This window comes from Pedobacter ghigonis, from assembly GCF_903166585.1.
Lineage (GTDB): Bacteria > Bacteroidota > Bacteroidia > Sphingobacteriales > Sphingobacteriaceae > Pedobacter > Pedobacter ghigonis.
The window spans coordinates 75,875-191,217 of sequence record NZ_CAESCM010000011.1; the positions used below are offsets into that span (position 1 = coordinate 75,875).

Sequence of the window (115,343 nt, forward strand, 5' to 3'; positions counted from 1 at the left end):
TCGCTAAATCCGGTTTTTACCTGCGGCGATCAGGTGGCAGAAGCCATTACCCTGCACCAGAAAGTAGATAAAGCCGAAGCGAAAAAGCAAACTATTGCCTTATTCAACGAAGTTCAGCTTCCCCGACCCGAAAAAATATTTGACAGTTATCCGCACCAGATTTCTGGCGGACAAAAGCAGCGGGTAATGATTGCCATGGCACTGAGCTGCAACCCAAAATTGCTTATCGCCGACGAACCTACAACTGCCCTGGATGTTACCGTACAAAAAACCATCCTGCAATTGCTGCTCAAACTCAAAACAGAGCGTAACATGGCCATGATCTTTATTTCGCATGATTTAGGTGTGGTAAACGAAATTGCCGATGAAGTTGCCGTAATGTATAAGGGCGAAATTGTAGAGCAGGGACCAGCAAAATCAGTATTCGAAAATCCACAACATCCCTATACCAAAGGCTTACTGGCCTGCAGGCCTTCACCACACCTTCAATTAAAAAAATTACCAGTTGTAGCCGACTTTTTAAGCAATGAAACCGGCGATATACCTGCTTATTTACAACCATCGAACCAGCTCACCGCAACTGAAATTGCTCTACGGCGGGAAATACTTTACCAGCAAAAACCCTTGTTGCAAGTTAAAGCGCTATGCACCTGGTACCCTATCCGCAACGGATTGTTCGGTAAAACGACCGATTATGTTAAAGCCGTAGACCAGATTAATTTTGAAGTATTCCCCGGCGAAACCTTAGGCCTTGTAGGCGAATCGGGTTGCGGAAAAACAACCTTAGGCCGTACCATTTTAAGGCTTATCCAGCCAACTTCAGGCAGCATTGTATTTAACGGACAAGACATTACGCACGTGGGCAAAAGCGAACTGAGAAAACTTAGAAAAGATATACAGATCATTTTTCAGGATCCTTATGCTTCGCTAAATCCGAAACTAAGCATTGGCCAATCCATACTGGAACCGCTGCAGGTACACCAACTTTATCAAAATGATACAGAAAGAAAACAAAAAGTGCTGGAATTGTTAGATAAGGTTGGTTTAAAACCCGAACATTACAACCGCTATCCGCACGAATTTAGTGGTGGCCAGCGGCAACGGGTGGTTATTGCACGAGCTTTGGCTTTGCAACCTAAATTCATCATTTGCGATGAATCGGTATCAGCACTCGATGTTTCCGTTCAGGCACAGGTGCTTAACCTCATTAAATCTTTACAGGCAGAATTTGGCCTGACTTATATTTTCATTTCCCACGATCTGGCGGTGGTAAAACACATTTCAGATCGTATTTTAGTAATGAACAAAGGAAAAATTGAAGAAGAAGGTTTCCCCGAACAGTTATTCAGCTCGCCTAAAGCAACTTATACTCAAAAACTTATAGCCGCCATTCCCGGACACCAATAAATATGTTTAGATTCCTCTCTATAGCTACCCTATTGTTTCTTACCTTCAATGGTTATGCGCAAAAAGTAGAAATTGTGCAGTCAGGCGCTGTTTTTAACCAGGTGCCTTTCGAAGCTTGTCATGCTTCCACCCTCGTCGATCTCGGAAATGGAGAAATTTTGGCCGCCTGGTTTGGAGGCAAGCACGAAGGCAGTAAAGATGTGGTTATCTGGTCGGCTGTGAAAAATGGCACACAATGGAGTAGTCCTGTTGAAATTGCCAATGGCATACAAAACGATACCAGTCGTTTCGCCTGCTGGAATCCGGTATTATTTAAAGCAAAAAATGGCATCTTATTTTTACACTACAAAGTAGGGCAAAATCCGCGTACCTGGTGGGCCGAATATAAAACATCGGCCAATAATGGTAAATCCTGGTCAAAGGCAAAAAAACTGCCGAGAGACTTTTTAGGCCCCATTAAAAACAAACCTGTACAATTGGCAAACGGAAACATCCTCTACCCATCGAGCACCGAAAGCCTGGATGAAAAAACATGGAATATCCATATTGAAAAATCAGATGCCAAAGGTAAAAACTGGAGAAAAATCAATATCAATTGCGATACTTTTGGCGTTATTCAACCCTCTATCCTTAGCTATCCCAACGGTAAATTACAACTTCTGTGCAGAAGCAGGCAAAATGTAATTGTAGAAAGCTGGTCGGCTGATAATGGCGAAAGCTGGTCGAAACTTAAGCCTACACAACTCCCCAACCCCAATTCGGGCAGCGATGCAGTAAGCTTACAAGATGGCAGGCAATTACTTATTTACAATCCGCTAACAGCTGGTAAAAACTGGTGGGAAGGCCGCTCAGTATTAAAGCTGGCTATATCCACAGACGGCGAAAACTGGAAAGATATTTATACCCTCGAAAATCATTTAAAAGGCGAATACAGCTACCCGGCCATTATTCAGGATAAAAAAGGCAATATCCACCTCAGTTACACAGCCGAGCGCAAAAACATTACCTATGTAGAACTTAAATTAACAAAATAGTAATTTACTATTCCATCCCCCATTTTCCATCTTCCATCATCCATTTTCCATCATCCCTCATCCATCTCCCATCATCCCTCTTCCATTTTTACGCCCAAAACCCGCCACTTCCCTATCTTTTCTGTATCTTCGGTAAATTCAGTTTAGCGTATGGCAAAGAAAAAATCGGCAAATATTAAATTGGTTCTGAATCAATTGGTTAGTGATGTTTTTGAAAAGAACAACAATCAACTGCTCAATTACAAACAGGTTTCAGCAAAACTAAACCTAAACGATCAGGAATCAAGAGAAACGATTTTAGAGATATTAAAAGAAGGAAAAAACAACGGCATTTTCTTAGAACCTGAAAAAGGAAAATTTAAACTTAAGGAACTACAGAACTTCATTATCGGTACCGTTGATATGACTGCCGATGGTTCGGCTTATATCGTACCCGAAGATGAGTTTGAAAAAGACATTTTCGTTGCACCCCGTAAGCTTAAAAATGCCTTGCATGGCGATACCGTAAAAGCTTATGTATTTGCCAAAAAGAGCGGCCGCAAAAACGACGGTGAAGTAATCGAAATCATTAAAAGGGCTAAATCAGATTTTACCGGAGTCATTAAAATTTCAGACCGCTTTGCATTCGTAATTGCCGACGATAAAAAGATGATGCACGATATTTTTGTACCACTGGCCGATACACATGGTGCAAAAAGCGGTCAAAGGGTTTTGGTAACCCTATCCGACTGGCCTGAAAGTGCTAAAAATCCAATTGGTATTGTTAAACACGTACTGGGCAACCAGGGCGAAAACAATACCGAAATGAATGCCATTTTAGCGCAATACGGTTTTCCTTTAGAATTTCCATCGCAGGTTGAAAGAGAAGCCAATGCCATTCCCGAAGAAATTCCGGCTGCCGAAATTGCCAAACGCAAGGATTTCAGGAATGTTTTGACTTTTACCATCGATCCGGCTGATGCCAAAGATTTTGATGATGCCATTTCCTACCAGAAATTACCAAACGGAAACCACGAAATCGGTGTCCACATTGCCGATGTTTCGCACTACGTAATTCAGGGAAGTGAGCTTGATAAAGAAGCTTACAGCCGTGCTACATCCGTTTATCTGGTTGATCGTGTAATCCCGATGCTTCCTGAGCGTTTAAGTAACGGAGTATGCTCACTTCGCCCGCACGAAGACAAACTCTGCTTTGCAGCTGTTTTTGAGCTCGATGAGCAGGCAAACATCCAAAATGAATGGTATGGCAGAACAGTAATCCATTCCGACCGGAGATTCGCCTATGAAGAAGCCCAGGAAGTAATTGAAAACAAAACCGGCGATTACGCAATCGAAATACTGAAACTGAATGAATTGGCTTACATTCTTCGCGATCGTAAGTTTAAAAACGGTGCCATCAGCTTTGAGAGTACCGAAGTTAAATTTAAGCTCGATGAAACAGGTAAACCTATAGGCGTGTACGTAAAAGAGCGTAAAGATGCCCATAAACTGATTGAAGATTACATGCTTTTGGCCAACCGCAAAGTGGCCGAATTTATTGCCAAAAAGAGTAAGGGTAAGCAAAAATTAACCTTTATTTACCGGGTGCACGATTCGCCAAACATGGAAACCCTCAATACATTTGCCAACTTTGCTTCCCGTTTTGGTTACAAAATCAACACCAAATCGGATAAGGAAATTGCCAAATCGCTAAACCATTTAATGAGTGAGGTGGAAGGCAAAAAAGAGCAGAACATTTTAACCTCGCTGGCTATCCGCTCTATGGCCAAAGCCATTTATACAACTAAAAAAACCAGTCATTACGGTCTGGCTTTCGAATATTATACCCATTTTACCTCACCAATCCGTCGTTACCCTGATGTGATGGCACACCGTTTACTGCAAACCTATTTGGATGGCGGAAAATCGGCCGATATGGAGTTTTACGAAGTAGCGTCTGTACATTCATCGGCAATGGAGAAACGGGCTGCAGATGCCGAAAGGGCTTCGATTAAATACAAACAGGCCGAATATTTGGAAAACAATATTGGTACTGCGTACAAAGGCATTATTTCGGGCGTTACCGAATGGGGCATGTATGTAGAAATTGAAGAGAATAAATGCGAAGGCATGATCCGTTTGCGCGATATATCTGACGATTTTTACGTTCTTGACGAAAAAAACTACTGTATTGTAGGCCAAAGAAAGAAGAAAAAATACCAACTGGGTGATGAAGTGATGATCCGTGTAAAAAAAGTTGACCTTTCTAAGCGCCAAATCGATTTTACCCTTATTCCTGATTAAAAAATTAAGACATTTGTGCCCGAAACACAGTGTTGAAACAAAGCATGCATACTACAGAACAATTACAGCAGATTTTAGATACCGCAATACAAAATTTAAAGTTTCCAGATCACCCGAAGCAACTTTACGATCCAATTAGTTACATCATTAACCTTGGCGGCAAAAGGGTAAGACCACTTTTAGTGCTCATGGCTACCGAATTGTTTGGTGCAGATCCTAATGAATCTGTTCATGCAGCGATGGCGATTGAAGTTTTCCATAATTTTACGCTTGTACACGATGATATTATGGATAATGCGCCATTACGCAGAGGCCAGGCAACAGTGCACGAAAAATGGAGTACCAATGTAGCCATTTTAAGTGGCGATGTAATGATGGTAGAAGCCAATAAAAACCTCGCTAAAGTAAATCCTGTTTTCCTAAAAGATGTACTGGATACGTTCAACGCTACTGCACAGGGTGTTTGCGAGGGGCAGCAACTGGATATGGAATTTGAAGGTCGTGATGATGTGAGTATTGAAGAGTACATCAACATGATCAGACTAAAAACGGCTGTACTATTGGGTGGTGCGCTTAAATTAGGAGCGATCATTGCCGGCGCATCTGCAAAAGATGCAAGTTTGATTGAGCAATTTGGCGAAAATATTGGTATTGCCTTTCAACTGCAGGATGATATTTTAGATGTATATGCTGATCCTGAAAAGTTTGGCAAACAGGTTGGTGGCGATATTATTGCCAATAAAAAGACTTTCCTGCTATTAAAAGCTTTTGAACTTGCTGAAGGTGATACCAAAGCTGCTTTAAACACCTGGACAGCTTGTAAAGACTTTAACGCGCAAGAAAAAGTAGAAACAGTTAAAGCTGTTTATGATACTCTGGATATACAGCAAATCGCTAAAGAACACATGGACCATTACCGCGATAAAGCGCTGGCTTTTTTTGCACAAATAAATGTGAGCGATGAACGAAAAGCCAGTCTGTTAACACTCACCAACCAGTTAATGGCCAGAGAGTATTAAAAAAAGTGCTTAATTGCTTTATTTTTTTTAGGGGCCTGATCGCCCCTCTCTTCTTAGCGTCATTTCGAGCGGAATGCAATGAAGTCGAGAAATCTACATATTACAGCTATAGATCTCTCCCGACTTAATGTCGGGACTGCGCTCCAGTCGAGATGACGACTTACCTCTAAATCCTACCCTTTAATCAGCTTATATTTAATCCAGAAATCGGTTGATTTAGCAGTAGATTCCATACCTCCCTGAGGTCTTTGGCCACGGCCTCCACCACCGCCCATTCCGCCACCAGATCTTCCACCTCCCATACCGCCACGGCCGCCGCCCATGCCACCTCTCGACATACCACCGCCAGGTCTTTCGCCTCCTTCCGGTCTGCCTTCTTTATGCATTTCAGCTTTATTTGGCTGGTTAAGCTTAATATTATAAACCAATGGCTTTTTCATGTCCAGATTGACAGCCAATTGGGCTAATGGAATACTGAGTTCATAAATCAGGTCTTTATTGGGATGAATACTCATACCCGTTTCAATTCCGCTCTGGTTATCTGCAGGCAAATCGCCATCAGCAATGTTTTTGAAACCCGAAATGCGGATACTTTTGTTAATTACGGATGGATCGTGCATCCCGGTATCGGCATCAGGGTGCTGCCGCTGATGATCCGGCAATTTATCACCATCTTTGGGCATAGGGGGTCTTTCCATTAACGGAAAGGTTAATTTCATCCCGTCTTTCTTTTTGCCTGCGGTATTAATATTCAAGGTAATGCCCCCTCTTATTACACTAAAAGTAGTTTGTGGATCTAAAGATTCGATAATGATATACAATACAGGTTCTGGTCATCGTTAGCTAGCGCAAAGGCCAGCCGGGTGGCATCGTTATACTGATTAAGCGGTTCGTTCCATTCAGTCGGGATACCATCAGCTTTAAAAGGTTTTACCATCCTTGTATTTTCTTCAACCTCTTGTGCATACAATAAGCGACCAGAAATTAGTAGCGGAATTAATAAGGATATTTTTTTCAGATTCATTGGGGATTAATTTTAATATCAATACCCAAATCTACAGGCCGGAAATGTTAATTTTTGTTATTTAACAGGGTTTAACAATTAAGTCGGGAGTCCTGTTAATAAAAACCGTCATTGCGAGGAACGAAGCAATCTTAATGCAGTGATAGGACTTAATTAATTACGCGTTATTGTCCTCTATAGAAGATGCTTCGCGAGCTGAAAAAGCCCGCTCGCAATGACGGTTTAATTGTAAATAAAAAGGTCCTGATTTTCATCAGAACCTTTTTATTATTTTGTTTCTTACTAATTATTCTGCAGCTGCAGCTTCTTCAGTAGATTCGTCTTTTTTAGCTGCTTTTTTAGCAGGTGCTTTTTTAGCAGGTGCTGCTTCAACTTCAGCTACAACTTCTTTCTTTGCAGTTGCTTTTTTAGCAGCTGGTTTCGCGATTGCTGCTTCGATTTCAGCATCAGTGATAGGAAGAATTGAAACGTATGATTTGTTATCTTGTTTCTTTTTGAAAACAACAGTACCATCAACTAAAGCGAATAAAGTATGGTCTTTACCAATACCAACGCCTTTATCAGGATGGTGTTTTGTACCACGTTGACGTACTAAAATGTTTCCTGCGATAGCTAACTGACCACCGAAAACTTTAATACCTAAACGCTTACTATGCGATTCACGTCCGTTTTTCGAACTACCGGCTCCTTTTTTGTGTGCCATGATTTTATATTTTGTAACCCGCCAAAAAGCGGATTATTGGGTTAACAATTAATTATAACGTGATGTCAGAGATCTGAATCTTAGTGAAAAACTGGCGGTGACCGTTTTTCTTTTTGTAACCTTTTCTACGTTTCTTGTGGAAAACGATTACTTTATCACCTTTTAAATGAGATACGATCTTAGCTGAAACTTTAGCACCTTTAACTGCAGGAGCTCCTACAGTGATTGCACCACCGTTATCAACCAACAATACATTATCAAATTCAATACTAGCGCCTTCATCTCCTTGCAATCTGTGTACAAAAAGGTGCTGGTCTTTAGCAACTTTAAATTGCTGCCCTGCTATATTTACTATTGCGTACATTGTTTAAATATTAGTTTTTTAATTTTTATTTAACGAGGTGCAAATATAGAACAATTTCAATTAACACACAAATAGATATCGAAAATATTTTTCGTTAAAACATTCTCCCGTTCATTGCCTCTGCTTCGGCATCCCTTTACCTGCCTCAACTAAATTTTTCCGAAAGGCAAAGATAAGCATTTTAGCCCCATCCTGGTTTGTAGCAATCACTTTGTTTATAAACCCGATAGGAATGGAAAGCCTCCGCTTTTTCAGCGGTGCTTGTAATGAAAAGCGGGACTACAAGCCGCCAGGTACTGCTGCCCGCTCCTTTTCCAAAATAAAACGCCCATCTGTTAAAAAATGTTAAACACTAACCTTATTACGAAAATTTCGTAGATTTACGAAAATTAAATAGACTATTAAACCCCAATACCATGAAACTAATTTTAACTACCTGCATGGCTACGGCCATTTTTCTTTCGGCCAAGGCACAGGAAGCCGACAAAGCACTGGCCAGGGTGCGCTATACTTTTACACATGTGAGAGATACCACCCAAAGAGACAAACCTAAAGTGGAAAACATGTTGCTCGTAACCGGCAAAAATGCTTCGGTTTATACCAGTTACGATAAGCTGAACCAGGCGCTGAATATGCAAAAGCAGATACAGGAACAGATTAAAAACCAAACGAGCAACGGCAATATGAAAATCGAAATAAAAAGCGAAATGAAAACCCCGCTTACCCAGGAAGATTATTTCTTTTTTGCCAGCGAACATAAAATGATTACGAAAGAGCGCCTGTTTAACAATTACCTGGTTGAAGAACCCGCAGCAGCCATCGATTGGAAAATTTTAAAAGATACGATGAGCTTTTCGGGAGTACCCTGCCAGAAAGCTACTGCACGTTTCAAAGGCCGTAACTGGATTGCCTGGTTTGCTACCGAAATTCCTTTCCAAAGCGGTCCGTGGAAATTAAATGGCCTACCCGGCTTAATTGTGGAAGCTTACGACGATAAAAAGGAAGTGAAATTTGAGTTTGCAGGACTTGAAAATGTAAAAGATGCAGATGCTGCAGCCAACTCGGATGGTGATGTAAAAATAGCAGCTCCGAACGGCGGAGTAGGCGCAGTAAAAATTGTAGGTATAGATGTGAGTACCAGCTATCTTGGGCCAGAAATCAAATTGCCTACTGATGCGATAAAAACTACCCGCAAAGAGCTCGATAAACTTAAAGCTGCCCGGGATAAGGACCCACAAGGCTTTATGCAGGCACAAATGGCAGCAAGCGGTATGCAAGGCTCGTTCAGAACCAACCAGGCACCTCGTCCGGCAGGTGCAGCGACAACTAAAGCAGAAGTAAACAACCCGATAGAAATTGAGGACAAAAAATGAGAAAGCTCGTATTAACCTGCTGGCTCATGCTGGCAGCTTTTTCGGTTTTTGCCCAGAAACCACTTAAAGGAATGGTAAAAGATGCCAGCGGCAAACCCGTCGAATCGGTTAACGTAACTTTAAAAGATGCAGAAGGCAATATCATTAACTTTGCGCGCACCAACAAAAATGGCGCTTTTAGTATTGAACTTAAAAACGACCAGATTACGGGTTACAAAATTGAAGCTTCGAGCATAGGCTTCAAAAAGCTGATTACCACAGTAACCGATGCTGCCAAAAGTTACGACCTGACTTTACAGCACAGCGAAACCACACTGGAAACGGTTACGGTTAAAAACCGGCCATCTTTAACAGCCCGGGGCGATACCTTAAATTACCGCACTTCTGATTTTGCCGATAAGCAAGACCGAAGTATTGGCGATGTGCTTAAAAAAATGCCTGGCGTAGAAGTTGCCGAGGATGGCAAAATCAGCTATAACGGAAAATCGATTTCGAACCTTTATGTGGATGGCGATAATTTGTTAGACGATAAATACAATATTGGCACTAAAAGTATCCCCCATGGCGCGGTTGATAAGGTACAGGTGATCCAAAACGACCAGCCCATTAAAATGATGCGCAAAAATAACATGAGTGATGATGTTGCCCTAAACCTCGTAATTAAAGACGAGGCGAAGCTCAAGGTAATGGGCGACGCTACGGTTGGCGCCGGTATGCCCAATCGTTTTGACGAAAACCTTACGGCTATGCTGTTTAATAAAAAACTGAAGTTTATTAACAACATCAAGGGCAATAACATCGGAATTGATCCGGGTGGTGACCTTATTGCGCACAATTTCTCTGATTATTTAAAGAAACTGGATAACGACAAACCCAGCGGACTTCTTTCAACAGGTGCTGCCGGGGTACCATCGTTACCGCAAAGCAGATACCTTTTTAACAAAGCAGGACTCATCAACCTGAACAATTTATACAAGTTTAATCCCGACCTGCAGCTGAGGGCTAATATTTCGTATTTATATGATCAGCGAAACCAGGAATACAGTAAATTTTCAGAAACTTATCTCCCCGATCAAACCATCCGTTATGCCGAAACGCAGCGCAATGCCATTAATCCCCAAAAGCTGAGGGCTCAGTTTAACTTAAACGGAAATGCCGATCAATACTACCTGAACAACAATCTGGTGGCGGAATATGCGCCTTTTAAAACCACCTCAGGTTTTGTAATTAACAATGTAGCAGCCAACCAGGTGCTTAAACAAGAAACCTTCGATTTGTCGAACGAATTTAATTACCGCAAAAAATTAAAATCGGAAGATGTGATTAACCTCTACTCCTACCTAAACCGCACCACACAACCAGAAACATTAAACATTACACCTGGGCTTAATGCCGATATCTTAAACAATGGAAACAGCTATCTGGGTTTAACACAATACATTAAAATACCAACCTGGTACACCAACAATTATGCGTCTTTCGCTTTTGTGAAAAACAAGTTCGTACAAACCTATAAGGCAGGATTTAATGTACAAAAACAGCAACTTAATTCAGAGCTCTACCGTACACAGAACAACCAGCAAACGGAGCCGGTTACAGGCAGTACAGTAAACGATTTGGACTGGCTCAAAACCAAGCTCTATACCGAAGCAGGCTACGAATACACCAGCGATAAGCTAAAAGCAGGTTTAAGCTTGCCCTTAAGTTACAACCGGATCAATTATAGCGATGCCCTAAATCAACTGGATAACAACCTGAACAAACTATTTATAAACCCGGCACTTAATATAAAATATCAAACCAGTACAGAAAACTATGTAACAGCAAATTATAGTTTTAGAAACGACCTGGGCGGCATTAACGATGTTTATCGCGGCACCATATTAAAGAACTACCGTTCATTGTTTTCGAACGATGCACCAATCGCTGAATCCAAAACCCATAACATTGGGGCTGGCTTTAATTTTAGAAAGGCCATGCAAATGTTGTTTACCAACTTAACGGCTAATTACAGCGACACCGAATTGAGTACCATTTCTGCCTATAACTTAAGCAACAACATCCAGCAGAAAATCGTACTGCCGCTAAATAACCATATCCGTAGCCTCTCGCTGGCCGCAAATGCTAGCAAATACCTCTTTAGCTTAAAAAGCACGGTAAACGCAGGAGTAAGTTTTGCACAACGCCGGTACAGTCAGCTACAAAACAATGCATTGTTGCCGTTTAACACACAAACTATAGCCTATAAAGCTGGAATTGAAGCTAAACTTACAAACTTCATCAACTGGTCCTACAACGCTAATTTTGCCATTACCGATAATGAAGCGATGGTAACTAATGGAATAAAAACGAATTTTAAGCAATTGAGGCAGCAGTCGTCTTTAGCCATCACTACGATAAAAAATGTGTATTTAAATTTATCTGCAGAACACCTTTTTACCAGGCAATCTTCTCAGCCCGATTTGAAGTATCTTTTTGCCGATGCGAACATGCGCTACAAATGGTTAAAAATGAAAACTGATATTGAATTCGGGATAACCAACTTAACCAACATTAAAAGCTTTGATGCCATCTACCTCTCAGCAAACTCGCTGACTACCGGTACATATTACATCCCCGGAAGGGTGGCGATGCTAAAGGCTACGTTTAATTTTTAATAAATCAATTGCAAAAGTTGTCAACTTTCTGGCATCCTTGCTATTAAAGTTGACAACTTTAATTTACCGAAGGCTTGGTATTAATCTGGATAAACTGCCCTTTTTGATCCACTTTCAGATCCATAATCATATTGGGATTCAATTTATCGAGCTCTGCTTTGCTCACCTTATTTCCATTCAGATAATAACTCGTACTGCTAACCGACGATTCATTTGTCGCAGTTTTATCTTTTGAAATCTCGTTATTTCCTTTTGCATTGATAGTAGATTTCATAATAAAAACAGCAGTTACTTTTTTCCCTTTGGTATCAGCAGCATTTCCTAAGCCCATATTCGCCTGATCAGCCAACATAATCTGCTCAATTTTTTCGTTAGTTGGAACAGAATCGGTAAAAGTGAAATGTTTAACAAAGGTTCTTTTGCTCAGGTTGCCATCTGTTTTAAAATCGAATTTAACATGGCCAACCATTTTTTTCATCATATCGCTTACCTGGTGTTGTGCCGAATCGCCCGCTTTATCTATCCGTTTAAAAACAAAAGTGAGTTTAGTGGCCGTATCTGTTTTTTTCATCAAAGGTAAGCCTGCTTTTCTCTTATTCCTGATCTTCGCACTGGTTTTCGCTTGCACAACAGGTTCAGCTTGCTTATGTGGAATTACGTTAACCACCATTTTGGTTAAGGGAGCCAAACTTTTCCGGACCGCTTTCTTATCAATGGTAAAAGCCAGCGTAACGCACATTAAAACTGGCAATACCAGCATATAGCGGGTTAAATTCACCTTCGATGAGCGCTTTGCATTCATCATTTTAATTCGTTTTTTGAGATCAGAAAGGTTGAAATTATTAACAATAGCCACCGATGGCTGTAAAGTACCAACATCCAGTAAACTATATTGGTATGCCTTTTTATCAATTCCCTTTCTTAAAATGCGGGCATCGGTAATAAACTCAATATTTTCGCGCACAGCCTTTTTCATTAGCCAAACGCCGGGGTTAAACCAGTAAAAAACCACGCAAATTTCGGCCAGGATAATATCTAATGTATGCCACTGCTCTACATGTACTTTCTCGTGTGCCAGGATATTGGGCAGGTCTTCCTGCTTGTGCAGTCCCGGATTAATGTAAATGGTTTGCCAGAAACTGAAAGGACTCACCTCTTCACTCAATATCCTTACCGGATACTGGTTTAAGCTATCGGGCGAAGAATTTTGATGCATGCGGTACAAGGAAATGAATTGCACCAGTAATCGCAGTGCCATTAAAACCACACCTGCATAAAAAAGTATTGAAAGTATTTGCCAGATAAACGGTACAGCATTCTGTTTTACCAGCTGGCTTACCTGTTGGTTCAACTCAGGAACAAATGCAGGAACGGATTTACGGCCAGCCAAAAAACCGGTAAGGTTGATAAAAGGATATGCAGAAGAAAAAACGATACCAAACACCAGGAAAGCCCTGTTGAGCGAATAAAACGTAAGCCTGCGCAATACCAGGTAATAGGTGGCCGAAAACAAAATCAGCACCAGGTTAATTTTCAATAAAATGAGAAAGAAATGTGGCATAGCCTTTACTTTTCAGGGTTCTCGATTAAATTTATAATCTCTTTAAGTTCTTCGGCACTGATCTTTTTATCCTTGGCAAAAAAAGCAACAAGCTCTTTATAGGAACTTTGAAAATAATTATTAACAAAGCCACTCATAAAACGCTTTTTATATTCTACCTCTTTAACCTTTGCACTGTAACGGTTCGCATTGGCAAAACGCTCGCTTACCAGATAGCCTTTACGCTCCAGATTTTTGATTGTTGACGCCAGTGTAGTGTAAGGAGGTTTAGGTTCAGGAAGTACATCCATAAAATCTTTGATGAAGCCTTTCCCAATCTGCCACACAGCCAGCATCGCTTCTTCTTCCTGCAATGTTAATTTTTCCATACTTACGAATATATCGTAAATATACGAAAACATCCTAAACAAAAAAGACCCTAATCTGCTTTGATTAAGGTCTTTCGATATGATATTAAAGCAATAATTTTACTTTGCGCTTCTCTTCTCGGCCTGTAGCAAGGTTTGATCAATAACTTTGCGCATTTGTACAGCAGCATCCAATAATTTGGGGTTGCCATCAAAATCGCCATACATCACAACATGCTTTGTTTTTTCTTTGTACTTAAACAATAAATCATACCGCGGCACTGCCATCGATTTTACGCTTTTTTTACCAATGGTATCGGGAAAATTCCAGAGACCAATTTCGTTGGCCTTACCGTGTATATAAAGGATATCATCGCTCTTTAAAAAGATTTTCTTCTTAATTACCGAATCGGCACCGTTAACATACTGGTACTCGCCTGTAGCTGAATTATAATGATTTTCTAAGGTATCCTTAATCCCCCATTTATATTCCATCGATACGAAATCCTTTTTGCGGAAAGGCGCGTTCTGGATAATCGGTTTATAATAGATGTAGCAATAAATAATCATCGGAACGATGATGGTAATGGCTAAGAATATTTTTTTTCCTCTGCTTGACACTTTTTATATTAATTATTGAATGAACGAATTACTGAATTATTTAGTGAAAGAATGACTGGTTTTTTGAATGATTGCATGTTTCTGACTCAAACCGCTCAACTTAAGCCTCAGTACTCTCTTTAAGCTCTCCTTCCCATTTACTTACTACAGCGGTTGCAATACTGTTACCTACCACATTCGTTGCCGAACGGCCCATATCCAGCAGCGGATCGATACCGATTAATAAGGCTAAACCTGCTTCGGGAATGTTGAAACTGGCAATAGTACCGGCAATAACAACCAGGGAAGCTCTAGGCACACCGGCAATACCTTTACTGGTTAACATCAGGATTAACAGCATCGAAATTTGTTGTTCAAAACCTAAATGAATACCATAAGCCTGTGCAATAAACAATGAAGCAAAGGTCATATACATCATCGAGCCATCCAGGTTAAACGAGTAACCCAATGGCAATACAAAGCTTACAATTTTATCTTTACAACCAAAACGCTCCAATAAAAGCATGGTTTTTGGATAAGCCGCTTCGCTACTGGCCGTACTAAAAGCCAATACTGCGGGTTCTTTCATATCGTTTACCAAACGGAAAATGCGTTTTTTCAGTATCAAAAAGCCAAGGAATATCAATATACCCCAAAGAATAGCCAAACCAAAGTAAAACTCACCTATAAAAATGGCGTATGTATTTAATACACTTAAACCCTGCTTGGCAATAATCGCAGTCATGGCACCAAAAACAGCAAGCGGAGCAAAGTTCATCACATAACCTGTCATTTTTAAGATAACGTGTGCAATGGCATCAAAAGCTTTGATCACTATCTGCCCCATATCGCCAATGGCTGCCGTAGCTACACCAAAAAACAGCGAGAATACCACAATTTGCAAAATCTCGTTGGTAGCCATTGATTCGGCAATACTTTTCGGAAATACGTGCGCGATAAAGTCTTTAACACTCATGGCCGCTTTTTGTATTCCCGTATCTACCAAATGATCTGGAAGCGATAATTTCATGTGTTTGCCCGGCTCAAACAAATTCACCAGGATCATACCCAAAACCAGCGACATTAACGACATGGTTAAAAACCAGCCCAGCGTTTTACCGCCAATACGGCCTACAGCCTTAATATCGCCCACTTTGGCTACCCCAACAACCAGGGTAGTAAACACCAGTGGTGCCACGATCATTTTAATCAGGCGCAGAAAAATATCACTCAACAGGGTAAAAAACTCTAGTTTTTTCTCTCTTATTCCCTCGTTTTCTTTTTTGATTTTGGCGGCAGCTTTTTTATCAGCTTTAAGTTGTGTGTAAACCGCAGTGGTTGTATCGGTCGATTTTGCAATGCTTACTTCGATACTTTTAACCTTTGCATCGGCATTCAGGATATTCTGGTTGTAAACATTGATGGAGTTTACGTTTAAAATATAGCCCAGTGCAATACCTGCAATCAGCGCTATAAAAATAAAAAGCGTGAGTTTGTTTTTCTTCATGAATAAAAAAGTTTGTGGCACTCTTAATTCGGTAAAACTACGATATTTACTGCTTGTAACAAATTTTGATATCGGGAGCAATCAAAAAATATATCAACGTCACTGAATTAAGCCATTCAACAAAGCAGAAATAATTTAACCACAGATAAAAAGGATGCACACAGATGTGAAAATCCGTGTTTAGCCGTGTACATCTCCGCCTGACAAGCCAGGCAGCTGTGGTTAAAACTTTTAACTCAATGACATTAAAAAATATATTATTTTCGCATTCTCGTGTAACAAAAAAAGTGCACCATCATCTAAAACGCAACTATAATCTCCTAAATGGAACAAAAAGACAAGTTATTTAAGCAGATCTTCGATTCGAATTCCAAAAAAATATTCCATTTATGTTATGGTTATACCGGCGATACCGACGCTGCAAATGATCTTTTACAGGAAACTTTCTTAAAGGTCTGGCAAAATCTGGATAAATTCCGCAACAAATCTCTGATTTCTACGTGGATTTATCGTATCGCAGTAAATACCTGTTTAACTTACCTGAGATCGGAAAAGAGACAGGCTAAAGACGAATTAACAGACAACATTATAGAAAATAAAGTAGAGGAATTTTCGGAGAAAAACGAACAGGTAGCCCTCCTTTATAAATGTATTTCTAAACTTGAAGAGAATGACCGTTTAATTATCACCATGGTACTTGATGAGCTTCCATACCACGAAATTGCTGATATCTCGGGAATAAGCGAAGGCAATTTAAGGGTAAAAATTCACCGTATTAAACAAAAATTAACAGAATTATATAGCCAGTATGCAAGCGTTTGATCAAATACAGGAATTGTGGCAAAAGCACGAGGTTGAAGTTAAGGTTTCTGCCGACGAAATGCTGCAACAAGCTAAGAAAGAGGTAAATGGCTTGAAGCTAAAATCAGCCTTAAACATTGGCGGTATGCTGCTATCTTTTATTGCCATTGCTGCCTTATGGATATTTTTCCATTTCGAATCGTGGACCACACACGTTGGCATCAGCATTACCATTATTGCCATTGGTGTTTATACTTTAATCCTTTACCGCGATTACCGTTTAATTGCAAAGAATGATTTTACTGCCCATCCCAACGAGTTTTTAAACAATTTAAAAACCTATCAGTTAAACCGTTACAAACTATACAACTCGCTTTACTGGTTTTATATGGTTGCGCTTTCGCTGGGACTTATATTTTATTTTGTAGAAATACTGGCTCACTTTAATACCGCTCAAAAAGTAATTGCTGTAGGTTTAACTGCCTTGTGGATGATTTTCTGCTCGACCATTTTGCGCAAAGCCGTAATGAAAAGGGAAAAAGAAAGAATTGCATTGCTGATCGAAAAATTTGAACGCATCAGCGGGCAGATTTCTACTCCCGAGTAATTTTAGGCACGGTTTTTTCGTTGTAAAATTCAACACACAAAATTGCACCGGTTTGGTTAGCCTTAAAGGCAACAAGACCTGTATACTGTTGAAACTAAATTTACAATATTGAAAAAGCTGATTTTACCGATATTATTATTACTGGCGCTGCCCTTTTCTTTTGCTTTTAAGCAGGATTTTACCCAACCGGTACAACTGAACTGGGAAACCTATTTTAAAGGCAAAGCCGATGAACGCTCGCCTTTTTTCGCTTTAACAGCGATGACCTGGGAGTACAGCTACAGCAGCACAGTGTACCGCAACCGTGTTGTAATTAAGCTTAAAAACGAGGTTAGAGTTGACAAAACACGTTCGTGGGTGAAGTGGGATAAAATCAAAGATCCCGAAATCAGGGCCAGCTTATTACACCACGAACAAGGTCATGTTAATATTCAGTACATTTTGCTTGCTGAAGCCGAAAGGGTACTCAAAAACCGCAATTATTCGGTTAACAATTATAAAGCGCAAATATCAGAGCTGGCCAACCAGATTAGCGAGTATTTCGATACCATGCAGCGCAATTACGACGAAGAAACTGAACATGGCAGCAACCACAAAATGCAGGCCCGCTGGGACCGTATTATCGAAGATAAAATGGAAGAATCAAGAACCGCTACGCTGGCCTTACAAAAATAATTTAGGGATAAATATAATCGCGCCAACGGCTACCGCTAAAAATGCCGCAACCAAAACCGCCGCTGCTGCCAGATCTTTTACTACCTTAATTTTGGGATGAAAAGCCGGAGAAACCACATCGGCCAGTTTTTCTATCGCCGAATTTAAAATCTCGGTTACTATAACCGCTGAGATAACGCCTAAAATAGCAACCCATTCTAATGGCGAAAGTTTGAGGTAAAAAGAAAGACCAATTGCAATAATTGCAGCAAAAAGATGAACCCTCCCATTATGATCGTGGATAAAAAATAGCTTTAAGCCATGAAAAGCATATTTAAAGCTCTTGATGCGATCGATAATTGAAAACTTTTGAGGTTCTTTATTCATTTTTAAAAATACTGATATACCAATCACTAACCCACACTGTCATTCCTTGAAAGCGGGAATCTTAAAGCACAATAACCACAGCTAAAGTATTACGATTCCCATCCGATAGCTATCGGATCGAGCTGGGAATGACGAATACCCTTAATAAATCTCTTACTTCCTGGCCTTGGTATTTTCTTCGTCCGGCTTTACTTCACTGGTCGAAAAACTGTTTCCACTTAACCTGTACTGGTAAGTTTTGGTAACTGTTTTGCTGCTATCTGCGGCATCTTTTGCCGGAAATGAGCGAAAAAGATCACCATTTTTGATAAAAAATTTATCGTTGCCGGTATAACCTTTCTTTTGGTTTTCACTTAAAGAAGGGAAACTGATTTTGTTAAAATCGCCACCTGCATATTCAAAAACATTCAGGTCGGAGACATTTTTTTTGCTCAACAACTGAATGTATAACTCCGGGTTTCCGTCGTTATCCAGATCCATGTTCCAGGCATCGGTAATGACACCTTTACGATCTGCCGCCGCTGAACGGTAATTGTTGCGAATAGAATCGGACATTAAAATCTGATATCCGCCAATAGAATCGACTCCTTTACCCCAGCTTACAATTTCGAAATTTAATCCGGGTTTTACTTCAATATCTTTATAAAAGGGAAAAGGATTTTTACTGGCTATTGCCGGAGCTGTGGCAACTTCTCTGGGTTTATCTTCTGTGCATGCAAAACAAAACAGCATCCCTGTTATGCACAAAAGATGCTGTAATGTATATTTCTGTAGTTTCATTTTAATTCGGGACATTTTTGGTTGTCCCAAATTAAGGATTTTAGCCTTTTAAAGCAATTATTTTTTATTTCTTGGCATCTGCTTTAACATCAGGTGCACCATTATTTAAAACCGTTTCAGTAGTTACACTTCTTTTACCGCTTGGCGTAACAACAATGGTTTTCAAAACTCTTTTCTCACCCTGTGGAACGGTAATTTTAACCGGTCCGGTGTATAAGAAAGCGTTCTCCGAAGGGCGGGATAAATCAATCGAATAATAGATTTTTCCACCAGTTACCGGCACTTTTAAATCGATAGTAAACTCACCACCAGTTAAAGTTTTATCGCTCTGGCCAATTGGTGTTGGCACCCAGTAGTTGATGTTCATTTTATCTAAACGAGCCAAATGCGCAGGTAAACGTTCTTCGCTAAAGTTTTTCAAATCTTTACGCTCAACCGGCGACCAGGCAATTTCTGATAAAGCCAATATCCGTGGGAAAGCATGATTTTCGGCCTTTTCAGGGGTTTTAATGTACTCTGTCCACATATTTGCCTGCACACCTTTAATATACTTACGCTGATCGGCAGTTAGAACTTTCGGAATCGGATCGTAAGCATATATTTTCTGATAAGGGGCAAAACCGCCAATGGTAACCGGCTCATCAGGAGAATTAGATTGTTTGTGATCGATATACAAACCCATCGAACCTGGTGTCATAATTACATCGTGATTTTGTTGCGCAGCAGCAATACCACCATCTTCACCTCTCCAGCTCATTACAGTAGCATTTGGTGCTAAACCACCTTCTAAAATCTCATCCCAGCCAATAATAGAACGGCCTTTACCATTTACATGTTTTTCTATGGTCTGGATAAAATAACTTTGCAACTCGTGCTCATCTTTTAAGCCTTTTTCTTTCATTAAAGCCTGGCAAAACGGCGATTCTTTCCAATAGGTTTTTGGTGCTTCATCGCCACCAATATGGATGTATTTTGAAGGGAAAATAGCAATTACCTCGTCCAGTATATTGTTCAGAAAAGTAAAAGTGTTTTCTGAAGGCACAAAAATATCATCAAAAACACCCCAGGTTTGTTGTACCTGTTTGCCTTTTCGGTTACCTGCCCATGGCGTTTTATCACTGATAAAAGTATCGCGATCAGGGAAACAGCTTAACTCCGGATAAGAAGCAATAGCTGCCGAAGCGTGACCAGGAAGTTCAATTTCAGGAATTACAGTGATATATTTAGCAGCTGCATATTTAACAATCTCTTTGGCTTCTTCCTGAGTATAAAAACCTTTAACTGGTGTAAGGTAATTTCCGTTACCCGGATAGTGCCCAATTACGCTACCGTTACGTGATGAACCAATCTCGGTTAATTTTGGATATTTTTTAATTTCCAGTCTCCAGCCCTGATCATCCGTTAAATGCCAGTGAAAGGTATTGATTTTGTAAAAAGCCAGTTGATCGATATACTTTTTAACAAAAGAAACCGGAAAAAAATGGCGGCTTACGTCCAACATCGCTCCACGATAAGCAAAACGCGGATAATCTTTAACCGATACGATTGGTAAAGCGATTTTATCACCACTTTTTTCAGGCATCATCTGCATCAGCGATTCAACGGCATAAAATAAACCTGCGCCCTTACCAACCAATGTAATCTGCTTAGCTGAAATATTAATATTATAACCTTCGTTAGGCAACTTATCTGCACCTGCCGAAGTTAATACAATTGCTTTTTGACCAGCAGCAGCTGCTTTCACCTCTCTTAAAGCAAAGCCTCCCCTGCTTACAATAAATGCGTTTAAAAGATCGCCCATCTTTGCACCATCTGCATCGTTATGCACCAGTACAGTTGTTTTGTCTAATAAAAAAGTTCCGGCATTTTTGGTAATGGATACCGGGGCTGGAATAATGCCCAAATTGGAATCGTTCTGAGCAAATGCGCTTGTGCCCATTAAGACGCCAATAAAAACCGATAATGTTTTGTTCATTTGTGTTTTAGTTTAAGGTTAAATTTTGTTTTAGCAAGACCAAGATAAAGATTGTAGCAAGATTCTTAATCCCACATTCTTGTTACAATCAAGATCAAACGTTTGATTTTACTGTACTGACCGAATAAATTTTAAGTGGTAAAAGAGCCATTGTATCTGTTTTACAAAACATAAAGCCATAAAAAAAGAGAAACCATCATTGATTTCTCTTTTTAAATACGTTAAAGCATGCTTATGCTTCTACCGGATGCTCTTTTGCAGCAAGATATCTTTCGGCATCTAGTGCAGCCATACAACCAGAACCCGCAGCGGTTACTGCTTGTCTGTAGTACATATCCTGCACGTCGCCACAAGCAAAAACACCTTCTATATTGGTTAAAGTAGAACCGGGTTTAGTAGTTAAATAACCAGTTTCATCCATATCTAACTGACCTTTAAAAATATCGGTATTCGGTTTATGACCAATAGCCACGAAGAAACCTTCAACGGCAATATCAGATTCTACACCTGTTTTGTTATTGATCACTTTTACTGCAGTTACATTTTTACCGTTACCCAAAATCTCCTGCGTTTCGGTATTGTAGTGTACTACAATATTTGGTGTAGCTAACACACGGCTAACCATGGCTTTAGAAGCCCTGAATTCATCACGACGAACCAATAAATGTACGATTTTACAAAGTTTAGCTAAATAAGTAGCTTCTTCGGCAGCTGTATCGCCAGCACCTACAATGGCCACATCCTGACCTTTGAAGAAGAAACCATCGCACACGGCACAGGCAGAAACACCAAAGCCATTGTATTGTTGCTCGCTTGGTAAACCTAACCATTTTGCAGTGGCACCAGTTGCAATAATTACGGTATCGGCAGTAATGGTTTTAATTTCATCAACTACCACTTTGTGCGGTGCTGAAGAAAAATCTACCGAGCTTACATAACCAAAACGGATATCTGTTCCAAAGCGTTCGGCTTGTTTGCGGAAATCTTCCATCATTTCTGGCCCCATAATTCCTTGTGGGTAACCCGGGAAGTTTTCTACATCAGTAGTTTGTGTTAACTGACCACCAGCTTGCATGCCAGTGTACATAATTGGTTTTAAATCTGCTCTGGCAGCATAAATTGCAGCGGTATAACCAGCGGGACCAGAACCTATAATTAAACACTGAACGTGTTCGTTTTCTTGTGACATTATATGATGTATTTGAAATTCATTAATCGTAGCGCAAATCTAGTGCTTTAAATAATTGTTAACAAGCGCACATTGTCAACATAGTTTACTTATTAACAGTGGAGCGCAAAGCGCCTAGCGCCGGGCGCTAAACTCAGTTGATAATAATTCCCGTGGTGCCAGATATTTCTATCTCACGAGGAATAATTTATCTATCAGATGATAAAACATCAAGTCTGTATCACCCCAACATTAAACTTTTTGGTTATCGGCGATTGGTTAGCCGCTTCAATCCCCATCGAAATTACTTTCCGGGTTTCGAGCGGATCGATAATGCCATCTACCCAAAGCCTCGATGCTGCATAATATGGTGTAGTTTGGCTATCATATTTATCGGTGATTTCTTTCAGTAATTCGGCTTCTTTTTCGGGTGTAATAACTTCGCCTTTGGCTTTTAAAGATGCTTCCTGGATCTGCAGCAGGGTTTTGGCCGCCTGAGCGCCACCCATAACCGCAATTTTTGCTGTTGGCCAGGCATAAATTAACCGCGGATCGTAAGCTTTACCGCACATGGCGTAATTACCGGCACCGTAAGAGTTGCCCAAAACAATGGTAAATTTCGGCACTACCGAATTGGCTACGGCATTAACCATTTTAGCCCCATCTTTTATAATACCACCATGCTCTGATCGGCTTCCAACCATAAAACCAGTCACATCCTGCAGAAAAACCAAAGGGATTTTTTTCTGGTTGCAATTCATGATAAAACGGCTTGCTTTATCGGCGCTATCTGAATAAATTACCCCACCAAACTGCATCTCCCCTTTTTTCGATTTTACTACTTTACGCTGATTGGCTACAATGCCCACAGCCCAGCCATCTATTCGGGCCAAACCACACACAATGCTTTGTCCGTAGCCTTTTTTATATTCTTCAAATTCCGAACCATCAACCAGGCGGTTAATGATATCCATTATTTCGTAAGGTTTATCTCTGTTTTCGGGCAGGATACCGTAAAGTTCTTCTTCTTTTTCTTTGGGTTTAAAAGGTGCAATGCGGTCGAAACCTGCATTTTCAGGTGCCCCCAGCATACTCATGATGTTGCGGATAGAATCTAAACAAGCCTCATCATTGGGGTGCTTATAATCGGTAACACCCGAAATTTCGCAATGCGTAGTTGCCCCACCCAATGTCTCGTTATCTACATCTTCACCAATGGCCGATTTAACCAGGTAGGAACCCGCTAAAAATACAGAACCTGTTTTATCAACAATCATGGCTTCATCGCTCATAATCGGCAAATAAGCCCCACCGGCAACACAAGCTCCCATAATGGCCGAAATCTGTACAATTCCTTCGCCCGACATGATCGCGTTATTTCTGAACATCCTGCCGAAATGTTCTTTATCGGGAAAAATCTCATCCTGCATGGGCAGATAAACGCCTGCACTATCTACCAGGTAAATCACTGGTAAACGGTTCTCCATGGCAATTTCCTGAGCACGGAGGTTCTTCTTGGCCGTCATCGGAAACCACGCACCTGCCTTTACCGTAGCATCGTTAGCCACAATCATACACTGCCTGCCGCTTACGTAACCAATGCCACAAACTACTCCCGCTGCCGGACAACCGCCCTGCTCCTTATACATTCCATCGGCTGTAAAAGCGCCCACTTCTAAAAAATCAGTGCCTTTATCTATCAAATAGGCAATGCGCTCGCGGGCCAGTAACTTGCCTTTTTCTTTTTGTTTGGCAGCATTTTTTTCTCCGCCACCCAGGTATATTTTTTTGAGTCTGGTTTTCAGTTCGTACACCAACTGTTTATTTACATCCTCATTTTTATTGAATTCGATATTCATGGAGGCAATTTAAATTTAATTTTACAAAAACAGTATTGACCAAATTGGTTTCTGGTACAAAGCATTTTTTTAACCACAGCGCAAACAAGAGAAATTACAAAGAACACAGCAGGTTGCAGTTAATTATCCATTTAAAATGATATTTTTGGTTAAAGCCAACAAATGGAACTAACCATCAATATCCCTGCATTACTTTTTCCGGCCATTAGCTTAATTATGCTGGCCTATACCAATCGCTTTCTGGCCCTTGCCAGTTTGGTAAGAAGTTTAAAATCTAAATATGAAGATGGCGATAAAAACGTGGCTCTGCACAAGCAAATCGAAAACCTGCGTTACCGCTTAAAATTGATTAAAAATATGCAGGCTTTTGGCGTAATCAGTTTTGCCTGCTGCCTTTTTTGTATGTTTTTTATTTATTTAGAACGCAATACGCTGGCTGAAATACTCTTTGCCTTAAGCCTAATCTTTTTTATGATATCGCTAATCATTTCACTGATTGAAATCCAGATCAGTACCAGGGCTCTTGAACTCGAACTGAGTAGTCTGGAGGCACTGGATGATCCATCTATTGTAAGCAGGTTAAAGAAGAAGTTTGATAAAGATTAGTTTTGGTAAACCACACCATTAATAATTACCTTTTTCCAGTTGCCCGGATAACCTTTACCTTTGATGTATTTTATTGAATGAGGGTGACCTTTTAAATTGGGATGATAAACGGCATCGAACGAAAAAGTCATCTCTGTATCGCTTTTTTGAACAACCGTAACTTCATTATCATTGTAGCCCATATCTCCTGTGGTGAAGAATTTATCGCCAACATTGGCTTTAAAATCAGCTCTCACAAAGATTTTTAACGGAGCATCGGGATAGCTCTCAACCAGCCTGTTCTGCTCATCAATCCTCAGGTAATAAACTGAGAAAGCATCGCCACCGATCAAAGAAAAAAACTTGTAGAAAAGCTTGTTGTTTATCCTAACCGTGTCTTTAATTTCGGTGTAATTTTCACCATTTGAATACCACAGGTTACCAATTTGCATTGGCAAAAATGAATCGTTTGTAGCTGGTTCTACTTTATTTTTTTTACAAGCGCCAAGTAAAATTAAAGCGGACAGCAACATGATCAGGCTTGCGTTTTGGTAAGTTTTTTTCATGAGAAGAGTTTATTTCTCACTAAAACGCAAGCCTGGATAAAAACGCTACAGCAGCTAAGCGATTAGTTTATAAAGTGATACAAGAAAACCACTTCTCCATTAAAAGCAGGCTTTTTCTGGTCTTCAATTTCCATTTCGATACCCATATTTACCTTGGTTACGCCACGCAGGTTAATGATTGAAGCCAGTTTGGCTTTTAACCTAACTTTACTGTTTACAGTTACCGCCTGCGCAAACCTTAAATTCTCAATACCATAATTAATTTCCATTTTCAGGTTTTGGATATCAACAATCTGTTTCCATAAAAAAGGAATTAACGACAGGGTTAAATAACCGTGTGCAATAGTAGCTTTAAACGGACCTTCATTTTGCGCCCGCTCTTCATCAACATGAATCCACTGATGATCTAATGTAGCATCGGCAAATTTGTTAATCTGCTCTTGTGTAATGGTATGCCATGAAGAAACGCCCAATTCCTTACCCAGGTATTGCTCAAATTCTGCGTGTGAAGTAATAATTTGCATTGTTTTAGTTTTAGTTCCTTTTAATAAGGTATTTTGTAATACTTTGTTTTTCTGCCAGCTAAAGATAACTTTTGGTTAATGGTCTATGGTTAATGGTCGATAGTTAATGGTTGATGGTTGATAGTTAATGGGCCTATTTGTCAATCCCACTATGAACTATCGACTATGGACTTATCCCTCTCTAACTCAAATTTCTATCCTTGAACCAAACCTCATCGGGTATGGCCGAAAAATGATCCATTTTATCAATTAATATTGTAGCATCGGCTTCGTTAAAAACCAGATCACGGTTGGCCGGTTTCAGGAATTTACGCTGCACCATAATTTCCATCTGTGCAAATAACGGATCGTAAAAACCTTCAACATTTAAAACCCCAATTGGTTTGTTGTGCAGTCCGAGCTGTAACCAGGTAAGCACTTCAAAAAACTCTTCGAGTGTACCAAAACCACCTGGCAGGATAACAAAACCATCGCTTAAATCAGCCATTTTTTGTTTCCGCTGGTGCATATTCTCGGTTACAATCATTTCGGTCACACCGGTATGCCCCACCTCTTTATCCATTAAAAATTGTGGAATTACACCAATAACCTCTCCACCGGTTTCGAGCACATCATTAGCAAGTAGCCCCATTACACCAACGCTGCCACCGCCATAAATTAACTTGATTTCTTGTTTTACAAGTGTTTCTGCCAATTGTTTAATTGCAGTGCGTAATTGTAAATCGCCATTAAAGTTCGAACCACAATATACACAAACCGCTTTAAGCTTATTCATTTAGTCTAAAATTTCACCGAAGTTAAGGTTTTATACGGGCTCTCTAAACTTTAATTTTTCACAAAACCTAATCCGGAAGTGCCATCCTGCCCTAAAACAATGATATATAAAAAGCTTCGCTTTGCAAAATAATATGTAGCATTATAAATGCAATAAAACCAAAAAAGCGCCGGATAAACCGACGCCTTTAACCAAATATAAGAGAGAAAAGATTTAATTAGAATGCGTAACGCAAGGTTGCGCCAAAAGTTCTCGGATCGCCAAGAACACCAGCGTATAAGCCTGAGTTACCTGCTGCAGCCTGTAACTGCTCATAGTAGTTTCTATTGCCGATATTTCTGCTCCAAACAAATAACGAAAACTTATCTGATTTAAAACCTAACCGGGCGTTAAACAAGCCATATCCTTTTACAACTAACACGCTTGATGGTGTTGGGTTTGAAGAATAATCTGAACGGTAGCTGGCATCAGCTGCAACAAAAAATCTTCCTTCCTTTGTAGCTAAAGTACCCGGTAAGCTGAGCTCTGAACCTCCAGAGATATTCCATTTAGAAATACCTGGTAATCTACCTCCCGATGCATCTTTAAAAGCCACCTGTGTTGCTGTACCATTGATAATTTCGGTATGACCGGTTTCTTCCAAAGGCAGTGGTGCATTGGTAAATTTCACATACTTACCATCCAGATAAGCTACTGCTGCATTAAGGGTTAAAAATCTTTCTAACTGATAGGTACCATCAATTTCCAATCCTTTTACGTTCACTTTTTCTGCGTTGGCCAGGTATCCCCTGTTAACACCTAACTGTGGCGATTGTACGTTGGTTTGGTAATCCTTAATATCGGTATCGAAAGCAGTGATGTTTAATAATCCACCTCTAACTGGTCTGGTTTTTAAACCCAATTCGTAATGCTGAACATATTCTGGCTTAACCACAGCAACTGATAAATCTGCCGCACCGGTTGAAGTGGTTGGCAATCCACCTACGTTAACACCTACAGGTTTGTAAGCGGTAGAGAAAGTACCATAAATGTTAAGGTTGGCATTTGGACGGTAAGAAACCGTTAAGTTACCCGATAAATTGTTGTTATCTACATTAGTTGTAAATTGTTGGTTGCTGTATACCGCAGCTTTAAGTGCCAGTAAGGCAGCATCGTTGGTTTGTAAACCGCCATAAGTTACCCTATCGTAGTCTACATCTTTTTTATCGTAAGTATATCTCAACCCTGGTAATACGTGGAAGTGTGTTAAAAATTCCCAGTCAACCTGCGCAAAAACCGCCGCACTTAACGATTTAATGGTTGAATTGGTTTTAATACCGAAACCATCTAATAAACCAGGGGTTGAATATAAAGCCTGACTACCTGTATTGCTGGTTTGTACAAAACGCCATTGATCTTTACCAACCTCCTCGGTTTGCGCCAGGCCTTTTAGGTTTTGAGCAAGTGCAAATACACCAATTACTCCACTTAGTTTATCGGTAATATTACCCGCATATCTAACTTCCTGCGAATATTGATCGTGGCGTGAGTTACCCTGCGATTTGGTTAATGCAGCTAACTCAGAGAAATCCCTGTCGTTTGTTGGATCCCAGTTCCAGAATCTCCATGCAGTAGTAGAAGTAAGCGTTCCGTTACCAATTTTATAATCTACGTTTAAAGATATACCACCGATCGACTGATTGTGTCTCCAGGGAGTATTGGTATTGATTTCTCTCGAAAAAGGATCAATTTTAGGTTGCTGATAACCTAAATCAGAAACGATTTTAGCATATTGACGGTAAGCACTTCTCTCCGTAGTAGTAACACCGGCAATTACCAGCGGATAACCTGCAGGATGTTGTACACTCACATCACCACTTAATAATATCTTCAGCTTATCAGACGGCGTGTAGTATAACTGACTTTTAAAACCAAGGTTATTTTGTCCGCTGTATTTGCGTTCCTCTCTGGTATTCCAGATGGTACCATCGCGCTGTGTACCTGAAATAGAGATTTTTGCAGCCAGGTTTTTAGCTAAACCACCTGAAACAGAAGTTTTGGCTTGCAGGAAATTATAATTACCTACGCTGATTTCTACTTTAGCACTCGGTGTTTGTGTTGGTTTAGTGGTGGTAATGTTAAATGCACCGGCAGTGGTATTTTTACCAAATAAAGTACCTTGTGGACCACGGATTACCTCTATTTGTTCGATATCAAGAAAGTCGGTTGAAGTAGCGGCCGGGCGTGCGTGATAAACACCATCTACATAAAAACCTACCCCCGGGTCGATACCATCGTTGGTTAAACCAAATGTTGAACCTAAGCCGCGGATATTAAGGGTGGTATTTCTTGCATTTGAAGCATATAACTGCACCGAAGGAACAAGCTCTTTTAAACGGTTAACGTTAAAAGCACCTGAATTTTCTGCAGCCTGCCCGCCAATTACAGTAATTGGGATAGGCACATCCTGCAGTACTTCCGAGCGTCGTCTCGAGGTTACTACAATCTCATCAAGCAAAGCACTTTCAACCAGCACCAGTTCAATTGGGGTATCCTGTAATTTTATAATTTGAAAATCCTGTGGTTTATAGCCTACCGAGCTAACCTGGATGTAGAAAGGAAGTTCTTGTTTTGCGTTAATGGCAAAAGCGCCATTTTCATCGGCCACAACGGCTGTGTTTGTACCTCTTATTTTTACTGTTGCATGTGGTATTTTGGCCCCGTTAGCTCCTTTTATAATCCCGGTTACCGGGCTTTGAGCAAAAATGGCTCCCGTTATAAGTAGTAAGAAAAAGATTATTGGTAAGCTTTTTTTCATGATTGGTTTATTCGTATTTGTTTAATTATTGTTGACTAGTTATGCGTTCGGCGGTATTTAGTAAATATTTGAGGATAGCTACAACAGCAGTACGACAGTGGTTTATGTTTGGTTTTCATTATTATATTAAATCTATAGATTTAGTCGACAAATATATTAAAAAAAAGCAAGTGCCAAATTTTATTTTGTGATTTTTATTTTTTTATACCGCTCACGCCCTAAAAAAGCTGTGAGAACTGAAAATTCAGGCATAAAAAAACGGGGCTATCGTAACCGATGCCCCGTTTTTTGCTATATATAAATTAGCTTACCTGGTATAATTAGGTGCTTCTTTAGTAATGGTAATATCGTGCGGGTGACTTTCGCGCATACCTGCAGCGGTAATCTGTACAAATTGTGCTTCCTGCAATGCTTCGATATTGGCTGCTCCACAATAGCCCATACTTGCACGCAAACCACCAATATACTGGTACATTACTTCTGCCAATGTACCTTTAAATGGCACACGACCAACAATACCTTCCGGAACCAGTTTTTTAATATCATCTTCCACATCCTGGAAATAACGGTCTTTCGATCCTTGTTCCATTGCTTCGATTGATCCCATTCCGCGGTAAGACTTAAATTTACGTCCCTCGTAGATAATGGTTTCGCCTGGTGATTCTTCTACCCCTGCGAATAACGAGCCTGCCATTACGGTACTTGCACCTGATGCAATTGCTTTGGCAATATCGCCAGTATGTTTAATACCGCCATCGGCAATAACCGGTACACCTGTACCTTTTAAAGCTTTTGCACACTCGTAAACTGCATATAATTGAGGTACACCTACACCGGCGATGATTCTGGTGGTACAAATAGAACCCGGGCCAATACCTACTTTAACTGCATCGGCTCCTGCTTCTGCCAGGAATTTTGCAGCTGCACCTGTAGCAATGTTACCTACAATAACCTGCAAATCAGGATATTTGGCTTTAACTTCTTTTAATTTATCTACTACACCTTTGGTATGGCCATGGGCAGTATCGATGGTAATTACATCAACACCTGCATGCACCAGTGCATCAACCCGTTGTAATGTATCGGCAGTTACACCAACCGCAGCACCAACGCGTAAACGTCCGCGCTCATCTTTACAGGCTGCCGGATAATTTTTAACTTTCGAAATATCTTTAAAGGTAATTAAGCCGCTTAAATAACCATCTTTGCTTACTACCGGAAGTTTTTCGATTTTATGGTTCTGAAGGATTTCCTCTGCCTGAACCAGTGTAGTACCTTCTGGTGCAGTAATCAGGTTTTCTTTAGTCATTACTTCAGAAACTGGTCTTTTCATGTCTTTTTGAAAGCGCAAATCCCTGTTGGTAATGATACCTACCAATTTATTATCGCTGCTTACTACCGGAATGCCGCCAATTTTATGTTCTTTCATAATTTTGAAAGCATCGGCAACAACTGCTGATTCCAATAAAGTAACCGGATCCTGGATCATACCACTTTCAGAGCGCTTTACTTTGCGTACTTCACTGGCTTGTCTTTCAATCGTCATGTTTTTGTGCAACATGCCTATTCCCCCATTTTGCGCAATAGCAATGGCAAGCTCGGCTTCAGTTACAGTATCCATTGCGGCAGAAATCAATGGAACATTGAGTTTAATTTTTTTCGTTAAAAAAGTGGATGTATTTACTTCACGTGGCAGAATTTCGGAATATGCGGGTACCAAAAGTACATCATCATACGTCAAACCTGTGGCAATAAATTTTGTGGAATCGAGTTGCATAGCAAATAAATTAGGATTTATTATTTGCCAGGCAAAGATAAGGAAAAACCAGGAAAATAAAAATGTAAATGCGAATTTGATTAAATATTAGGCTTTGTTGACAATTGGAATTTTCCAAGTTGCAAAGGTTATATGGTTGAGTAAAATGATCTACCACATGAACGACAAGCAATACCCACCAGAGAAATATGCGGAATATGTAGAGTTTTACAAAAAAATTTATCAGGCTGATAAGCAAAAAGCTATTTTAGCAAAAACTTTATAATTAGACTATGATTACTGAAAACCAATATTTTGACGGTAACGTTAAATCTTTAGGGTACGAAACAACCGAAGGCAAATCAACGGTAGGTGTGATTAATCCGGGCGAATATACCTTTGGCACCGCACAGCAAGAAATTATGCACGTTGTTGAAGGCGAATTGGAAGCACTTTTACCAGGAGCTACCGAATGGGTAAGCATAACAGCCGGAAACCAATTCGAAGTACCCGCCAATGCTTCATTTAAGGTAAAGGCAACTGTTCAAACCGCTTATCTTTGCCAATACAGATAATCAAAAAAAGAAGTCAGGTTCCACCCTGCTCGTCATACTGAACTCGTTTCAGTATCTCTTACGTTCCAGGAAAACCTGACTTCTTAGCTTAAATACTTCGCTTTACTTCTTCCCGATTACCACTTCGGTAAAACTTTCGGTAGTGAAGTATTTATTGGCCAAAGCCAGCAATTCTTCGGCGGTAATGCTTTTTACCGTTTCAATGTATCTCGAATAATAATCGTAATCCAGGCCGGAGAAGTAGATGTTTTTAAACTTATCGGCGTGCGAGAAAACATTTTCTAAACTGCCCAGCATCGAGCCAAGCATATAGTTACGCACTAAATTAAGTTCATCTTCCCCTATCAGTGTCGTTTTCAATAAATCGATCTCTTTATAAATTTCTGTCAAAGCTGCTCCGCAAACATCGGCACCAACTTCTGTCGATATAAAAAGATAGCCCGCTTGCTGCAACGACGATATACCCGAACCAATGCCGTAAGTATATCCTTTATCTTCACGGATATTGGCCATCAACCGCGATCCGAAGTAACCACCCAAAACCGTATTTAAAATCTGGAGGCCAGAAAAATCTTTATGCTTGCGGTTAATCGCCAGCTGGCCAATCCTGATGGCCGATTGCAGGGCTTCAGGTTTCTCTTTATACACAAATTGTTTATCGGTAACACTAAAGCTAAATGAGTTTTTCACCACCTCACTTTTTTCCCAATCGTATCCAAAACTACTATCCAAAAGGTTAAAACCAGCTGTATCAAATTTTCCTGACACCACAATGGTGCAGTTGTTTGGTGCGTAGGCAGCTTTAAAGTAGGTTAAAAGATCGTCGCGCTTCAGTTCATCGTAATGCTGTGCTTTAATATCCACCCCGTAAGGTGTATCGCCAAACAAGGCATGTGCAAATTCTTTCCTCGAAACGATGTCGTTCTTTTTAAGGTTAACCTGCAGTTTTTGCTTCTGGTTCTGAATATAAATATCCAGTTCGTTTTGCGGAAACTGGCTATTTGTTAAAACATCCTTTACAATAGGCAACACCGAATGTAAATGCTTATTCAGCGTATACAACGAAACCGATGAATGATCCTGCGTGTATTCCGTTTGGAAAAATGCACCGTAAAAATCAATTTTTTCGGCTATTTCTTTGGCCGATAACTTGTTGGTTCCGTTATTAAGTAAGGTATTTACAGCGATAGCCTGTAAGGGTTTTTCGCGTTTCCAGTTAACGTTTTCAAAAATAAATTCGATCCGCACCAAATCTTGCTCACCCGAATAAATGGTAAAAACAGGTACACCGTTGGCTAATAACCTTTTTTCAGGCTGGATAAAATTTATAGCAGATACCTGCTTAAAATCAGGCGCTTGTTGTCTGTTAAGCATGTTCTTCAGTTAAATAATACAAGGTTGATGATGAATTTTTGCCGAAGGTTTCGTTGGCAATCCTTTTAATGTCGGCCGATTGAACCTTTAAAAATTCGGCTGTTTCCTTATTCAGTAAGGCTGCATCGCCCAGCATTTCATAGTAAGCCAGGTTCATCGCTTTATCAAGCAGGCTCATTTCCGAAAATACAAGGATCGATTCTACCTTGTTCTTCACCTTTGTAAGCTCAGTATCCGAAACCAGCTCAGTTTTTAATTTATCCAGTTCGGCCCATATCGCTTTTTCGGCAGTTTCTATGGCTACGCCTTCTACCAATTTACCTTCAATAATAAATAAACCCGGATCTAAACTGCTCGAAATATAGGCGTTAATATCGCTAAAAAGCTGTTGTTCTTTAAGCAGGCTGTTGTATAAACGCGACGATTGTCCACGCGATAAAACGTCGGAAAGTAAATCGAAAGCATAATAATCAGCATTCAATCTGCCTGGCATTTTAAAAGCCATATAAATGGCATTTAAGGGAACATTTGCTTTAACGGTTTCTTGCCTTGCTTCTGTTTGTGCTTCTTCCTGAACCAAATTTCTGTGGTATTTCTCTCCGGCAGGTATCGGTTCAAACCATTTCTCAGCCAGTTTTTTCACATCTTCGGTTTTCACATTTCCACCCACAACCAAAATAGCGTTCTGCGGGGTATAATGCTTCTTAAAAAATGCTTTCACATCATCCATGGTGGCATTTTCTATATGCGAAAGCTCTTTACCAATGGTTGCCCAGCGGTACGAATGTTTTTTATATGCCAGCGGACGAAGCTTTAACCAAACATCGCCATATGGCTGGTTCAGGTAACGCTGCTTAAATTCTTCACTTACTACGTTACGCTGCGTATCCAGACTTTTTTCAGAAAAAGCAAGGCTCAGCATCCGATCGCTCTCCAGCCAAAATGCTGTTTCTATATTTTCGGCAGGCAGTGTAATGTAATAGTTGGTAATATCGTTGCTGGTAAAGGCGTTATTTTCGCCCCCAACGCGTTGTAAAGGTTCATCGTAATTGGGGATATTGATTGATCCACCGAACATCAAATGTTCAAACAAATGCGCAAAACCTGTTTTTTCAGGGTCCTCATCACGTGCGCCCACATCATACAAAATATTCAGAACTGCCATCGGAGTAGTTGCATCTTCGTGCACCAAAACTTTTAACCCGTTAGCTAGTGTAAAACGATTAAAATCTACCATTACCTAATTTTAGAGGGGTAAAGATAATTTAATAATTCATTTAGCAGAATGTGATTAATAAAGAGAATACAATTAAAAGATATTTTGGGCGCGGGCAATTCTATTTTTATTATTTTAGCAACAGATAATCAAGTAAACATGGGCGAGGAAACAGCAAAAAATTCATTTGGAATTTTAAACAGTTTAAAAAAATTAATTTTCGAAGACAGTGAAGATGCGCCAGGCACCACACCTGATCAGCAACCTGCCAGCAATAGCACAAAAACACCCGAACCTGTAACTAACCAGCCACAGGTTAATCTAAAAGAAAATGTTAGCGCAGTTGGCGTTACCGATGTGAAACAAATGAAGATAAAAGTTTTGGGTATACTGGAAAAAATGAATGAGCCCGGACTTGATTTTTTTGAGGTTTGGAATGCAGCTGCAGAAATGGGCAGCATTGATGCTTCGACCATAAAAGCGGCCTACACATCTTTAAAATATGTAGAAAAAGACTTAAATAAACAAAAACTGCTAACCACCGGCCGGAATTATGCTACCGAATTAAAAAAAGTTATAGAACAGGAAAGCAACCAGAAACAGCAGCAAAAACAAAACTTAGAAAATAGCCTGGTTGAAGAAAAAAATAATCTGGTAAACGAAATTAAAACCATTGAGCAAAACATTGCCGACCTCAAAGCCAAATTGCAAAATAAAGAACAGGATTTAAAGAGTCTTAATGTAAAGTATGATCCGCAGCTGAAAGATATCGATCAGAAAATTGCTTTAGGCAATGCTGCAGTTAACGAGGTAATAGCCGATATAGAAAAAGCACTGAATATTATTGAAACAAACATAAACTAACGATTAAAAATTAACGAAAACGTAATGGAAAACAAAAATCAGTATGTAAATATTCCAGCCGAAATTAAAAGTCAGCTGCCTATATTTCAGGTTTTAGGCGATCATCTTCCCAGCCAGATAAAAACACCTGAAGGCAAAAAGGTAATATCAAATATCTTTTTTTGGGCACTAATTTTAGGAGGTGCATTTGCATTTTTCAAATTTCTGCCAATTATGCTGGTTTACGCAGCCAAAAGTATTTTACTGGTTATTTTTAGTATTATACTGATTGTATTGCTTTTACTTGCGCCAAAAATTATTTCTTTATTACACAGATTGGGTACCATTTTACTTTTTAAAGGCGAAAAAGCCATAATAAGAGGTAATCCGATCGAAACCCTTCAGCTTTTATCAAAAGACGCAAAGGATACTTTAAAAAGAGTAAAAGATAAAATTGCCAATGTTGACGGTGTACGGATAGACATGGTGCAAAGCGGAGAAACAGCTCAAAAAACTGCCGAAGAAAAATACACCTATGCTAAACGCTTTACTGTTGAAGCTGCAAGTTTAGATGAAAAAGCTAAACAGGAAACTGCAAACAACAACGTTGAAAAGGCAAACGATTTAAACAGGGATGCCAAAGAAACACGTACAAAAGCTTTTCTTTTAGGTAAAGAAGGCGAAGCCGAAGAGCAAAATGCCCGCAGTTATGTACAATATGCTAACCAGTTTGCCAAAGTTTTAGAAGTTTTAAAAGATAACGAAAGTGCTGCCCGCATTTATGTAAGTACCCTGGATAGCAGTATTTCGATCATTTCTAAAAAACTGGAAGCAACCCAAAAAATGAAAAATGCAACTGAAGGCCTTGCAGAAGTTTTTAACATTAAAGACGGATGGGCTTTTCAGGAAGCAATGAATGCCGCAACAGGTGCCATTAGCCAAAATATTGCATCTATCCGTTCGAACCTCGATTTCTTAGATCAAAATAATAACATTACCGTTGGTGGTGCACCTTCGCAAAGCGAACTGGAAGAATTCATCAAAAAAGTAGACGACCGCAACCTTAAAATGCTTAATGTTAGCCGAATGACCGATGCATCTTACGAGCTTAAACCTGAAGAAAAAGTAGACAAAGGCTTTTCATTATTAGACTAATCAAACTCTTAAATTAAACATATCACAATGGAAGAAAAATCGACCTGGGCAAGATTACGCTGGCCTATAAAAGCAATTATTATCGCAATACCTATCATTGGCCTTGGTTACTGGGCCTTCGAATCAGGAAAAATTGATGCCGTAGCCAACACTGATGGAAGTAAAAAAGACAGTACCGAGCAGGTATCATCTCCTGCATCGGCCAAAAGCGATGAAAAAAGAAGCTTTAATTATACTCCTGAAAAACCTGTAAACGGCGAATATAAAGGTGTTGTAGAAGTTGGTGCATCGGGTTTTAACTCTTTTGTAGTAAATATTGATAAAGAAAAACGCTGGGAAATTATCTCTAAAGATTTTGGAAAATCATTTGTTTACGAAGGTTTGGCAAATACTGCTGATATCAGAACCGGTTTGAAGGATTATATCGGAGCCATGTTTGATAAAGGTGTAAAATCTAAAAACATTCACTTTGTAATCAGTTCAGGTGCACAAAAAGAACCTAAAACAACTGCCATTGTTTCTGAATTAAAGAAAATGGGCTTTGTTGTTAACCTCGTTACTGCTGAGCAGGAAGGTAAACTGGCTTTAAAGTGTGTTTTACCTGCATCTTATTATGATAATTCTTTTGTTGTAGACATTGGTTCGGGCAACACTAAAATTTCGTGGATGGATGGCGATATTAAATCTTTTGAAGCACCAGGTGCTAAATATTATGAGAAAAACCTGAAAGATGATGTTGTATATAACGATGTTAAATCTGTATCCTCAAAAATCCCATCTACAAAACACGAAGTTTGTTTCATTATCGGAGGTGTACCCTTTGAACTAGCCAAACAAACCCGTACAGGCGATGAAAGATTTACCGTTCTAAATGATCCTGATAAATACAACACCGATAAAATTAAAATCAAAAGTGGTGTAAACATCTACAAAGCCATTAAAGATGCTACCAATTGCGATACTTTTGTATTTGACTGGGATGCCAACTTTACCATTGGTTTTTTATTATCGCTAAAATAATTACCTCAAAAAAGGAAAAGAGCGACTGCAATTAAACAGTCGCTCTTTTTTTATGCCAAAAATTTACTTTCCTGCCATAATAACTAAGCATTGTTGTATAAACAATTTAGTATTTTTGCCTTATGAATACAGCCGATTTACTACAAAGGGCATTACAATTTGACTTTTTAAGCCTTGAAGAAGGTGTCCATTTATACCATAATGCCGATACCGCATCTTTGATGTTTGTGGCAAATGAACTGAGAAAAATACAGGTGCCCAGCGGCAAGGTAACCTGGCAAATAGATAGAAATGTAAACACAACAAATGTTTGCATAGCCAACTGTAAATTCTGTAATTTTTTCCGCAGGCCGGGCCACGACGAAAGTTATATTACTGATATTGAAACCTATAAAGTAAAAATTGAGGAAACTTTCCGCTTAGGTGGCGATCAGCTATTGCTACAGGGCGGCCATCACCCCGATTTAGGTCTGAGTTTTTATGCTGATCTCTTTAAAAAACTAAAAGAACTATATCCCGATTTAAAACTCCATGCTTTAGGTCCGCCAGAAATTGCACACGTAGCAAAATTAGAAGGCATTAGCCATACCGAAGTTTTAAAAACACTAAAAGAGGCCGGCATGGATTCGTTGCCTGGAGCCGGTGCAGAAATCTTAAACGACCGTGTACGCCGCTTAATTTCTAAAGGCAAATGCGGCGGTCAGGAATGGCTTGATGTAATGCGGGCCTGCCACCAGTTGGATATTACCACTTCGGCAACCATGATGTTTGGTCATGTAGAAACCATTGAAGAGCGTTTCGAGCACCTGGTTTGGATACGTGAGGTGCAAAGCGAAAAACCTGCTGATGCCAACGGCTTCTTAGCCTTTATACCATGGCCATTTCAGGACGATGGTACTTTATTAAAAAGATTGCGCGGCATTAGCAACACTGTAACTGCAGATGAATATATCCGCATGATTGCACTTAGCCGCATCATGTTACCCAATATTAAAAACATACAGGCGAGCTGGTTAACCGTTGGTAAAACAACAGCACAATTGTGTTTACATGCTGGCGCTAACGATTTCGGGTCGATTATGATCGAAGAAAATGTGGTTTCGGCTGCAGGTGCACCACACCGCTTTACGGCAAAAGGTATTCAACAATCGATCAGGGCAGCTGGTTTCGAGCCACAATTGCGCGGGCAAAAATACAACTACAGAGATCTACCCGAACATTTGGAAGAACAGGTAATTACATACTAAATAAAAAATGCGCTCATGCTAAAAAGAACAACACTTATCCTGCTATTGGTAGTTGGAGCTGTTAAATTAAATGCACAAAACAAGTGGTTTAAACAACAAATTAACGAAAAGGCAAGCGTTAGCTTTCCCATTCAGCCAAAAAAAGTTAATGAAACCTCTTATGCCGTAAAAGATACCACTGGGATCATTTATGTTAGTTCGAGAGTTGATTTGCTTCCGATTACACAATTAGATTTAGCAACTTTGAATGCTGAAATTGAAAATCAAAAATTTGCAGATGATTTTGTAGTGGGCATAAGTGGTTCATTTCCTAAATATAAATTTGAAAGCCCGAAGCTAATCATGGTAAGTGGCCTAAGGGCATATGCAGTAGTAGCCCGCGATGAAGTAAACAAACTTAGCCTTTTCATGAATGTTTGTTTTTTAGACGGTACTTCGTATAGTTTTTCCTGTATTGTACCCGATGGAAAGAGCATGAAACATAAAGATACATTCCTGAGCACAATATGGCTTAAGAATTAGCGATTCAGTTCGTATATCCACAAAAAAGGGAAGCAGCCCAAACGCTACTTCCCTACCTTAAACTAAACATTACCTGCTCAACAATCTATTTGGCTACGATAATTTTTTACCTGGTAATAAAAATAAGTTAGCAATAGCAATTACACTTGCTTTATCTAAAGGCTCATCAAAACTCTCAACCGCTGCAAGTTTAGCTGCTGTTGCATTAGGTGCACCGGTAATATTTGCAATATTAACATTGGCCTGTACGGTTAAATCTTCGCCAGCATACACTGCATCTACCTGTGGTACCCCCGAATCATTTGCCTGACCTGAAGCACCAAGACTAACCCATGGTTTATAAACCGCTGTACCGGCTGCAGTACGCATTTGGCGAATGTGCGACGCATGGCGTGCCTCTACCGAGTGAATCTGTAAAGCCGTTTGTAATACCCCCGGACTAACCAGTAAGTTTCCTGCCTGACCTTTATATGCCCTAACACCAGTATCTTCAAAACCTTGTGCTACTGCCAGAAAAATACCATAATCATTGTACACTGTAGCAAAAGTACCTCCTGCCCTAAAATCGGTATCGGCATAGGCAATTGGCGCACGTGCCGAACTTCCTAATGCACCCACTAACAAATCAACGTGTGCTTTTTCATGATCGCGAATGGTAGTAATCGCAGTTTTTGCTGCCGCTGTTGGATAAGTGAAAGTAACATCTGTTCCCAATAAGGCATGATTATAAAAATGATATTCCAGATATTCTAACGATAATGCAAAGTTTAACACATCAACCACCGCTGCTGGTAAAGCAGTTTGGCCATAAGCTTTCTGAAACATTGACCCCAAAGCCAAAGGCATAGCAGCCAGAGAGATTTTTTTTCCCATGTTGAAAAAGCTTTTCATTGCGGCTCTTCTCGGGTTTAAACGCTCATAGATTTCACCATCAACTTTTTCAATTTCTTCTAATATATTTACGATATTCATGATTTCTGATTTTAAAAATTAAAGATTAATTACATTAATTTTGGTTTTAATATACTTGCCAGCTATTGCCAAAACCTTATCAGGTGTTAGAGCAGCATCCAGGCCTCCGGCGTTGTTAGCACCAAGTGGTGCAAGACTGTTCAGATCGGCAAATGATCCGTTTGAAATTAAATCACGTACATAAGCTGCGTGACGGGCTTCAACCGAAACAATTTTACCTGCAAGCAATAAATAAGTGCCATTTTTAATTCGTGGTCCGGCACCATTATAAGCAGAAACCCCTAAATCTTCGAAAGCCATTGCTGTACCCAACACACTGGATGAGCTTGTAAAATCAATTGATGAGAAATCTACCTCTAAACTTCCTATTGCAGCTGTACCTAGAGCCGCCTTGAAAAACTCACGGTGTGCAATTTCGTGAAACTGAATATCCTGAAAATAGGCCTTCTGAGCAGCTGTGAAACTTGCCGGCGGTGCCGAAGCTACCTTAACATAAAATGCAGCTTCCAACTGTTCTAAAGCATAAGCATAATTGAGTACGCCAAAATCATCTTTAAAATCTAAAGTTGCCCCGGTTGTCATTTCCGGATAGCCACGGTCTTTTTTACAACCTGCCGCTACAAGGGCAATACCTGCAGCACTGGCTCCTGCATACTGAAGAAAAGATCTCCTCCCTACAGCTTTTTCAAATAAACTTTCATCCTGAAGTTCACTTTTCGTTACTAGTTCATTGTTTTTCATAGTGATCTATGTTAGTGGTTTTGAATACGTTTGATGATACATACGTGACAATCGGAACACTGGTTTTTTGCGATTGTATTTTTTTTTGTTCTCCGATTTTAATACATTCACCAGCATATTGCTATGACGACTTTAAAAGCCATTATTGTTGACGATGAGGAATTTGCCCGTTCATCGTTATTTTTTTTACTGCAACAGAACTGCCCACAGGTAGAAATTACCGGTATTGCAAGGTCTGTGGCGGAGGCAAAAGACATTTTAGCCCACCACCCTATCGACCTGATTTTTTTAGATATTGCCATGCCGGGCGGTAACGGTTTTGAGTTGATCCCGGATGCGCAAAAGCAAAATGCAGCAGTTATTTTTACTACGGCTTATGATCAGTATGCACTTAAAGCCATTAAAGCCAATGCACTGGATTATTTATTAAAACCAATTGATATTGACGAGCTTACCATAGCCGTGGAGAAGGTTTTTCAGCACATTAAGCGATTTAAGGGGCAGGAAGAAAACGACGAAAGAATCCAAAATCTGGCTTCTAGTTTAAGCTCCAGAACGGAGATTAAAAAACTAACATTACCTTACGGGCAAGGCTTTAAAATGATCGACATTGACGACATCATTTATATCGAAGCCGATAGTAATTATTCCATTGTACACTTAAATAACCTCGATAAAATAACAGTCTCGAAAGTTTTACGCGAATTTGAAGAGCTTTTACCAACCGATCAGTTCGTTAGGATCCATAAATCGAGTATTATAAACCTTAACCACCTAAAAGAATACAATTCTAAAAATGGTTTGCAGGTGTTCTTAAAAAATGGCGAAAGCATAAATATTTCGCGCCGCAGGGCTAGCGATTTCTTCGAAAAAATAAAACTATTTACAAAGGCAAACAGTGAGCATTAAATACCGCATAGCGCACAGAAAACAGGCTAAAAACGCATTGTTGAAGTTAAACCTCAGCCGAAATTTCTTTGCACTTTTTCTTTTGTTTTTAGCTTTTTTCCCGTTCAGAACACTATTTGCACAAACCACTTACCTACCCCATTACAATGCAAAAAGTGGTTTGGCCAGCAATAACTGTTACTACATTTTACAAGATAAAAAAGGCTTTATCTGGATTGCTACCGACAACGGATTAAGCCGTTTTGATGGTACTAATTTCCAGAATTTTACCATTGAAGATGGCTTGCCCGATACACAAATCCTCCAGATGAAAGAGGATAATGATGGCCGCCTATGGTTTTTTGCACTTAATGGTCAGCTTAGTTATTTAAAAGATGGTAAATTTTATAACCGCAATAACGATCAGCTTTTAAAAAAACTGAGTTTCAATACGGTAATTGTCTCTTTTTTAATAGATAAGGCCGGCAGGATTTGGCTGGGAACTAACGCCAACCTGATCGTTTGCTGGGATGGAAAAACGATAAAAAAATACATCTCACCCAATCCCAACGATAAGTTTATCAATGCTTTTATCCACGAAGACGAGCAGGGAAATATATTGGCCTATAGCGACCAGAGCGTTCAGCGGTTTAATGGAAAAACCTTTTCGCTTATCAAATCGAAAGTACTGCCACTATCTTACATGGCCGCAGCCAATACTGCCGGCAAATCGATGTTTTATCTCGATAATGGTGGTTTAAAAGAATTTAAGCATGGGCACATTAACGATTTAATTGCCATTCCGCAGAACCTGATCAAAAATATGTCGGGCTATTTTTATTACGACAACAGCACCAAAGAAGTATGGCTTTCCAATGCCAATGGTGTCTTTGCCTTAAATAAAAATGGCAAAACGGTGCAATACCTTCAGGATATTCCGGTAAACCAGGTAATAAAAGATAACAACCAGAACATGTGGTTTGCTACCACCCAGGGCATCTACATGTTACCCAATGTTAACAACCGTTTATCCATTATTGATGCCGAATCGGGTCTGAGCAGCAATGTAATTAAAAGCATTACCAAAGATGGAAAAAACAGGCTTTGGCTGGGTACCGATGATGCGGTAATTGATGTTTTAACCATTAACAACTACCAGGTTGACGAAATTGGTTTAGACGATTTTAAAAAGTATAAAACCATTAAACAGATTACTTTCGATCCGAAAGATCAATCAATTTACTTTGCATCCGATTACGGAATGGGTGTTTTTAAACACATTTATAACAGCACCGAAGAGGTAAGCTATTTAAAAGAATCGAACAATTCCATGTTCGTAATTAAGCACTTCAGCGTTGGCGAAAACAACAACCATTTGGCACTTGCACTTTCTTCAGGAGTAGTTTTCCTGGCGGATAGAAAAAATAAATTCGAGTTTAACGCAGCAAAATACCGCGAAAAAGAAGACTTTTTTAAAGACCGTTCTTACCATGTTTTTTATGATCGCGATGGCAATCTCTGGTTTTCCAATATCAATGGCCTTTCGCAATTGGTAAAAGGAAAGCTGATTAAACATTTTGAAAACCATCCCCTGCTTACCAAGCGTATTAACGATATCCAGCAGCTTGCCGACGGCACTTTGGTACTGGCCACCGATGGCTACGGACTGATTTTTTATAAAGACAATAAAATCAGGACGCAGATTACCCAAAAAGACGGTTTAACTAACAATATCTGCACTAAAATTTTCGTCAAAAACAATGAGATATGGGTACTCACCAACAAAGGTGTAAATAAAATTGCCAACTACCCTTTCGAGCCCAGTGTAGCCAATTTCGATTACGGGAAAGACTTGTTAAGCGATGACGTAAACAGTTTGTTTATTGATGATAGTACCGCTTATTTTGCAACAAACAAAGGGCTGATACTCTTTAAATATAACAATAAAAACAGTCTTAGAAGCTTGCCCAAGGTATACGTAACTTCTATTATTAAAGATAACGAACGTTTACCCGTAAACCAGGGCAATTTCACTTTCGAAACAGGTAACAATACCATTCTGTTTACCTTTAGTGCGGTTGATTTTACCACCAGCGATATTACCTACCGTTACCGTTTAAACGAAAACCTGGCATGGGTTGAAACCCGTACGCGCCGTCTCGATTTTTCATCCCTACAGGCCGGCGATTATGTTTTTGAAGTAAGTGCCAAAAGCCAGAACGGAAACTGGGGCGAGCCTGCAAAAATTGCTTTTACCATTAAAAAACATTTCTGGCAGAGCCTGTGGTTCCTTTCCATTTTGATTTTGCTCGTAGCCTATATTTTTTATAAAGTAGCCGTTTACATTACCCGTAAACAAAAAGATAAAGAGCAGGAACAGTTGCTGTTAAAAAACAAAGTATTGATGCTGGAGCAACAGGCCCTGCAGGCCATGATGAATCCACATTTTGTATTTAATGTGATGAATTCCATTCAGCATTACATTAATACACAAAATACAGCTTCGGCTAACAAGGTTTTAACCGGTTTTGCGCGCCTGATCAGAAAGAACCTGGAAATTTGTACCAAGAGTTATATTTCGCTGGAAGAGGAACTCGAATACCTCAACCTCTACCTTAAACTGGAAAAAAACCGCTTCGGCGATAAACTGGAATACATTTTCACTATTGACGAAAATATCGATCAGGAAGAAACGTTTATCCCTTCCATGTTATTGCAGCCTTACGTAGAAAACGCTATCTGGCATGGCATTATGCCAAAAGAAACCGGTGGCCAAATCCAGATCAACATTAAACTGCAGGATGCTTTTTATTTAAACATCGAAATTATAGATGATGGTGTAGGTATTGATAACTCTTTAAAGAACAAAAAAGAAACCCATATCAGTAAAGGTATGCAACTTACCAAAGAGCGATTGCACCTTTTAGGTCAGATTGGAGCAAAACCTATACACTTAAGTGTACGCCAAAACACTACAAATGGTACAACAGTATCTATTTCTATACCGTTAAAATAGAAAATTTACCGTTTACTCAATTATTAATACCACTCACTAAATAGGAGTTTCACGGAAGCCCGATTAGCCTTAAACTTGTCATAGAAATAAACGATAGTGTTTATCAAAGACGTTCTTATAGAATTGATATAGATATTTAATAACCTAACCTAAAACTATATCTTAATTCAGGTTTCATTTGTGTGTTGAAAGCGGTCTTGTTTTTAGAAGCGAGACCGCTTTTTTTATGCCCAAAAATTCTATTTTTGCATATGCCCAATACTAACATCACCAGGCACATCGAAGCCCTGATATTCTCATCTGTTCAAAGCATCGGCGTACAGGAGATTATACTGGCCTTAAATGCCGTTTTTAATACCGAACATATCGAAACCCAGATATTCGAAAGCATCGATCAGATCAGAGATAAATACAACCAGGATGATTTCGCAATAGAGCTTGTGTTTTTAAACAATGGCTATCAGTTTCTTACCAAAAAAGATTACCACGAAACGGTTAACCAGCTCCAGCTGCACCGTTTAAAGAAAAAGCTTAGTCAGGCCGCCATGGAAACATTGGCCATCATCGCCTACCGCCAGCCCATTACCAAACTCGAGATCGAGCAAATCAGGGGTGTAAACTCCGATTACTCTGTTCAGCGCCTGCTCGAAAAAGAACTGATCAGTATCGATGGAAAAGCAGAAACTCCCGGCAGGCCCATACTTTACAGCACCAGCCCTTTATTTATGGATTATTTCAGTTTAAACAGTTTAAACCAACTTCCGCAGCTAAAAGACATCGTAAAAGAAGAAAATACTGTGGGCGAAAATGTTGAATAAATAATTTATTTTCTTTGCTTCCAGATTGTTATTAAAAAAAGTTTTTTTGTAATTTTAAAGTATAAAAGCAATTTTTATTTTTGTGTTATGAAAGCGCCAAAGAAACTCCCAGCAAAGCCGACTACCAAGAAACAGGTAGACGAAGATGATGATCTTGAAGATGACGATATTCAAACTACGAAAAAGAAGCCTCAAGACGATGATGACGACGATGATTTTGACATGCCGTTAGATGATCTTGATACCTTCGATAATTTCGATGACGACGACGACGATTATTAATATTTAAAAAACATATATTTGAAAAAGCATCCTACCGCTTGGTTGGATGCTTTTTTAATTTTAAAATCTGTTCATGCAAATTATACCAGTAAGTAGCCCATCTTTAAAAAAAGACTTTCTAAATACGCCCAAATTACTTTACAAAAACGATAAAAACTGGATCTGTCCGCTGGATAGTGAAGTTGAAAATGTATTTAATCCTGATAAGAACACTTTTTTTACCCATGGTAAATGTACGCGCTGGGTTTTAAAAGATGATGCAGGAAAACTGATTGGCCGGGTTGCCGCTTTTATTAACGAAAAAAAGGCACACAACTACGAACAACCCACGGGTGGAATGGGCTTTTTTGAATGTATTGATGATGAGAAAGCGGCATTTCTACTGTTCGATACAGCAAAGGCATGGTTAACCAAAAACGGCATGAAAGCCATGGATGGCCCGATTAATTTTGGCGAAAACGATAGTTTCTGGGGCTTACTGGTTGAGGGCTTTACCCCTCCTTCATTTGGCATGAACTATAATTTCCCCTACTATCAAAAATTCTTTGAACAGTACGGCTTCGTTACCGAATATGAACAACTCACCAACCACATTAACCTTACCATCCCCTTTCCTGAGCGTTTTACAAAAATTGCCAATTGGGTAAGAAATAAACCAGGCTATACTTTCGAATATTTCAGCAAGGCCAATTCAGAGAAATACATTAACGACCTGATGGAAATCTACAACGATGGCTGGCAGAATTTCGAAAACTTTGTGCCCATCAAAAAAGAAACGCTCGAAGAAAGCTTTAAAAGCATGGAACCGATTATGGATGAGCACTTAATTCAGTTTGCTTATTTTAATGGTGAACCGGCTTCTTTTGTGGTGCTTATTCCGGATGCGAACCAGATGATTAAAGGTTTTGACGGAAAACTGGGCTTATTAGAGAAATTAAAGTTTGCTTACAGGCGCTGGGTTGGCGTAACCCGTATGCGGGCCATTGTAATGGGTACAAAGCCTAAATTCCAGAAACATGGCCTGGAGTCGGTTCTTTTTATCCGCTTAGGCGAATATGTATTACCCAAGAACCAATATAAAGAACTGGAGTTAAGTTGGGTTGGCGATTTTAACGAACAAATGATTGCGATCCACAAAGCTACAGGCGCAACCTTTGGCAAAAAACACCTTACCATGCGGAAGGTATTTTAATTTTAGCTATCGTCATTTCGACTGAAGCGACCGATTTTTCAGCGGTTGTGGAATGGAGAAATCTATCTCAATATATTTTATAGATTTCTCTGTTTCGTTTCACTTCAGTAGAAATGACGACTTAGCTTTACAACGCAGTTCGTGACGTTGCGAACCACACCGCACGAACCTAATATAAACCTGTCATTCTGAACGCAGTGAAGAATCTGCCTCATATTTGCACAGGCCTAAATATTGCATCTACCTACATTTGCGTTTGGTGTACTATCGGTTAGGGATCCTTCGCTGCGCTCAGGATGACAGCAAAGGAATAATTAACGCAAATGCAAAGGTTCGTGGCGCACGAACCTTTTTTACACACTTTTATACTTCGGTAAATTAATCAAAAGTACACTTCCTAAAATAATGGCCAGACCAACCACCTGTGTCACACCAATTACTTCGTTGGTAAAGGTTAAACTCAATAAAACAGCCACTACAGGATTAACGTAAGCGTAGGTACTCACCTGAGTAGCCGGACGTACCTTTAGTAACCATACATAAGCGCTAAAGGCAGCTATAGAGCCAAATAAAATTAGATAAACAATGGATAACCATGCATCCAGTGGAATAGCTGCCCAATCAAGCGTTTTAAATTCAGATTTAATGATACTACCGGGTAAAAAAGCAACACTTGCCATCAACATTTGCCAGCCCGTATTTACCGAAACCGAACTGCCCGTTGTTGGATTGTATTTAGAGTAAAGTGATCCACCAGCCCAGGCAACCGGCCCGAAAACCAACAGCACCATACCGATAATTTGTAAATTACTTTGTGGCTTATCCAGCGCCTGTAAAAGCTGATTACCAAAAAGTAGGACCACTCCCAAAAAGCCAATTATCAATCCCGAAACAATGTACTTATTGCTTAAATTTTCTTTCCAGTGCGATTTATCCAGAATTACAAACCAGATTGCAGCCGAAGCCACCATAATAGCCACTAAACCGCTTGGAATAAACTGCTCTACCCAGATTACAATACCATTTCCCAACCCCAACATTAAAATACCGCTCACTGTAGCAATCTTGATGGTTTTGAGGTTAAAAATATCTTCTCCCTTAAACTTACACCAGCCCAGCATTAAAACTCCGGCAATAAAAAACCTGATTACACCCAAAACAAAAGGTGGAAAACCGGCCAATGCCTTCTGGATAAAAAAATAGGTAGAGCCCCAAACTATATATACGATGGCAAATGCCAGGTAAACCATTACCGGCGATGCTTTTTTGTTTAAATCTGTCATGATGTTATTTTTCTGGGATTACTAATTTTTGCTGTTCTTTTACCGTTTCTAACACGATGGTAGTTTTAACGGAAAGAATATTGGGTACCTTGCTAAACGAGTCGCGCAGTAAAGCCATCAGTGAAGCTGAATCAGCCGTTCGCACTTTAACCAGGAAACAATCATCGCCTGCTATTACATGCACCTCCTGCACATCCGGAATTTTAGCCAGCTCGTTTGCCGTATCGCTGCAGCCTAAACTTTGCGATGATTTTAAAGAAATAAAAGCCAGTAATTTTAAACCTACTGCATCCGGATTGATCCGCGCATTGTACTGCGTAATGACATTTTTCTTTTCAAGTTTCTTTACCCGCTCCAGCACAGCTGATGGAACCAGCTCAAGTGCCTTTGCTAAATCGACATTAGAAATACGGGCGTTATCCTGCATTAATCTGAGGATAGCGAGATCGATATGATCTAGACTAAAATTGTTTTCCGTTACCATATCATAAAACTACAAACATTTAGAATAAAAATCATTATTAATTAATAAAAAATGAATTTTATTCAGAATAATAATTTTAATATGACAAATAGTCGAAATAAAACAAGTTTTACATCCCCAGTTTATCGTATAAATCAATTACCTTTTTACGGAGTTTATTGATTTCTTCATCTTTTTCCATCAGTTCTTTTTTTAGCATAGCCAGCTCTTCTGCTGAATCAGGGGCTGCAGACAACCCAAGCAACTGAGCTACAGGAACTTTAAAAACTTTTGAAATTTGTTGTAAACGGGAAATATTCAGGTCGGTTTGACCTGTTTCGATTTTACAAAAAGCCGGAGTAGAGATATTCAGTTTCTTAGCTGCATCGGCCTGACTTAAATTTAACGTCAGCCTGCATTGCTTAATGTTGTCTCCTACGCTTTTCATGTCTTTTAGATTTGAGATATTAGATTTGAGACTGGAGAAGCTACCTGATACATAAGATAATATGAGATGTGAGAAGCAGGATCAATCTTGCATCTCACATCTCAAATCTATTTTTCTAATGCAGCTGCCAGCTCAGGCAAATCAAAACCGGCGTAATTACCCGAACTCATCATTAATAAGTTGGTATCGGTATAATGCAGGCTCAGTAAATAGGCCTTTAATTTTGCAGCATCATTAAAAAATTTCAGTTTTGGATTTTGGAAGGCACTTTGCACATCATCTTCTGAAAATGGTACCATCTGCTTCTGCTCAAAGGATTTTATATCGATAAACACAATGGCATCATCGGCTTTATCCATAGCACCCGCATATTCTTTTAAAAAATCTTTATTCAGACTACTAAAAGTATGTAATTCGATACAGGCAACCAGTTTACGATTGGTAAATTGTGTTTTAACGGCATCAATCGTAGCTTTTAATTTCGATGGCGAATGGGCAAAATCTTTGTACACATTGGTCGAAGCATCGGCCGAAATAACCTCCAAACGTTTTGCAGCTCCGGTAAACGAGGAAATGGCTGTATTAAATGCAGCTTCGTCTATTTCCAGTTGTGCACATACTAATCTGGCAGCGTTTAGGTTCATTAAATTATGGTCGCCAAAAACTTTTAAAGCTGTGTTTTCAGGAAGCAGGTAAGTTATCCCCTCCTTAATTTCATGCTCAGGAATGGCGTAACTGATTTTATTTACCTTAGCCTTTGAACGACTTACAATCTCGTTTAAATCGGCATCAGCTTCACAATAAATCAAGGTACCGTTTTCTTCAATCGTATCGATAAATTTATCAAACTGCGCGGTGTAATCGGCGTATGTAGGAAAAACATTGATATGATCCCATGCAATACCGCTAATTACCGCAACATTGGCTTTATAGAGATGAAATTTAGGTCTTCTATCAATCGGCGACGATAAATACTCATCTCCTTCAATAATCATTACCGGGGCTTCTGCTGTTACTTTCACCATCGTTTCGAAACCGGCCAGCTGCGCACCTACCAGGTAATCGAAATCGCGGTTATAGTAATTCAACACATGTAAAATCATGCTGGTAATGGTTGTTTTACCATGACTACCGCCAATAACTACACGCAATTTATTTTTGCTCTGTTCGTAAATGTATTCAGGATATGAATAGATTTTAACACCCAGTTCCTGTGCTCTCAATAATTCAGGATTATCAATCCGGGCATGCATTCCCAAAATAACCGCTTCCAAATCGCTGGTAATGCGGCTATCGTCCCAGCCCATTTCGGCAGGTAACAAGCCATATTTATCCAAACGGGATTTCGCAGGCTCAAAAATCACATCATCCGAACCAGTAATCTGATAACCTTTTTTATGCAGGGCAATAGCCAGATTGTGCATCGCACTTCCACCAATTGCAATAAAATGTATACGCATACAAATAAATTTTGAATGACAGAATTAAAGAATGAGTGGACATCAACGTTGCAACATATTCAATCCTTCACTTATTCAAAATTCAAATCATTATTTTTTTTCAAACTGTGCCGCAACCCACTCACCATTTTGCTTATGGTCGATATATTTAATATCATATTTAGCGCATTCGGCAGTGATCATACTTAAATCCGGATCGAGATAAAAACCGCTGAAGAAAATCTTACCACCTGGTTTCAATACTTCGGCGTAACGGTGAATCTGATCCAAAAGGATATTCCTGTTGATGTTGGCAAAAATAATATCGTATGCTTCATCCGGAATCACTTCTTTACTGCCGCAGAGTGCTGTTAAATTATCTACGTGGTTAAGCGCAGCATTTTCTATCGTACTTTGATAACAAATATCATCATAATCGATAGCCACAAGACTCTTTGCACCTAACTTAGCTGCAAGAATAGCCAAAATAGCAGTGCCACAACCCATATCTAAAACGGCTTTATCTTTTACATCGGCTGCCAGAATGTACTGCATCACCATCGTTGTAGTTTGGTGGTGACCGGTACCGAACGACATTTTCGGATCGATTACGATTTCGTAAGGAAAAGATGGTTGTGGCTCATGAAAAGTTGCCCTAACATAACACACATCATCAATTACCAGCGGACTGAAATTTTTCTCCCATTCGGCATTCCAGTTTTCATCGGCAACATCTTCTAAAGTATAATCTGTTGTAAATTCATCACTATAATTGGCCAGCAAATCTTTCAGATTCTGCTCGTTAAAATTATCTTTTATTACGAATGCCGTAAAACCACCCTCACTATCTTCGAAAGTATCGAAGCCTAAATCGGCAAGATCACTAATAAGTAAATCCTGCTGATAATCTTCGATACTTTTGAATGTAAATATTGCTTTTGTGTATTGCATTAGCTGTTTAATGCTTTAATGATATCTGTAAAATCGCGCGATTTTAATGATGCACCACCAATAAGGCCACCATCAATATCTTTTTGAGCAAATAAGCTCGCTGCGTTACCCGGGTTACAGCTTCCGCCGTACAAAATAGTTGTATCATCAGCCACGTTGAAACCATATTTTGCATGAATTTCGCTACGAATGAAAGCATGAATATCTTGCGCCTGCTCTGGTGAAGCGGTTAAACCTGTACCAATAGCCCAAACCGGCTCGTAAGCGATTACAATTTTCTTAAAATCTTCTTCAGTTAAACCGAAAATACCTTCTACCAATTGTTTTTTTAATACTTCGTAATAACTTCCGTTGTTACGCTCATCTAAAGTTTCGCCGATACAAAAAATCGGTGTTAAGCCGTTGGCTAAAGCAACTTTAGTTTTTTCTGCCAATAAAGCATCGCTTTCAGCAAAATACTGTCTGCGCTCTGAGTGACCTAAAATAACATATTCTGCACCAACAGATTTAACCATTTTGGCAGAAGTTTCGCCTGTGTAAGCACCACTTTCTTTATCGCTGATATTCTGAGCGCCAATTTTAACATCATTACCACCCAATTTTGCCAGGCTGTTTAAATGGATAAACGGTGAACAAATGATCGCTAACTGATCGCCTTTGCGCTCATCTCTAACCATATTTACGATTTCACTGAACAACGAAACACCTTCGTTATAATCTAAGTTCATTTTCCAGTTACCGGCAACAATCTTTTTTCTCATTTTGTATTATTTAATGGTTGGTTGATCTTTTACAGATCAGGTTTTATATTAAAATCGTCTATACGATTCGGTTAATTCAAATACTTTTATCAGGATGTTTTTTTCTACCTCATTAAAGGCCACATCTTTTCTTGCAAACACCTTTTCGGTTGTTTCGAACATTTTATGCAATTTATAAGCCTCGAAACCAGCAGCACCACCCCAACTAAAATCGGCAATGTGGTGTGGCGGAAAACCCGCACCAAAAATGTTAGCTCCTATTCCGACTACAGTGCCTGTGTTAAACATGGTATTAATGCCGCTTTTGGCATGATCGCCCATAATTAACCCGCAAAACTGCAGGTTGGTATTGCGCAATTTTTCGCTCTCGTAATCGTAAAGCTTTACTTCGGCGTAGTTATTTTTTAAATTAGAATTGTTGGTATCGGCACCAATGTTGCACCACTCGCCCATAACCGAATTACCCAGATAACCTTCGTGTCCTTTAGCTGAGTTACCCCAGATTACGGCGTTATTAATTTCGCCTCCGGCACGGCTGTTCGGACCAATGGTAGTACCCGAATATATTTTAGCTCCCATTTTTACCGATGAATTTTCGCAAAGGGCAAAAGAGCCTCGTATTAAACTGCCTTCCCAAACTTCGGCATTTTTACCGATATAAATGGGGCCGTAACCACTATTCAGTACGCTACACTCTACCTTAGCGCCTTCTTCCAGAAAAATATCGTTCCCCAACAACTGATTGGTACTGCTTATTTTTGCCGAAGTACGACCTTCGGTTAACAACTTAAAATCTTTTCTGATCTCGGCAGGGTTATTCCCAAAAATATGCTCGGGGTAGCTAATTCTGGTAAAACCTAATTGATAATCAACCGGTTTTAACACTTTTTGAGCCTGCTGATAAGTTAATACCTCGTTATTACTAAAAGCCAAAACAACATCGCCAGCCAATAATACTTCACCGCTTTTAAGCGCAGTAATGGCATCAAGCAAATCATCATCAGGGCAAACCGATCCGTTTATAAACAAACTTGCGTTAGATTTTGGAGCGAATTTTACAGAGAGGTAATCCTGGGTTTGAAAGCCAAAGTCAGCTTTTAAGTATTTCGCCCATTTTTCGGCAATGGTTAAAATACCAATGCGCAAATCGGCCACAGGCCTGGTAAACGTAAGCGGACGTAAAGACATCCAGCTGGCATCATCAAAAAGATTGATTGTCATAAGCAACAAAAATAAAAAAAGTCCCGATGCTTTTGGCAAAGGGACTTTAAAAAATGCTTTTTGTTGCTAAAATTATTTCTTAGCGTAACGGTTTTTGAATTTGTCGATGCGTCCTGCAGTATCAACCAATTTCATTTTACCAGTATAAAAAGGGTGTGAAGTGTGAGAGATCTCTAATTTATAAAGAGGATACTCATTACCATCTTCCCATTTAATAGTTTCTTTAGTATCTACGCAAGATTTTGTTAAGAAAGCATATTCGTTAGACATGTCTTTAAAAACAACTGGTCTGTAGCTTGTTGGGTGCAAATCTTTTTTCATTTGAATATTATTTTTAGTTATTTGTGTGAAAGCATCAAGAACATTTTTGCAATTTGCTGGCAACAACGCTTATGACATTTCCTATTAGTCTTTCTACCTCTATTTTAGAGGACGCAAATATCTTAATTTTATTTTTGATTTACAAGCCTAATGCAAGAATTTTAAATCATAAGGCTTTTCACAACGCATTCTAACCTAAAAACCTTTGAAATAAAGTCAAACAGCAGCTTTTAACCTAATCTTTTTTCTGACTATATTTTTTCCAGGTTTCTATTTTGGCCTTTTGTCTGGCGATATAGGCATCAGCAATTACCTCAGCCGAGCTTGAACCTTCAACCGTTTCGAGCAATTCCTTTAATTTATACTGATCTACATCTGCCTTATATAAAATCTGAATCAATTTCGGAAAATCATTATCAATCAGATAGGCAAACGCATCGACCATCACCTCCCGAAGTTGATTTTCGGAAAGGTTTTCGGACACATCGAAATCTTTACTGATGATACTAATTAACGACATCGAATAGAATTTTTAAGATTATTACGGCAAAGTTTTCATTAAGCGAAAAACAATAGCACAAAGTTAATAATGTTTAGATTAGCTCCCTCATCCATTTCACATCTTCCATCATCCATCTTACATTTTCCATCTCCCATCATCCCTCTTCCATCTTTCACACCCATTTTATCTCCTGGCAAAGCTCTATTAAAACGCCGTTTGTTTGTTTAGGATGAACAAAACACACCATTTTATTATCGGCACCTTTTTTTGGTGCTTCGTTTAACAACACAAAACCACTGGCCTTTAAGCGTTCCATTTCGGTCAGAATATCATCAACGGCAAATGCAATATGATGAATCCCCTCCCCCTTTTTCTCTAGGAAGCGGGCAATTGCACTTTCTTCTGAAGTAGCTTCGAGCAACTCAACCTTGTTATCACCGGCTTTAAAAAACGCTGTATTTACCTGTTCTGAGGCTACGGTTTCGGTTTTGTAGCACGAAGTATTGAGCAAAAGCTCGTAAAGTGGAACCGACTTATTTAAACTGTTTACGGCAATTCCGATATGTTCTATCTTATTCATCGATTTAAAAGGTTGGTTAAATGTAAAAATGCATGTTTTCTCTATAACCTCATAGCTATTATTTATAATTGTTAGGAAACTTTTTTCGTATCTTTGTATCAATAATCAACAGAATAAAGATGAAACAGCCGATATATTTAGATAATAATGCTACAACACCGTTAGATCCGAGAGTGTTGGAAGCAATGCTACCTTACTTTACTGAGAAATTTGGGAATGCCGCAAGCCGTAATCACGCGTTTGGCTGGGTGGCTGAAGAGGGTGTAGATTATGCTCGTGAACAAGTAGCCAAATTAATCGGCTGTACTGAGAAAGAAATTATTTTTACATCAGGTGCTACCGAGGCCGATAACCTGGCCATTAAAGGTGTGTTTGAAATGTATAAAGAAAAAGGTAATCACATTATCACTGCGGTTACTGAGCATAAAGCAGTTTTAGATACCTGCAAACACTTAGAGAAAAGTGGTGCACGTGTTACCTATTTAAGTGTTAAAGAAGACGGTTTAATTGATTTAGCTGAATTAGAAGCTGCCATGACACCAGAAACAATTTTAGTTTCTATCATGTATGGTAATAACGAAATCGGTGTAGTTCAACCGGTTAAAGAAATTTCGGCGATTGCACACAAACACGGTGCTTTATTTATGACTGATGCTACGCAGGCAGTTGGTAAAATTCCGGTTGATGTAAATGCTGATGGCATTGATTTAATGGCTTTCTCGGCACACAAAATGTACGGACCGAAAGGTGTTGGTGCACTTTATGTACGTCGTAAAGGTCCAAGAGTTAAAGTTACTGCCCAAATGGATGGTGGCGGTCACGAACGCGGTATGCGTTCAGGTACTTTAAACGTTCCGGGTATTGTAGGTTTAGGTAAAGCCTGCGAACTTTGCCGTTTAGAAATGGAAAGCGAGGCTATTCGTTTATCAGCTTTACGTGATAAGTTAGAATCGACTTTAAACAAAATGGAAGAAAGTTATGTTAATGGTAATACAAAACACCGTTTACCACACGTAGCCAACATTTCATTTAAATATGTTGAAGGTGAAGGTTTAATGATGGCCATGAGTGATTTAGCAGTTTCTTCGGGATCGGCTTGTACCTCTGCCTCTTTAGAACCATCATACGTTTTAAAAAGCTTAGGCTTATCTGATGACCTGGCACACTCTTCTATCCGTTTCGGTTTAGGAAGATTTACCACAGAAGCAGAGATCGACCAGGCTATTGCCGTTACCGAAAAAGCAGTTAACCACTTAAGAGAACTTTCTCCACTTTGGGAAATGTTTAAAGAAGGTGTTGACCTAAGCAAAATTGAGTGGGCAGAACACTAAGAAGCTAAAAGACTAAAGAGCGCTAAGCTTAAAGCAAATTAATGCTTTAGACTTAAAGCTTTAAGCAAAAAATAATAAGAACTACTCTTCCTTTGGAAGAATTAAAAATAAAGACATGGCATATTCAGAAAAAGTAATTGATCATTACAACAACCCGCGTAATGTAGGTACTTTAAATAAAGAAAGTAAATTTGTAGGCACTGGGTTAGTTGGTGCACCAGAGTGTGGCGACGTAATGCGTTTACAAATAGAAGTTGGTGAAGATAACGTAATTACCGATGCTAAATTTAAAACATTTGGTTGCGGTTCGGCTATTGCTTCTTCATCTTTAGCAACCGAATGGTTAAAAGGTAAAACAATTGACGAGGCGTTAGCTATCGATAACATGGATATCGTGGAAGAACTGGCTTTACCTCCGGTAAAAATCCACTGTTCTGTTTTGGCAGAAGATGCAATTAAATCGGCTATTAACGATTACCGCGTTAAAAATGGTTTAGAGGCAATTGTTTTAGAAAAATCGCACCACTAATATCAGTAGCAAGTATTCATAGAATCAAGTTTCGAGAATTAATTCCGGCTTGATAGATGTATTGATACTTGATGCAAAACAACTTGATACTATTATGATCACAATAACCGATAAAGCAAAAGACAAAATTGATCACCTGATGCAGGATTCTGCAATGGGTTCTGATTACTTTTTACGCGTTTCTGTAAAAGGCGGTGGTTGTTCTGGTTTATCATATAATTTAGATTTCGATAACGAGGAACAAAAAGGCGATCAGTTTTTTGAAGATAAAGGAATTAAGATTGCATTAGATATGAAATCGTTCCTTTACCTGGCCGGAACTGAGCTGGATTTTACGGATGGTTTAAACGGAAAAGGTTTCAACTTTGTAAATCCGAATGCGAGCCGTACTTGCGGCTGTGGCGAGAGTTTCTCTGTTTAAGCAAATTAAAATATTTAATAAAAAGGTTTCATGCTTATGAAACCTTTTTGCGTTTAGCAGTTTTTTTTAGACAATTATCATTTGTTTCCCGCAGATTCGCTGATTTTCATGCCAACATTCAGTCTTTCATAACTATTCTAGTAAAATCCTTTTTAATCTGCGTTACTTTTCTGTTTAATCTGTGTGGAAAGAATAAATCAGTTTTTGGGCAATTACCATTTACTTCCCGCAGATTTCGCTGATTTAAATCCGCAGATTCTTATTTCAACATTTTAGATTTCGATAAGTATTCAAGTAAAAAATCCATTTTAATCCGCGTTACTTTTCTGTTTAATCTGTGTGGAAACAATAAGTAAATAATCTAATTCGCAAGCGAAACCTGTCTGGCAACATATCAATTTGTATTTTTAAACCAAAAAGCGTTATAATTGTTAAAATAACGAACACACCAAATTACGAGCATGCCATTAATTAACGAATTTTCAACCGTTCCTACTCTATTAAGGAATGTTGTAAAAAATATACATAAACCCGAAGAAACTTTCTTAATCCACAAACAAAGTAATGAGTGGCTGGAAGTGTCTTACGAAGATACCCTTAAAAGAGCCGATGCCATTTCTGCATTCTTTTTAGAAAAGGGAATCAAGAAAGGAGACCGCCTGGGTTTAATGATCGAAAACTCTCCCGAATATGTGTATTACGATCAGGGCATACAGCAAATTGGTGTAATTAATGTTTCTATTTACCCTACCCTTTCCGAGCAGGAAGTAGCCTATATCATTAACGATTCGGGCATCAAAGCCATTTTGGTAGGCAATAACTTTCTGTATCGTAAAATATTAAAGGTAGCTGCCAATTGTAAGGAATTGAAATACATCATTCCCGCTTTTAAAGATTTCGAAAAAGTGACTATTCCGGCAGATGTAAATGTTGAAGTTATTGCTTTCTCTGATATTTTAGCCCTTAAACACCAGATTACAGCAGCTGAGCGAGCTGAAATAGATCAATGCAGAAATTTGGTTGTGCCTCAGGATGTTTCTTCGCTAATTTATACTTCAGGAACTACAGGTACACCAAAAGGTGTAATGCTTACCCATTATAATTTTGTTAAAAACGTAGAGGTTTGTTTGCAACAGATCCCGGTAATCGATCAAACTGAAACTTTCCTCTCATTTTTACCATTATCCCACGTATTTGAACGTACTGCAACCTACCATGTGTGTTGCGCGCAAGGTTGTAAAATCGCTTTTGCGCAAAGTCTGGAATTACTGGCCAAAAATATGGGAGAAGTTCGTCCGACGGTAATGAGCTGCGTACCACGTTTACTGGAACGCATTCACGATAAAGCCATTAAATCGGGTACTGCAGGCGGTGGTACAAAAGCCAAAATATTTACCTGGGCACTGGAAACCGGCAATAAATACCGTGTAGCCAAAGAAGCTGGCAAAAACCCAGGCTTGATTCTGTCTGCCAAAAAGGGAATTGCCGAAAAACTGGTTTTCAGTAAGATTAAAGAAAAAACAGGTGGTCGTTTAAAATTTATGATTTCGGGTGGAGCAGCTTTACCTAAAAATGTGGGTGAGTTTTTTGGCGACCTGGGCATTAAAATACTGGAGGGTTTTGGCTTAACTGAAACCTCACCGGTAATGTCGGTTACGGAATACCACAGGCAGGTTTATGGTACTGTGGGTCGCATAATCCCAGGCATTGAAGTAGCCATTCAGGATGTGGAAAGCAAAGAAATGATCAGCATTCAAACCCACAATATTTTTAATGAGGAATTTGAATGTGCCGAAGGAGAAGTAATTGTGCGTGGCCATTGTGTAATGAAAGGTTATTTTAACAAACCCGCTGAAACCGCCGAAGCGATAGATAAAGACATGTGGTTCCACACCGGCGATATTGGCCGTTTTTATAAAGGTAACCTGCAAATTACAGATCGTTTGAAAAACATGATCGTAAATGCTTACGGAAAAAATGTTTACCCTACCCCGGTAGAAAATATTTACCTGAAAAGCCCTAAAATTGACCAGTTGTTTTTAATTGGCGATAAACGCGAATTTATCACAGCCATTATTATCCCGAACAGGGAAACTTTAGAAGAAACCTTTAAGCTACAGCCCTCATTTTTCGAAGATGGCGATCCTTTTATCCGCAATCAGGAAATTATTGACTGGATGGAGCAGGATATCAAAAAAATATCGAACGAACTGGCCAAATTTGAACGCATTAAAAACTTTAAAATTAAACGTAATCCTTTCAATATAGACGAAGGAGAAATTACGCCCACCATGAAAGTTAAGCGCCGTATAGTAGAAAAGAAATATGCAGAGGCCATTAATCAAATGTACGAAGAAGGCATAGAGGCAGAATCTTAGCTAAAACCAGATTGTTTTCCACGTCATTATCAATTAAAAAAATCAATTTCTATTGCTTTAAGATTGCTTCGTTCCTCGCAATGACGAAGTAATTCATTACTTTTGCAAAAAATACCCGAAATGAGTATAGGATTATCAGAACAAGAGCAATTACGACGTGAGTCGTTAAAACAATTACGCCAGTTAGGCATAGAACCTTATCCAGCAGAAGCTTACGAAATTAACGTAACAGCAGCCGATATTTTAGCTAACTACGAAAAGGATAAAACAGCCTATAAGACCGTTAGCCTTGCAGGCCGTATCATGAGCCGCAACATTATGGGTGCTGCTTCTTTCGCCGAATTGCAGGATTCGACTGGACGTATACAAGTATATTTAAAGAGAGATGAGCTTTGCCCTGGCGACGATAAGACTACCTACAACACGGTATTTAAAAAATTGTTGGATATTGGCGATTTTATCGGCGTTAAAGGTTATGTTTTCACCACACAAACCGGCGAAATATCTATCCATGTAACTGAATTTAAAGTTTTAGCTAAATCTTTACGCCCCCTTCCTATCGTAAAACGCGATGACGAAGGAAATGTGTACGACGGTTTCACCAATCCGGAGTTGCGTTACCGTATGCGTTATGTAGATTTAACGGTAAATCCTGATTACAAACAAATTTTCATTAAACGCAGCAAGGTAATCAATACCATGCGTAATTATTTCGATAACCAGGGCTGGATGGAAGTAGAAACCCCAATCCTGCAGCCTATTCATGGTGGTGCAGCGGCACGCCCGTTTGCAACACACCACAATACTTTAGATATGCCGCTTTATTTGCGTATTGCAAATGAGCTTTATCTAAAAAGATTAATCGTTGCCGGTTTTGACGGTGTTTATGAGTTTGGTAAAATGTTCCGTAACGAAGGAATGGACCGTACGCATAATCCGGAATATACCTCAATGGAAATTTATGTAGCTTATAAAGATTATATCTGGATGATGGCTATGGTGGAAGAATGTTTAGAAAAAGTAGCTATTGCAACCAACGGTTCGGCAGTGGTTAAAGTTGGCGAAAACGAAATCAATTTCGAAGGACCATACGAAAAACTGACCATGTACGAATCAATCCAAAAATATACCGGGATTGATGTTTCGAAAATGACTGAAGAGGAACTTTTGCAAACCTGTGCGTCATTAGGCATCGAAACCGATACCACCATGGGTCGTGGCAAATTGGTAGATGAAATTTTCAGTGATAAGGTAGAAGCCAATTTAATCCAGCCTACATTTATTACGGATTACCCGATCGAAATGACACCGTTGGCTAAAAAACACCGAAGTGCAGAAGGATTGGTTGAGCGTTTTGAAATATTTGTGAATGGTAAAGAAATCGGAAATGCTTATTCAGAATTAAACGATCCGATTGATCAGAAAGAGCGTTTCGAAGATCAGTTGAAACTGGCCGATCGTGGTGATGCAGAAGCTATGGCTATGGATGATGATTTTGTACGTGCTTTAGAATATGGCATGCCGCCTACCTCAGGTTTAGGCTTCGGTATCGATCGTATAGTTATGTTAATGACCAACCAAAGCACCATTCAGGAAGTTCTTTTCTTCCCGCAAATGCGCCCGGAGAAAAAGAAAATAGAATTAACTGCAGAAGAAACAGAATTGTATGCATTGGTAAAAGAAGATGAACAACATCTTTTAACTGATGTGAAAGCAAAATTAACCGACTGGAGCAATAAAAAATGGGATACCACTTTAAAAGCTTTAACAGGTAAAGGCATATTAAAAGTAGCCAAAACCGACGAAGGTTTATTCTTATCGCATAAATAGTTAATTTGTTAATCTGCCGGTAAAATACTGGCTTAGATTTTAACAAAAACATAACATAAACTTAAAAGGCTTGCTAACAATTGTTTAGCAAGCCTTTTCTATATTTACAGCAATCGATAAATAAAAAAGATTGTTATGAATACTTCAAGTTTAGAAATCAACGAAAGAGAATACTGCATCAAATTAAGCAAAGAAGCATTTGATTTAACGCTGGTACGTCAATTAATTAAAAGAATCCAGGCCGAAGCCTTATTCTTCTCACGTGTTCAAGCCGAAGAAGACGATATCTTAAGCAAAAGAGCACAAAGAGAAGATTTTGAAGGTTTTGATTATTTGGGCGATAAATAACCAGTTAACAGTCAACAATTTTCAGTTGGCAATTAACCGGTTATAACAGTTAACCACTAATCAATCTCCAGATTCCCTTCTACCGAATCATCCATCGTTTTCCCTGTTATTACAGAAGCTGCCATTTTTAAGAAGGCAACAGCTGTACCATGTTTGGTATCCCAATAATACCCTTCAGATGGAATTACTTTAATTAAGGTAATATTTGGGTCGTCTTTCCCTCCCTGAAACCAGGTTTTAATAAAAGGGCTCCACAATTCATCAATTTTGGCCTGATCGCGGGTGATTTCTGCAATACCGTATATGTTTACAAAACCCGAATGTGCGCTTGCCTGGAAAAGCAGATGTGTAAAAGGATCAGTTGCTATTTCATCATTTTTATGACTGTCTTTCATACTCATAAACCAGATATTTCCTTCATCATCTACTTGTTGAATAGCCATTGGCCTAACCGATAGCGGCACCCCTGTTTTGATATTGGTACAAAAGAAACAGCTCTCGGCCTTTTCTGCTAACTCACGTAATTTCGTAATTGCACCTTTGCCGCTTAAATCTTTAATATTTTCTTCTTCCTGAGTGTTATTAGTACTCCCTTCCTGTGATGTTGCCATAATGTAGTTTTTATATATACTACAAGAAATAAACGGATTTGGTTTTAACAAATAGAAGTATATCCCTGCTAATTTGCGCCATAAAACAGAAAGTACTAACTTTAATTTTGTTAAATAGCGATGAGTAGAACCAAGCCAAAGCCATTTGTGGCAAAAATCGATATTATCGGCATAAACCCTTTTGTATTTATACCCGAAGCATATTTGAACTATCTTTTTGTAAAAGCTCAAAAAGAAAAAGGGAAAATTCCGGTAAGGATGAAAATAGACGGGCACGAGTTTACACAAACCCTGATCAAGTATGCGGGTGAATGGCGTTTATACCTCAATACCCCCATGCGAAAAGCGGCAGAAAAAGAAGTCGGCGATGAGGCCCTGTTTGAAATGGAATTCGATGCAGAAGAAAGAACAATTACGGCACACCCCAAACTGCTCCTTGCTTTTACTGAAAATACAGCAGCGAAGGCTATTTTTGATCAGCAACCTCCTTATCTGCAATTGGAAATTATCAGGTATATCAACAACTTAAAAACTGAAGCATCGGTTGACCGGAATGTAAAAAAAGCCATTCAGTTCCTTTTGGGTAAAGAAAGGTTTATAGGCCGGGATGGCATTTAAAGAGAAGCCAGTTTTAAAAACTTGACTTCTCCAATTAAGAAATAGATATGAGTTTATAACAAACCGCGTTTTTTCAACATCGGTTTAATATCGGGATTATGACCTCTGAAATTAAAAAACATTTTGCCCAGATCTTCGGTATTCCCTTTTGATAGAATCATATCCCGAAACCGTTGTCCGTTTGCCCTGGTTAAGCCTCCGTTCTCCTGAAACCATGAAAAAGCATCATTTTCAAGCATAGAAGTCCAGCTGTAGGCATAATAACCGGCAGCATAGCCATTACTCCAGATATGCAGGAAATAACTGGAGCGGTAGCGTGGCGGCACATATGATAAATTTAAATTGGTTTTCTTTAAAGCCTCAGCTTCAAATTTGTCGACATCCTGCAACGGTGCCCCCGAAGGGATGGTGTGCCATTGCATATCCAGATCGGCCGCTGCCAAAGCCTCAGTAAAAATATAGCCCTGATTAAACGAGCTGGCCTTTTTAATCTTATCCAGCAAAGCCTGCGGCATTTGTACACCTGTTTGATAGTGAAGGGCGTAATTCTTTAATATTTTCGGATCGGAAGCCCAGTGCTCGTTAAACTGCGAAGGAAATTCAACGTAATCGCGGGCTACGTTCGCACCCGAAAGGCTGGGATATTGCTGATTGGCAAACAAACCATGTAAGCCGTGTCCAAATTCATGAAACATGGTGGTAACATCGTCAAAACTGATTAATGCTGGTTTTCCTGGTTCGGGTTTGGTAAAATTGCAGACATTATAAATCACGGGTATTGTACCAAATAGTTTAGATTGCGGTACCAGGTTATCCATCCAGGCACCACCATCTTTATTATCGCGCTTATAGTAATCGCAATAAAATAGCCCCAGCTGTTTGCCATCCTTGTCTATCACATCAAAAACACGCACATCTTCCTGGTAAACAGGTAAATCTTTACGTTCTTTAAAAGTAATGCCATACAGTTGTGTTGCCGCATAAAACACGCCGTTAATGAGTACCTTATTCAGCTCAAAATAGGGTTTAACCTCGTTTTCATCTAAATCGTATTTTGCTTTACGCACTTGTTCAGCATAAAAGTCCCAATCCCAGGGCTCGAGTTTAAAGCCACCTTTTTGCTGGTCGATTACTGCTTGTATATCTGCCGCTTCGCTTTTTGCCTTTGCAGTAGCTGCCGGAATAACTTTGCTAAAAAAATCTTCCACTGCTTCAGGTGTTTTAGCCATCTGATTTTGCAATTTCCATGCAGCATAATTTTTAAAGCCCAGCAAGGCTGCCTGGCTGGAACGAATCTGTGCAATTCTCGAAATTATTTTACGGGTATCGTTTGCATCGCCTTTTTCTGCCCTGTTCCACGATTTTTTAAAAAGTTCTTCTCTTTTAGAACGATCGGCCATCGACTGCAATTCGGGTTGTTGAGTAGTATTTTTTAAACCCTTACCGGCTGCCTGTAACTGCGCGGTAAACTTCGCGCTCAGCGTAGCTTCTTCTTTATTCAGTTCTTTGAGTTTATCCTTATCGGCATCAGACAGTTTTGCTCCTGCCAGTTCAAATTTTTGATAATAATACTCCAGTAAGCGTAACGATTCGGCATCCAGTTTCAGCTGGTCTTTTTGTATGTAAAGGGCTTCTACCCGCTTAAAAAGTTTGGTATTTAAATAAATGGCATCTGTATTTGCAGTTAATTTAGGAGCTTCCTCTTCCTTAACCTTTTGCAATTCGGGATTGGTGTTTGCACCTGTAAGCAGGTTAAAAACCATACTGGTGCGGTTCAGCAGTTGACCGCTTTTTTCGATAGCCAAAATGGTATTTTCAAAGCCAGGTACTTCGGTCTGATCAGCAATTTTCTGGATTTCCTCCATTTGTTGCTTCATTCCTTCTTCCAGTGCCGGTTTAAAATCGCCGCTTTTTATTTTGTCGAAAGCAGGCGCCTGAAAGGCAAGTTCGCTTGATTTAAAAAAAGGATTGGCCGACGAAAAGCTTTCGCTGTTTTCTTCAGCATCTTTTTTGTTATTGCAAGCACCCAGAATGGCTAAAAAAGCCAGCAAGGGTAAATAAGATACTTTTTTCATGAATATTTAAAGTTAGGATATCCATAAAAATAGCAATTTCTACTCTGCAATTTTTAATAAACAAAACGAAGCGGAAACAAAAAAGCCATTCCGGTTAAGAAATGGCTTTAAAATTTTATCTGTAACGAACTTGTTGTTGCTTATCCATCATGCCCATCTGATCTTTCATCTGTTTAATCTGATCGGCCAGTAATTTATTCTTATCGGCCTTTTTAGCTTCGGCAAGGTACATGGTTGCTTCGCGCTTGTTGCGTTTTGCCATTGCAATACCTGCTAAGCTTAATTTAGCCAGGGCAATATTATGATCCATCTGCATTCCTAAACTCAATGCAGCCTTAAAATATTTTTCCGATTTCATTGGTGCAGTTCTGCTTTCAATTAAACCGATTAATAAGTTATAATAACCATGTTGCGCTTTAATTAACTGGCTTTCGTAATTGGTTATGCGATCTAAAAACTGTTTCGCTTTAGGCATATTATCTTTTCTTAAAAACCATTGTGCCAAAAGCATGTTTTCATTAAAGAAATAAGTTACTAATACAATTATCCCCAACAAGATGGCAACAATGCCCCAAGGCCAGAAGCCGAAAACAAATAAAGCTATTGCACCACCCAATAAAGCAAACCCCGCAATTAATCTGATAATATTTGGCATAAATTCTATTCTAATTATTTTTTTTGCAAATATCGTGTTTAAATGGCAGAATTTAGATTTTAAAACAATAATTTCATTAAAAATTTCAACGACTTAAAAAAACTGCTCACAGCTATGAAAATCCTCCTTTCCATAACACTAATTATACTTGCCATGAATGTTTCTGCACAAGAAGTCAATAAAAAAATCCACGATGCTGTTCACAATAAAGATATCCTGATCAATGCCTGTACCCGCGAAGGCATTACTACTTTCCCGGAGTTTAAAGAAATGTACGATCCATTGTATAAAGCCTATATACCAGATGCTGCAACAATGATTGAACTGAAAAAACTCATCAAAAATGAAAAGATTAAGATTGTTTTCGGCACCTGGTGTGGCGATAGCAAAGTAAATGTACCGAACTTCTTTAAAGTACTTGATGATTTACATTTTAAACAAAAAAACGTAGAAATTATAGCTGTTGATGGCAATAAAAAGGCCGAAAACGGCATACTCGATGGTTTAGAGATTTTAAGGGTACCTACCTTTATTGTTTACGATAAAAAAGGCAAAGAGCTTGGAAGAATTATCGAAGGACCAAAAACAACACTGGAAGGCGATTTACTAGCCATTTATCAGAAAAAGCCATAGTTGATGACTTATTAGACAATAGTTAATGGCTTGATAACTTATAACTTTTGCCAAACCATTGACTATTAACCATCAAACAATTAGCATACTTACCAATAAACATTTACCTATTACCAACAAAAACATGTCAGCAGCATTAGAACCAGGGTGGTTAGCCGTTTTAGAAGAAGAATTTGAGAAAGACTACATGATTAAGCTAAAGTCTTTTTTACAGGAAGAGAAGCAGAAAGGTGCAACTGTTTATCCTAAAGGCACTGATATATTTAATGCCCTAAATACAACTCCGTTTGATGAGGTGAAAGTGGTGATTTTGGGTCAGGATCCTTACCATGGTACTGGCCAGGCTCACGGACTTTCTTTTTCTGTACAACGTGGCGTTGCAGTACCACCATCTTTAAAGAATATTTATAAGGAATTAGAAACGGATATAGAAGGTTTTAAAACGCCAGCTCACGGGCATTTAACCCATTGGGCAGAACAAGGAGTGTTGCTGTTAAATGCAACTTTAACTGTACGTGCATCTGAGGCAGGTTCGCATCAAAACCGTGGCTGGGAGATCTTTACCGACGAAATTATTAAAGCTTTATCGCAAAAACGTGAGCATCTGGTCTTCCTTTTGTGGGGCAGATACGCACAGCAAAAGGCAGCTTTAATTGATCAGAAGAAACACTATGTGCTTACCGCCGCACACCCCTCGCCTTTCTCGGCTTACAATGGCTTTTTCGGGTCGAAGCACTTTTCGAAGGCCAACCAGCTATTGGTACAAAACAACCTTAAACCGATTGACTGGAATTTGCCGGTATAATGAATGCCTATTTTATCAGTGGTTTAGGAGCGGATAAGCGGATTTTTTCAAAGCTAAAGCTTAACGAAAAAATCAACATCATTCATATTGATTGGATAGAGCCTAAGAAAAACGAAACACTTGCAACTTATGCTTTGCGGTTGAGTGAGGTTATAGATACCAGTCAGCCCTTTGCTTTAGTTGGTGTTTCGTTTGGTGGAATGATTGCCGTTGAAATTGCTAAAATCTTAGCACCTGTAGTAACGGTAATCATTTCCAGTACTATGATCAGTAGCCAGTTACCTGGGCTATACCGTTTCGCTGGTAAACTTGGATTACTAAAATTCATTCCTGCCAGGCTTTTAAAATCTTCTAATAAACTTACGCAAAATTACTACTTTGGCACCCGATCGGGCAGTGAGAAAATATTATTAAGCAAGATCATAAAAGATACTGACCCGTATTTTTTGAAATGGGCAATCGGCAGTATACTGAGCTGGAAAAATGAAACAAAACCAGAACGGACGTATCATATCCACGGCACCCATGATAAAATTTTGTATAGTAAAACAGCACAGCCCGATTTTGTAATCGATAACGGAACTCACTTTATGGTTTATCAGAATGCAAATGAGATTTCGGTAATTATTAATAAATTAGTGTTGGGTTTTACTCCCTAAAGTGACTCAACATTTAGTTAGTCATCAAAAAAAATCATCTCTAATAAATATTGTTAACCAAATAGATTGATTTTTATGATGAATAAAACTTTTCTCGACCATTTAGAATACAAAGTTACTGATGCATGCATAGAGGTGCATAAAATACTTGGCCCTGGATTACTCGAAAATGTCTACCAAAAATGTTTAATGAGAGAATTAAAGCTGCAGCAGATAAATTTCACAGCTGAGCACTCCATTTCACTTGCTTACAAAGATGTGCTGTTAGATACTGAGCTTAGGGCAGACTTAGTTATAGAAAACTGTATGGTATTGGAACTAAAGTCGGTTGAAAGTATACAACCCATCCACGAAGCACAAATTTTGACATATATGAAATTACTAAAAGTACCTAAGGGATTGTTAATAAACTTCAATTCTACAAACATTGTACAACATGGTAAGCGGAGTTTTGTAAGCGAGTATATGTATGACTTTTAATTTATTTCAATCACTATAGCAATAATAAGATACATAATACAATCTTACCACCTTAGACAACTAAGAACACATTAGGAGCTAGTCTTACTAATCTTAGATGCTCTAAGGTGTCTTAGGTAGTGGAAATATTATGATTTACCTTTAAGAAACTTACCACCTTAGACAACTAAGCACATGTCAGAAGCTATTCTTACCAATCTCAGATGCTCTAAGGTGTCTTAGATGGTGTAATTACTATGATGTACTTTAAAGGAATTTACCACCTTAGACAACTAAGCACACGTTAGAAGCCAGTCTTACTACTCTTAGATGCTCTAAGGTTTCTTAGGTGGTGTAAATATTTGATGTACCTTTAAAGAATTCTTACCACCTTAGACAACTAAGCAGATGCTAGAAGCTATTCTTATTAATCTTAAACAATATAAGATATCTTAAGTGGTGTAATATTTTAATACTCCAAAGGCACAATTGGCTCTTTTTTGGTAGTCGACATGATCATCATCGTTTGGAAAGTTTTAACCACCGAAATTTTACTGATCTTATCCATAATCAACCTTTCGTAAGCCTTGATATCTTTCACGTAAACCTTCAATAAAAAATCGGCCTGTCCGGTAACGTGATGACACTCGGTGATTTCTTTAATCTGATTTACTTCATCCAAAAAGATCTGAATGGTATTATTTTTATGAAAATCGAGCTGAATCTGAATAAAGGTTTTAATACCTAAGCCCAGTTTTTCCTCATCTACCAAAGCGTGGTAACTTTTAATATATCCAGCCATTTCCAGCTTGCGTACGCGCTCTAAAGTTGGTGCAGGCGATAAACCAATTTCCTGTGATAGTAGCAAATTGGTAATTCTTCCGTTCTCTTGAAGGATTCTTAAAATTTTAAAGTCTATTTTATCTAATTCAGATGCCATAAGGTGTTAAAGGTATTTGAGAATACAAACATAACCAAATTATATTCTAAATTTTAACATAATTTATCATATATATTTTAAATAAAAATTTTTAGATTTACCTAAAAATTAAATTAGATACATATAAATGCAAAGTTACACCGAGGAGAACTATTTAAAGATCATTTACCACCTTGCCGAGAAGACGATTAATGTACAAACTAACGCTATAGCAGAGCAAATGCAAACTAAACCAGCCTCTGTTACCGATATGATAAAAAAACTGGCAGATAAGGGTTTGGTAGATTATGTTAAATACCAGGGGGTTACTTTAACCGAAACAGGTAAGAATGCAGCAATAGATATTGTACGGAAACACCGCCTATGGGAAGTTTTCCTGGTTGATAAATTAAACTTCAAGTGGGATGAGGTGCACGATGTAGCCGAAGAACTCGAGCATATCAGATCGATAGAACTGATTGAACGACTGGATGAATTTCTGGGTTTCCCGAAAGCAGATCCGCACGGCGACCCCATCCCCGACAAAAACGGCCGATTTGCCAAAACACAGTTTATCAAATTAATCGAATTAAAAGTTGGCGATGCGGGCACCATAACAGGTGTTAGCCAGCACAGCTCTGCTTTCTTAAAGCATTTAGAAAAATTAGGTCTTACGCTTGGTAAACAAATTAAAATCAACGATGTTACCGATTTCGATGGTTCAGTAGAAATCCAGCTAGCAGATAAACAAGTTAATATTAGTAGAGAAGTTGCAAAACACATTTTAATCAGCAGTAATGGCAAAAACTGAATCGTTAAGTGAAGTACATCAAAGCGTAAATACAGATAAAAGAAAAGGCTGGCGAAGAATTTTATCATTTATTGGTCCGGCATACCTGATTAGCGTTGGCTATATGGACCCCGGAAACTGGGCAACCGATTTGGCCGGCGGTAGTAAATTTGGTTATCAGCTGATTTGGGTATTACTCATGTCGAACCTCATTGCGCTGCTTTTACAATCGTTAAGTGCGCGTTTAGGCATAGTACGCGGGCTCGATTTAGCACAAGCTTCAAAACAAGCTTATGCACGCTGGGCAAACATCCCTCTATTCGCATTGGCACAAACAGCCATTATTGCCTGCGATTTGGCCGAAATTATTGGTATGGCTATCGGTTTACAACTCCTTTTTGGTTTGCCGCTAATCTGGGGCATTTCCATAACCATATTCGATACCATGCTATTGCTTTTCCTGCTCAATAAGGGCATGCGCGCCATGGAAGGTTTTATCGTATCGATGGTATTTATTGTAGGCATTTCGTTCCTGGTTGAAATGTTTATTGTAGAGCCATCACTAAAGGAAGTGGTTAAAGGTTTCGAGCCATCTATATTAACGGGAGATGCTTTGTATATTGCCATTGGAATTATCGGTGCTACGGTAATGCCGCATAACCTGTACCTGCATTCCTCGCTGGTGCAAACACGCAAAATAGAGCGCAATAACAAGGGAATTAAAGAAGCCTTAAAATTTAACCTGATTGATACCACTGTCGCATTGAATCTTGCCTTCTTTGTAAATGCCGCCATCCTTATTTTAGCAGGAGCCGCCTTTTATAAAAACGGATTACATGAAGTTGCCGAAATACAGGATGCCCATAAACTGCTTTCGAATATTTTTGGTAATGTAGCCCCAACCCTCTTTGCCATTGCTTTAATCGCAGCCGGACAGAGCTCTACCGTTACCGGAACACTAGCCGGGCAAATCATTATGGAAGGCCATATTAATTTACGTATTCAGCCCTGGCTGAGGAGGTTAATTACCCGTTTACTGGCAATTATCCCCGCCTTCTTTACTATCTTACATTATGGAGAGGATGCTTTGGGTGGTTTACTGGTACTGAGCCAGGTGGTTTTGAGTTTACAGCTTGGTTTTGCCATTATCCCGTTAATCCATTTCACCTCTGATAAAAAACAGATGAAAGATTTTGCCATTAAGCCCTGGGTAAAGGTATTGGCCTGGGCCAGTGCATTGGTAATTATCGCGCTCAATGTAAAACTGATAATTGAAGAAATTGGCGGTTGGGCAAAAGAAGCCAACAACTGGTGGATTTATGTAATCGTGATTCCGGCTTTAATTCTCGTTGTTTTACTTTTGTTATATGTTTTCTTCCACCCTATGCTGGAAAGTAAAAGAAATGCAAGCAAACAACTTGTACCTCATGGTAATGCACTAGATATCGGTAAAATTGAAAAAATCAGCTACAAACGCATAGGCATTGCGGTAGACTTTTCTAAGAACGACAGAAACACCATCAGACATGCCTTAATTCAAGGGGGAAAAGATGCGCACTATTATTTAATACATGTGGTAGAAACTGCAGCTGCCCGTTACCTAGGTAAAGAAGTAATGGACCACGAAACGCAAAGCGATGCAGCAAACCTCGATAAATACATCGCTAACCTTGGCGATTTAGGCTACGATGCCACCCCGTTTATTGGTTTTGGAAGCACTGCAAAAGCTATTGCCGATATCAGCAACGAAAACGAAATGGAATTACTGGTAATGGGTGCCCACGGACATAAAGGCCTTAAAGACCTTATTTTCGGTACTACTGTTGATTCGGTAAGGCACAAAGTAAAAATACCGGTATTGATTATCAGGTAGATGGGTTATTTACCCACTACCTTGATCATTTTTTTAATTCCGCCGTCGCCTGATTCATACAATAGCAATTTGCCTGCAGATGAATATAAATACATTGCTGGGTATTGCTTGGGTAAAAACGTTGGGATAAACATGCGTTTTTTATCCTGCAGCACCAATACATTTGGCTTGCTATTTAAACCTTTAGCATATGAATTGAAAAACTGCGGGATGATATAGCCTTCATCCATGGTTATCATGTAAATGTTTACATCTTTAAACCTGGTGTAATTGGCATTCAGCTCCTTACTTTCTCTCTGACAATGCTCACAGGTACAATCGAACAAAATGAAAAGGTTTTTCTTTCCCTGTTTAATATCGCCGTTTGAAAAAGCCTTTCCATCCAATTTATAAAAGGTAAACTGAGGTAATAAAGTAGGTTGTTGTGCTTTTAGCTGAAAGGTAACGGCCAGCAATAAAATTAAAAATAGGTTTCTGAATTTCATTTTAGATAGTTAAAGTCCAAACTTAAACGAATAAATGCGAACATAATAATATATCATTAGCTTTTACAAACTGATGAAGATTTTTAAGGGCCTGTATAGATTACCCGGTTTTAAAAAGCAGAAAACATTTTTGAAAATAAAAGTCAGTTTTCCATGGCAATTGCAGCCCCGCCATCCGCTTTATCCCGATGAAATATCGGGATGCCCGCTTTTGTCTGGTTTAGGAACGGGGGCCTGGAATACAGATGACTGGTTTAAGTTCCATGCACCAAAGAAGTCAAGTTTGAATGTACAAATCGCTATAAAACCTGATTTCTTTAAAATGTACAACAAAAAGAAGTCAAGTTTGAATGTGCAAATCGCTATAAAACTTGACTTCTTTAAACTGTACCACCAAAATGAAGTCAAATTTGAATATTCAAATCGCTATAAAACCTGACTTCTTTAAACTGTACAACCAAAGAAGTCAAGTTTGAATGTGCAAATCGCTATAAAACCTGACTTCTTTGAACTGAGCAATTAAAAATTAAATTATCACGTCAATTTTTAAGATATTTGCAACCCGAAACTATACTTTATATACAAATGTATAATTATCGCAATAACCTATACTTTATAAAATTTTGAAAAACGATATCAATATAAAAAATAAAAGAGCCTATTTCGACTATAATCTGATAGACAAGTACGTAGCCGGAATTGCCCTTTTAGGTACTGAAATAAAAGCGATCAGACAAGGAAAAGCCAACATGACCGATGCATTCTGCACGTTTATTGGTGGCATCCTGTATGTACGCAACCTGCATGTTTCGGAGTATAGCCACAGCTCATTTTATCACCACGATATTAAACGCGACCGTGCTTTGCTATTGCAAAAGAAAGAACTCAGAAAACTGAAGCTTAAAGGAGAAGAAAAAGGTTATACCATCGTTCCTTTACGCATTTTTATTAATGAAAGAGGTTTCGCTAAAATGGAAATTGCCTTAGCACAGGGTAAAAAAGAATTCGATAAACGCGATAGCATCAAAGATAGAGATACCAAGCGGGAATTGGATAGAGCATTGAAGAGATAGTTTGGAGTTGGCAGTATTTAGTTGGGAGTTCTGGGCGCAGACAAACCGTTGTTAAAAATGGCTGGAAGTTTTTAATTGAGGGGTTGTAACTCAACACTCCGAACTAAAAACGCCAAACTCACCTACCATGCCTGGTCGCCTACCAATGGTACAAACCTGAAAGTATCCAGTACAATTTTCTCATAATCAGTTTCACTTACACGGATTACAGTTACCATTTTCTGTGTTTGCTCATCTCCCACCGGGATAACCAGAATACCACCAATTTTTAACTGTTTCAATAAGATTTCGGGAACCAACGGTGCACCAGCAGTAACAATGATCTTATCATAAGGCGCATGTTTGGCAATGCCTTTTGAACCATCGCCGCAATAAAAAGTAGGCTTATACCCCATTCCCGGTAAAACCTGAATGGTTCTGTTATAAATATTCTCTTGTCTTTCAATTGTATAAACCTTAGCACCCAGCTCCATTAAAATGCAGGTTTGATAGCCAGAGCCAGTACCAATTTCGAGTACTTTATCTCCTGTTTTAATGTGCAGCAATTCGCTCTGATAGGCCACGGTATAGGGTTGCGAAATGGTTTGCCCATCGCCAATAGGAAAGGCTATATCTTTATAAGCCTGGTTCCAGAAAGTTTCGTCGAAAAAGAAATGACGGGGCACTTTGCCAATGGCTTTTAGTACAAGCTCATCTTCAATTCCGCGAGATCTCAACAACTCGACTAATTTTTTTCTAGCTCCCCGCTCCCGATAATTATCAACAAATTTATACGCCATGAAGTTTCAAAATTAGCCTTTTTAAACCGTGTTTCAAGAGAATTATAGAATTTAGCCTGGGATTAACGATTGAACACCTGAGTTAGAGAAGGATACATTATCAACATAAATTTACTGATTTTTTGAATTAAAAATGAGTTAAGGACGGAATTAAAAAATGAGTGAATGCTTGAAGGATGGAATGAGTAAATGCCCCCCCTAACATTCAACCATTCAAAACTCAATCATTCACAACTCAATCATTCAAACACCCTTAGTATGGATCAACATCTATCTGTGTAAAAACACCTTTAAACTCTTTGGTTGCATTAAATTCGGTTAATGTTTCGCGCAGGGCATCTTTAACCTTCTGAATAGCGGTGTGCTTATCGGCTTTGATTATAATCTGTTTGATGTAGAGATTACGCACCCGTGTAACCAATGGCTGCTCGGGACCTAAAACCCGTTTACCAAATTTCGCTTTAAGGATGTTGGCCAGGGTTAATGCAGCATGATCGAGCACATGCGAATCTTTGTGTTTAATGTACAGGAATATCATGCGCGAAAAAGGCGGGTATAAAAACTTTTCACGTTCTACAATTTCATCGTTGTACATCCCTTCGTAATCGTTGTTTACCACCTGCTTAATAATGCGGTTTTCGGCATCGTAAGTCTGGATGCATACATTTCCCTGATCTGCCCTGCGCCCTGCCCTGCCGGCAACCTGCGCCAGCAATTGGAAACTACGCTCGTAAGCACGAAAATCGGGATAACCTAAAAGTGTATCGGCATTAATTACCCCGATTAAACTCAGGTTATCAAAATCCAATCCCTTGGCCACCATTTGGGTACCAATCAGAATGTCAGTTTTCTTTTCCTGGAAATCATTTAAAATCTGCTGAAGGCCGTTTTTAGTCCGGGTACTGTCCATATCCAAACGGGCAATGGTAATCTCCGGATACAGCAGCCTCAACTCTTCTTCAATACGCTCGGTACCGAAGCCTTTTTGCTCAACATGTACCGAACCACAAGCCGGACAAATGTTAACACTACTTTGCTGATAACCACAATAATGGCAATGTAACTTACCGCTGCTTTTGTGATAGGTTAAACTTACATCGCAGTTTACACATTTCGGTGTATAACCACAGGTAGCGCAAATGAGAATGGTTGCGTAACCCCGCCTGTTTTGAAACAACACAATCTGTTCTTTCTTCGAAAGTGCCAGATCAATATCTTTAATCAGCACACTCGAAAAATAAGAACTCATCGTCTTTTTCTTGGTTTCGTCAGAAATGCTTACTACTTGCTGGTTTGGCAGCTGCACTCCACCAAAACGTTCTTTCATTTCTACCAAACCATACTTACCCTGTAGGGCATTGTAATAACTTTCAAGCGATGGTGTAGCTGAGCCCAATACCACTTTAGCCTGGTGCAGATAGCCTAAATAAATAGCCGCATCTCTCGCCTGATACCGGGGTGCCGGATCATATTGCTTATAAGATGGTTCGTGTTCCTCATCTACAACAATTAATTTAAGGTGCTGAAAAGGCAAAAACACCGCTGAACGCGCACCTAAAATTACTTTATAGGCACCCGTCCTTACTTTATTCCAGATTTCGACACGCTCGTTGTTATTAAATTTGGAATGGTAAACCCCTATCGAATTGCCAAAATAGCGCTTTATCCGTTCTACAATTTGTGTGGTTAAAGCAATTTCGGGCAGGAGAAATAAAACCTGTCCATCAGTATGCTGAATAATTTCTTCGATTAGCTTGATGTACACCTGCGTTTTACCCGATGCGGTAACACCATGCAGTAACACCACTTCTTTTTCTTCAAAATGATGGTTAATCTTCGCTAAAGCCTGCTGCTGACCTTCATTCAGCTCAAAATTAACATTAAATGCTTCATCGTGGGCTGCCAACCGGCTAACCGGTCGCTTCATCACCACAAAAATATCTTTATCGGTAAGTGCCTTAAATGCCGCAGGTCCGCAATTACTTTCTTCTAAAAGCTGTTCTTTAGAAACAGGTAAATTCGATTTCTGCAATTTAAGGTAGGCCAGTAAAGCATCCAGCTGCTTTGGTGCCCTATCTAAAATACCGAAAAGCTGCTTCAGGTTTTCTTCGTCGCTGTAAAAATCGTTCAGCATTACGAACGATTTAAGCAACGGTTTATATTTCTGCACCACTTCTTCTGCCACCAGTACCAGCATTTTATCTAACAACTGGTTAATTATCGGGTAAACCGTTTTTTGTCCAAGCAGCTTAGAAACATCGTTAACCGTTAATTTCTCCTGCTTTTTGAGGGCAGCGATAATTACTTCTTCTTTATCTGTAAGTGTAGTTTCTTCGTCGTAATCATCGCGGAGGATGAGAATGGTTTCACTGGCCAGCTTTAAACTTGCAGGCAGGGCTGCCGCCATTACATCGCCTTCATTACACATGTAATAATTGGTCATCCAGGTCCAGAACTTAAGCTGGGTGGACGTAATTACAGGTTCGTTATCAATTACATCAATAATATATTTCGCTTCGTAAACGGTAGGTGGAACGGTGGTAATACCACTAATTAAAGCGGTGTATATGCGGTGCTTACCAAACTGAACAACTACACGTTTCCCGATGGCAATCTGCTCATTAAGATCAAAAGGTACACGATAAGTATAGTTTTTTGCCAGAGATAAGGGCAAAATAACTTCAACAAAAAGTGTTTCTCTTTCTGTAAATATATCGTTTTCGTAAGTATTCATTATTTATCTTTAAATGCCGCAAAAAAGAGCATTATCCATCCCAGCACGAATAAAAGTCCGCCAATTGGTGTTAATGGGCCAATAAATGCCGTAAACCCTAAGTGCGATATACTACGGGTAGCCAACAGGTATAAAGAACCCGAAAAAAGCACAATACCAAAAGTAAAGCAGAAGTAAGCAATGTTAATTAGCTTATTGCGGTAACGCGCAAAGGTAGACAGATAAAGCAATGCGAAAGTGTGGTAAAACTGGTAATCAACCCCTTTCTGCCAGATTTCAAGCGAAGGTGCATCTATCAAAGCTTTTAAACCATGAGCGCCAAATGCACCCAGCAGAACAGCAACAACACCAAAAAAAGAAGCAGTAAGGATTATTCGTTTATTCATAGTTCTTTGCTATAAGCAATCGCTAAATTAATAATTTGACAAAGAACTTCTCACTAATCAATGTAATAAATTAAATTTGTTGCACAGCAGATGAAAAAGATCGTAATTCTAACAAGCGCATTATTTTTAGGTGTAGCCCTGATGGCCTACCTCTATTTTTCGAGATTGGGAATTGAAAACAATGCAAAAGATTTAGCCCTGCAATCAGCAACCAATAATGCGGCCCTAATATTTTCATTTCAGAACGACAAGGGTTTTTACAACATTATGGAAGGCCAGCAGTTGATTCAACAGGTTTTAGGCCAGGACAAAATAAACCTGCTTAACCAGTTAAAAAAGAGCATTATCGACGATAACGTACTCAACAAATACATTAAAGATCAACAGGTTTACATTAGCGTATTGCCCGACACCAACAAAACCTTAAATTTCCTGATAACGCTCCAGATTTCGCCTGAAAACGATATTAAAAAGTTTTACGATCAGTTAAAATCAAAAAAGGCAATCAGCCAAAATTCAAAAGATATTTACGACATTAAGCTAAACGATAGCCTTGCCGTTTTTATGGGAGTACAAAGCCAGGTAATAACGGTATCAACTTCGTTAAAGCTGATTAAAGATGCAAGTATTCGCCTTACCGAAAATCCTTTTACTGAATTTATTAAAGAGAACAACCACCAGATTAAAAATGTGCTTGCACATGTTTACATTAACTTTAACCAGGCACCATTATTGCTTAAAAGCATTATAGCGGGCAATATTAACGGGGAAATTGCTGTATTTGATAAACAAAACAGTTATGCCATCCTCAATTACAATTTCAGTAAAGAGAAAATCCTGTTTAACGGGAATACGCAATTAAAGGATCCTGACAACTACCTTAAACTATTCGAAAACACACCTGCACAAAATACAGCAATACAAAATATTTTACCTGATAATACAGCTAATTACGTACTGTATGCTTTTGATGATTACAGCAAATGGCTGGGCAAATTGAATACCTGGCAACAGCAGAACAAAACAGCCGAACAAGCCAATACGGTGATCAAAAAGATTAAAGATCAGTATAGAGTGGATCTAAATACTGTTTTTCCGGCTTATACTAAAAATCAGTTTGTAACTTTTCAACTCAGCACCACCGAAAAACTAGGTGCAATTGCCTTAAACAATGGCGAAAAAGTAAGGCAGCTGCTACTGGATGTGAGCGCTGATTACAACGAAGACATTAAGCTTTTTAAATCGCCGGATATTTTGTTCAGCTATTTCGGCGAGCCTTTTAAAAAATTCGGCAGGCCTTATTATACCATTATTGATAACAATTTAATTGTAGCCAACAACGCCAGCACCATTCAGGTATTTTTGAACAATTACAAAAACGACCGGCTATTAATACAAACCCCACAGTATTTAGATGCAGTAAACCAGATTTCGAATACTTCGAACGTGAGTTACTATATCAACACCAAAAATTCGGCAGCTATTTTCAGGGATAACATTCAGCAACCTTTTTACAAACATTTAAGGGCTGATAGCGGTTTAAAAAGTTTCGATACCTTTTGCTACCAGATGAGTGCTGACCGCGATAAATTTATTACCAACTTACTATTAAACAAATATTTAAAACCAGAAATACCAGATTCACTAAGCAACCGTTAATAAAAAGAACCGTCCCCAAGAACTAATTTACATGAAGAAACTTTTACTTACGTTACTGGCAGTAGCCGGCTTCGGGGTAGCAAATGCACAGCAATACGCGCTTTTTGGCACAAAGACCATGTTCGATGCATTCGAAAACCCATCTCAAAAATCGTTTACTTTAGATTCGTCGCGAAAATTTTCTTCTAACTTCTTTCTGCCCTATTTTGGTACAAATGCCATTAACAAAGGAAGCTCTAAGTTTACGATCCGCAGATTAACACAAGAGGGCACCTGGGATACCGAAGGCTTACCATTGGGTACAGGTGAGGTTAACCACTTTTCGAAAACAGCAATATTTACGTTGCGGCCTTCCGTCTTTTTAAATCGTACAAATACCAGAAAGAGATGGGTTTTGCCTGGCAAATCAGATCAGATGCCCATATCGATTACACCAACGAAACCCTGGCTATTTTCGATTCGTATGAGCGCTTTACACCGGGAAGGGAATACACCGGGATATTCGACACCAAAGGTTACCAGCAAACCTACCATCAGTTTAGCTTTACTTACCGTGAAAACTGGAATAAACGCCTTGCATTTGGTTTAAAAGCCAGTTTGCTGAGCGGCATGGCTTACAATAAACTGGATGTTAAAGACTCTTACCTCTATATCGATCCCGAAGCATCGGCCATGTTAATAGGCTTAAGGGGAACTTATTCTGCTAATTTTTCTGACTTTAATGAGGTAGATAAAAAAACTTTCTTCCCCAACTTTAAAAACCCCGGTCTGTCTTTAGGTTTCGGAACTAACTATACTACTAAAAAAGGATTGTTTTTAATGGCCAACATTAAAGACCTTGGTTTTATCTGGTGGCGCAGTAATACGCACAGAAATACAGTAGATCAATCAAAGGTAATCGAGAATCTGGAAAACAACCAATCCAACACCAATCAGGAAATTGAAGATATATTTCTTTTATCAGAACAGAGCAAAAAGTTTTTAGCCCCTACAAATGCCAAAATTGATGTGTTTGTATCTAAACGTTACGGCTTTTACAAACCTGCTTTAGCCGTTTCGAAGAATTTGTTTTACAAAGGTGGCGATATTGCTTTTGTAAACACTTTTATCGCCAACGATTTTTCGGCAAGTGTTACTCCCTTATATAATTTGAACCAGGTATTTATGGTTGGTATACAAGCCAAATATCAGACACCAAACTTCGAATTATTTTTAGGCTCAGATAATTTAATTGCTACCAGCTTTCAAACCCTTGGCACCATTAGAAACGACGCTACTGTAGGCAGCGGGCCAAATGGGGCATCGTTTTATATGGGTGTAGGCATTAAATTCGGGAACGTAGTAAACCACCCTCAATTTAGCGATGTAATACCGGGCATTAACGATAATGAAGGCGGAAGTTTCTTTAAAAGTCTATTCTCGATATTTAAAAGAAGATAAATAATTAAGGCTGAGCCTGCTGCTTCTTAGGTTGGGTAACCACAAAATCTTTAAGGTAAAAAGGTTCGAAATAGGCTACATCTTCGAAGTTTCTTTGTTGGAAAGCAGTTTCAGCTAATGCCGACATGTAAGCAGCTGTGTTGAAATTAGCAGCATCGAAGTGTGCATTTTCGTGGGTTAAAACATCGGCGCATTTAGCTGCTCCATCGCCCAGGAAAGTAATTTGCTGCGTTGCAAGCAAATCAGCAAAACTGGTTTCGTCTATAATTTTGGCTTCGGTTGGTAAAAGAACATTCAGACTGGTATCAAAAACCGAGGTATAAACTTCCATGCGTCGCGCATCGATCATCGGACCAATTAACCCCGTATAATCAGGATTCTCCGACTCAAAGCCAGCAGCCATCATTTTTAGCGTTTCGATGGCGATTAAAGGCTTATCCAAAGCATAACATAAACCCTTGGCAGTAGAAACGCCAATTCGCAAGCCTGTGTAAGAACCAGGGCCTTTACTTACCGCAATGGCATCGAGCTCGCTATAGTTTAAGCCGGCATTTTTTAACACTTCATCAATAAACAGGGTGAGCCTACTCGCATGCAAATTTTGCCCGGTTTCTTCTTTTACCGAAACTGTTTTCCCATCAACCGATAAAGCAACTGAACAAACCGCTGTAGCTGTTTCTATTTGAAGTATTTTAGCCATGGTGCAAAGATATTAAAAAATGGAAAATGGAAGAGGTAATATAGAAGATGGACCGGGGTAGTTTTCAGTTTGCAGTTGACAATTGCTACCCTACTTACCTTATCATCGTTAGATATTTGTCATCCTGAATGCAATGAAGGATCTTTAAATTAAAAACAAACTAAGTAGATTTCTCCGTTCGGTTGCACTTCAGTCGAAATGACGATTAAGATTGGAATGGAATCAATCAAAGATCGACTAACCAAGCCCCAGGTTTCAGTTGGCAATTAGCAGTTGATTAACCCGTTTAAACAATTAACCAGTTAAACTAATTTGAATTTGATGGAAAATGGAAGAGGTAATATGGAAGATGTATTGGGCTAGTTCACAGTTTTCAGTTGGCAGTCGATTAACCAGTTTAAACAATTAACCAGTTAAACTATCTTCAATTGGATTTAAGGCTATTAACCATCAACTATGAACCATCAACAAACCGCTTTTCAATGAATCACGCTACCTACAAATGAACCAATGACAAATGAACCAATGACCAGTGAACAAATGAACCCTAAGGAACCGGATCGTGCCCATGTTTACCCCAGGGATGACATCGGCCAATGCGCTTAAGCGCCATCCATCCACCTTTAAAGGGCCCGTGTTTTTTAATGGCTTCTACCCCATACTGCGAACAGGTTGGCGTAAACCTGCAATTTGCACCCAGCATTGGCGAAATGGCATATTGGTATACTTTTATCAAACCTAAAAAGAACCAGCCAAACAGTTTATTGATGAACTTCATTGGGTTGAATTAAGTTTTGGAATCGCTTAAATGTGGCAATGAGTTTCTTCTCGATGAAAGCAAATGCGTATTTATCTTTCCCTACAAATTGAATGGAAAGCAATAACAGCCCTTTATCGGTTGGCAATGGCAGGTATAATTGATTTTGTTTATTGAGGCGGTAAGCTTCGCGAATGCGGCGTTTAAGCAGGTTGCGATCTACTGCACGCTTGTATCTTTTTTTGGGAACATTAATCACCACCTGTGCGGGCACATCAGCTGGCTGATCGATAAAAAGATAGGAAACCCGAAAAGGGTATAATAAAAAAGAAGAACCGTTTTTAAACAACAGGTCTAAATGTTTCCTGCTGCATAACCGTTCTTCTTTTCTGAATGTGTACATATATTTTGATTGATAACTGCAGATTTTGATCTGCCAATTCCGGTTTTACGGAAAAGCAATCAAAAATTATGCTTTATGCTTGCGTTCGTCAGAAACTGTTAATCTTTTTCTTCCTTTAGCACGACGTGATGCTAATACTCGTCTGCCGTTAGCTGTTGCCATTCTTTCGCGGAAGCCGTGTTTGTTTCTTCTCTTTCTTTGCGAAGGTTGGTATGTTCTTTTCATGACTGTATATTATCTATTGTAAAATTAAGAGGTGCAAATATAAAGCGATTTCTCTATAAATGCAAGAGTGATTAATTATTATTTTTTCTATTTAGTTGCAAATGTAATAATTCTTTTGAAAAATGAACAGTATAGCTCCTTATAATGATAAGAAGAGCATTGAATTAGTTTTGGCTTTTTAAAATCTTTCTTTTAAAAATTAGAAGAATCAATACCAATAAAGCAGATATTCCCAAAAAAGACTTCATCTGAACAATAGATTGGCATAGGTCGTTTCCCGTTATCCTAGAAATACAATCACCGCCCCCTTCCGTTTCGTATTTTAAACTTACCATGGTATTTAAAATACCGAATGGAAAAAGAAAGAGCCCAAAAATAGCCGCGCACAAAAGGATACGGTAGTATATTTTATTCACTATTTGACCTTTTAATTAATCCTTTACAAGCCCAATGCTGCCTTCAGTTTCACATAGCCCGTTTTGCTTACCGGAAGCCAAATATCTGATTTTAACAGCACCACATAGCTGTCTTTCTCTTTAAGTTCTATTTTGGTTACCTGCGCAAGGTTAATGATATATGAGCGGTGTATTCTGATAAACTGGCTTGCATCGAGTGTCTGCTCAAAATAAGCCATGGTTTTATTCTTGTAGTAAACTCCTTCAATGGTACTCAGTTTAACATAGTCATCGTCAGCCTCAAGGTAGTTAATGTCGGCAACCGGAATAATTTTAATTACCCCATCTTTTTTAACCACTACCCTATTGTTTTGTGCCGGACTTAAGGCTGCTGCATCTAAAACGGCTTCAGTATTTTCGCTTTGGTTTAATTTGGCCGGTATTTTTTTCACAGCCGCATCAAAGCGCATTTTATCGATTGGTTTAAGCAGATAATCTACAGCATTAACTTCAAAGGCTTTAATGGCATATTCATCAAAAGCAGTGGTAAAAATCACGGCAGGTTTGTCTTCAACCAGCTCCAGCATTTCGAAGCCACTAATTTTCGGCATCTGAATATCCAAAAAAATAAGGTCGGGTTTGTGCTGGGTAATCGCTTTTAATCCTTCGAAACCATCTCCACATTCGGCAACAATCTCTATTTCTGCATGATCGGAAAGGTAGAATTTTACAATATCTCTAGCTAAAGGTTCATCATCAATTAGTATTGTTCTGATCATTTTTTTGTGGAATTTTTAGGGTGGTAATATATAAATTATTTGCCTCAATATCGGTCTGTAACAGATGTGTATTCGCAAATAACAGATATAACCTCCTTTTAATGGCACTCAAACCAAATCCAGTACCCCCGGCAGCTTTCATTTCAGGGTCGAAAGGATTTTGTACACGTAGCGACAGCAAATGCTGATCTACTGTAACATCTATCTTAATGGTAATGCCTGCTGAGGTATTGTAAAGTCCGAATTTAATCGCATTTTCTACAATTGGTTGTAGTAAAGTACCCGGCAAACAGAGGTTTAAAGTATCCTCAGCTACATTTACTTCTATATTTAACCGATGACTAAACCTAACTTTTTCGATATCGAGATACAACTGAATATATTCCATTTCTTCTTCAACCGAAACCCACAATTCATCATCACGTTTCAAAGTGCCGCGTAAAAATGCAGCCAGCTTGGTAATCATCACCCCTGCCTCCTTAGGATTAACCATAGTTAGCGCAAACACCGAATTTAAGCTGTTGAACAGAAAATGCGGCTGTAACTGGTGCCTTAATTTATTTAACTCTGCCTCTTTGGCCAGGTTCTTGGCTGCCGAAAGTCTTTCGTGCGTTTCTGATTGTTCTTCTAAACGATACCACAAAATATTTGCCAGTGCGCACCAGCCCAAACACATAAAAGAGATTAAGCCCCTGAAGGCGAAAGAAAAATTGTAAAAGTCGTTGTACTCTTTATAATCGGCAAAAATATACAGTAAAGAATATTTTGCTGCATATATAATTACAAAGGTGAGCACAATGGAGATAATAAGCACGTACAGGATACGCTCGTTTTTAGGCTGATAATAGCCGAGCATATTGCTGATACCGATACAGGCCAGTGCCAATAAAACGTTATTGATCAGGCTATCTGTAGCTGAAATCCACCACGAGAAATTAACGACATAATGCAATCCAACAGCGCACAATATCACCCAAACTACCGCAAAGGAAAGTGATGTTTTTTGTATCTGTGGAACGGATAAAGGTCTAGTTGTCAAAACGGTTTTTGATTAGTTAATGATTGATTGCGGTGTTTGAGCTCTTCCAGGTATTGATCAACCGATTCGGGTTCAATAATACTGGAACTAACCTCCACACCATCAGCAGGTTCTTCTACCGCCGATATTCCCCCAACACCGATAAACTTCCACACCACTTTTTCACCTTTACAGTTATCGAATGGCGGGTTAAAATTTACTGCATTTAACCTGGCCTTATCAAGGGCCTGCATTTGCCCAATGGCCTGTATTAAACGCGTTTGTTCGTTAAACTGTGGCGCGTGCTTTCCGTCGCCACAAATTACCTGATAAATACAATTTACTGCAAACCACTTCATAGGCAATGATTTAATTAAAAGCTTTTTATCTCTATTCCTCCAAATAAGGCTGTACCATTTAAAACCAATGTTTTTTGCATTTCGCTTATAGGCATGGTATGCGCCCGTTTATCTTCAACGCTACCAAAAAGCGCCGTCACATTCGATTTGATGGCCCAGGTTGGGGGGATAATTAATTTAATCCCCCCAAATACCGCCGTTACATCAAGTGAAACTGTTTCCGGAAAATCGGCCTGCGTCATTACAATATCGGCACCACCAAAAACGGCTGTAATATCGCCCCCCTGAAAATTTTTCGAATAAACTGTTTGATTATTTCCACCGAAAACAGCCATTACATCGATAATATCGTTATTGTTTGCTGTTTTATCATAGCCAAAAGCAGTCGAATCGGCATACTTATCTTTTTTGCGCCTGCCGAATAATCCACCGTCTTTAAATGAATTTTTAGGCCGGAAGATTAAAAAGCCTCCTACAATTACCAAGCCTACACCTAAAGCATATTTCGAGAAATCGAAATCGAAGCCCATGTTATCGATGGTATTATAGGCCCCGATTAAAACTAAAATCAACCAGCCTATGCCCCTGAAATTACGGCGTGCTCCGATAAAAAGACCGAGAACAATTAAAAAATTAGACCAGCTAAAGATCCAGTTGGGAATATCGAGTCCAATGTTATCCAGTAAAAATGCGAAGCCGATCACCACTATGATTACACCACTCCAAACCCTTCCAGAGTTTTTAATGTGGCTATTTTCGTTTATATTGAGATTTTCCATGTGTGTTACATTATTTAATAACCAAAAGTATTGATAAGATGAAGAGCAGCCTACACAGCCAGTGTGGAAATTGGATAAAAGGCGGTAAATAACCTCATTTTGTCGGTGAAAATTATTTTGTTACTTTGAAATATGAAATTTCTCCTGATGATTATTGGCTTGGGGATTTGCGGTACGCTCCATGCACAAGACATAAGTACCCGTTATAAAATTTTCGATGTTCGAAAACAAAAAACGATTAGCCTCGATGATTTAATTATCGATATGGACCAGGCTGATGTGCTTTTCTTTGGCGAAGACCATAACGATTCGGTGGGGCATTACCTCGAGGCTGAAATTTTCAAAAAACTGAGTAACAGGTATCCGCAAAAAACAGCGCTATCGTTAGAAATGTTTCATACAGATGTGCAACCTGTAGTAAATGAATACCTGGCAGGATCGATTTCGGAAAAAAACTTCATTAAAGAAGGGCGTGCCTGGGGAAATTACAAAGATTACAAACCTTTAATCGAACAAGCCAAACAACAAAAGCTACCCGTTATTGCTGCAAATGCAGCTGCACGTTACAGTAATGCAGTTACAATGAATGGATTAAAGGTTTTAGAAAATCTGCCCAAAAGTTCGCTCAGTTTTTTACCTCCCCTACCCATTGATACTGCACAGGGCAGGTATTATGATAAATTTACCGAAACTTTAGGCGGCCATAGCATGGGACCAATGAAAATTTACCAGACACAAAATTTATGGGATGCAACAATGGCCTGGTCTATAGGCAAGTTTGCCAAACAAAACAGAGGCTTTAAAATACTGCAGCTCAACGGTCGTTTCCACAGTGATGAAAAGCTGGGCACATTGGCCAAACTGGCACAGTCCAGTCCAAAACTAAAAATACTAAATATTTCTTCGTTTTCAGATCAGAGTTTCTCCAATCCCGATTGGGAAAAGTTTAAAAACCTGGGCGATTATGTAATTATTACCGACCCAACGGTAAAAAGGAGCTATTAAAAAAAACTCCGCAGATGGGACAAATCTGCGGAGTTTAAATATTAAGCTTTTGTTTTTAACAAATCTCTGATTTCGGTTAAAAGAACTTCTTCTTTTGTTGGTGCAGGTGGCGCTGCAGCAGCAACGGCTTCTTCTTTACGTTTCATTTGGTTAATGGCTTTAACCATAAGGAAGATTACCAATGCCAATAAAAGAAAATTAATGGCTACTGTTATAAAGTTACCATAAGCAAAAATTGCAGCACCATCTATTTTTTTTGCATCGGCTAATGCTGTTCCTTCTGGCACGGCTCCACGCAGTACTACGTACAAGTTGCTAAAATCGGGTTTACCTATGATTGCAGCAACAACAGGCATTACCAAATCATTAACTACACTGTCGATTATCTTTCCAAACGCACCACCAATAATTACCCCAACAGCAAGATCCATTACGTTGCCTTTTATAGCAAACTCTTTAAATTCTTTTACAAATCCCATTTTACATTAAGTTTTAGTTTTTTATTAAAATTAGCAAACATAAAACGAAATACAAATGTTTAGGAAATAATTTAAAAACCGAACATATCAGTAGCATTTAGGCTAATTCAGCAGAATATCTGAAATCTATTGTTTATTTTTGCCCATTCTTTTATACATACTATGCTAAAGCAACACTTACAACAAAAATTATTACAAAAGTTATCACCTCAGCAAATACAGTTTATTAAGCTTTTGCAGGTGCCTACTGTTGCTTTAGATACCCGTGTAAAAGAAGAACTGGAAGAAAATCCGGCACTTGAGGATCCAAGTTTAATGACTCAGGATGAACCTAAAAGTGAATATGATGATTTAAATGATGGCCCTGAAGATTACGAACAGTCATCAGAAGATAACAGCATGGATGAGTTTAATGTAGATGATTACCTGCAGGATGACTCGGCCAACGATTACAGCACCAATTACAATAACGGCGATGACGATGAGGAGAAGAAAGAAACGCCTATTGCCATTGAAAGTACTTTTTTCGAAAGTTTACAGGAGCAGTTGGATCTTATTCCTTTATCGGATCAGGATTTTATTATCGGTAAACAGATTATCGGCAGTTTAGACGATGACGGTTATTTGCGCCGTCCGCTGGGCTCGATGATTGATGATCTTGCTTTTTCGCAAAACGTAATGGTTGAAGAGGATGATGTGCTCGAAATGTTAAAGTTGATTCAAAGCTTTGATCCTCCGGGTATCGGTGCAAGAGACCTTAAAGAATGTTTGCTGATCCAGTTAAAGCGTAAAGATACGCACAACCCCATCATTGTTAAGGCAATGAATGTGGTAGAAAATTATCTGGATGAATTTACCCGTAAACATTACGATAAACTGGAAAAAAGTTTAGGCTTAGACAGCGAAGAACTTAAAGAGGTGGTAAGCGAAATACTGCGCTTAAACCCTAAGCCCGGTGATGCCAATCAGGTAACGACCAAGCAGATGCAGATTATCCCCGATTTTCATATCAGCAACAACGATGGCGTATTGATTTTAACCCTGAACTCGAAAAATGCTCCTGAGCTTAAGGTTAGCCGCTCTTACCAGGAAATGTTTGAGCACTACGATAAGGCTTCATCAAAAGATAAAAAATTAAAAGAAGCCGTTCAGTTTGTAAAACAGAAACTGGATTCGGCACGCTGGTTTATCGATGCGATCAAACAGCGTCAACAAACCTTATTAAAAACGATGAATGCCATCATGCATTATCAGTATGAGTATTTTTTAACGGCCGATGAGCGTAAAATGCGCCCAATGATCTTAAAGGATATTGCTGATAAAATTGATATGGATATCTCAACCGTATCACGTGTGGCCAACTCTAAATATGTACAAACTGAATTTGGCACTTTCTTATTAAAATCGTTCTTCTCAGAAGCCATCCAAACCGAAAACGGCGAAGAAGTTTCGAACAAAGAGGTTAAAAAAATATTGGAAGATTGCATAGGCAACGAAGATAAACGCAAACCTTTAGCCGACGAGAAACTGACCGAAATATTAAAAGAAAGAGGCTATAACATTGCCAGAAGAACTGTTGCCAAATACCGTGAGCAAATGAATATCCCGGTGGCGAGGTTAAGAAAAGAACTTTAAGGCAGTTTTCAATTCGCAGTTTTCAGCTTTCAGTTGATTATTGTTTGAAATTTTCGAATTGTAAACTGGAAACTGGAAACTGATTTACCACATTTTAATATAAGAAGGCACTTTGTAGATATTATTAAGCATTAAGCCTAAAACAATTTCATGACTGCCATTGCTTACCTGGTTTAGTGCAGAAGTAGAAAAATCGTACGAATAAGTCAGGTTAACCATTTTACCGATGTTAAATCCAGCCATAGCTGAGAAAGAGTCATCTTTGCGGTAACTGCCACCCAGCCAAACTTTATCTTTAAAAGCCAGTTTCATATTCAGATCGACTGAAACGGGTGCTGGTGAAACATATTTAACCATTACAGAAGGGATAGCCGAAATTTCCTCATCTACAAAAAACTTATAACCCGCAGTAGCAAAGTAATGCGGCACTTCTTTTCCTAAATTGTAGCTGTTTTCGCCGGTAAAACTTAATTTTTGCGGCAAAATTTGTTGTACAGAAATACCGGCAAACATACGGGCACCGTATAACCACAAGCCGATACTTAAATCGGGTTTTACCTGATTAATCAAAGCCCTGTTTAATGCCGGATCGTATGGTGTATCGAACGTTAGGGCATTAACATCAAGCGAAATGCTCGAAATTCCCGCTGCAACACCAGCTGATAGGTTAAAATTATTACTCAACTGCAAATGGTAAGCGTAAGTTACATTGGCATCCAGCCTTTTTACCGGTCCGGTTTTATCGAGCACTGCAGTTACCCCCATCCCATGGTGCGAGGGAGACGACATATAATTCTGCATATAATTACGGTCCATCGGGTTTCCGGTTTGTTCGGGGAAAGCGGTAAGCGCATTACTCCACAACTGGTTATCGCCCAAAGCCCAATGTGCCGATACAAAAGAAGTTTGAGGTGCATCAGTAATTCCTGACCATTGTTTGCGGTATCCTCCCTTAAAATCGATATAATTTTCAATTCCCGAAAGTGCTGGGTTTAGGAGGTACTGGTTAAAAATATATTGGGTATACTGGGGCTTCTGCTGTGAAAAAGCAGTAAATGAGGCAAAAAGCGCTAATATGACGATGAACTTCTTCAATTTTATCTGATTATAGTAAGCGGACCAGTTATTGTTTTACGGCCGTTTCTTGGGTTGATAATATAGTAATAAACACCGACAGGTAGCTGACCATTCTGATAATTTCCATCAAAAGGTACTTTATAGCCATCGCTAAAAAACACCCTGTTCCCGTTTCGGTTAAAAATTTCTACCGTAGCTTTAGGATAAGATTCCAAATATTTAATGTTCCAGGTATCGTTAACATTATCCCCATTAGGCGTAAAGGTATTTGGAGGAGTGAGTGCCTGCAACACTTTAACCAATACTTTTGAAGTAGTCGAACAACCATCAGGCTGCGTGGTTGCTGTAAGCGTATATTCAGTATCTTTTTCGGGCGATGCAATGGGCCTCAACACATCTGTTTTATTTAAGCCTGCGCTGGGCGACCATTCATATTTCAGGTTTGTGCCCTCGGCAGTAGCCGGAATTTCAATTTGTCCGCCAGCCAAAATGTAAATCAATGTACCCGCATCGGCAACAGGCGATGCATATACTGTTATTTCTTTACTGATCGAATTAGAACAGCCGTTATCACCAGTATACGTGTAGGTAATGATATGCGATCCGAGCCCTGCAATTTTAGGATTAAAAGTACCATCCGGCTTCATCCCATCCCCAGAGTATTCGCCACCGCCTCCGGTCACTTCTTCTTCAGCCTTTTGTTTTGCTTGTGTAATAAGCACCGTACCATCAGCTTCGCAAACCGCAGGCATATCGGCAAATTCCAATTGTGGTACAGGTTTTATTGTAACCGGTTTATCCACCAACTTAAAGCAGCTTTCGCCCGAATAAGCTACCAGCCTAATATTTGGCGAACGATTAGCAGTACCTCCAAAAGTATTGTATTCGATTTCTATTTCGCTATCATCAGGATAAGGTATGGTTTTATAAATACTGCTTTCGTTAGGATAATCTCTGTAAATTTCAATTTTTGTAATCTTGCCAGCAAAAGTAGTTGATGTATTTTTGATCACAATTTTATCACTCACACATACGTTATTTTTTACAATATCGAAGTTTGCTGCTTCAACAGCCCCATTAACGGTAAAGGTTTTTATTACTGGAGCTACACAACCATCGGCATTTGTAACAATTAAACTAACTACATAATCTCCGGTAGCGGTAGGCAAAAAAGAACCATCAAAACCAGTCGAAGTAGATATCTGTGTTCCATTAAAGCTATAAGTCCATAATGCGGTTAAACCTGTTGTTGTTCCATCTGCATTTTTGGTGGTATTTTTAAACCGGGCAACACCATCTGCCAAACAAAAATCGGGCATTATAAAATCGGCTATCTGCGGGTTAATTACGGTTACATTTTTGGTCTTTGGCGCGCTCACACAACCTAAATCGCTCACGGTAGTCAAGGTTATGATATAATTGCCGGTTGCGGCATATTTATGAACAGGTGGTATGTTATTCACTAGTTTCACTTCGGCTGAGCCATCTCCAAAATTCCACCGCCACTCTACAATGCTGCCGGGGCTTTCGATAGCCGATTTTTCGGTTAATAGCACTGGCAAATCCACACATAAACCTTTAACATCAAAATCGGATAAAGGCTGAGGGTTAATCACAATCGGAAATGCCGAAGATGTTTCTGAACATTTCGAATCTGTTGTAGCAGTTAAAACAACATTATATGTTCCCGCACGATCATAAATATGAACAGGGTTCTGCTCGGTAGATGTTTTTCCATCACCAAAATCCCATAACCACTGTGTAATACTCCTCGAATTTGAATTGGATTTACTTAGGTCGGTAAACTGAACACCATTAAACTGGCAACCGGTAGCAGGTAATTCGAATGCTGCTGTGGGCTGATTATCAACCGAAAAATCGATAATCAATTCTTCTGTATTACCACAATTATCTGCATTGGGTTTAGTTGCTGTTACTTTAAACTGATAATCGCCAGGATTTGGATAATTCAGCTCATTTGGATACTTATAAGTGTAATAGGTATTATTATCATTTGGACGCGTAAAGGTCTTTATTGCCACCGGACTATTATCAGTAAAACGCGCAGCGCCCTGAATCTCCCAATCTAATTTAATGGCCTGGTAAGGTAAATTTATAGTCAAGCTGATTGGCTCTCCTAAACAACCGCTGCTAATAGACTGCCCGGTAACAGTACTGGTGGGTTGAAAAGTAAAGTTCTGAATATTTGCCCCTGCCAGATATGCGTAAGACTCTACCGTTCCGTAACCATAAGAAATTGCAGAAAAGCCACCAGCTGCAGATAAGCGGTGCTGTGGTTGCGTATTGGTTACATCAATTACAGCATAACTAAATACATTATCAATAGCTGTAAAATTATTAACAGGATTACCATCCAGCCTAAATGAAGCAATATCTGCTGTTTTAATAATTACATTCAGATAGTATCTGGCAATCTGAGTAGGAACACCTACCGATCCCAAATCTGAAAAAACCGTAATATTATTTAGTGTTTGCTCAACAGGATTGAGCACCGTTATTTCAGGATCGCCTGGAAATCGTGCCTGATTGGTATTGGTTCCATTACTTTGATTACAAGTTTGCGAAGTTTGGTATTGCGCAACAGCAATTGGTTTCGAACCTGAGATTACATTTGCTGAAGTAGAAAAAAATGTAACTACCGATCCTTTATTATATGAACCAGAGAGAGGAGTTCCATTTGCATTTGCAGTACTCCCGTTAACCGTTAAAACCGTATTATCTTCAGCCACAATTATCCTTATAATATCTGTATTGCCGTTAAGTGTATTATAAAAGGGGGCAGTTACAAAATTTCTTCCCCATGCCGAAACCGGAAAAACCTCCTGATATAAATTATCGCCTCCGCTTGGATTACGGCTATTACCTTCATTACAAAATGCAGCCCAGGTATTACCTGAAAATACGGCTACAGGATTACAATTCAGGGCTTTAATATGACTACCTGTTAAATCGCCAACTGATTGATACTGATAAACATCGCCTTTGTTTAACTTTATGGTGAAAGTGGTATTGGCAGTTCTTCCTCCATATCTTTCGTTTTGGTTAGGCGTAATTTCCACATCAGTATTATCAACTGTTGCCACAATTGTAAATTGTGAAAACCCTTGTTGATTGCCATGATTTTCATAACTAAAGGCATAATATTCTTGTCCAAGCGTATTTGTTGGCAACACTAAAGTACCACCCGTACGGGCATTATTAGAAATAATACTATACAACGAGATCGCTTTAGTTGTAACTACGTGAATGGCTTTATTGGGTTCTATTACATTGGAACTGCTCATTAATACCGCATAGGCATTCGGATCGATTACAAATGGCAAACAGGTATTGGCAGGTATAGAAGCACCAGCAGTTGAAATTAAAGTATTACCAATATAAACCTGATATTCAGTAGCCTGATCTGCAGATAAAAACAAGGTTAACCTTGACCTATCCCCATCGATATGGCCGGCATAAGGAACATAAAAGTCTTTCCCCTTGTTCGACGTGTTCTGCGAAAAAACAGCACCTGTCTTAAAGAGCAACAGAAAAGACACAACCAATAACCAATGCCTGCTCATTACCTATCAGCTTAGTTGAAAAACGTTATACATGTTTGTTTGATTAGATATGCAATATACTATTAATCAAAGCACATGAAAAAAAATTAACATTTTTTTGAGCAAGAAATTACGGTTTCGTGTAATAAACCGGGGGTCTTGTGTAAAATTTTTGCACAAATAAAATGTTGTTTTCCAAAAAATCAGATTTAAAATAGAAGGAAAAGCAAGAACACAAGACAATGGTGCTGCGTTAAATCAATTACACAATTAGTATTCAGCTGTTATTTTCGTCTGATTGATCGCCACTGCCGTACTTAGCAGAAAAATCTTTTGCTTTTTCATCAGCCACGGTATCGTTGTGATCTTCTGGTTCGAGATTTTGATCTAAGCGGTCGTTCCAGTCGTTTATTCCTTTAACAGGATGTTTGGCATGTTCTTCCGTAAAATCAGCCTTTGATTTTGCGAGATCTTGTTTTTGATTTTCCATCTTGATATTTATTTTAAATAAAACAATAAAGTGTATGGAAAGTTTCGGCTAGGCACGATGATATTGCCTTAGTATATATTTACAATAAGCGGTCCCATTTAATGAGAAAACGCCTTATTTCTGAGTAGGCGGCTCATCTTTTGCATCTTTAAATTCTTTAACACTCTTCCCTATCCCCCTCATTAATTCGGGCAGTTTTTTACCGCCAAAAATAAGCAGGATAACCACTCCAATTAAAATAATTTCTACTGCAGACATAATTTTCTTTTTTACAAGATACGTTAATTCTCCTGAAATAGTTCTTCAAATTATGAATACTAACATTAAAATTGATCATTAAGCAATTAAGCAGATTAACAAACAATTCGCAATGAATAAATGAAACAAGCTAAAAAACATTAACCAGGTAAGTACAGGCGAACATTATCTAATGAAGCGCTGCTGATTATTGACTATTTGATATTTAGTTATTGGATTTTGGTGGTTGATTATGCTACACCAACTGCGCATTCAAAGTCCTTGTTTTTACCTTAGGAACAGCCCCATGGCGCATAAATTCGGCGAAGCCACGTAACTGCTTAATGGCTTTTATAGCTTCATAGCCTTCATAATTGGTGCGGATTTTATTCAGCAGCAAAGTGTCTGTTTTAAACAGATCGCTTTCGGTTAAAAGCCCTTTTTTTAAAAAACGTTTTATCAGTTCGGCCATTTTACCATTGGCATACAAATGAAGCGGTAGTTTAAACATTTCATTATTTAGTTTCTCGAAAGCTTCATTAATCCAGGCGGCTTCATTTTCATCGTTTACAGCAATTTTACCTCCGCTCAAAACAACTGCTTTCAAAAACTGACGGGCGCGCTGGCGAGAAATCACCCCACCATGCACCCCATCGCGCAAAGTATAATCCAACCGGTCGGCACAAAGTGCAGGTAAAGGTTGTTCTAAAATATCGAATGTACCATGTAAAATATCACTAATGTTATAGCCATATTTTAGTAAAACATCGGGCACCTCCGATTTGCACAATATTTCGGCAAAAATCTTTTCATGATAATCTTCATCTGTATTATCGAAAACGTAATCGCCAACATGCGAAAAAGCAGTATGCGAAACATCGTGTAATAAGCCTGCAATCTGCTCCAGCTCCGAGCCACCAAGCGTCCTGATTAACAAGGTAACACCAATAGCATGCTCTAACCTGAAATGGCAAATATCCGGATTAACCAAAAATATAGCGCCGCTTTGGTGTACACCACCTAATCTTTTTAAAACATCGGTATTTAACAAGTCGGAGAATACGGCAGGCAATTCCATATTGCCATACAAAAAATCATTTAACTGGATCATATCGTTGCTTTATTAAAGAGGTCATTTCAAAACAAAAATACTAAAAATTTTAGCTTTTTCATAAATAGTTTTCCACACAAAAACTAAACAAAATAGCCGTAAATAAACTTTCAAATATTTTGAAAATGATTATTACAATCGCATGATCAATTAAAAAGATCAGTTAAAAACAAGGCAATAAATTAAACGTTATACTTGTAAAAAAACAGCTATATGGCAACCGCTCAACAAATTAGAAAGGCATATCTGGATTTTGTTTTAACCCAGAACGAAAAACCAAAATCAGTTTACAGCTTCGTTAAGAAACTTAAAATTACTGAGGCCGATTTTTACCAGTTCTTCTCTTCTTTTGAAAGTATCGAAAAAACCATCTGGTTCGAACTTACTTTCGAAACGATTAGCAAAATAAAGGAGCAGGAAGTTTGGCCGCAATATACCGCACGCGAAAAAATGCTTTCTTTTTTCTACAGCTATCTCGAAAATCTGAAAAATCAGCGAAGCTTTATTATCTACAGTTTGAAAAACTACAAGGGCAAATTTTCTACCCCTGATGTTTTAGCAGGAGTAAAACCTATATTCGAAAATTTTGCCCAAGAGGTTATAGACGAAGGCTTAGAAAGCGGCGAACTTGCTGAACGCCGTTTCTTAAGTAAAAGATATAAAGATGCTTTATGGATCCAGTTTGCATTTATCGTTAATTTCTGGATTAATGACGACAGCGAGGGCTTTGAAAAAAGTGATGAAGCCATAGAAAAGGGCATTAACGTAACTTTCGATCTTTTTCAGCACTCTCCTATCGATAATTTGCTGGAATATGGTAAGTTCTTATCCAGAAACGGAAAATTTGCAGACAAAATGGGCTTTTAGCAATTTAAATGAAGACACAAAAAAGCATCCCAACCACCAAAGTAGAACGTTCGGCAAAATTTGTTAAAACGGGTATTCAGATTGGTGGTAATTACATTAAACATTATTCGAAAAAGCTGTTTAACCCCGAAATGGACCGCGAACAGCTTAACGAAGATAATGCAACCGACATTTATAAATCGCTTAGCGAATTAAAAGGCAGTGCTTTAAAAATTGCACAGATGCTGAGCATGGATAAAAACATACTGCCTAAATCTTATGTCGATAAATTTACCCAGTCACAGTACAATGCCCCGCCTCTTTCGGGTCCGTTAATTGTGCGCACTTTCACCAAAAACTTTGGTAAAACGCCCGAAAATATATTCGATAGCTTTAATCTTACCTCGAGCAATGCAGCCTCTATTGGCCAGGTACACCAGGCAACTTTAAATGGCAAAAAACTAGCGGTAAAAATTCAGTACCCTGGTGTGGGCGATAGCATATCATCTGATTTGAAACTGGTAAAACCATTTGCTTTCAGGTTATTGGGCATGTCGGAAAGAGAACTGAATGTTTATATTAAAGAGGTTGAGGAGCGTTTACTCGAAGAAACAGATTACGAACTGGAGGTTAAGCGCTCTATCGAGTTTTCTGAAGACTGTAAAAACCTTAATCATGTAGTTTTTCCTAAATACTACCCCGAATTTTCGGGCAAACGCATCATTACCATGGACTGGATTGAGGGTTTACACTTGAAAGAATTTTTAAAAACCAATCCATCTCAGGCTTTGCGCAATAAAATCGGGCAGGCCCTGTGGGATTTCTATAATTTTCAGCAGCACGAATTAAGGGCTGTACATGCCGATCCGCATCCGGGGAACTTTATGATTACACCTGACGAAAATTTAGGCGTTATTGATTTCGGCTGTATAAAGGAAATGCCTGATGACTTTTACTATCCTTTTTTCTCACTGATTTCTACTGATGTTTTTAACGATAAAAACAGAACAATTGAGGCTTTCAGACAACTGGAGATGATACACGCGGACGATACCGCAGCACAAATAGAATTTTACCATAAATCGTACAGCGAAATGATTAAGCTGTTTGCCAAGCCCTATACCAGTGCAGTATTTGATTTTAGCAAACCCGATTTTTTTGATCAGCTATATATTTATGGTGAAAAGATTTCGAAAATGCCCGAATTTAAACAGGCCCGTGGAGTAAAACATTTTATTTATGTAAACAGAACCAATTTTGGATTGTACCAGATTTTGCATGAATTACAGGCAACTGTTAATACCGATACTTATAAACCCACTTTGAACAGATAACCTTAGCGAACTGAGTCTTTTTTAAGCGAGAAAATTGTAATGTTTTTATTTTGATTGGCTTATTTCTATTCCATCAAAGTAATTTCCGTTTTGTAAGTATATCCCTAATAATCGATCAGAATTGCTGGTGTTCTGATTCATGGTAATTATAATTTTATTTCCGTCTTTACGCTCAACTTTAAAATCAGGTTGAATTACCACAAAATTCTGACCCATTTTTTCGATATTTTTTAAATCGACATAGGTTTTGTTTAACGAGATACCATTTAACCACCAACCTGTAGTTTCGGTTGTAACTACAATCGAATTGTTGCTGGCATTAAAACTGGCAGTTTTTTGAGAGAGTTTTATATTATCATCCCATTTCCCAATTTCTCTGCCCTTATTACATGAAACCGTAAAAAAAAGAGCTACTGTAAGCGATAAATAGAAAACAATTTTTTTCATCATTTAGAGCGTAAGGTTATATTTAAGCGTTCTTCTTCACTACATCTACCATGTGGTCGAGATCAAATGGCTTTTCGATATAATCGTCGGCTTTGCAATCTTCGGCTTCCTGAGGCAAATTATTTGAGGTTGAGGTTAATACTGCCGATACATCTTCTGTTTGCGGATCAGATTTAAGTTCTTTAATTACCTGCGATCCTTTCTTTTTTCCTTTAATGTGGTCATCAACCACTACCACATCCGGCTCAATTTCATCTATCTTTTCTATGGGTTCGGTTGTTAATGATGCGGTTACATCAAAACCTTCCTCTTCCAGCACCTGATCCATGATATCGAGGATATCTTTATTATCCTGAACAAGCACAACCTTTTTCTTCATAAATAAACAGACTAAAATTCTGAATAAAGATAACGAAAATTGTTTGCGATTAAACAATGTCAATATATTTTACAATTGCCTTAAAAATGTTTCAGTTTCCGGCAAAACACCTGGGTTTTCGATGATGATGAAAGCTCAATAAACCACTTCACATCAACTTTAACTATTTATGGCTTCGGGTTCGTCTTGAATTTATGCCCGTTGGTCGAGTATTACCTATCGATTGTATAAAAATGCAAAAGGTGCTGCAACGTTTTTAAAATCGCAGCGTCTTATCTACAAAACAAAACAAAAACAGACTTAAACAATTCAATAACAATTAATTAACATTTAATTATTAAATATAAAATACTATGAAAACCTCAATCAAAACCTTAATCGCCACTTCATTAACAGCAATCGTTTTATCTTCGACCTTATTCACAACCACTGTTTCGGCTACAGAAAAAGAACCAGAAAAAAACATCAAAATTTCTGATTTTAAACGAATCTCAGTAAAAGGAAATGTAGAGTTAACCATTATTCAGAAAGGAACAATTGGTATTGCTTACAACGACGACAATTATGGCACTGCAAAAGTAGTACAGGATGGCGACGCTTTAAGAATTACCTCTACCAGTCCTGAAAAAACAAAATTAACAGTTGTTGTTAACGACATTTATAGAATTGAGGCTTCAGAAAATGCAGTAGTGAAAACCGATGGAAAATTAAGCACCAAATACCTTCAAATTTTCTTAAAAGGAAATGCACATGCTGATATCAATACCAGCTCGGAAGGTTTGTATACCGTAATTGCTGATGATGCAGACTTAAAATTAAGCGGATCGACTGATAACCATACTTTGGTAATGGGCAAATCGCAAAAATTAACCATCGACAGGTTTGCAGCTTTAAAAACAAATATCAGCTCTGTAGAAACCGTTGCAGTAGAAAAAGAGATTGCAGCAATCAAATAATATACGCACACACAAATGAAATTCAGGCTCCATTAACGGGAGCCTTTTTTGTTTATAAGCAAAAAATCCTCCGGTTTTGAACCGGAGGATTTTTAATTAAGCTTAATGTTGCAGTACTTTGGCTATTTCCTGCTCAATCGATTTGATTTCTTTCGGCTTCAGTTTTTTTGTCGCATCAGCCTTTGTTTTTTTCTCTTCTATATACTTTACGCCAACCCTTAACGCTTTTAACCCGGAAACCCCTTGCAATTCATCGAGTTCCAGATGTTCTAAGTCGTCGTTTAAATAACCCTGAACCTGCATATATTTAATGTACTCTAAATATTCTTTGGCTTCTTCAGGATTGAAATAAACCATGGCTATTTTATGCGGTTGTGTTAACCGTTCGGCTGTGCCTTTAACCAGCACTTTATCGATACGTTTTTTAACTACCTCATAACGGATATTGTATGCACCTTCTACATCGAAGCGACGTTCATCGTTCCTGAAACTAATATCAATGGCATTCGAATGGATAAAAATCAATTGCGTAGTTTCAAGCGCACGTGGCATTTCGGCAATTAAGCCTTTTGATAAACGTGCAATATCAACCATTGAAGTAAGCTGCCATAGGCGGATATTTTTCAGGTAAAGCAAATCGAATGGTTTTTCGGGTGCAATTTCCTGACCAATGTAAATATCGTACTCTACCCCATCTGTTCTAAACTTGGCAAAATAGCAAGGATAAGAAGCCTGCAATTTTGATTGCGATTTTTCCAGGTACTGACTTACTTCGGTATTGATTAGCTGCATAGAAACCTCAAGCTGCCTGCGGTTTTCGAATGCGGCACCGGTTTCGGGCACAACCACTTCAAAATACTTATCGATTACCTCAGCTGTTTTAGGATGATTGCCTTTAATAATCGATAAGAAAGGATAAACTTCTATTTCTAAAAATTCGTTCAACTGGCTTTCTTCGTTCGAAGAAGCAAAATCGCCAATTCGTTTTATCCAGTCTTTACAATTGAAAATCAATTTATCAATCAACTCTAAAGAAACATGCTTGCGGATGAGTTTTAGTGTATCAATCAAGGTATTCAATTGTACCTCCATATCGTCTTTCAGCGCTTTGTTACGCTCGATAGTGGAGTTACGGATATCGATAGCACCAAAAAGCGGATACAAATGCTTAAAGGTAATGGTTTCGATTTCTTTTAATTTATGGTAGCCGTTGTTCTGCTGAAGGAAATGCCAAACGGCCTCGTTAAATTTCCACTGAACCGAAGGTTGCAAAGCCGTAAATTTATCCATCAGAATTTCGTCCATTTTAGCATCGAACTCTTCGATACTGTATTGGAAAAGCTGGCCAATTAATGGCAATGCCGGACGTAATCTCGACAACAATTTATCATCAACTGCTACTTCATCATTAGAATAAACCTCTAACACTCCGGCAAGCTGTTTATTGTAATAAATAGGCAATACCGAATAAGAACAAACACCAGCGGCTTTTAAAACTTTTAGAAAAGGGTCTTTTTCGATCTGATCATCGTTAATGGCACTTACAAAAATCGACCGTGGGTTTTCTTTATATTTATCAACCAGCGAATAAAATACTTCTTCTTCTAAATTGGAAGCTTTTGCAGAATTGATGAGCATACTCTGCGAAAATTCCTGATTATCGAAAACCAGCTTATTGTTAACCGTTAAAAAGGGCATTAAACCAAATTCGAGTTTACTGTTGCCACTCAATGTTTTTAAGGCATGTATTACGTGGCTGTACGCTTCGGTTTGGTAATTATGATCAACCAGTGCACCGCGAATACCCTCAATAGAATATTGTAAAGTTACATCGGTAATCGAAATGATGCTAAAGCCTTCAAAATGAAAATCGCTTAAAGGCAGGTGCTCTACCAGGTATTCTAATTCGGTTTCTTCCTGAAAATGTTTACTCAGTGCTTCAAAATTCAGCTCAGGTAAATCGCCCTTATGCATAATATCTACAAACTTCGTATCAGTTTGGATATTGTAGTATTGCGTAAGCTTGGTTTCCTGATTTAAGTGCGCATAAATGATTTCATTTTTAAGCACCGAGGTAAAATTATAGAAACGGGCTAAAATGGTATTGTAAATAAATTTCAGCTGTTTCTTTTCTACCGGCTCATTATCTTTTGTTACCTTGTTTTTAGGATCATGATCTTTAAAAAACTGGTAAAAAGCATTGGTACTAAAAAAGATCTGATCTGGAATTGGGGTACTTAAAGCCCAAAACAAATCGTCTTCGTTATCCATTAAAGGGGTTAGAATGGTAAAAATCAATTCTAACGTATCTTTATATTTCGATAAATCTTCGGCGCTAATGCCACCTAAAAGCACATCGTCTTTTTCTATTTTTTGAAGTAGAAACCTGTAAAATTCTGATTTTACTGATTTCTCTGTTTTCAAACGGCCCTTTAAATACTCCACAAGTGGACGAAAAGACAGACTTGATTCTACCTGGCAATGAATACATTCATTTTTATGTATCTGTATTACATTGGTGTTCATTGTATAAGTTTTGCTATAGTGTAAAAATTATAGTTATCTAATTAGTTACTAAACTATTGCAAAGGTAGTTACTACCTTATGCAATGTTAGTCTGCTGAACGTAATACTTCGATAAAACATCCATAATTATGTTACACAAATTTAGTACCTAAAATTTAGCGACACGTACGGATACCAGCCATCGCTGGAGTGTCCCATCACAAATCGTACAACTGTGAGTGATGCCGGCGCAAAATAAACCCCGCCTCCTACGCCGTGGTGCCATATTGTTGATGGTTCGTCACGTTTCCAAACCCTGCCAACATCATAAAAACCCAATAAGCCAACTTGTCCGGGTAAAACGTAACTAACCAAATCGCCAAGCTTTGCCCTAAGCTCTAAGTTGTTGTAAAACATGTGCTCGCCTGCAAACCTGAACTGGCGGTAACCTAAAAGGTTTCCTTGTCCACCTAAGTATAAAGCCTGATAAAAGGCTGGTTTACCTACCGTAACACCACCACCAAAACGATCGGCAAGGATAAAATTCTTTCTGCCATCTAAATTTTTATATAAGGCAATGCTGGCAGTAAACTGTGCTATAGAATTTGAATATTTATTTACGCCTTTATAACCCAGAAGTTTAAAATCGACAAAACTACCCAATGTTGGCAAAAGGTCGTTATCGCGGGTATTGTTGGTAAAGTTTACAAACGCTCCGGCAAACATCTTTTCGTTGCGCACGGTTAAACTATCTGATGAGTGCAACTGAGCACTGTTTTCGATAAACCTGCCGGCATTATCTTCCTGGTTAAGTTTATAATACTGAAAAGCCGGACCTATACTAAAAGTAGATTTTGGACGGCGCCAGCGAATAGCAGCATCGAACTGATAAATATTAAAGCGTGCACGGTAATACCGGATATCATCGCCATGCTCATCGAAATGCGTTTCGTTACCAAAGCCGAAGAAATTTTGGGTATTGTTAGGTGCATTTATGTCAGCTTTTGCAACAATATCGCCTTTACCTAAGGCTTTTAACCACTCACCTTTATAATTAAACCTAAATGCTTTGGTAGAAAATGAGTGCAAAAACGAAATAGTTTGCGCGTTACCATAAGGTTGTTTTCTAAAACCCGGATTGGTTTGTTTGTAAATTAAGCCCAACAAAACGCCATCATCGTTATTGTAACCGGCATTTAGCAACCAGGAATTTCGGCGGTACATATCTTTAGGGATATAGCTAAAGTTAGCGGTATCATTAGAGATGATTTTCCTGATCTTATTCTGATCGTTGCCCAGGTAGGTTGCCTTATCTGTACGGCCATAAAGTTTAACGCTGGCATTGCTGTTGGCAAAATCGTAAACCTTACTGCCCTTCCCCCCGATAATCCGGATTCTGATACCCGAATTTTTATTGTTCAAAATCAGGCTATCGTTTCCGTTGTGCATGTACACCCGAAGCTCTTTGGTAACTTTCGAATCAAAAGAACGGTTAAAAAGTTCGTCTTTAATGTTACCTTCTTTCGAAATCTTATTGATTTTAACATTCAGACCGTTTTCGGGTGCATCGGTAATTTGTATGCGCTCGTTTTTATTGGTAACCTCTATATCTACAATGCGGTTAAAGAAATGATAGTACTGGTTCATTAATTTAGGCAATGTGGCCAACCTGTTACGCAATTGTGCCAAAAAGGCATCGTGGTGTAGCGAGTAGCTTGGCTCGGGAAGTTTTTTCAATGCTTTTTCGAAAACAGCATCGTTGTAATTGGCGCAAAAATCTTTTACAATCTTGTCGAATTCTGCTTCACCGATATTGGCTGTCCAACGGCTGCTGATTTCCCTTCCTTCCCATAAAAACCAGTTTACATCTTTTATACCGCGCTCGTAGCCCTGCATCATCGGCAAAAGTGACGAAGATTGGGTGTAACGCTGTAATAAACCGTCAGACCTGAAAAACACCTGGTCACGGTCGCGCGGTACAGGAGAATAAGTTGATCCATCTTTGGTTTTGGTTTCTTTCCAGCGCCATTGGTCTTCGTGCCTGTCCCAATCGCCGAGCAAGATATCAAAAGCCCTTGCTTTTACCCAGGCTGGGCCATCCAAACGGTTATCGTTATCATCAGTTAACTTTTTATCCATTTTTGGCGAACTATCTGATTCTCCAACAGGCTCACGTTCTTCAAAAAGGCATAAGGTATTGGCAAAAGCAGGTTCAAATTCGCCCAGGTTATCATCGGGCGAAACCCAGCCAATAATCGGCGTGCTATGTGGAATACCTGCTGCTTTCGCTAAATCGGGCACTACTAACGCCGAAAAGGGGTGCTGTGCCGACATGTTATCTTTGATCACATCTTTGGCAAAAGTTTCGCGTAGGGCTGGCGGCAAAAGCACTTCAGGATATTTTTCTACACTCCGCAATACGTACTCCTTACCATTTTTATCTTCTAAGCGCAGGGAGCGCGATTGGTTTCCGCCACCGCGTTGCGTTGCTTTTAGTCCACCCATCATTTGCGAAACCCTAAGTACGGGCACTTTGGTACGCGCAGCATATTCTTTACGGTAATTTTCGCCAAAAATGTAACGATGAAAGCGCCCAACACTATCGTATTCGGGTTTTATTGTTATAAAAATACTGTCGGCCGTAATGGGCTTATCGCGGTTACGTACCTTTTGGCTTATCGTTTCAAATTTCTTGGTGTAGCTGTAAACGCGTTTAACACTGGTATCCGAATAGATGTAGTATTCGTAACGCATATCGTTGTTCTTTAACTGATCGGCCACCACATAACCCTGCTGCATTTCGTGAAATAGCGAAGTTTTACCTTCTTTATTCGGCGAAACTTTTGAGCCCGAGCCACTAATTACCTGCAAATGTTTTCCTTTAATTAACTGCAGGCCGTGTTCATGTCCGGCCACATAGGTAACGTTAGGATAATCGCCAAATACACCGGTAATGGATTTGATCATATCTTTATAGGCCGGATGGTTTAGATCTTCGGGACTGAGCAGCGTTGAACGCAACAAAGGATATACCGAGCCTAAAACCGGCATAGGGATATACAGGTTTTTGTTTAAGGAGGTAAGCGGAAAAATGTGGTTACGCAAATTGAAATAGCCACCATGAGGGCCGTAACTTTGAAACGGGTGGTGCGAGGCTAAAAGAATCATTTTATCTTTATTTTCTTCTAACAGCTGCTCCATTTTTACCAGTATTTCATCTTTGGTACGGCATTCGCACTCGCCATTTGGATTAAATTTATTGTAGGGAAACAACCACCACTCGCTATCGTAGGCAATAATGGTAAGCTTATCGGTTAATTTAATGGCCACCGGATCTGGACAACCATTATCGGGAATCAGTTTAAGCAAAGGATCGTTCTGCGCCCTGAGGTAATCGCCCTGTGCCTGTATTTTGGCCAGGCCCTTTGGACCTGATTTGTCCCAATCGTGATTACCGGGAATGAAATAAACCGCAGCCCCCATTTTACGCATGGGATCGAACTGGGAGTGTAAAATCTTTTTGGTATCTTCTTCTTCGGCACTGCCGGGCAAGCCCATTCCTGTTGGATAAATGTTATCGCCCAGGTAGAGCACTGTAGTTTTTTTAGGGATGACCTGTTTGGCAGCATTTTTTAAATCCTGCATTTGGGCGGGGTTCATTTCGCCGGCATCGCCAAAAAGGATCACACGGTATTTCACGTCATCCTGTGCAAAAGCAATGAGGTTGGTTAAACATAAGATTGAAAAAAGGGTAAATCTTTTAATCATATTCCGGTGTTTGTATAAAGATAGTTAATTTAAAATTTAATTTGCTTGGTAGAAAAGTCGTCATCTCGATCCGATAGCTATCGGATGAAGCGCAGCGAAATGGAGAGATCTATAATAGATTCTCGACTGCGTTGCACTTCGCTCGAAATGACGACCCCGGAGGACCTCCGACCTCTCACTCTTGACCACCTTAGACACCTTAGCGCATCTAAGTTTTCATGTTTCTTATTTAGGCCCATAAACCCAGGCTTCTGACATCGGACCATCAGCTTCAGACTTTCAAAACCTACTTTTTCAATTTAAACATTAAAATATTTCCGGCTGATAAAGTACCGCCCTCGTTAGAAATGTAAAGATTGTTGTCTTTATCGAATGCGATCCCTTCTGGTTGATTGAAGAAGCTGCCTGCTAAAGGATAAGTAGCCTTAACTTTAAAATCCGCGTCGGTTACTACCAGCAATTTATTCATTGATGAAAGTACGTACCATTCGTTAGTTGCTGTATTTTTAGCCAATGCCGATGGACGGAATTTTGATTTTGTAGCTCCCGACACTTTTTCGATTTCTTTGTGCGAAATACCAAACTGGCCACTAGCGGTAAAAGTACCATCGGCCGCCACTTTAAAACCATAAATGCTTGTCGATTTTGCTTTCGCATCGGCTTTGCTATCTTTGGTTAACACGTAAATCATTCCTGCCTTTTCATCCGCAGCCAAACCTTCGTACTCTGCTTTTGGTACTAAATCTTTTGTTTTAACCACATTGGCTACTTCTGGCGCATTAATGCCTGCAATAGGAAAAGTATGCAGTTCGCCATTGCTTTTTAATACAATTACAAAATTATTGATAATGGCCAGGTCCTCGTAATCGCCTTTACCGCCAAATTTGGTAAACTTTGCTGTTTTATCGGTTAAGCCCAGGTGAAAAAGATCTCCATCTTCATCCTGAATGGCAAACACTTCTTTAGCATCGCCATTGTGGAATACGATACCCGAAATTTCGAAAAGGTTATGTGGCATATTGTATTTTAAAGGGTTTGCCAAATCGTAAGGTAAAGCTGTTTTTGGGGCATCCGCGGCAGCACTCTCAGTACTTGCAGCTTGTTTATCGTTGCGGTTACTGTTTACACATGATATGCCTAAAAAAGCTGTTGCAACCAAAAGGCCTGAGGCGATAAAAGTTCTTTTATAATTCATAGGTAATTAAATTTAATGCTTGTTTTTTAATAATTGATAAATGCCGTACTGCGAGCTTACGGGGGTACCAATCGTTTCTACCGGTATATTGTCCATCTGTTCGTCAATACAAACAGCCTGTACGTTATCTTGTTTTTGAATGGTTATGATATCGATAATTTCCTGTTTAACTTGTGCATCGTAAATCGGGAAACAAACTTCAATCCGCCTGTAAATATTACGGTTCATCCAATCGGCCGACCCCAGGTATACATCCTCTTTACCCAGATTATGGAATATAAAAATACGGCCATGCTCCAGGTAGCGATCTACGATACGGGTAACCTTGATGTTTTCGCTCATTCCCTGCACATCGGGTACCAGACGACAGATGCTGCGCACAATCATATCAATTTTTACTCCTGCAGCCGAGGCCTCGTAAAGTTTGTCGATCAAAACCTTTTCTTCGAGGTTGTTCATTTTTATGGTTATCGCCGCAGGCTTGCCTTGTTTGGCATGTGCTATTTCGCGATCGATCAGGCTGAGAAAAACCGTTTGCAGGTTAAACTGCGCTACCAACAGGTGTTTAAAATGAATCAGGTCGGAAGCTGATGGTTTTACCCTTTTGGCCAGGAAAATAAACAGGAGTTCTACTTCGCGCAGCATTTCCTTGTTGGCCGTCATTAAAACATGATCGGTATAGAATGCAGCTGTACTTTCGTTAAAGTTACCGGTAGAAAATAGTCCGGCGTAATGCATCCTGTCGCCTACCTGGCGTTTAACCAGCGCAACCTTGGCATGTACTTTTAAAGCTGTTACGCTATAAATAATATTCACCCCAACCTCGCGCATTTTCTTTGCCCATTTGATATTGTTGGCTTCATCAAAACGGGCTTTAAGCTCAACCAGAACGGTTACTTTCTTATCGTTTTTGGCAGCGCTGATTAATGCATTCACAATTTTCGAATCGCTGGCCACGCGGTAAAGGGTAACATATATTTCGCGTGTACTGGCATCGATTGCTGCTTCGTTAAAAAATCGCAAAACACTGTCGTAACTTTGGTAAGGGGTATGTACAATAATATCTTTCTGGTAAATGGCTTCGGTTAGCGAACCTGTTATCCAATCGGTATTACATATTTTTGGCCAGCTCTCGTTCGATAGTTTCGGCAAATTTACCGGAAAAGACATCAGGTCTTTCAGGTTGTGGTACTGCCCCCCTTCTATCCTGTTGGCTTTTTTTAAATTGAAAAGTTTCTTTAACCGGTCCATTACTTCATCAGGGATACCGGGCTGGTGCAAAAAGCGGGTAGCGAGGCCTAAATCGCGTTTTAAAAGTTGTTTTTCGAGCTGATCGGATAAACTGCCCGGATACTCATCTTTCAGGTCGAGTTCTGCATCGCGTGTAATTTTAAAACTGTAACAACCTGTAACCTCCTGGTCGGGGAATATCCTGTCGAGATGAAAGCGGATAATATCGTCCAGAAAAACAATAAAAGTCCCCTCAGTTGTATCTACTTTATAAAAACGCGGCAACTGGTTAGAAGGAATATTTAAAATTACGGTTTCGGTTTCTGCTTCCTTTTTGAGTGTAACCAAAAAATATAATTCATTATTGGAGGGAAAGAAACCGCTATCAGTTCTTAAATAAACCGGCTGCAAAAAGGCCATCACCTGACTTAAAAAGTAGCGGGTAAGGTTTTGCTCAATTTGGGCTGGAATGGGCTCACCATAAATTAAGTTTATCTTCTGCTCTTTAAGCAATGGAATTAATTCTGTACGGAGTACTTTACCATACCGCTGCTGCTGATCGGTGATAAACTGATTAGCGGTATTTAATAAATTATCGTCGATTTTGATGTCATTATCTTCGCGGTTGCTCAATTTCTCTAATGCCAGTAAAATAGGCATGCGCACGCGGTAAAACTCATCGAGGTTAGATGAAAATATGGATAAGAATTTAATGCGTTCCAATAAGGGCACCGTACTGCGTTCGGCCTCCATTAAAATGCGCTCGTTAAATTTTAGCCAGCTTAAATCGCGGTTAAAGAAAGTTGTTTCGATCATTTGTTCCATTACAGTTTACCGTAAGCTGCGTAAGCAATAACAAAAGCAAATACTGCGGCAATTAAGCCCCACATAAAAATATTGTAAGCGAGACGGATGAGCTTGTATTTACGTCCCAAAACCACACCTTGCGAGTATACATCGGTAATTAAGGTTCCGTATAAAAAATCTTTATCGTTCATTACCTTGATCATTCCATCGGTATAGCTGGGTAAACTCATTTTATAAAAGTTACCAAAAAACAACAGGTTCACTTTTTTATTGTCCATATCTTCTTTAGTAAACTCTCCTTTTGGAATAGATGGACGGGTAGACAGAATGGAAACTACCACACAGGTTAAGCTAACCAAAAGCAAAATAAAGGTGGGTATAATCAGGTTTCCATGATCTTCGAGCCTGCGCAACAGTAAACTCACTATTAACGAAAGCATAATGGAGTTTACGGTAATTAAAATATGTGCCTTATTATCGGCCATATCGCTCAGGCGCTGGTTATTGGCTGAGGTAATGCGGAACATGGTTTCGATTCCTTTATCAGGCCGGTCGTCTTTATCTTTCTTCTTCTTACCGGTTACTACCTCGGGCGCAAAACTTTTGGTTTCGGCCAGCTCTGTGCTGATTTCTTCCTGGGCGGTAAGTTTACTTTTTAGTTTGGCAATATTGGCTTGTTTCTGGTCGCTTAACAACAAATTGGCGTAATCGGTATGGTAGTGGTGCGATTCCATAAACTGGATATCCTTTTGGCGCCATTCGGTTTTGCTGATGTCTTTTTTATAAATCAGTTCTACTTCTTTGTGCATTAACTTACCTTTTTTGCGAAAATCGGGCAGGCCGAGGTGGAAAAGATCTGCATCGCAAAGAATTTCGTCGGTTTGATTGGTAGGCTGCTGGGGAATTTTTGTAGCTAAAATGGCGCTTTTAACCCCCTCACGTACATCTGTATTTACACCATGCTGCTCCAAAAAATGATCGGCCATTTCAGCTCCTTTTGCCTCATGGCTTAATGCATCTTCAAAATAACCGGTATCGTGAAAATAGGCCGCTACGGTTACCACAAAGAAATCCTGTTCGCTAAGCTGGTAATGGTTGGCGATTTGCTGCGCAGCATTAACCACCTCTTCTGTATGTGCAAAATTGTGGTAAACCAACCTCGGATCGTTATGGGTTTGGAAGTAATGGCTTACATGCCGGGCTGCATCTTCCTGCAATTGTTTATAGTTCATGAGCGTATTCGGGCTGGGATAATTTATAGTTTTGAAGGAAATGCATTTTCTTTAAATCAATTAAAGCTAAAATTGTTTCGTTTTTATGATTTAAAATTACGCTAATTTTAACAAAAACAATGTTTATCTGCCTTAAACAATAATAATGCCTGATTATTTTACAAAAAGACTAAAGATTGAGTAAAGGGGAAAGACTAAAGTGGAACGAGGAAAGATGAAAGCGTTGGAAAAGCTGAAAGACTAAAGCAGAAAGCGTTGAAAAGTCGGAGGTCCGGAGACCGAGGTTGGAAGTTCGGGAGCAGAACAAGGCTGGATGTACTTAATGGTGGGAAGTTATCATTGACAGAAACTCATAGAATTATCGTCATTGCGAGGAGGAACGACAGCCTGTCCCGCTTAATCGGGAAAGCAATCTTACAACGATCGCTAGTTGAAACTGAAGTAATGCTTTTTCCCACCCATAGTAGTAAGATTGCTTCGTACCTCGCAATGACGACTCCGAAGGGGCTATCACTAATATTGATTTTATCAAATAAATTAACCCTTAAAGTGACAAGCTTTTAAATTTCGGGCACCCTTTGAAATGAAGGCTTGGTTAGGCTACAGAACTAATGACGAATGAACCAATAAACATCCTTACCTTTTAAACCTGCCCAGTGCAGTATCAACCAAAGGTGCAACAGGTAAAAAATTGTTAACCAGCACAAGAATTTCCTCTTCTACATTTCTGCCTTCGAAACTTAGCCAGCCTTCCATTAAAGTTAAAGGACCGTATTTTACACTTACATTTGGCCATTGTTGCTCAAACGGCTTAAAATCGCGCCTAAACAAATCAGCAAATTTTCTGCTTTCTATTTTATATCCAGGCAAATGCCTCAATTTAAATGCGTGGATATTGTACTGCAGTTTTTGTTCAAGGCTGCTTTCTTGGCTTACCCAAACGGAAAAGAATATCCGGGTTTTGGCCAATAAAGGATCTTCGTTTGGGCTACACCAGGCCTTTTTAAATATTTTCAGGCAAACACAATCCAATACTTCAACAACAGCAACTTCGAGCTGCATTTCTTTTAGCTGTTCCTGATTGAGCTGGTTTACAGCCTTGCTAAATATTTCGAGGTATTTTTCAGATCCGATCATTCACTGAAGTTTTTTTGTTTGCAATTTATTGCTTTTATCTTAAATGTGGCCAACCAATCTCCTAAAGTACATGTAAAAAACGAAGCCGGGATCTATTGAAAGACCCCGGCTTAATCACATGCATTTTGTTGCATTTTAGGCAACCAATAAAATTATTTAATCTGGTAAACCACTTCATGCGCCTCCCAAGGAGCAGGTACTTCAAGTTTGTGTACCAGTTTCTCTAAAACAGCCGCAGGCACCATAGCATCGCGATTTTTGTTCTGCTGTGATAACAACTGATGTGGCACTTCGATGTAAACCAAACGTACTTTCGCTTTGTAAGTGTTAAAGAGTTCGATAAGTTGCACACGCATTTGTGCGGTAATATTGGTTGCATTCCACACAAAAGGCTGCTGTTTGCGCAGGTACACCCTGGCTTGTTCTTTAGCCTCTTGTATCACCCTGCCATTACCAGCCTTATCAGTTGCTTTTATGCCCCACTTTACACGGATGGCATCTAATGAAATAACCGGCCAATCGCCAAAATGCTGCTTAATAAAAGTATCTTTCCCTGCACCGGGAAGCCCACTCATTAAAACCACTTCGGCCAATGGTTGCTCAAAAGGCACATAATCCAGATAGCTGTCTTCGTGCTGCAAATAATGTATTTTAGCTTCAGCCGAAACGAACTGGCGTGCCTGCCCCCAGCACTGGTGCTCTTTACAAAATTCTTCGAAACAGGCAATCCGGTATAACATATCCTCCTGATCGATGCAGATACGGCCAAGCATATCGGCACGTGCCAGCAAAGCCAGCCATTGGGTATTTACCTCCATGCTTACTTTTACCAGCGCTTTAAGCGGATCGGGCTTTTCGAACAACCAGATCGGAAAACCATGGTAACGCACCAGCCCAACAATCTGCTCACGAATGGCAAAAGGTACTCTACCATCCAAATACAACAGCTTACGGGCAAACTGCGCTCCTTTACGTGCATGTCCGTTGGAGGTAATGCTTCCATCGGGTTCAAAAACCGTTGTGCTGTACTTCTCTACATCGTGCAACAGGGCGGCGGCCCACAAAATTTCCTGCTCCTGGGGCGGCAAAGCTTTAAAACCGGCTTCGTTTTGCAGGGCAGCCAAAACCATTTGCGTATGTATGGCTACATCGCCTTCGGCATGATATCGTTTATCCTGCTCCACACCATTCATCCGTTTTACCCAGTCGAACTGCATTTCCAGGTATTCCCAGTTTTTATTTTCGCTAAAGGTCCACATTTTTACCTCCTTCGTTAATTAAGGCTGCACGTTTCCAGTTCCTGGTCCAATGTTCGTCGGTTTTAACGTGTCCTTTCCTTACATATTTAAATACATTTTGGGCAAAGGCATTAACCTCGTAACCCGCAGCGTTCCGGCTAACAATCCCCTCCATGGTTGTTTCTTTGTTATCGTAAACGTCGAAGGGCTCAAAAGCACCACGGCCCGCAACCAAAGTCAGTATTTCGGTTTCAAATTGTTTCTGATCAACCGGTGTTTGTTCTGTTTTAAGCACCGGCACCGTAGGTAAATCAATCAGCTTTGCATAAAACTCGGTTTCTTCCCAGCTTAGCCAGCGACCGTGCTCGCGGATGCCGAAAACATAAAAATGATGCTCGAGTTTACGGTAAGCAATGGAATGCGTGGCATATAAATTTTCCATAAAAAATTCCAGATCGCCCAGATCATGTTTTACCATTTGCCAGAAACGCCTTAAACTTTCTGTCCAGGGTGAAGTGGTTGGCGCTGCATGCGAGCGTGCAAAAACTCCATAGCGGGACAGGCAATTGTTTTCGCCGTCTAATTTTTCGGTATGTATTAATGTTGGGATCTGTTGTATCTTATCCCAATAGTCGTGCTGTATCCTGTCGTCGCTCGTTGTTCCCGGCGAAAACGGATAATGATACGTACGACCATATTTTTGTGAAATAGTCATCTTGTAATCAGTAAAAATAAAAGATATAGTAATTACTCCCTTCCAGATTTGGAAAGATCATTTAACATGAATGTGCAAATGAGATTACATGACTCAAAGGATAATTTTTTTAATACTGCTGCAAATGTAATGAATTCAAATCACATTCTAGTGCACACTTCAACCTAATCTGCTTCAGGTCAGTTCGATATCTTTTTTATTAACCAAAATATCCCCTTTAAATTAAGATTTTAGCCTTACAAACTGGATATAATCGGTATTAACCGGATCAATGCCATTCAGTTTCATTTCTTTGGCAATTTGTGCCCGATGGTAGGTACCATGGTTAAATACATGCAGTAAAATATCAGGGATTGAAGTCTCGAATACTTTACCTGTAGAGTTCTGATACTGAACCAAGGGCAACGATTCATCATCAGGGTTTTCGATCGCGGCCAGCCCCTGCCCGCTTTCGGCTAACAACCGGCTACAGGTTTCGAGATCGTGCTGTTGCCAAACGCTCACCGGTGGCACCTCGCCATTAATGCGGTACAACCAGATCGTTTGTGCGTTCATGATGTGACTAAACAGATTGATGCACGATTGGGGCAATATATCAGCTTGCTCTTTTAGAGCGGTTAGTAAAATTGAATTGGCCCAGTTGTTATAGCTGCAAAATTGTTGTAACATGGTGTAAGATTTACGAATCAAACAGAACAATAAATCAATTTATTCAAGCATTTTATTCAGATTTTCTCTCAAAACGGGAATACGGTAATCGTTGGTCATTACAACATTGTTCTTCTCATCAAGTAAAAATATAGCTGGAATTGCGTTAATGTTATATTTTTTATAGATTTCATTTTTGTCGCCGGGCAGGTTAGCAATATTTTGCCATTTCATCTTTTCAATATTCAGCGCTTTTTTCCAGGCAATAATATCGTGGTCGACTGAAATACTCACCATATTTATTCCCTTACTTTTATAATCCTCGTAAACCTTTTTTAATTCGGGTATTTCTGCCCGACAAGGACCACACCAACTGGCCCAAAAAACAACTACAGTTCCATTTTTGCCTTTTACCGAGTTTAGGGTAATGTCTTTTTTACTTACATCTTTATATTTGAAAGCAGGAAAGTTAGCGCCAGCTACCAGGTTCTTGCTTTGTTCGGTAAAAATTAATAACCGCTTTCCTTTTGGTGTATTGAGTACATCCTGAGTAAAAACGTTTGTTATTTCAGTTAATTCTGAAGGGGTAAATAAATCAGCATTCTGATAAACATTTAACATTATCATCCAGCTTGAAGCGTTTTGTTTGCTCAGTGTTAAAAGCTTTTTTTTAAAAGAGATTAAGCTGTCGTTTTTAATGCTCAAAGCTTGTGAAAGGGCTTCATTATTTCCAGCTTTCTTTAATGAGTCTATCCGGTTGTTCATTTTATATACTCCTGGTATTAATAAACCAAACTGGTTCAATATCTCGGTTTCTGGTGCCCCTGTTAATACTAAACCTTTACTGTCCTTTATATCACCGGCAATATTCATTTTGGAGTTTTCAAGTATAAGACTACCTGCCCTCATTTTATCCTTAAATTTATTCTGAAAAGAAAAGTAGGTACTTTTTTTTGTCAATGAGTCGATGTAAAAAATATTTGTCGACCACGATGGCTCAAGTAAAGTCGTATCCCGGTGGAAGACAAAACGATCATCAATTATCCGGGCAGAATCAATAACTGGCCAGTTTAAATTATTCGCGGCATCTCGTTTCATTGTATTGAGGTAAACCATACGCGATGGAATATTTTTCACTGTACCGACGATTTCATAAGATTTTACCTGTTGCCCTAAAGCAAAACGGCCGATGAGTAATAAGGCAGAAAGCGTTAAGATTTTCTTCATTATTGATCTGATTGTTGTTTAATCTAATATAAATCAATTTTAACTAATTGTATAGTAATAATTACCTGCTGCTTACCGTCTCTTTTAAACCACCATCTGTTAAACCATTAGTCGAGACAATTTCTTGCAGCAGTTCCTGTTCTTTTGCCAAAAGGTTAATTTTAAAAGTGAGCTCGGTCTGTTTATCCAAACCAAAACGTTCACTTTTTTCGAGGCACTGCAATTCGAGTACCG

Annotated in this window: 110 protein-coding genes (2 of these 110 running past the window's edge); 43 read left to right on the forward strand and 67 right to left on the reverse strand. The window is 39.1% G+C overall.

The window, feature by feature from the left end; genetic code table 11:
* The 4 genes from HWV58_RS16300 to HWV58_RS16315 all read left to right on the forward strand — a co-directional run.
* Positions 1-1,407, forward strand: partial view of an ABC transporter ATP-binding protein gene (locus HWV58_RS16300; RefSeq protein WP_175635112.1) — the 3' portion only. It extends 300 nt beyond the left edge of the window; 1,407 of the gene's 1,707 nt are visible here — the last part of the coding sequence; its start codon lies beyond the left edge, outside the window; it ends in the stop codon at positions 1,405-1,407.
* A 2-nt stretch (positions 1,408-1,409) separates the two neighbouring features.
* A complete protein-coding gene (locus tag HWV58_RS16305) occupies positions 1,410-2,441 on the forward strand; it encodes a sialidase family protein (RefSeq protein WP_175635113.1) in 1,032 nt (343 codons plus the stop codon).
* Between the two features lie 150 nt (positions 2,442-2,591).
* Complete coding sequence (rnr, locus tag HWV58_RS16310) at positions 2,592-4,724, forward strand: ribonuclease R (protein ID WP_175635114.1); 2,133 nt, start codon at positions 2,592-2,594, stop codon at positions 4,722-4,724.
* 44 nt (positions 4,725-4,768) lie between these two features.
* Positions 4,769-5,743: a polyprenyl synthetase family protein gene (locus tag HWV58_RS16315; RefSeq protein ID WP_175635115.1), complete on the forward strand. Its 975-nt coding sequence runs from the start codon at positions 4,769-4,771 to the stop codon at positions 5,741-5,743.
* 173 nt (positions 5,744-5,916) lie between these two features.
* Here the strand turns inward: HWV58_RS16315 and HWV58_RS16320 are convergent, their stop codons facing one another.
* The 4 genes from HWV58_RS16320 to rplU form a co-directional block, all read right to left on the reverse strand.
* Entirely contained in the window at positions 5,917-6,564 is a 648-nt protein-coding gene (locus HWV58_RS16320; protein WP_175635116.1) for a hypothetical protein, read from the reverse strand.
* Entirely contained in the window at positions 6,540-6,767 is a 228-nt protein-coding gene (locus tag HWV58_RS16325; RefSeq protein WP_175635117.1) for a hypothetical protein, read from the reverse strand. Before HWV58_RS16325 ends, HWV58_RS16320 begins: the two co-directional genes overlap by 25 nt.
* Before the next feature lie 286 nt (positions 6,768-7,053).
* The gene (gene rpmA / locus HWV58_RS16330; protein ID WP_124558509.1) at positions 7,054-7,470 is read right to left on the reverse strand and encodes a 50S ribosomal protein L27; all 417 of its coding nucleotides are present in this window, start codon (positions 7,468-7,470) and stop codon (positions 7,054-7,056) included.
* Positions 7,471-7,522: 52 nt separating this feature from the next.
* Positions 7,523-7,834, reverse strand: a complete 312-nt coding sequence (gene rplU / locus HWV58_RS16335; protein ID WP_039476071.1) for a 50S ribosomal protein L21 — start codon at positions 7,832-7,834, stop codon at positions 7,523-7,525.
* Positions 7,835-8,250: 416 nt separating this feature from the next.
* Between rplU and HWV58_RS16340 the strand changes: the two genes are divergently transcribed.
* Together HWV58_RS16340 and HWV58_RS16345 are read left to right on the forward strand one after the other, a co-directional pair.
* Entirely contained in the window at positions 8,251-9,207 is a 957-nt protein-coding gene (locus tag HWV58_RS16340) for a GLPGLI family protein (protein WP_175635118.1), read from the forward strand.
* Positions 9,204-11,864: a TonB-dependent receptor gene (locus HWV58_RS16345; RefSeq protein ID WP_175635119.1), complete on the forward strand. Its 2,661-nt coding sequence runs from the start codon at positions 9,204-9,206 to the stop codon at positions 11,862-11,864. The genes HWV58_RS16340 and HWV58_RS16345 overlap by 4 nt, the downstream gene beginning before the upstream one ends.
* A 58-nt stretch (positions 11,865-11,922) precedes the next feature.
* Here the strand turns inward: HWV58_RS16345 and HWV58_RS16350 are convergent, their stop codons facing one another.
* The 4 genes from HWV58_RS16350 to HWV58_RS16365 form a co-directional block, all read right to left on the reverse strand.
* Entirely contained in the window at positions 11,923-13,425 is a 1,503-nt protein-coding gene (locus HWV58_RS16350) for a M56 family metallopeptidase (RefSeq protein WP_175635120.1), read from the reverse strand.
* Positions 13,426-13,430: 5 nt separating this feature from the next.
* A complete protein-coding gene (locus HWV58_RS16355; protein ID WP_124558513.1) occupies positions 13,431-13,793 on the reverse strand; it encodes a BlaI/MecI/CopY family transcriptional regulator in 363 nt (120 codons plus the stop codon).
* 99 nt (positions 13,794-13,892) lie between these two features.
* Positions 13,893-14,393: a hypothetical protein gene (locus tag HWV58_RS16360; RefSeq protein WP_175635121.1), complete on the reverse strand. Its 501-nt coding sequence runs from the start codon at positions 14,391-14,393 to the stop codon at positions 13,893-13,895.
* 100 nt (positions 14,394-14,493) lie between these two features.
* Positions 14,494-15,879 (reverse strand): dicarboxylate/amino acid:cation symporter, encoded by a 1,386-nt coding sequence (locus tag HWV58_RS16365; protein WP_175635122.1) that lies wholly within the window; start codon positions 15,877-15,879, stop codon positions 14,494-14,496.
* Positions 15,880-16,203: 324 nt separating this feature from the next.
* Between HWV58_RS16365 and HWV58_RS16370 the strand changes: the two genes are divergently transcribed.
* From HWV58_RS16370 to HWV58_RS16380, 3 genes are all read left to right on the forward strand, one after another.
* Complete coding sequence (locus HWV58_RS16370; protein ID WP_039476083.1) at positions 16,204-16,701, forward strand: RNA polymerase sigma factor; 498 nt, start codon at positions 16,204-16,206, stop codon at positions 16,699-16,701.
* A complete protein-coding gene (locus tag HWV58_RS16375) occupies positions 16,688-17,287 on the forward strand; it encodes a hypothetical protein (RefSeq protein WP_175635123.1) in 600 nt (199 codons plus the stop codon). The genes HWV58_RS16370 and HWV58_RS16375 overlap by 14 nt, the downstream gene beginning before the upstream one ends.
* Positions 17,288-17,395: 108 nt before the next feature.
* A complete protein-coding gene (locus tag HWV58_RS16380; protein WP_175635124.1) occupies positions 17,396-17,962 on the forward strand; it encodes a DUF922 domain-containing protein in 567 nt (188 codons plus the stop codon).
* On the opposite strand, the gene HWV58_RS16385 is transcribed toward HWV58_RS16380, so the two are convergent.
* The 5 genes from HWV58_RS16385 to HWV58_RS16405 all read right to left on the reverse strand — a co-directional run bounded on the left by HWV58_RS16385 (position 17,951) and on the right by HWV58_RS16405 (position 24,110).
* Entirely contained in the window at positions 17,951-18,328 is a 378-nt protein-coding gene (locus HWV58_RS16385; protein ID WP_175635125.1) for a diacylglycerol kinase family protein, read from the reverse strand. The two genes, HWV58_RS16380 and HWV58_RS16385, sit on opposite strands and share 12 nt — an antisense overlap.
* Before the next feature lie 153 nt (positions 18,329-18,481).
* Positions 18,482-19,108 carry a hypothetical protein gene (locus HWV58_RS16390; protein WP_175635126.1) on the reverse strand — a complete coding sequence of 209 codons (627 nt, stop codon included), beginning with the start codon at positions 19,106-19,108 and terminating at the stop codon, positions 18,482-18,484.
* A gap of 64 nt (positions 19,109-19,172) precedes the next feature.
* Positions 19,173-21,083 (reverse strand): beta-N-acetylhexosaminidase, encoded by a 1,911-nt coding sequence (locus HWV58_RS16395; protein ID WP_175635127.1) that lies wholly within the window; start codon positions 21,081-21,083, stop codon positions 19,173-19,175.
* Between the two features lie 232 nt (positions 21,084-21,315).
* On the reverse strand, positions 21,316-22,272 hold the full coding sequence (trxB, locus tag HWV58_RS16400; protein ID WP_175635128.1) for a thioredoxin-disulfide reductase: 957 nt from the start codon (positions 22,270-22,272) through the stop codon (positions 21,316-21,318).
* 209 nt (positions 22,273-22,481) lie between these two features.
* On the reverse strand, positions 22,482-24,110 hold the full coding sequence (locus tag HWV58_RS16405) for an acyl-CoA carboxylase subunit beta (protein WP_175635129.1): 1,629 nt from the start codon (positions 24,108-24,110) through the stop codon (positions 22,482-22,484).
* A 162-nt stretch (positions 24,111-24,272) separates the two neighbouring features.
* Here HWV58_RS16405 and HWV58_RS16410 point away from each other — a divergent pair, with 162 nt between their 5' ends.
* Positions 24,273-24,716, forward strand: coding sequence for a DUF2721 domain-containing protein (locus HWV58_RS16410; RefSeq protein WP_175635130.1), 444 nt, complete (start codon positions 24,273-24,275; stop codon positions 24,714-24,716).
* On the opposite strand, the gene HWV58_RS16415 is transcribed toward HWV58_RS16410, so the two are convergent.
* The 5 genes from HWV58_RS16415 to guaB form a co-directional block, all read right to left on the reverse strand.
* The gene (locus HWV58_RS16415) at positions 24,713-25,261 is read right to left on the reverse strand and encodes a hypothetical protein (RefSeq protein ID WP_175635131.1); all 549 of its coding nucleotides are present in this window, start codon (positions 25,259-25,261) and stop codon (positions 24,713-24,715) included. The genes HWV58_RS16410 and HWV58_RS16415 overlap by 4 nt on opposite strands.
* Before the next feature lie 62 nt (positions 25,262-25,323).
* On the reverse strand, positions 25,324-25,785 hold the full coding sequence (locus HWV58_RS16420) for a MaoC family dehydratase (RefSeq protein WP_175635132.1): 462 nt from the start codon (positions 25,783-25,785) through the stop codon (positions 25,324-25,326).
* Positions 25,786-25,966: 181 nt separating this feature from the next.
* Positions 25,967-26,560, reverse strand: coding sequence for an LOG family protein (locus HWV58_RS16425; RefSeq protein WP_175635133.1), 594 nt, complete (start codon positions 26,558-26,560; stop codon positions 25,967-25,969).
* Positions 26,561-26,777: 217 nt separating this feature from the next.
* Positions 26,778-29,357, reverse strand: a complete 2,580-nt coding sequence (locus HWV58_RS16430; protein ID WP_175635134.1) for a TonB-dependent receptor — start codon at positions 29,355-29,357, stop codon at positions 26,778-26,780.
* Positions 29,358-29,664: 307 nt separating this feature from the next.
* On the reverse strand, positions 29,665-31,134 hold the full coding sequence (guaB, locus tag HWV58_RS16435) for an IMP dehydrogenase (RefSeq protein ID WP_175635135.1): 1,470 nt from the start codon (positions 31,132-31,134) through the stop codon (positions 29,665-29,667).
* 272 nt (positions 31,135-31,406) lie between these two features.
* Between guaB and ppnP the strand changes: the two genes are divergently transcribed.
* A complete protein-coding gene (ppnP, locus tag HWV58_RS16440) occupies positions 31,407-31,688 on the forward strand; it encodes a pyrimidine/purine nucleoside phosphorylase (protein ID WP_175635136.1) in 282 nt (93 codons plus the stop codon).
* A gap of 102 nt (positions 31,689-31,790) precedes the next feature.
* On the opposite strand, the gene HWV58_RS16445 is transcribed toward ppnP, so the two are convergent.
* Together HWV58_RS16445 and HWV58_RS16450 are read right to left on the reverse strand one after the other, a co-directional pair.
* A complete protein-coding gene (locus HWV58_RS16445) occupies positions 31,791-33,062 on the reverse strand; it encodes a M16 family metallopeptidase (protein WP_175635137.1) in 1,272 nt (423 codons plus the stop codon).
* Positions 33,055-34,299, reverse strand: coding sequence for a M16 family metallopeptidase (locus tag HWV58_RS16450; protein WP_175635138.1), 1,245 nt, complete (start codon positions 34,297-34,299; stop codon positions 33,055-33,057). Before HWV58_RS16450 ends, HWV58_RS16445 begins: the two co-directional genes overlap by 8 nt.
* Positions 34,300-34,437: 138 nt before the next feature.
* Here HWV58_RS16450 and HWV58_RS16455 point away from each other — a divergent pair, with 138 nt between their 5' ends.
* The 5 genes from HWV58_RS16455 (at position 34,438) to HWV58_RS16475 (ending at position 39,065) form a co-directional block, all read left to right on the forward strand.
* A complete protein-coding gene (locus HWV58_RS16455) occupies positions 34,438-35,142 on the forward strand; it encodes a hypothetical protein (RefSeq protein ID WP_175635139.1) in 705 nt (234 codons plus the stop codon).
* 24 nt (positions 35,143-35,166) lie between these two features.
* Complete coding sequence (locus HWV58_RS16460; RefSeq protein WP_175635140.1) at positions 35,167-36,276, forward strand: hypothetical protein; 1,110 nt, start codon at positions 35,167-35,169, stop codon at positions 36,274-36,276.
* A 27-nt stretch (positions 36,277-36,303) separates the two neighbouring features.
* Positions 36,304-37,296, forward strand: a complete 993-nt coding sequence (locus HWV58_RS16465) for a hypothetical protein (protein ID WP_175635141.1) — start codon at positions 36,304-36,306, stop codon at positions 37,294-37,296.
* 122 nt (positions 37,297-37,418) lie between these two features.
* Positions 37,419-38,543, forward strand: a complete 1,125-nt coding sequence (locus tag HWV58_RS16470; RefSeq protein WP_175635142.1) for a CofH family radical SAM protein — start codon at positions 37,419-37,421, stop codon at positions 38,541-38,543.
* A gap of 15 nt (positions 38,544-38,558) precedes the next feature.
* Positions 38,559-39,065, forward strand: coding sequence for a hypothetical protein (locus tag HWV58_RS16475; RefSeq protein WP_175635143.1), 507 nt, complete (start codon positions 38,559-38,561; stop codon positions 39,063-39,065).
* A gap of 93 nt (positions 39,066-39,158) precedes the next feature.
* Here HWV58_RS16475 and HWV58_RS16480 read toward each other — a convergent pair whose 3' ends face one another.
* Together HWV58_RS16480 and HWV58_RS16485 are read right to left on the reverse strand one after the other, a co-directional pair.
* Positions 39,159-40,037 (reverse strand): ferritin-like domain-containing protein, encoded by an 879-nt coding sequence (locus tag HWV58_RS16480; RefSeq protein ID WP_175635144.1) that lies wholly within the window; start codon positions 40,035-40,037, stop codon positions 39,159-39,161.
* An 18-nt stretch (positions 40,038-40,055) separates the two neighbouring features.
* Positions 40,056-40,778 carry a ferritin-like domain-containing protein gene (locus HWV58_RS16485; protein ID WP_175635145.1) on the reverse strand — a complete coding sequence of 241 codons (723 nt, stop codon included), beginning with the start codon at positions 40,776-40,778 and terminating at the stop codon, positions 40,056-40,058.
* A gap of 123 nt (positions 40,779-40,901) precedes the next feature.
* On the opposite strand from HWV58_RS16485, the gene HWV58_RS16490 reads away from it, so the two are divergent.
* From HWV58_RS16490 to HWV58_RS16510, 5 genes are all read left to right on the forward strand, one after another.
* Positions 40,902-41,687, forward strand: a complete 786-nt coding sequence (locus tag HWV58_RS16490) for a LytR/AlgR family response regulator transcription factor (RefSeq protein WP_175635146.1) — start codon at positions 40,902-40,904, stop codon at positions 41,685-41,687.
* Positions 41,677-44,682 (forward strand): ligand-binding sensor domain-containing protein, encoded by a 3,006-nt coding sequence (locus tag HWV58_RS16495; RefSeq protein WP_175635147.1) that lies wholly within the window; start codon positions 41,677-41,679, stop codon positions 44,680-44,682. The genes HWV58_RS16490 and HWV58_RS16495 overlap by 11 nt, the downstream gene beginning before the upstream one ends.
* A 251-nt stretch (positions 44,683-44,933) precedes the next feature.
* A complete protein-coding gene (gene scpB, locus HWV58_RS16500) occupies positions 44,934-45,500 on the forward strand; it encodes an SMC-Scp complex subunit ScpB (RefSeq protein WP_175635148.1) in 567 nt (188 codons plus the stop codon).
* A gap of 87 nt (positions 45,501-45,587) precedes the next feature.
* Positions 45,588-45,782, forward strand: a complete 195-nt coding sequence (locus HWV58_RS16505; protein WP_039476158.1) for a hypothetical protein — start codon at positions 45,588-45,590, stop codon at positions 45,780-45,782.
* A 73-nt stretch (positions 45,783-45,855) separates the two neighbouring features.
* Positions 45,856-46,974 carry a GNAT family N-acetyltransferase gene (locus HWV58_RS16510; protein WP_175635149.1) on the forward strand — a complete coding sequence of 373 codons (1,119 nt, stop codon included), beginning with the start codon at positions 45,856-45,858 and terminating at the stop codon, positions 46,972-46,974.
* 353 nt (positions 46,975-47,327) lie between these two features.
* Here the strand turns inward: HWV58_RS16510 and HWV58_RS16515 are convergent, their stop codons facing one another.
* From HWV58_RS16515 to mce, 10 genes are all read right to left on the reverse strand, one after another.
* Positions 47,328-48,257, reverse strand: a complete 930-nt coding sequence (locus HWV58_RS16515; protein ID WP_217707017.1) for an EamA family transporter — start codon at positions 48,255-48,257, stop codon at positions 47,328-47,330.
* 4 nt (positions 48,258-48,261) lie between these two features.
* Positions 48,262-48,741, reverse strand: a complete 480-nt coding sequence (locus tag HWV58_RS16520) for an Lrp/AsnC family transcriptional regulator (RefSeq protein ID WP_175635150.1) — start codon at positions 48,739-48,741, stop codon at positions 48,262-48,264.
* Between the two features lie 109 nt (positions 48,742-48,850).
* Positions 48,851-49,168 (reverse strand): helix-turn-helix domain-containing protein, encoded by a 318-nt coding sequence (locus HWV58_RS16525; protein ID WP_175635151.1) that lies wholly within the window; start codon positions 49,166-49,168, stop codon positions 48,851-48,853.
* Positions 49,169-49,275: 107 nt separating this feature from the next.
* Entirely contained in the window at positions 49,276-50,628 is a 1,353-nt protein-coding gene (locus HWV58_RS16530; RefSeq protein WP_175635152.1) for a UDP-N-acetylmuramate--L-alanine ligase, read from the reverse strand.
* A gap of 90 nt (positions 50,629-50,718) precedes the next feature.
* Positions 50,719-51,558: a 50S ribosomal protein L11 methyltransferase gene (gene prmA / locus HWV58_RS16535; RefSeq protein WP_175635153.1), complete on the reverse strand. Its 840-nt coding sequence runs from the start codon at positions 51,556-51,558 to the stop codon at positions 50,719-50,721.
* A complete protein-coding gene (gene tpiA / locus HWV58_RS16540) occupies positions 51,558-52,319 on the reverse strand; it encodes a triose-phosphate isomerase (protein WP_124558548.1) in 762 nt (253 codons plus the stop codon). The genes prmA and tpiA overlap by 1 nt, the downstream gene beginning before the upstream one ends.
* A 48-nt stretch (positions 52,320-52,367) precedes the next feature.
* Positions 52,368-53,540 (reverse strand): putative sugar nucleotidyl transferase, encoded by a 1,173-nt coding sequence (locus tag HWV58_RS16545; protein WP_175635154.1) that lies wholly within the window; start codon positions 53,538-53,540, stop codon positions 52,368-52,370.
* 72 nt (positions 53,541-53,612) lie between these two features.
* A complete protein-coding gene (locus tag HWV58_RS16550) occupies positions 53,613-53,861 on the reverse strand; it encodes a type B 50S ribosomal protein L31 (protein WP_025142617.1) in 249 nt (82 codons plus the stop codon).
* Positions 53,862-54,096: 235 nt separating this feature from the next.
* Positions 54,097-54,381 carry a hypothetical protein gene (locus HWV58_RS16555; RefSeq protein WP_175635155.1) on the reverse strand — a complete coding sequence of 95 codons (285 nt, stop codon included), beginning with the start codon at positions 54,379-54,381 and terminating at the stop codon, positions 54,097-54,099.
* Positions 54,382-54,535: 154 nt separating this feature from the next.
* Complete coding sequence (gene mce, locus HWV58_RS16560) at positions 54,536-54,943, reverse strand: methylmalonyl-CoA epimerase (protein ID WP_175635156.1); 408 nt, start codon at positions 54,941-54,943, stop codon at positions 54,536-54,538.
* A gap of 119 nt (positions 54,944-55,062) precedes the next feature.
* Between mce and HWV58_RS16565 the strand changes: the two genes are divergently transcribed.
* From HWV58_RS16565 to HWV58_RS16590, 6 genes are all read left to right on the forward strand, one after another.
* Positions 55,063-56,274: an IscS subfamily cysteine desulfurase gene (locus HWV58_RS16565; RefSeq protein ID WP_175635157.1), complete on the forward strand. Its 1,212-nt coding sequence runs from the start codon at positions 55,063-55,065 to the stop codon at positions 56,272-56,274.
* A gap of 115 nt (positions 56,275-56,389) precedes the next feature.
* Entirely contained in the window at positions 56,390-56,803 is a 414-nt protein-coding gene (gene iscU, locus HWV58_RS16570) for a Fe-S cluster assembly scaffold IscU (protein ID WP_124558552.1), read from the forward strand.
* Between the two features lie 94 nt (positions 56,804-56,897).
* Positions 56,898-57,224, forward strand: a complete 327-nt coding sequence (locus HWV58_RS16575) for a HesB/IscA family protein (RefSeq protein WP_039476203.1) — start codon at positions 56,898-56,900, stop codon at positions 57,222-57,224.
* A 461-nt stretch (positions 57,225-57,685) separates the two neighbouring features.
* Positions 57,686-59,602, forward strand: coding sequence for an AMP-dependent synthetase/ligase (locus tag HWV58_RS16580; protein ID WP_175635158.1), 1,917 nt, complete (start codon positions 57,686-57,688; stop codon positions 59,600-59,602).
* 120 nt (positions 59,603-59,722) lie between these two features.
* Positions 59,723-61,432 carry a lysine--tRNA ligase gene (gene lysS / locus HWV58_RS16585; protein WP_175635159.1) on the forward strand — a complete coding sequence of 570 codons (1,710 nt, stop codon included), beginning with the start codon at positions 59,723-59,725 and terminating at the stop codon, positions 61,430-61,432.
* Between the two features lie 135 nt (positions 61,433-61,567).
* Complete coding sequence (locus HWV58_RS16590) at positions 61,568-61,780, forward strand: hypothetical protein (RefSeq protein ID WP_124558555.1); 213 nt, start codon at positions 61,568-61,570, stop codon at positions 61,778-61,780.
* A gap of 56 nt (positions 61,781-61,836) precedes the next feature.
* On the opposite strand, the gene HWV58_RS16595 is transcribed toward HWV58_RS16590, so the two are convergent.
* Positions 61,837-62,391, reverse strand: a complete 555-nt coding sequence (locus tag HWV58_RS16595; RefSeq protein WP_175635160.1) for a pyridoxamine 5'-phosphate oxidase family protein — start codon at positions 62,389-62,391, stop codon at positions 61,837-61,839.
* 120 nt (positions 62,392-62,511) lie between these two features.
* Here HWV58_RS16595 and HWV58_RS16600 point away from each other — a divergent pair, with 120 nt between their 5' ends.
* Entirely contained in the window at positions 62,512-63,009 is a 498-nt protein-coding gene (locus tag HWV58_RS16600) for a YdeI/OmpD-associated family protein (RefSeq protein ID WP_175635161.1), read from the forward strand.
* Positions 63,010-63,062: 53 nt separating this feature from the next.
* On the opposite strand, the gene HWV58_RS16605 is transcribed toward HWV58_RS16600, so the two are convergent.
* Together HWV58_RS16605 and HWV58_RS16610 are read right to left on the reverse strand one after the other, a co-directional pair.
* Positions 63,063-65,084, reverse strand: a complete 2,022-nt coding sequence (locus HWV58_RS16605) for a M3 family metallopeptidase (protein WP_175635162.1) — start codon at positions 65,082-65,084, stop codon at positions 63,063-63,065.
* A 115-nt stretch (positions 65,085-65,199) separates the two neighbouring features.
* Positions 65,200-65,739, reverse strand: coding sequence for a YgaP family membrane protein (locus HWV58_RS16610; RefSeq protein ID WP_175635163.1), 540 nt, complete (start codon positions 65,737-65,739; stop codon positions 65,200-65,202).
* A gap of 114 nt (positions 65,740-65,853) precedes the next feature.
* Here HWV58_RS16610 and HWV58_RS16615 point away from each other — a divergent pair, with 114 nt between their 5' ends.
* The 4 genes from HWV58_RS16615 (at position 65,854) to HWV58_RS16630 (ending at position 68,316) form a co-directional block, all read left to right on the forward strand.
* The gene (locus HWV58_RS16615) at positions 65,854-66,372 is read left to right on the forward strand and encodes a thioredoxin family protein (protein ID WP_175635164.1); all 519 of its coding nucleotides are present in this window, start codon (positions 65,854-65,856) and stop codon (positions 66,370-66,372) included.
* Positions 66,373-66,496: 124 nt separating this feature from the next.
* The gene (gene ung / locus HWV58_RS16620; RefSeq protein WP_175635165.1) at positions 66,497-67,177 is read left to right on the forward strand and encodes a uracil-DNA glycosylase; all 681 of its coding nucleotides are present in this window, start codon (positions 66,497-66,499) and stop codon (positions 67,175-67,177) included.
* Positions 67,177-67,836, forward strand: coding sequence for an alpha/beta hydrolase (locus HWV58_RS16625; protein ID WP_175635166.1), 660 nt, complete (start codon positions 67,177-67,179; stop codon positions 67,834-67,836). The genes ung and HWV58_RS16625 overlap by 1 nt, the downstream gene beginning before the upstream one ends.
* Positions 67,837-67,911: 75 nt before the next feature.
* Positions 67,912-68,316 (forward strand): GxxExxY protein, encoded by a 405-nt coding sequence (locus HWV58_RS16630; RefSeq protein ID WP_235972748.1) that lies wholly within the window; start codon positions 67,912-67,914, stop codon positions 68,314-68,316.
* Positions 68,317-68,764: 448 nt separating this feature from the next.
* On the opposite strand, the gene HWV58_RS16635 is transcribed toward HWV58_RS16630, so the two are convergent.
* Positions 68,765-69,235, reverse strand: a complete 471-nt coding sequence (locus HWV58_RS16635) for an Lrp/AsnC family transcriptional regulator (RefSeq protein ID WP_025142637.1) — start codon at positions 69,233-69,235, stop codon at positions 68,765-68,767.
* Between the two features lie 127 nt (positions 69,236-69,362).
* Here HWV58_RS16635 and HWV58_RS16640 point away from each other — a divergent pair, with 127 nt between their 5' ends.
* Positions 69,363-70,025, forward strand: coding sequence for a metal-dependent transcriptional regulator (locus tag HWV58_RS16640; protein ID WP_175635167.1), 663 nt, complete (start codon positions 69,363-69,365; stop codon positions 70,023-70,025).
* Entirely contained in the window at positions 70,012-71,877 is a 1,866-nt protein-coding gene (locus HWV58_RS16645; protein ID WP_175635168.1) for an Nramp family divalent metal transporter, read from the forward strand. Before HWV58_RS16640 ends, HWV58_RS16645 begins: the two co-directional genes overlap by 14 nt.
* 5 nt (positions 71,878-71,882) lie before the next feature.
* Here HWV58_RS16645 and HWV58_RS16650 read toward each other — a convergent pair whose 3' ends face one another.
* Positions 71,883-72,362 (reverse strand): TlpA family protein disulfide reductase, encoded by a 480-nt coding sequence (locus HWV58_RS16650; RefSeq protein WP_175635169.1) that lies wholly within the window; start codon positions 72,360-72,362, stop codon positions 71,883-71,885.
* Positions 72,363-72,435: 73 nt separating this feature from the next.
* Between HWV58_RS16650 and HWV58_RS16655 the strand changes: the two genes are divergently transcribed.
* Entirely contained in the window at positions 72,436-72,801 is a 366-nt protein-coding gene (locus HWV58_RS16655; protein WP_175635170.1) for a hypothetical protein, read from the forward strand.
* 184 nt (positions 72,802-72,985) lie between these two features.
* Positions 72,986-73,435, forward strand: a complete 450-nt coding sequence (smpB, locus tag HWV58_RS16660; RefSeq protein WP_124558566.1) for an SsrA-binding protein — start codon at positions 72,986-72,988, stop codon at positions 73,433-73,435.
* Between the two features lie 122 nt (positions 73,436-73,557).
* On the opposite strand, the gene HWV58_RS16665 is transcribed toward smpB, so the two are convergent.
* From HWV58_RS16665 to HWV58_RS16675, 3 genes are all read right to left on the reverse strand, one after another.
* On the reverse strand, positions 73,558-74,214 hold the full coding sequence (locus HWV58_RS16665) for a protein-L-isoaspartate(D-aspartate) O-methyltransferase (RefSeq protein ID WP_175635171.1): 657 nt from the start codon (positions 74,212-74,214) through the stop codon (positions 73,558-73,560).
* Positions 74,215-74,467: 253 nt separating this feature from the next.
* The gene (gene priA, locus HWV58_RS16670; protein WP_175635172.1) at positions 74,468-76,948 is read right to left on the reverse strand and encodes a replication restart helicase PriA; all 2,481 of its coding nucleotides are present in this window, start codon (positions 76,946-76,948) and stop codon (positions 74,468-74,470) included.
* A complete protein-coding gene (locus HWV58_RS16675; protein WP_175635173.1) occupies positions 76,948-77,334 on the reverse strand; it encodes a DUF423 domain-containing protein in 387 nt (128 codons plus the stop codon). Before HWV58_RS16675 ends, priA begins: the two co-directional genes overlap by 1 nt.
* 90 nt (positions 77,335-77,424) lie before the next feature.
* Here HWV58_RS16675 and HWV58_RS16680 point away from each other — a divergent pair, with 90 nt between their 5' ends.
* Together HWV58_RS16680 and HWV58_RS16685 are read left to right on the forward strand one after the other, a co-directional pair.
* On the forward strand, positions 77,425-78,993 hold the full coding sequence (locus tag HWV58_RS16680) for a hypothetical protein (protein WP_175635174.1): 1,569 nt from the start codon (positions 77,425-77,427) through the stop codon (positions 78,991-78,993).
* Positions 78,994-79,380: 387 nt separating this feature from the next.
* Positions 79,381-80,433 carry a DUF5723 family protein gene (locus HWV58_RS16685; protein WP_175635175.1) on the forward strand — a complete coding sequence of 351 codons (1,053 nt, stop codon included), beginning with the start codon at positions 79,381-79,383 and terminating at the stop codon, positions 80,431-80,433.
* A 4-nt stretch (positions 80,434-80,437) separates the two neighbouring features.
* Here the strand turns inward: HWV58_RS16685 and tsaB are convergent, their stop codons facing one another.
* The 8 genes from tsaB to HWV58_RS16725 form a co-directional block, all read right to left on the reverse strand.
* On the reverse strand, positions 80,438-81,133 hold the full coding sequence (gene tsaB, locus HWV58_RS16690) for a tRNA (adenosine(37)-N6)-threonylcarbamoyltransferase complex dimerization subunit type 1 TsaB (protein WP_175635176.1): 696 nt from the start codon (positions 81,131-81,133) through the stop codon (positions 80,438-80,440).
* Positions 81,134-81,680: 547 nt separating this feature from the next.
* The gene (gene yidD / locus HWV58_RS16695) at positions 81,681-81,911 is read right to left on the reverse strand and encodes a membrane protein insertion efficiency factor YidD (protein WP_175635177.1); all 231 of its coding nucleotides are present in this window, start codon (positions 81,909-81,911) and stop codon (positions 81,681-81,683) included.
* Entirely contained in the window at positions 81,895-82,293 is a 399-nt protein-coding gene (locus tag HWV58_RS16700) for a ribonuclease P protein component (RefSeq protein WP_175635178.1), read from the reverse strand. The genes yidD and HWV58_RS16700 overlap by 17 nt, the downstream gene beginning before the upstream one ends.
* A 66-nt stretch (positions 82,294-82,359) precedes the next feature.
* The gene (rpmH, locus tag HWV58_RS16705) at positions 82,360-82,518 is read right to left on the reverse strand and encodes a 50S ribosomal protein L34 (RefSeq protein ID WP_010601723.1); all 159 of its coding nucleotides are present in this window, start codon (positions 82,516-82,518) and stop codon (positions 82,360-82,362) included.
* Positions 82,519-82,957: 439 nt separating this feature from the next.
* Positions 82,958-83,692 carry a LytR/AlgR family response regulator transcription factor gene (locus tag HWV58_RS16710; protein WP_175635179.1) on the reverse strand — a complete coding sequence of 245 codons (735 nt, stop codon included), beginning with the start codon at positions 83,690-83,692 and terminating at the stop codon, positions 82,958-82,960.
* Complete coding sequence (locus HWV58_RS16715; protein ID WP_235972749.1) at positions 83,670-84,731, reverse strand: sensor histidine kinase; 1,062 nt, start codon at positions 84,729-84,731, stop codon at positions 83,670-83,672. Before HWV58_RS16715 ends, HWV58_RS16710 begins: the two co-directional genes overlap by 23 nt.
* Entirely contained in the window at positions 84,728-85,069 is a 342-nt protein-coding gene (locus tag HWV58_RS16720; protein WP_175635180.1) for a DUF4288 domain-containing protein, read from the reverse strand. The genes HWV58_RS16715 and HWV58_RS16720 overlap by 4 nt, the downstream gene beginning before the upstream one ends.
* A gap of 14 nt (positions 85,070-85,083) precedes the next feature.
* Positions 85,084-85,848, reverse strand: coding sequence for a LiaF transmembrane domain-containing protein (locus HWV58_RS16725; protein ID WP_175635181.1), 765 nt, complete (start codon positions 85,846-85,848; stop codon positions 85,084-85,086).
* Positions 85,849-85,980: 132 nt separating this feature from the next.
* On the opposite strand from HWV58_RS16725, the gene HWV58_RS16730 reads away from it, so the two are divergent.
* Entirely contained in the window at positions 85,981-86,853 is an 873-nt protein-coding gene (locus HWV58_RS16730; protein WP_175635182.1) for a ChaN family lipoprotein, read from the forward strand.
* 41 nt (positions 86,854-86,894) lie between these two features.
* On the opposite strand, the gene mscL is transcribed toward HWV58_RS16730, so the two are convergent.
* The gene (gene mscL, locus HWV58_RS16735; RefSeq protein WP_175635183.1) at positions 86,895-87,332 is read right to left on the reverse strand and encodes a large conductance mechanosensitive channel protein MscL; all 438 of its coding nucleotides are present in this window, start codon (positions 87,330-87,332) and stop codon (positions 86,895-86,897) included.
* A gap of 162 nt (positions 87,333-87,494) precedes the next feature.
* On the opposite strand from mscL, the gene rpoN reads away from it, so the two are divergent.
* Entirely contained in the window at positions 87,495-88,967 is a 1,473-nt protein-coding gene (rpoN, locus tag HWV58_RS16740; protein ID WP_175635184.1) for an RNA polymerase factor sigma-54, read from the forward strand.
* 84 nt (positions 88,968-89,051) lie between these two features.
* Here rpoN and HWV58_RS16745 read toward each other — a convergent pair whose 3' ends face one another.
* The 5 genes from HWV58_RS16745 to HWV58_RS16765 all read right to left on the reverse strand — a co-directional run bounded on the left by HWV58_RS16745 (position 89,052) and on the right by HWV58_RS16765 (position 95,445).
* The gene (locus tag HWV58_RS16745) at positions 89,052-90,062 is read right to left on the reverse strand and encodes a PorP/SprF family type IX secretion system membrane protein (RefSeq protein WP_175635185.1); all 1,011 of its coding nucleotides are present in this window, start codon (positions 90,060-90,062) and stop codon (positions 89,052-89,054) included.
* A 2-nt stretch (positions 90,063-90,064) separates the two neighbouring features.
* Positions 90,065-93,628 carry a PKD domain-containing protein gene (locus tag HWV58_RS16750; protein ID WP_175635186.1) on the reverse strand — a complete coding sequence of 1,188 codons (3,564 nt, stop codon included), beginning with the start codon at positions 93,626-93,628 and terminating at the stop codon, positions 90,065-90,067.
* A 256-nt stretch (positions 93,629-93,884) separates the two neighbouring features.
* Complete coding sequence (locus tag HWV58_RS16755) at positions 93,885-94,097, reverse strand: hypothetical protein (RefSeq protein WP_175635187.1); 213 nt, start codon at positions 94,095-94,097, stop codon at positions 93,885-93,887.
* Positions 94,098-94,211: 114 nt separating this feature from the next.
* Positions 94,212-94,355 (reverse strand): Sec-independent protein translocase subunit TatA/TatB, encoded by a 144-nt coding sequence (locus HWV58_RS16760; protein WP_175635188.1) that lies wholly within the window; start codon positions 94,353-94,355, stop codon positions 94,212-94,214.
* Positions 94,356-94,590: 235 nt separating this feature from the next.
* Positions 94,591-95,445: an HD domain-containing protein gene (locus HWV58_RS16765; protein ID WP_175635189.1), complete on the reverse strand. Its 855-nt coding sequence runs from the start codon at positions 95,443-95,445 to the stop codon at positions 94,591-94,593.
* A gap of 213 nt (positions 95,446-95,658) precedes the next feature.
* Between HWV58_RS16765 and HWV58_RS16770 the strand changes: the two genes are divergently transcribed.
* Together HWV58_RS16770 and HWV58_RS16775 are read left to right on the forward strand one after the other, a co-directional pair.
* On the forward strand, positions 95,659-96,312 hold the full coding sequence (locus HWV58_RS16770; RefSeq protein WP_175635190.1) for a TetR family transcriptional regulator C-terminal domain-containing protein: 654 nt from the start codon (positions 95,659-95,661) through the stop codon (positions 96,310-96,312).
* Positions 96,313-96,320: 8 nt separating this feature from the next.
* Complete coding sequence (locus HWV58_RS16775; RefSeq protein WP_175635191.1) at positions 96,321-97,625, forward strand: ABC1 kinase family protein; 1,305 nt, start codon at positions 96,321-96,323, stop codon at positions 97,623-97,625.
* Between the two features lie 45 nt (positions 97,626-97,670).
* On the opposite strand, the gene HWV58_RS16780 is transcribed toward HWV58_RS16775, so the two are convergent.
* Entirely contained in the window at positions 97,671-98,075 is a 405-nt protein-coding gene (locus HWV58_RS16780; protein ID WP_175635192.1) for a hypothetical protein, read from the reverse strand.
* Positions 98,076-98,094: 19 nt separating this feature from the next.
* Positions 98,095-98,451 carry a response regulator gene (locus tag HWV58_RS16785; protein WP_175635193.1) on the reverse strand — a complete coding sequence of 119 codons (357 nt, stop codon included), beginning with the start codon at positions 98,449-98,451 and terminating at the stop codon, positions 98,095-98,097.
* Positions 98,452-98,804: 353 nt separating this feature from the next.
* Between HWV58_RS16785 and HWV58_RS16790 the strand changes: the two genes are divergently transcribed.
* Positions 98,805-99,407, forward strand: coding sequence for a GIN domain-containing protein (locus HWV58_RS16790; protein WP_175635194.1), 603 nt, complete (start codon positions 98,805-98,807; stop codon positions 99,405-99,407).
* 102 nt (positions 99,408-99,509) lie between these two features.
* On the opposite strand, the gene HWV58_RS16795 is transcribed toward HWV58_RS16790, so the two are convergent.
* The 11 genes from HWV58_RS16795 to HWV58_RS16845 form a co-directional block, all read right to left on the reverse strand.
* Positions 99,510-101,933 carry a GAF domain-containing protein gene (locus tag HWV58_RS16795; protein ID WP_175635195.1) on the reverse strand — a complete coding sequence of 808 codons (2,424 nt, stop codon included), beginning with the start codon at positions 101,931-101,933 and terminating at the stop codon, positions 99,510-99,512.
* A 141-nt stretch (positions 101,934-102,074) separates the two neighbouring features.
* Positions 102,075-105,680 carry a BamA/TamA family outer membrane protein gene (locus HWV58_RS16800; protein WP_175635196.1) on the reverse strand — a complete coding sequence of 1,202 codons (3,606 nt, stop codon included), beginning with the start codon at positions 105,678-105,680 and terminating at the stop codon, positions 102,075-102,077.
* A gap of 286 nt (positions 105,681-105,966) precedes the next feature.
* Positions 105,967-106,875 (reverse strand): SdiA-regulated domain-containing protein, encoded by a 909-nt coding sequence (locus tag HWV58_RS16805; RefSeq protein WP_175635197.1) that lies wholly within the window; start codon positions 106,873-106,875, stop codon positions 105,967-105,969.
* Between the two features lie 12 nt (positions 106,876-106,887).
* Positions 106,888-108,930: a polyphosphate kinase 1 gene (gene ppk1, locus HWV58_RS16810; RefSeq protein WP_235972750.1), complete on the reverse strand. Its 2,043-nt coding sequence runs from the start codon at positions 108,928-108,930 to the stop codon at positions 106,888-106,890.
* Positions 108,930-110,144: a Pycsar system effector family protein gene (locus HWV58_RS16815; RefSeq protein WP_175635198.1), complete on the reverse strand. Its 1,215-nt coding sequence runs from the start codon at positions 110,142-110,144 to the stop codon at positions 108,930-108,932. Before HWV58_RS16815 ends, ppk1 begins: the two co-directional genes overlap by 1 nt.
* Before the next feature lie 636 nt (positions 110,145-110,780).
* Positions 110,781-111,281: a hypothetical protein gene (locus HWV58_RS16820; RefSeq protein ID WP_175635199.1), complete on the reverse strand. Its 501-nt coding sequence runs from the start codon at positions 111,279-111,281 to the stop codon at positions 110,781-110,783.
* A 152-nt stretch (positions 111,282-111,433) separates the two neighbouring features.
* The gene (locus HWV58_RS16825) at positions 111,434-112,540 is read right to left on the reverse strand and encodes an AAA family ATPase (protein WP_175635200.1); all 1,107 of its coding nucleotides are present in this window, start codon (positions 112,538-112,540) and stop codon (positions 111,434-111,436) included.
* Positions 112,527-113,234, reverse strand: coding sequence for an RNA ligase family protein (locus HWV58_RS16830; protein WP_175635201.1), 708 nt, complete (start codon positions 113,232-113,234; stop codon positions 112,527-112,529). The genes HWV58_RS16825 and HWV58_RS16830 overlap by 14 nt, the downstream gene beginning before the upstream one ends.
* A 222-nt stretch (positions 113,235-113,456) precedes the next feature.
* The gene (locus HWV58_RS16835; protein ID WP_175635202.1) at positions 113,457-113,903 is read right to left on the reverse strand and encodes a DinB family protein; all 447 of its coding nucleotides are present in this window, start codon (positions 113,901-113,903) and stop codon (positions 113,457-113,459) included.
* 39 nt (positions 113,904-113,942) lie between these two features.
* The gene (locus HWV58_RS16840; protein WP_175635203.1) at positions 113,943-115,109 is read right to left on the reverse strand and encodes a TlpA disulfide reductase family protein; all 1,167 of its coding nucleotides are present in this window, start codon (positions 115,107-115,109) and stop codon (positions 113,943-113,945) included.
* 61 nt (positions 115,110-115,170) lie between these two features.
* Positions 115,171-115,343 carry the final stretch of a helix-turn-helix domain-containing protein gene (locus tag HWV58_RS16845; protein ID WP_175635204.1) on the reverse strand. The gene runs 391 nt beyond the window's last position, so 173 of the gene's 564 nt are visible here — the last part of the coding sequence; its start codon lies beyond the right edge, outside the window; it ends in the stop codon at positions 115,171-115,173.

Excerpts from the sequence above, each read along its gene's own strand:
- HWV58_RS16480 (WP_175635144.1), bottom strand. The coding sequence starts at position 40,037 with ATGAATATCGTAAATATATTAGAAGAAATTGAAAAAGTTGATGGTGAA.
- HWV58_RS16490 (WP_175635146.1), top strand. The coding sequence starts at position 40,902 with ATGACGACTTTAAAAGCCATTATTGTTGACGATGAGGAATTTGCCCGT.
- HWV58_RS16375 (WP_175635123.1), top strand. The coding sequence starts at position 16,688 with ATGCAAGCGTTTGATCAAATACAGGAATTGTGGCAAAAGCACGAGGTT.
- HWV58_RS16350 (WP_175635120.1), bottom strand. The coding sequence starts at position 13,425 with ATGCCACATTTCTTTCTCATTTTATTGAAAATTAACCTGGTGCTGATT.
- yidD (WP_175635177.1), bottom strand. The coding sequence starts at position 81,911 with ATGAAGTTCATCAATAAACTGTTTGGCTGGTTCTTTTTAGGTTTGATA.
- HWV58_RS16710 (WP_175635179.1), bottom strand. The coding sequence starts at position 83,692 with ATGATCAGAACAATACTAATTGATGATGAACCTTTAGCTAGAGATATT.
- mscL (WP_175635183.1), bottom strand. The coding sequence starts at position 87,332 with ATGGGATTTGTAAAAGAATTTAAAGAGTTTGCTATAAAAGGCAACGTA.
- HWV58_RS16465 (WP_175635141.1), top strand. The coding sequence starts at position 36,304 with ATGGAAGAAAAATCGACCTGGGCAAGATTACGCTGGCCTATAAAAGCA.
- HWV58_RS16520 (WP_175635150.1), bottom strand. The coding sequence starts at position 48,741 with ATGGTAACGGAAAACAATTTTAGTCTAGATCATATCGATCTCGCTATC.
- HWV58_RS16625 (WP_175635166.1), top strand. The coding sequence starts at position 67,177 with ATGAATGCCTATTTTATCAGTGGTTTAGGAGCGGATAAGCGGATTTTT.
- HWV58_RS16840 (WP_175635203.1), bottom strand. The coding sequence starts at position 115,109 with ATGAAGAAAATCTTAACGCTTTCTGCCTTATTACTCATCGGCCGTTTT.
- HWV58_RS16680 (WP_175635174.1), top strand. The coding sequence starts at position 77,425 with ATGAAAAAGATCGTAATTCTAACAAGCGCATTATTTTTAGGTGTAGCC.
- HWV58_RS16650 (WP_175635169.1), bottom strand. The coding sequence starts at position 72,362 with ATGAAATTCAGAAACCTATTTTTAATTTTATTGCTGGCCGTTACCTTT.
- HWV58_RS16595 (WP_175635160.1), bottom strand. The coding sequence starts at position 62,391 with ATGGCAACATCACAGGAAGGGAGTACTAATAACACTCAGGAAGAAGAA.
- tsaB (WP_175635176.1), bottom strand. The coding sequence starts at position 81,133 with ATGGCTAAAATACTTCAAATAGAAACAGCTACAGCGGTTTGTTCAGTT.
- HWV58_RS16425 (WP_175635133.1), bottom strand. The coding sequence starts at position 26,560 with ATGAATAAGCTTAAAGCGGTTTGTGTATATTGTGGTTCGAACTTTAAT.
- HWV58_RS16700 (WP_175635178.1), bottom strand. The coding sequence starts at position 82,293 with ATGTACACATTCAGAAAAGAAGAACGGTTATGCAGCAGGAAACATTTA.
- HWV58_RS16675 (WP_175635173.1), bottom strand. The coding sequence starts at position 77,334 with ATGAATAAACGAATAATCCTTACTGCTTCTTTTTTTGGTGTTGTTGCT.
- HWV58_RS16470 (WP_175635142.1), top strand. The coding sequence starts at position 37,419 with ATGAATACAGCCGATTTACTACAAAGGGCATTACAATTTGACTTTTTA.
- HWV58_RS16355 (WP_124558513.1), bottom strand. The coding sequence starts at position 13,793 with ATGGAAAAATTAACATTGCAGGAAGAAGAAGCGATGCTGGCTGTGTGG.
- HWV58_RS16780 (WP_175635192.1), bottom strand. The coding sequence starts at position 98,075 with ATGATGAAAAAAATTGTTTTCTATTTATCGCTTACAGTAGCTCTTTTT.
- mce (WP_175635156.1), bottom strand. The coding sequence starts at position 54,943 with ATGAATAAGATAGAACATATCGGAATTGCCGTAAACAGTTTAAATAAG.
- HWV58_RS16825 (WP_175635200.1), bottom strand. The coding sequence starts at position 112,540 with ATGTGGACCTTTAGCGAAAATAAAAACTGGGAATACCTGGAAATGCAG.
- HWV58_RS16305 (WP_175635113.1), top strand. The coding sequence starts at position 1,410 with ATGTTTAGATTCCTCTCTATAGCTACCCTATTGTTTCTTACCTTCAAT.
- HWV58_RS16510 (WP_175635149.1), top strand. The coding sequence starts at position 45,856 with ATGCAAATTATACCAGTAAGTAGCCCATCTTTAAAAAAAGACTTTCTA.
- HWV58_RS16610 (WP_175635163.1), bottom strand. The coding sequence starts at position 65,739 with ATGCCAAATATTATCAGATTAATTGCGGGGTTTGCTTTATTGGGTGGT.
- HWV58_RS16835 (WP_175635202.1), bottom strand. The coding sequence starts at position 113,903 with ATGTTACAACAATTTTGCAGCTATAACAACTGGGCCAATTCAATTTTA.
- HWV58_RS16455 (WP_175635139.1), top strand. The coding sequence starts at position 34,438 with ATGGGCGAGGAAACAGCAAAAAATTCATTTGGAATTTTAAACAGTTTA.
- HWV58_RS16550 (WP_025142617.1), bottom strand. The coding sequence starts at position 53,861 with ATGAAAAAAGATTTGCACCCAACAAGCTACAGACCAGTTGTTTTTAAA.
- rpoN (WP_175635184.1), top strand. The coding sequence starts at position 87,495 with ATGCTAAAGCAACACTTACAACAAAAATTATTACAAAAGTTATCACCT.
- HWV58_RS16460 (WP_175635140.1), top strand. The coding sequence starts at position 35,167 with ATGGAAAACAAAAATCAGTATGTAAATATTCCAGCCGAAATTAAAAGT.
- HWV58_RS16600 (WP_175635161.1), top strand. The coding sequence starts at position 62,512 with ATGAGTAGAACCAAGCCAAAGCCATTTGTGGCAAAAATCGATATTATC.
- HWV58_RS16770 (WP_175635190.1), top strand. The coding sequence starts at position 95,659 with ATGGCAACCGCTCAACAAATTAGAAAGGCATATCTGGATTTTGTTTTA.
- HWV58_RS16530 (WP_175635152.1), bottom strand. The coding sequence starts at position 50,628 with ATGCGTATACATTTTATTGCAATTGGTGGAAGTGCGATGCACAATCTG.
- HWV58_RS16410 (WP_175635130.1), top strand. The coding sequence starts at position 24,273 with ATGGAACTAACCATCAATATCCCTGCATTACTTTTTCCGGCCATTAGC.
- scpB (WP_175635148.1), top strand. The coding sequence starts at position 44,934 with ATGCCCAATACTAACATCACCAGGCACATCGAAGCCCTGATATTCTCA.
- HWV58_RS16345 (WP_175635119.1), top strand. The coding sequence starts at position 9,204 with ATGAGAAAGCTCGTATTAACCTGCTGGCTCATGCTGGCAGCTTTTTCG.
- HWV58_RS16805 (WP_175635197.1), bottom strand. The coding sequence starts at position 106,875 with ATGAATTATAAAAGAACTTTTATCGCCTCAGGCCTTTTGGTTGCAACA.
- priA (WP_175635172.1), bottom strand. The coding sequence starts at position 76,948 with ATGAATACTTACGAAAACGATATATTTACAGAAAGAGAAACACTTTTT.
- HWV58_RS16485 (WP_175635145.1), bottom strand. The coding sequence starts at position 40,778 with ATGAAAAACAATGAACTAGTAACGAAAAGTGAACTTCAGGATGAAAGT.
- HWV58_RS16395 (WP_175635127.1), bottom strand. The coding sequence starts at position 21,083 with ATGAACAAAACATTATCGGTTTTTATTGGCGTCTTAATGGGCACAAGC.
- HWV58_RS16575 (WP_039476203.1), top strand. The coding sequence starts at position 56,898 with ATGATCACAATAACCGATAAAGCAAAAGACAAAATTGATCACCTGATG.
- guaB (WP_175635135.1), bottom strand. The coding sequence starts at position 31,134 with ATGCAACTCGATTCCACAAAATTTATTGCCACAGGTTTGACGTATGAT.
- HWV58_RS16830 (WP_175635201.1), bottom strand. The coding sequence starts at position 113,234 with ATGACTATTTCACAAAAATATGGTCGTACGTATCATTATCCGTTTTCG.
- HWV58_RS16445 (WP_175635137.1), bottom strand. The coding sequence starts at position 33,062 with ATGCTTAACAGACAACAAGCGCCTGATTTTAAGCAGGTATCTGCTATA.
- HWV58_RS16580 (WP_175635158.1), top strand. The coding sequence starts at position 57,686 with ATGCCATTAATTAACGAATTTTCAACCGTTCCTACTCTATTAAGGAAT.
- HWV58_RS16555 (WP_175635155.1), bottom strand. The coding sequence starts at position 54,381 with ATGTCGTTAATTAGTATCATCAGTAAAGATTTCGATGTGTCCGAAAAC.
- trxB (WP_175635128.1), bottom strand. The coding sequence starts at position 22,272 with ATGTCACAAGAAAACGAACACGTTCAGTGTTTAATTATAGGTTCTGGT.
- HWV58_RS16720 (WP_175635180.1), bottom strand. The coding sequence starts at position 85,069 with ATGAAGTGGTTTGCAGTAAATTGTATTTATCAGGTAATTTGTGGCGAC.
- HWV58_RS16605 (WP_175635162.1), bottom strand. The coding sequence starts at position 65,084 with ATGAAAAAAGTATCTTATTTACCCTTGCTGGCTTTTTTAGCCATTCTG.
- HWV58_RS16640 (WP_175635167.1), top strand. The coding sequence starts at position 69,363 with ATGCAAAGTTACACCGAGGAGAACTATTTAAAGATCATTTACCACCTT.
- HWV58_RS16365 (WP_175635122.1), bottom strand. The coding sequence starts at position 15,879 with ATGAAGAAAAACAAACTCACGCTTTTTATTTTTATAGCGCTGATTGCA.
- HWV58_RS16645 (WP_175635168.1), top strand. The coding sequence starts at position 70,012 with ATGGCAAAAACTGAATCGTTAAGTGAAGTACATCAAAGCGTAAATACA.
- HWV58_RS16545 (WP_175635154.1), bottom strand. The coding sequence starts at position 53,540 with ATGACAATCAATCTTTTTGATGATGCCAGCTGGATGTCTTTACGTCCG.
- HWV58_RS16515 (WP_217707017.1), bottom strand. The coding sequence starts at position 48,257 with ATGACAGATTTAAACAAAAAAGCATCGCCGGTAATGGTTTACCTGGCA.
- HWV58_RS16315 (WP_175635115.1), top strand. The coding sequence starts at position 4,769 with ATGCATACTACAGAACAATTACAGCAGATTTTAGATACCGCAATACAA.
- HWV58_RS16630 (WP_235972748.1), top strand. The coding sequence starts at position 67,912 with ATGATGAATAAAACTTTTCTCGACCATTTAGAATACAAAGTTACTGAT.
- HWV58_RS16685 (WP_175635175.1), top strand. The coding sequence starts at position 79,381 with ATGGGTTTTGCCTGGCAAATCAGATCAGATGCCCATATCGATTACACC.
- rpmH (WP_010601723.1), bottom strand. The coding sequence starts at position 82,518 with ATGAAAAGAACATACCAACCTTCGCAAAGAAAGAGAAGAAACAAACAC.
- HWV58_RS16665 (WP_175635171.1), bottom strand. The coding sequence starts at position 74,214 with ATGGCGTATAAATTTGTTGATAATTATCGGGAGCGGGGAGCTAGAAAA.
- HWV58_RS16785 (WP_175635193.1), bottom strand. The coding sequence starts at position 98,451 with ATGAAGAAAAAGGTTGTGCTTGTTCAGGATAATAAAGATATCCTCGAT.
- HWV58_RS16505 (WP_039476158.1), top strand. The coding sequence starts at position 45,588 with ATGAAAGCGCCAAAGAAACTCCCAGCAAAGCCGACTACCAAGAAACAG.
- rpmA (WP_124558509.1), bottom strand. The coding sequence starts at position 7,470 with ATGGCACACAAAAAAGGAGCCGGTAGTTCGAAAAACGGACGTGAATCG.
- HWV58_RS16415 (WP_175635131.1), bottom strand. The coding sequence starts at position 25,261 with ATGAAAAAAACTTACCAAAACGCAAGCCTGATCATGTTGCTGTCCGCT.
- prmA (WP_175635153.1), bottom strand. The coding sequence starts at position 51,558 with ATGCAATACACAAAAGCAATATTTACATTCAAAAGTATCGAAGATTAT.
- HWV58_RS16730 (WP_175635182.1), top strand. The coding sequence starts at position 85,981 with ATGAAATTTCTCCTGATGATTATTGGCTTGGGGATTTGCGGTACGCTC.
- HWV58_RS16790 (WP_175635194.1), top strand. The coding sequence starts at position 98,805 with ATGAAAACCTCAATCAAAACCTTAATCGCCACTTCATTAACAGCAATC.
- HWV58_RS16525 (WP_175635151.1), bottom strand. The coding sequence starts at position 49,168 with ATGAAAAGCGTAGGAGACAACATTAAGCAATGCAGGCTGACGTTAAAT.
- HWV58_RS16800 (WP_175635196.1), bottom strand. The coding sequence starts at position 105,680 with ATGATTAAAAGATTTACCCTTTTTTCAATCTTATGTTTAACCAACCTC.
- HWV58_RS16725 (WP_175635181.1), bottom strand. The coding sequence starts at position 85,848 with ATGGAAAATCTCAATATAAACGAAAATAGCCACATTAAAAACTCTGGA.
- rplU (WP_039476071.1), bottom strand. The coding sequence starts at position 7,834 with ATGTACGCAATAGTAAATATAGCAGGGCAGCAATTTAAAGTTGCTAAA.
- ung (WP_175635165.1), top strand. The coding sequence starts at position 66,497 with ATGTCAGCAGCATTAGAACCAGGGTGGTTAGCCGTTTTAGAAGAAGAA.
- HWV58_RS16475 (WP_175635143.1), top strand. The coding sequence starts at position 38,559 with ATGCTAAAAAGAACAACACTTATCCTGCTATTGGTAGTTGGAGCTGTT.
- HWV58_RS16750 (WP_175635186.1), bottom strand. The coding sequence starts at position 93,628 with ATGAGCAGGCATTGGTTATTGGTTGTGTCTTTTCTGTTGCTCTTTAAG.
- rnr (WP_175635114.1), top strand. The coding sequence starts at position 2,592 with ATGGCAAAGAAAAAATCGGCAAATATTAAATTGGTTCTGAATCAATTG.
- HWV58_RS16565 (WP_175635157.1), top strand. The coding sequence starts at position 55,063 with ATGAAACAGCCGATATATTTAGATAATAATGCTACAACACCGTTAGAT.
- HWV58_RS16405 (WP_175635129.1), bottom strand. The coding sequence starts at position 24,110 with ATGAATATCGAATTCAATAAAAATGAGGATGTAAATAAACAGTTGGTG.
- HWV58_RS16390 (WP_175635126.1), bottom strand. The coding sequence starts at position 19,108 with ATGAAACTACAGAAATATACATTACAGCATCTTTTGTGCATAACAGGG.
- HWV58_RS16590 (WP_124558555.1), top strand. The coding sequence starts at position 61,568 with ATGAATACTTCAAGTTTAGAAATCAACGAAAGAGAATACTGCATCAAA.
- HWV58_RS16765 (WP_175635189.1), bottom strand. The coding sequence starts at position 95,445 with ATGATCCAGTTAAATGATTTTTTGTATGGCAATATGGAATTGCCTGCC.
- HWV58_RS16615 (WP_175635164.1), top strand. The coding sequence starts at position 65,854 with ATGAAAATCCTCCTTTCCATAACACTAATTATACTTGCCATGAATGTT.
- HWV58_RS16385 (WP_175635125.1), bottom strand. The coding sequence starts at position 18,328 with ATGAATAAAGAACCTCAAAAGTTTTCAATTATCGATCGCATCAAGAGC.
- HWV58_RS16755 (WP_175635187.1), bottom strand. The coding sequence starts at position 94,097 with ATGGAAAATCAAAAACAAGATCTCGCAAAATCAAAGGCTGATTTTACG.
- ppnP (WP_175635136.1), top strand. The coding sequence starts at position 31,407 with ATGATTACTGAAAACCAATATTTTGACGGTAACGTTAAATCTTTAGGG.
- ppk1 (WP_235972750.1), bottom strand. The coding sequence starts at position 108,930 with ATGGAACAAATGATCGAAACAACTTTCTTTAACCGCGATTTAAGCTGG.
- HWV58_RS16795 (WP_175635195.1), bottom strand. The coding sequence starts at position 101,933 with ATGAACACCAATGTAATACAGATACATAAAAATGAATGTATTCATTGC.
- HWV58_RS16420 (WP_175635132.1), bottom strand. The coding sequence starts at position 25,785 with ATGCAAATTATTACTTCACACGCAGAATTTGAGCAATACCTGGGTAAG.
- HWV58_RS16820 (WP_175635199.1), bottom strand. The coding sequence starts at position 111,281 with ATGATCGGATCTGAAAAATACCTCGAAATATTTAGCAAGGCTGTAAAC.
- HWV58_RS16325 (WP_175635117.1), bottom strand. The coding sequence starts at position 6,767 with ATGAATCTGAAAAAAATATCCTTATTAATTCCGCTACTAATTTCTGGT.
- iscU (WP_124558552.1), top strand. The coding sequence starts at position 56,390 with ATGGCATATTCAGAAAAAGTAATTGATCATTACAACAACCCGCGTAAT.
- HWV58_RS16635 (WP_025142637.1), bottom strand. The coding sequence starts at position 69,235 with ATGGCATCTGAATTAGATAAAATAGACTTTAAAATTTTAAGAATCCTT.
- HWV58_RS16340 (WP_175635118.1), top strand. The coding sequence starts at position 8,251 with ATGAAACTAATTTTAACTACCTGCATGGCTACGGCCATTTTTCTTTCG.
- tpiA (WP_124558548.1), bottom strand. The coding sequence starts at position 52,319 with ATGAGAAAAAAGATTGTTGCCGGTAACTGGAAAATGAACTTAGATTAT.
- HWV58_RS16655 (WP_175635170.1), top strand. The coding sequence starts at position 72,436 with ATGAAGATTTTTAAGGGCCTGTATAGATTACCCGGTTTTAAAAAGCAG.
- HWV58_RS16430 (WP_175635134.1), bottom strand. The coding sequence starts at position 29,357 with ATGAAAAAAAGCTTACCAATAATCTTTTTCTTACTACTTATAACGGGA.
- HWV58_RS16450 (WP_175635138.1), bottom strand. The coding sequence starts at position 34,299 with ATGGTAGATTTTAATCGTTTTACACTAGCTAACGGGTTAAAAGTTTTG.
- HWV58_RS16815 (WP_175635198.1), bottom strand. The coding sequence starts at position 110,144 with ATGAACTATAAACAATTGCAGGAAGATGCAGCCCGGCATGTAAGCCAT.
- HWV58_RS16775 (WP_175635191.1), top strand. The coding sequence starts at position 96,321 with ATGAAGACACAAAAAAGCATCCCAACCACCAAAGTAGAACGTTCGGCA.
- HWV58_RS16370 (WP_039476083.1), top strand. The coding sequence starts at position 16,204 with ATGGAACAAAAAGACAAGTTATTTAAGCAGATCTTCGATTCGAATTCC.
- HWV58_RS16760 (WP_175635188.1), bottom strand. The coding sequence starts at position 94,355 with ATGTCTGCAGTAGAAATTATTTTAATTGGAGTGGTTATCCTGCTTATT.
- lysS (WP_175635159.1), top strand. The coding sequence starts at position 59,723 with ATGAGTATAGGATTATCAGAACAAGAGCAATTACGACGTGAGTCGTTA.